Below are 115,343 nucleotides of genomic sequence, written 5' to 3' on the forward strand. Positions count from 1 at the left end.
CAATCAGCCGCGAATACACGAGGGTGGTATCCGCCCAGAGCTGGCCGAGCCAGGCGGACGCGTCGAGGTTGACGTCGGACACGGCGATCAGGAGCGTGGGCATTTTCTCGCTACAGCGTTGGACGTTTGCCAGGGCCAGGATCAAATCGACATCATTCGCGGTCAAGCCCCTATGCTCGGGTCTGACCGGGTCGGCCGCCTGGAGCAGGAGCGGATGTGATTCGTCGCCGCGGGCGCGCAGGAGGAAAATCGCCATTTTCCGCTCGCTGGTGCCCAGGATCGCCTCCAGGTTCATGTGCGAATCACGCGGCAGGCCGAGATAACGGGACATGGTGATGTCGTTGCCGTCCCGGTTCACGCCCTCGTTCCAGAACTGACAGAACTCATCGCCGGAGAAGCGTAACCGCGCGTCGTTCGTTCCCAGGTAGATGTGGTTCACGCCGCGGCGAAGCTGCTGAAGGCGAAGATACTGCGCGAGTATGACCGGCGGCGACGCGCGGTCGGATAACGGCATTCCGTCGCACGCGGCCTGGATCGTCGCCCAATAGGAGCGTACGTCCAATCCCGCCACGTACATCGGCGCCAGGAGGATCGGGGTCTTGTTGCGGCCGTAACGCCCCGAGACTTCGCTGGGCAATTCCAGGACGAGATTCCCGTCGCGCTCGCCGAGTTCCTTGAGGGGCCCGGCATTGGCAAAGACGACCCTTCGCGCCGATCGCGGCGTCAGCTCGTGCAGTTTGACGGTTTCTTCTGTGATGCCGCTTCGGGAGAACTCCATGAAGAGCGTGTTTTCGATCGTGGCATCCGCCAGCAGCGTGGCCACTTCCTTGGGCGAATTGGCGAGCAGCCACGTCGTGTGGCGATTCGGTCGCTGATTCGCCAGCGCCGCGACAAAGTAGTTGAACTGCTCGTTCGCCCCGATGCCGCTGTTGACCAGGTATTTCGGCGGCGTTTTTCCGAAATGCTTCCGCACATATTCGTCGATCTTTGGTGCGTCCGTGGTGAGAAATCGATCTGCATAGGCCGCGGGTCTTTCGCGATACAGGACGCCGAGCACATCCTTCTGGGCAGTGGGCAAAAAGGCCTCGAGAATCGTCTTGACGGAGTCTTGTAGTTCGCCAGAGGCCGTGACGGGGTCGTTAAACATGGGATTCCAGGCGCGAATCGAAATGGCGTCCCTTGCCAATCGGAGAATCGGCGTCATACACAGCGGCGGGCCCTGCACCTCCTCTCGACGTGCGGCGCTTTCCCCGCTTTGCAGGCGGGCCAGGAGGGACCCGAAGCCATGCTGTTCCAAGACAGACCGGGCCTCTTCCGGCGAGGTTCGCCATACTTCGGCGAGGTTGTCGACAAGCTTTTGTGGTGAAATCGCCCCACCCAGGGCATCGTCTATCCGCGCCGGATTGGCAGGCTCGACGCCGAACTTTCGAGCGGCGGCTTCGGACGCCCGGGCCAGGCGATCGGCGATTGAATCACTCTCCGGAGTTGCCATCGATCACACCCCAATCGTTCGAAGTACATCTATCTACGACGCCGCAACAGCGAATCGAGTTCGAGAAAACGAAAGTTAATGAGCTGCACGATCACGCCGATGCTCGCCGCCACAAGGCTCATGGCCATGAAGGTCGTCGCCAGCACAATCAGCGACATTCGCAGGGTGGAATCCTGCGGAAGCGTCCCCCAGAAGACGCCCGCAGCACAGCCGCACGCCGCCAGGAAAAACAGGATGGCCAGCAGCCCAAAAAACGTCAACGGTTTGTAGGAGCGGAACAGGCTGAGAATCTTGAAGATAACTCGAAGACCGTCGTGAAACGTATTGAGCTTCGACGCGCTTCCCTCCGGTCGTCCGCGATAATCGACGGGTACTTCACGGATGACCCATTTCCGATAGAGGCACTGGATCGTCATTTCCGTCTCGATGTCGAATCCGTAGGCGATAACCGGGAGATTGAGTGCCGTGGCGCGCGTAAAGGCGCGATAACCGCTCATGATATCCTGGAGCCGGGAGCCGAAGATACGATTGATCATGGTGCGGACGAGCCAGTTTCCCAGGACGTGAAACCGGCGATAGGCGTCGGCCTGATCGACGGCCTCGCGCCGGCCGACGGCCATGTCGGCCTCCCCATTCATGACCGGGCGGAGCAATTCGCGGACGCGCTCCGGCGGGTAGGTATCATCGCCATCCACCATGACGTAGTAGTCCGCCTCGACCTGGTCGAACATGGCCGCGACGACATGGCCCTTGCCTTGCTTCTTTTCATGAAGCACCGTCGCGCCGGCGCTGCGGGCGATCTCCCCCGTTCCATCCGTGCTGTTGTTGTCAAAGACATGGATGGCGGCCTCGGGGATCTCGCGCCGAAAATCGGCCACGACCTTGGCAATAGTCCTTGATTCGTTGTAGCACGGGATCAAGACGGCGATCCGCGCGGCAGTGTGTGGAGGGTCCGGCATCCTTCAGTCCTTACCCGCGGCGTTATACCAGAAACACGCGTTTCGACTACCGGTCGGCGACGGGTGGAGTTTGCCTGGACCGATGAGCGGAGTTATGGTCTCATGTTCCCGCGGGGTACGCCGCGCTGGATGTTCAGACCATGCCGCACGATTGCGTAGATATCGGCCCGTTCACCATCGGACAAGACCGGCCCCTCGCGCTCATCGCGGGCCCGTGCATCATCGAGTCCACCGAACACTGCCTCAGGATGGCAGACGCCGTCGCCGGGATTTGCCGCTCGCTCAAGATGCCCTATGTGTTTAAGTGCAGCTTTGACAAGGCCAATCGCACGAGTGTCAAGGGTTTTCGCGGCCCGGGGATGCAGGCGGGGCTCAAGACGCTGGCGGAGGTGCGCACGAAGGTCGGCGTGCCGATTGTCACGGATATCCACATCGAATCGCAGGCCGCGCCGGCGGCAGAGGTCTGCGACATCCTCCAAATCCCGGCCTTCCTGTGTCGGCAGACGGATCTCATCGCCGCGGCAGGACGGACGGGAAAGCCGGTAAACCTCAAGAAGGGGCAATTCATGGCCCCGGAGCAGATGGCCCAGGCCGTCGAAAAAGTCCGCGAAACCGGTAACCGCCGGGTCCTGTTAACGGAGCGCGGCACGTTTTTCGGTTACGGTCACCTGGTTAACGACTTCACCGCGATTCCCACGATGCGCGAGATCGCCCCCGTTGTCTTCGACGCGACGCATAGCTGCCAGATCCCCGGCGGACTCGGCGATCAATCCGGGGGCCTGAGGCACTTTGTCCCGTTGCTGGCGCGATGCGGCGTCGCGGCCGGCGCCGACGCACTGTTTCTTGAGGTTCACGATCAGCCGGATCGGGCTAAATCGGATGCCGCCACCGTGTATCCGCTCAATCAACTGGAATCACTGCTCACGACATGTTTGCGGATACGCGAGTCGCTGAGTCGTTGACGCTGGCGGGCCGGCCGCTTAGAGTTGTTCACGTCGAACGTGAGAGGACCACGGATTTCTTGGCCAGACGGGGCTTTTTGTAACACTATGATTAGCAATGATTTACTTGAGATATTGGTATGCGCGGCTTGCAAAAAGCCCCTTCAGCCCCAGGACGCGCAACCCGGCGAAAAAGTGGACGGATGGTTGCTTTGTACGGGCTGCGGGCTGAAATACCCGATCCGCGACAATATTCCCATCATGTTGATCGAAGAAGCCGTCGCCACGCGTCCGCAATAAATTTCCCTGTCAGGGCAATACCTTACACCGCCTACACACCATGTTTGCCATCATCTCCGATATTCATTCCAACCTCGAAGCCCTGAAGACGGTCCTGGCGGATATTGATCAGCGCGAGATCAAGACCATTTATTGCCTCGGCGACATCATCGGCTACGGCCCCGATCCGGGGGAGTGCCTGGATCTCGTCGCGAAGCGGGCCACGTGGAGCCTGTGCGGCAACCACGATCACGCTGTCTTTTACGAGCCGGCGAATTTTAATCACGCCGCCGAGAAGGCGGCTTTCTGGACACGCACGAACCTGGAGGAAGAGTCCGATGTCCAGAAGCGCAACGGCCGATGGCGTTTCCTGGGTTCGCTCTCCCCGCGAAACGTGATGGACGGGCTGCTCTTCGTACACGGGTCGCCGCGCAAGCCGATCAACGAGTATCTTTTCCCGGACGACGTCTTCAGCTCGCCGCAGAAGCTCATGGCAAATTTTGAGCGGATGGAGCAGATGACCTGCTTTTGCGGGCATACGCACGTCCCCGGCGTGTTTGTCGATGATCCCTACTTCGAGCCGCCGGACGAACTCGGCGACGATCACACGTTCACCATCGGCGACGAAAAAGTAATTATCAACGTCGGCTCCGTCGGTCAGCCGCGCGACCGGGATCCCCGCGCGGCGTATGTGATCGTCGACGACGATCAGGTACAGTTCATCCGCGTCGAGTACAACATTGATGTGACCGCACGAAAGATCAAGGCCAATCCCAATCTGGATGATTTCCTCGGCGCCCGACTGTACGAGGGCAAATGAGGAGACCTCCGCCCTGTTCAGAGCGGTGATCCACGGCGACGATCAGAGGCCCGAGCCAATTCATGGAACCACAGACCAAACGAACCCTCATCGCCACGCTCGTCTGCCTGCTGATTCTCGTCGGCTGGTTCCAGTTGCAGACGATTCTCTACCCGCCCCCTCAACCGGCTCCTGCGTCGTCCGCGCCGGCGATCGCAGCCGGGCCGGCAAGCCCGACAACGATGACCGCCGATGTTTCCGTCCCGACCGAACCGGCGACAAAGACCTCATCGGGCACGGCCGGTTTCACCACGGATAGCAAAGGCCCGGTCGAAACAGTGACACTGGGCGACGACCGGGAGGACAAAAAATCCACCGGATTTGTCAATCCCTATGAGATGGCGGTCGTCGTGACCACCCGGGGCGCGGGCGTGGAATCCGTTCGGTTGTCGCGCCATCGCAATCATGTTCCCAAAGACAAGAAAAATCCGGATCACGATCCGTACGATCTGCTCCGCGCTGTGGAGGACAACGGTAGAGGGATGCCGCTGGCCTCCTTTGTGACGGAACGGGCGCTTCTGGTCGAAGACAAACAGACCGTGGAGCTGTCCGACGTGAACTGGTCGCTCCAGCGGCGCGACGACGAGACCGGCCAGGCGGTCGAGTTAAGCACCGTCATAAAAAGCGGAGGCGAACCCGTGCTCCGGCTGACGCGCACCTATCGCCTGGCCAAAGGTGCGTATCACCTTGACCTGGGTCTGACGATCGACAACCTCTCCCGCGAACCGCGCAGCGTGATCATCACGCAACGAGGTCCGATCGGCTTGAAGAACGACGACCCGCAGCGCGAGTTTCGTCGAATCGTCAGCGCCGTCATCGAGGAAGGCGGCCGAATCGTCGACGGCGAAACCGCGATGCGCAAAGACGTCCTCAAGGCGGAGAATGCCTCCAAAGAGTTGAAGTTGATTGAAGGCCAGCACACGGCGTGGTCCGCGCTGGGCAGCAAGTATTTTGTGTGCATCGTCGCGCCCTTACCGGCGGCTTCCGCTCAAGCGCCTTATCCAGAGTACCTCGTCAAGACGCAGGGGCGCACGTATTTGGACCTTCCCGACCCCGCCGATGATTTGAGCTTCGAACAGGTCCTCGCCCCGCCAAGGATCGCCCCGAAACAAACGATCACCCTTCCGATGCAGGCGTTTTGCGGCCCGAAGAGCGACAGTCTTTTTGAGCGACTGCCCGAGGCCCGCGAGCGGGCCTACGGCATCGTGCGGCATGCCGACCAATCCGGCTGCACCTTTCACGTGATCCAGGTGGCGATGCTCTGGTTGCTCACCGCGGCCCACAAGGTCGTCGGCAATTACGGTGTGGCCATTATTATTCTTGTCCTCATCGTCCGGCTGATTCTGCACCCGGTCACCAAGCGCGGGCAGATCAACATGATGAAGATGCAGAAGGGCATGGCCCAGCTCAAGCCGAAGATGGAGGCTCTGCAGGAACAATACAAAAACGACAAGCAGAAGCTCAACGAAGAGGTGATGAAACTGTATCGCGAGGAAGGCATCAACCCGGCCAGCCAGATGCTGGGGTGCCTGCCCATGTTTCTCCAGATGCCCATCTGGGTCGCGCTGTGGACGACACTCAATACCAACGTGGAACTGCGCCATCGGCCCTTCTTCTGGTGGATTAATGATCTTTCCTCGCCTGATGCGCTGTATCAGCCGTCGCCGCCGTGGGACATTCACATCCCGCTGATTGGGGCCATGACGGGCACGATTCACGCGTTCAACCTGCTGCCCATCATCATGACCATCACCATGTATGCGCAGCAGAAGTTCATGCAGAAGCTCACCAAGCCGGACAAGCCGCCGCCTCCCAAGCTCGACGCAGAGGGCCGACCGCTGCCCGACCCCATGGTTCAACAGCAGAAGATGATGTCGTTCATGATGTTGTTCTTCGGGCTTCTTTTCTATAACTTCCCCAGCGGCCTGAATCTCTACATCCTTTCCAGCAACCTGCTGGGTATGTTGGAGCAGTATCGAATCAAGAAGCACATCCGCGAGCGGGATGCGCGTGGGGAATTTGAAATTAAGAAAAAGGAGACGGCCGCCCTGGGTGACGGCAAGCCCTCGTTTCTGGAACGGCTAGCCAAGAAGGCCGAAGATGCCCGTCTGGCGCAGTCCGGTCGCAAGCCGGAGAAACCGAAGAAACAGCGGAAGCAGCCGCGGTTCTAAGCGATGCGAATCGAACCTCAGGCCCCCGCCGACCCCCCATCGCCCCCCTCTCCTCCGCCGCGGGCGTTCTGCCACGCGACCGGATTCATCTATCAGTCCGTCGGTTTCTTGATGGCCCTGTCCACGTGTTGCTGGTGGTCGTTCACGGGGCTGACCCAGGACGAGTTGCGGCCCACGGAAGCGGGCCGCCAGGTCGTGGAGGTCGCGAAAGACTCGGCACCCGCTCAGCGTTGGGCCTTGGCGGCCGTGTGCGTCAACTTTATTGGCGGCCTGTGGCTCGTGGCCCTGGGAATGGGCCTGCAGAATGATCGATTCCGAAGCGGCCGACCGGCCAAATGGACAACGGGATTCGCGACGCTGTTCTTCGTGGCCTATCTGGGAATGTCGCTCTTTGCCTGGCAAGCGTCGGTCGCGCGGAGTGTCACCACCGGCGTGCTGGCCGCGATCTGGGGCATTCTTTTCGTCTTGGGTGGAGTGAGCGCGGAGGAATTGCGCCGAAATCCGCCTACACCGCGCCCGAGCAAGTGGACTCCACGCGATGAGGATGATCTGCGAAAAGCGCTTTCGCCTCGCTCACCAGATAAAACGAACCCGTAATGCAGATCAGATCGTCGCGGGTGATCGCCTTTTGCGCGGTTTCCAGGGCCTGCGAAAGGCTGCTCGACACCTGGGCCATGCGGCTGTTCCCGCTGATTTCCGCGAAGCGCATCGCCAGTTCGCGCGCCTCCGCCCCGCGGGAATTCTCCAGATTCGTAAAGATGACCTTGTCGGCGCCCAGCTGAATTTGCCGCAACATGCCGTCGATGTCCTTGTCGGTGCAGCACCCGAAAATGACCACCGTGGTCTCGCAGGGCACGTTCTGGCCGATCGCCCGCATCAACGCTTCGATGCTCGCGGCATTGTGCGCGGCGTCCACAAGGACCCGCGGCTCGTCGCAGATCATCTCCATGCGGCCTTGCAGCTTGACCTTCGAAAGGCCCGCGATCGCCGCCTCGTCGTCGATCGCGAATCCGCGGCTCTTGAGCTGGTCCAGGATACCGATGGCGACGCCGCAATTCATGGCTTGATGTTCGCCGACCAACGGCACCGCCAGGTGGTCGAAATGGCTCGTGGGAGTCGTGACGCAAATGCGCGCCTGCGGGCCGGCCGAACGCGACGATTCGAACCGGTAACTTAATTCAATCTGATCGCCCGACTCTGTGCCGGCGAAGAACACCGGCGACTTGGTCTTCTCCGCCGCCTTGCGCAGGACATTCTTCACATTCTTCGGCTGCGGGGCACAGACGACCGGAACATGGTCTTTGAAGATCCCGGCCTTTTCCTCGGCGATCTCCTCCAATGTCCCGCCCAGTTGGGCCATGTGGTCATAACTGATATTCGTTATGCCGCAAACTTCCGGTCGCAGGACGTTGGTGGCGTCCAACCGGCCGCCCAGCCCCACTTCCACGATGGCGACGTCGATCTTCTTTTCTCGAAAGTACCAAAAGGCGGCGGCCGTTAGTATCTCAAAATAGGTCGGAGCGTCGGTCTTATAGCGCCGGGAGACGTCCGCAACCGCTCCGATGGCGCGCGCAAATCCCGCTTCAGAAATGGATTCGCCGTTGATGACGATCCGCTCGCGGACATCCACAACGTGCGGCGATGTATATAAGCCGATGCGGAGGCCGTTGTTTTGAAGCATGTGGGCCAGCATGGTGGCCGTCGAGCCCTTTCCCTTGGTGCCACCGATGTGCACGCTGCGAAAGGCGCGGTGCGGGTTACCCAAATCGGCGAGCAGCCTCCGAATCCGCGTCAGGGAGTATGCCCCCCGGGCCTTCGCGCGATTCGTCGGGGGCCGGCGCTCGTAATTGACGTGCGAGTCAAGGAATTCGATCGCCGCCCGCATCGTGCGGATCGGCTTTTTTCCAGGGGAGGCCGGCTTCGTTCGTTGCTCGGCTCGGGCCTTTGTGCCTTTCTTCACGAGCTTTCGACTTTGAGCGCGGACCGTGGCAGGCCGGACCTTTGGGTCGGCCGACTTAATGGACCGCTGGCGGGTGGAACGGACAATAGTGGCGGTGTGTCCCATAGGGGGTGCATTCTAACGGCAGAAAGCCCGAATATCAAGGAAGAACGGCCGAAAAGCTGCCTCTATCGCCGCCTCCGCAAAATGTAAACATTGTCCTTGAAATAACTTACGGCCGATTGCGGGCAAATGGAGAAAATATAACATTTACCTAACAAATTTTCGTGCCAAGTATCAAGAACTGCCACCTCTCTCCAACTCGCAGCCCCCTTTCATACGCACCTAAATATCCGCGGGTTCGGAGGTTGCCCGCAAATAAATCCGGCCTGACGACTTGACGGGCCTTCTACCCTTGCGGGATAGTCTAAACAACGGGCCTGGAAGGGAATCCTGTCGTGACCCCCGCTGCAAAGACCAAGATTGTTCGGTGTGTCAATTGCCGGGGGATGATGCGGGTCCCTGGCCGCGCCCTCTCAATTTTTTGTCCCCATTGCCAGACTCGCGTCGAGCTGGAAAGCCTCCGGATTACGGGGTCACACCCGGGTCGGCGGCTGGCGACGTGCGGCGATATCGTCGTCGAAAGGACAGGGTGGCTCAACGCCGAGGTCGTGGCGACCCATGTCACGGTTCTGGGGCGCGTTCGTGGGCCGGTCGTCGCGTCCAAATGCGTGGAGGTCGGACCCCTGGCCCAGGTGATCGGAGACATATCCGCCCCCAAGATCGTTGTGCATGAGGGAGCCGTGATCCAAGGCAATTGTCGGATCACCCGGCCGGTGGAGGGGCAGGCCGACGAGAATACGGATCCGTGCCAAGACGAGCCGTCCCACGAAGAGGACGTCGTTGCTGAACTCGCCGTCGATTTGCGCATTCGCCCACAGCCCCTGCGCCCGCTCGCCCCGTCTGATCCCGCGGCGCCGGCGGAAGAGTGACGCGGATGTAATCAGGAACCCGCGGCCGGCTCTTCTGTTGTCGGGAGGGGGTTTTCAAATCCTTTGCGGGCGCAGATCTCGTCAATCACTTCGTCGAACTTTTCCAGGTGGTACTCGTCGAGGCGCAGCCTTCGTGGCGATCCGTTGTCGTCATACACCAGGTCAACATGCCCCTTCCGTGAGAACTTGGAGATGTCCAGCTCGCGCATGGCCTCCCATGAAATCGGCCCCCTGCCGCAATATTGCAAGCCGGCCTCATTCAAAACCAGTCGAGTACCGCGGACACGGAGAACAAAGACCAGGAGATACGCGGCGAAGATCAACAGCCCGATGCCCAGGCCCTTCTGAAAAAGAATATCCGTCGCGGATTTCTCCGTCGCCCGGCCCACGACTTTTTGATCGTCCGAGCGCGTAGCATCGAGCGGGATGGTGACGCGATAGGCCGGACCGAAGTAGTACATCGTGTCCTTGGTTTCGAAGGATGGAGGGCCGCCAAAAAGCGATTCCAGTTTGGAGCGAATCGTTTCGGGTCTGCCGCGGTATTTCTTGGTGAGCTGATTGGCGGCCAAGGAGGACTCCTCGTTGACCGTCTTATAGACGCGGATGTCCTTGTTCGCTTCACCCCGGTCGGCCGGCAGTTGTTCGAGGTTTTCCCTGTAGTTTTCGCCGGGATAGCCGATCCATCCGTCGTAGGCGAACCAAAAGCCAAAGACCAATACCATCAAGAACAGAAGCGAAGAGCGGACTTTTCGTTCGCCGGTCGGACCGCTTTCGATGGGCATAATGACCTCATGGTCCGCGCAGGGAAAACTCGCCGCGAGGGCGGCCCCGAGGAGAGGGGCCGCAGGCATCCTAGCCGGGTTTTCGGAAGTCAGATAGTTGTTTGGTGAACTTGGGAAGATCTTCCGCCTTGAGAACGAAGACCCGGCCGGGCACGGAAGCCACCGCGGCATACCGGTCGCCCGCCCCCTTGCCCTTCGCGGAGATCAGCAGTGTGACCGGCTCGGCCCCTTCGGTCTCCGCGATAATCGTCGTCTCCGGTTTGTCCAGGCCATATTCGACGAGATTGGCGCCGGCGTACCGAACGTATTGGCCCGCCCGGAGATCGCGCAGCGCATTAAACAGCTCCGTAATTTTGGCGGCGTCCGCGGCAAACGTCGGTTCGCCGACGAGCCGCCAGTCGTCGCCCTCTTTGCGGAACGCGAAACTCGAGGGCCCCTTGATATCAATCTTGCGGGCCTGGGACGGTTCGAGAGTCGCCACGCGCGTGTCAAACAGTTCCGTCACCAGATCGTCGAAGACCTTCGGATCGACTTCGCAGATCGTCTCTCCGCCGGGAACCATCGCATAGACCGCGCCGTTATGCGGGGTCACTTTGACAGTATGGACGACGGGTGGAGGCAACGATTCGTCCGGCGTCGGCTGGCTTGACGGCTGAGTGGTGGCGAGAGGTTTCGGTTCGGCGGGCGGCTGCACGGTTACGGCGGCCTGTACCACCGGTTTATCCAAGCCAAACTTCGCGGCTTCGTCGGCGCGACCCACCACGCGGCGACCCCGCAGATTACTCAGGTTGTTGAGGACGTTATTGACCGCGGTCTCCTCGGTCGACCCCTCCACCGGCCGTTTGAACTTCCAAACCTCGCCCTCCTTGACAAGCAGGCAGTTCCATTCTGCGAAGGTCAACTCCAACTGTTTCGCCTGCATCTTGTCGAAGCGGACCAGGTCGCGATTCATGTATGACGACGGCCGTGCGGTCAGCGATTCGATCGCGTCCGCATTCACGACGGCCACGAATCCCTCGCGTTCGTTGCGAACGTACAGGCCCGTGCCGCTCGTGGTCTTCTCGCCAAAGACCAGGCGAAGCGGTTCCAGACGCCCTTCAAAAGTAATCTCTACGGTCATCCGTGGCTTCGCGAATCCCTGCGTCGGCACTTCGCCGGATTCAAACCCCACGGCCTTCAGTTCGCGCACGACTTTTAAGAGGTCGTCGACCGCAGTGAACTCCGCCGCGTGACCCTGGCCGGGAAGGCCGCCCGTGATCTGCCATTGGCCGCCGCTGTTCGTGAGTTCCACCGTATCGCCGCCAGACTGCACGGAGATTTTCTGGGCCCGCCCCGTTCCCATGTCCGCGACATTGCGGTCGCGCAGATCGTCCAGCGACTGCGCGATCTGCTTGAACGTGGCCTCGGGGATCTGAAAGACCGACGGATTGGCCGGCTCTTCCAGCTTGGCGAAGACCTTGTCGTCCGCCGCGCCGCCGAACGCCACCTTGACCGTCTGCTGCTGGACGTCAAATTCCGGCTCAGCGGGCGCGCTGGTCGGCGGCTCCGGCGGTGGCTTGGGCGTCTTCTTCTCGGTTTGTACGGAAACGACGAGTCGCGGCTTTTCAAGACCGTAAGGCCGCAGGCTTTTGGGGGCGTCGTCCACGTATTTCTGGGCGTTCAGATTGGAGAGTGACGAAAGCAGCGTGCTGATCTTTGACTTGTCCACCCGCCCCTTAATGGGCGACTCGATCGTCCAGTTCCCCGCGGCATTCGAGAGCGAATAGGAATGTTCGCCGCTGACGTCCACGCGAATCGCCTCATTCTGTGCAAACTGCGCCACCTGCTTGCCGCGATAGTCCGACGGGTCCTTTTTCAGCTCGGCGTTCAGGTCAGCGCTGACCAGATAGATCGTCTCGTCACCTTCTTTTTGTACGTAGGTGCTCGATGAAAGGGCCTGCCGCGCGCCGATCTTCAGGACGTACGATCCGGACTTGTCCGTCAACTTGACGATCTTCGGCGGCGTCTTCAGCAGCGTCATCTCGTCCGTCGGCCGATCGGGATCATTCGCCGCGTATGTCTTGACGACGGTCAGGTTCTTAAGCTTGTTGACGTCGGCGGTCACGACATGCTGTTCACCGGGGCCGGCCGTTGGCTCGGCCATCCGCCATTTGTCATTTTCCATCACGAGCTTGACGGGGCGTCCCGACGATGTCTGCACGACCTCGAAGCCCACGACGTCGCCGATCGCCGGGTCGAAAAGCGACTTTTCGGCGACGACGCGTTCGGCGGCTTTTTCGCGGGTGGACGATTGCGCCCACCAGACGCCCACGACGGCCACGACCAGAGCGACGACCAGACCGACTGTTGTTCTAGGATTCATGTCGTTGTCTTATCGAATGCAATTCCAAATCTACCGCCGGCGAACGTACCATTGCAGCAATCCAAAGGCGAAAATCAGCGCCGGCCAGATGCCCCACACGGCGACCCGAATCCACTGCTGTTCAGCCCCCCCGATCTGCCGAACGCGTGGCACCCGCACCGGGCCCCGCGAGATCAACTTCTCCTCCCCGCCCAGCCAATACAGCGCATTGACCACCAGATCCTCGTTCTCCGTCGGTGGCGGATCAAATTTCAGCGTCTCGCCCCCCGACCAGACCGGCTGCTGGAGATAATCGTCGCGGACACTGGATCCGAAGGCCGATACGACGATCTTTCCTTTCGGCTTGTCGTTCTCCTTCCGTTCGGCGGCGACGGCGATCTCAAACGGACCGCGCGGAGGGGGAATCTCCAACGTGATCAAGCCCTCCGACTCAATGTTCTGTAATTTGTTGATGATCTGGATCAAATCGCCGATCTGCGCAGCCCGGTAGTTTTCCCTGTTGGGAATGCGCAGCACCGTTTGGGTCGTTACCCCGGCTTTGTCGGATTTAATGGTCATCGGGCAGGCGTCATTAATCAGGAATCTCGTTCCCTGGAGCGGCGCACCGATTGGATGATCCGTGAAGCCCCCCGCCGGCATGTGCGCGAAGTAGCGCGGGACCACGCCAAACGTATCATCCCGCCGGCGATCGGGTTCCAGCCAGACCAGGCGACGGGAATTGTCCACGTCAATGCCCCAGTCGCTGTCCAACAGCGCGCGATAGCCGTACGGCGGCGATGTGGGTGGACCGCCGAACATCCCACCGGGACTGAATTCCCAGGTGGCCAGGAACAGCGCACGGCCGTCCTCATCCAGAATCTTGCGAATGATCTCCCGCTGCGCGTCGCCGAACATCTGGTCCGGAGGCGTCTGTTGGCCGAACGGATTCGGAGGCTGCGGCGGAGGCGGCGGGAGCAAGACGTAGATGGCCTTCGTGCCCTCCTCTGGTTGGGGCTGCTCTTTGGTCGTGGCCAGGTTCCAATCGACGACCTTGAAATTCGCGCCCTCCAGGCGCTTGCGCAATTCGGTCAACCGCGCTGAGGGCACCCAGCTTTGAGGCGGTTGCGGCATGAACTGGTTGCGCTGCTGAGGCGCCGGCGGCTCGAAAGACGTAATGATGACCGTCGCAAAGGGATGTTCGCGTGTCAGCGCGAGGATCGCGGAGGAAATCGCGCTGTCTCCGTTAAAGGTGCGGCCGAGTTCCTCACCCTTGGCCGACGGACCGCCGACCCCCTCGCGCGGCGGCCAGACCTCGGAGAACCCGACGACGCGGATTTTCTTATTGGCCTCCACCACAACGGTGTTCTCCTGTTTAAGCTGATCCGCGACCGAGCCGAGTTTCAACTCGGGAAGGCCTTCAATCTCCTTGGTCAGGTCGGCGACCGCCGTGATCCGCTCTGCGAAAAGCCTTCCGCCGCGCGCTGCATCTAAAACGGCCTTTGAGCCCGCGTCCATTCGCGCCAGCCCATCGGCCAGTTCGGTTAATAGTTTTTGGCAGGCCTCGGCATTCTGCTCAATCACGCCGCAATTCCGTCGGGCGTCCGTGACCGCACGAGCGAGTTGCTCTTTGTCGCCGCTGTCGATCAGGCCCAGGATCACGAGGCGTGTCTTGGAAAGCGATTGGCCGGCTTGCTGCAAGACGTCGGCGACCGACATTCGCGCGACGAGCGGCCCCATCTGCACGGAGGTAGCCCAACTGGGATGGTCCCTCACCATGGGGAACTTTCGCTCGAATGCATCCACGCGGCGGACGAGGTCCTCGAGGGCCGCCCCGACACTAACACCCTGATCCGCGAACGCCTTGAGTGCCGATGCCGGGTTGCCCGGAGGAGGCGAGCCTTCGTTTCCGACGGTGCTTCGCAAGGAAGTCGCCAGCTTCCGAACCTCCGCCGCGACCTCCCGCAACATCACGGGATATTTGGAATCCGCCTTGACCGTCTCGTCAGCCAGGTCTGAGAGCTGCCTCATGCCTTTGGCGATCGCCGTCAAATGTCCCTTAACCTCATCGAGCGTGGACTTGGCCTTGGTCGTCGCCTCGGCGTACTTGGGGATGCCGCCCGCGGGCGTCAGTTCCTTGATCGCCTCACCCGCCTTCTGCAGGTTCTCCAGATCGGCCCGCATCGTCGCGACAATGCTGGCGAAAATCGGGAAAACGCCGATCCACGTCTCCCCTTCCATCAGCGCCTGCGCCTCCTGCAAGCGCGAGGTGAGGTCCGCCGTGAGTTCGCTGCTCAAGGTTTCGAAATGGGCCAGCGTCGTCTTGTGCTTGTCGGCCTCCGAGCCAAAGGTCGTACTGATTCGCGAGACGAGCTTCTCCCTCTGGCTGTCCGTGTTGACGTAGGTGACCTTGATGTTGGGCGCGTACCGCACCAGCTCGTCGCAATAATCCTGCAAACGGGAGATGTATTGCCGCTGTTTGTCGTCGTCCTCTTTCGGAACATAAAGCACCGATAGCTCGATATCGTCTTTGTAGGATTTGACGACGCTCTTGGTTCGTTCGCTCAGCCCGTACATGCCAAAGCTGGCGACGTCTTCGCGGTAGTGCTTCAGCGACGCGATGTAATTCACCGCGACCGTCAGCGCCGCCGCCGCCGCAATCGCCACGGCCACGTTGGCGCCGATCGTAAATTTCCGGTGCGACGAAGTCATTTCCCCGGCCGTGCCGGCTGCTTCTACCGCCATCGCTTGGACTCCATCACCTTGACCGTCAGGAACAGGAAGAACGCGGTGCCGCTCAGGAAGAAGACGATCGCCTTCGTGTCGAGGATGCCCTTGGTGAAGTCCTCGAACTGGTAAAAGATGTTGATGTAACCGAGCACGGATCGCCACGCCCCGCCGTACCACGTCGCGAAGCTGTCCACCAGCATCGTCAGGAGCGCCAAGATGCCGGCCCCGATCAGGGCCGCCACCAGTTGGTAGCGAGTCAACGCGCTGGCGAAGACGCCGATGGCCACGTACAGCCCGCCCAGTAGGAGCATTCCGAAATAGCCATAGGCCAGCGCTCCCACGTCCGTTCCGCCATAGCGGTACAGGAGCACGACATGCAGAATCGTCGTCGCCAGGAGCGCGAGATAGAAGAGCAGGACGCCGAAGAACTTCCCGAGCACAACCTCCACATCCGAGATCGGCGCGGTCATCAGCGTTTCGATCGTGCCCGAGGCATACTCATCCGCGATAACCCGCATGGTCAACAGCGGAATCGCGAACACGAGGACCCAGGCCATGCTCTGCAGCATCTCGCGGAAGGTCGCTTCCTTGCCCTCGACGAGGGTGAAGGTCATGAAGAGGTATCCCGACGCGATCAGGAAGATGGCGGCGACCACGTACGCGACGGGGGAATAAAACGTCGCCATCAGCTCGCGTTGCGTCAGTGCCTTGATATTACTCATCATGAACGCACCTCGCGCCGCTCCGCGCGGCTCTCCGCCATTTGCTGCGCCACGATCTGCACGAAGAACTCCTCGAGGCTGCCGACTTCCAGCCGCAACTCGCGAAGCGACCAGCCCTTCTGCTTGACGACCTTGAAGATCTCCTCACGCGGATCGTCGCCGCGCTTCGCTTCGATGGTCAGCCGCTGCCAGCCATTGTCTGAGGCGCACGCGACGGTGGACACGCCCGCGACGGCCTCAACGGCCTTCGTTACTTCGCCGTTGGGACCGTGAACCTCGGCAATGAGCCGCGACCCGCCGCGAATCCGCTCCTTCAATTCCGACGGCGAGCCCGAGGCGACGATCTTGCCGCCGGCGATGATGATCGTCCGCTGACAAGTTGCTTCGACTTCCGGCAGGATGTGACTGGACAGCAGGACCGTATGGCGGCGGGCCAGTTCGCGGATCAGATTCCGCGTTTCGCGAATCTGGGTCGGGTCCAGGCCGATCGTCGGCTCGTCGAGGATCAAGACCTTGGGATCGTGCAGCAGCGCATCGGCCAGGCCCACGCGCTGCTTCATGCCCTTGCTGAGTTGATGGATCGGCCGATCGATGAAGTCGCCGAGCCAGCATTGCTCGCCCACCCGCTTGATCGCGGCGGCCCGCGCGTTGCGATCCAGGCCGCGGATCTTCCCGCGAAACTCGAGGTATTCGCGGCAGCGCATGTTCATGTCGAGCGGCGTGCTCTCGGGCAGGTAACCGACAATCCGCCGCACCTGCATCGAATCGCTGAAGACATCGTGCCCCCCTACCGACGCCGCGCCCGACGTCGCCGGCATGTAACAGGTCAGGATGCGCAGCGTCGTCGTCTTTCCGGCCCCGTTCGGCCCCAGGAAGCCGACGATCTCGCCTTCTTCAATGGAAAATGAAATCCCGTCGACCGCCCGCCGATCGCCGTACATCTTGGTCAGGTTCTGAACACGGATCATGAGCGTTCTACGCCTCGTTCGAGCCGTTCATTGAGACTGGTTAGGCCTTGGCGCTGAGCCACGCCTTTTATTGGATCGCCCACTGCCCGTCAATCCCAAGTGATATTCGAATGCAGCGATTTCCCGAACGCCGCATGCGCCGTTTGGGCCGCTATAGCTTGATATTCAAAGACGCGAGGCTCAAGAACGCCCCGTCACTCCAATGGTAACAATTGAGTAACGCCGTTTTTGCCAGCACGGGGCCATGACAAGAGTGGCAGCTCTCGACAGTGACAATTTGGCGGTTTCGGCCAGGGGATCCCGGCGCCGCAAAATCCGTAACTTGCTAACAGGCATATATTTACGGCGACACATCTCCGGATCGATCCCTACTTCGGCACGCATATTGCTTACCCGTTTTCGCGAACCGCCACGGTCGGCGTGGCTATTGTCTCATTGAGATTTCTTTTGAGAGGAGGTCAGCGATCATGATGCCAACACGACACTCGATTCCAGGAATGGACCGCTTCAGCCGGGAGATGAACCACCTGCTGAACAACGTCTTCGACTATGCACCGTTCGCTTCCGTTCGGGCGTTTCCCGCGATCAACGTGTGGGAAGACGGCGACCGCCTGTACGCCGAGGCGGAAGTGCCCGGCCTCTCCATGGAGGACATGGAGATCTACGTCGTCGGCAACGAGCTGACGATCAAGGGCCATCGAAGGGTCCCGGAAGACGGTCGCCGCGCCTTCCACCGACGCGAGCGCGGAACGGGCGAGTTTTCGCGCGTCATCACGCTCCCCGTCGAAGTGAACGCGGACAAGGTCGAGGCGACGCTGAAAGAGGGCGTGCTCACGGTCACAATGCCGAAGGCCGAGACGGCGCGACCGCGCAAGATTTCGATCAAGGCAAGCTGATGAATGACGACATCATGGCTGGGTGGCGCGTTCTGGCAGCAGCCAGGCCGTGCAGGCGCCATTAAACGAGGAGAAAAATATCATGGCTGAAACGGCAACAATGGAAAAACGAGAAAACACCGTAACCCGCGCCGAGCGAACCCGCGACGTTCGCACGTACCTTCCGAATTGCGATATCGTCGAGCACGACGACGAGCTTCTGCTCGTGGCGGATGTACCGGGTGCCCGGCCGCAGGACATCGACGTCAATTACGAACGAGGCTTGCTGACCATCCAGGCCCGCATCGAATCGGATCCGGATCAAGAGCAGCGGAACTATTTACTTCGCGAATACGGCGTCGGCGACTTCTACCGCACCTTCCAGGTCGGCGAAGGCATCGACGCCTCGAAGATCGCGGCCGAGGTCAAGGGCGGCGTCCTGACCCTGCACCTGCCCAAGGCCGAGTCGGTCAAGCCCAAGCGAATTGTCGTCAAGGGAAGTTAATGAACCTGGTCAGTGACGATGGAGGTCAAACCATGAACATCACACCCTGGAGAAATAAACGCGATCAGCGGATCGATTCCGAGGGCGGCACGACCGCCCTCACGCGATTCCGCGACGAAATGGACCATTTGTTCGAGCGGTTCTTCGGCGATACCTGGCCGTTGGGGGCGATGGAAGGCCTGACCGGTCGCTCCGGGATGGGCCCGCGCATCGACCTCGCCGAGACGGAGAATGACATCACGCTGAAGGCCGACCTGCCGGGCGTCGACCCGAAGGAAGTGGACGTCCAGGTCGTCGGCAACATGCTGACCATCCGCGGCGAGAAAAAACTCGAGAAGGAAGACAAAAAGCGCGACTACCACTTCGTCGAGCGCCAGTACGGCAGCTTCCAGCGAAGCCTGCAACTGCCCACGACCGTTGACCCCAACAAGGTCGACGCGTTGTTCAAGGATGGTGTGTTGACTGTAACGATCGCCAAACGGCCCGAGGCCCGGCCCAAACGCATCGCGGTCAAGAACACGCCGTGACGATCCGGGCCTGAAGTGCCAGCGATCGGTCCGTGTGCGGGAGGGCGAGGCTCCCGCCGAGCCCCCGTAGCGTCCGGCCCCCGTGCCGGACGTGCGAGGCTCCTGTTTGGGAGTGCGAGGCTACTGCCGAGCCGCATAAACAAGGGGACCACCATGAAAGCACAAATCGCAGGTTTGTGGACGTCGGGCATTCTGTTCGGCTTGATGGCCCTGGCGCAATTGGCGCGGCTCGTAATCCGCCCGGACGTCGTTGTTTCCGGTCACGCTATGCCGTTGTGGCCCAGCGCCCTGGCCTTCGTCTTCCTGGGCGGTATGTGTATCTGGATGCTGGGTCTGGCCCGCCGGTCGAAGACGCCCGAGACATCCGTGTAGCTGTATAGGGCAGGTCGAGTCTTAGAAGCCTGCCGGAACCCTCTTTGACCGGTCGCATGCGGACCGTGCTCGGTGAGCGTCAGTCGTCTCCGTCCGCTGGAATCGTCAGCCGGAACGACACCGGATGATGATCCGAAAAGTAAGCCCGGAAACGATCGTGGTCATAGGTGGGTTTGCCGGGGAACGCCCCGTCGTTGTCGTTCCACCGATTCATCACGGGAATCACGTCGATGAGGTTAATCACCTTGAGGTCGAAACCCGCGTCGATCTCGCTCGTGTGTGCGGGTCGAAACATGACATGGTCGTAGGGCTTATCCTGGTTCGTGCTCGTCGCGGTATCCCGGCATTCGTCATTAAGCGAGGTAAACTCGTCGGGAATGATCTCTTCAAGCTCAGCCTGGGATTGGATATTCATATCGCCCAGAATGATGAAGTCCTTTTCCGCACCGTCATCGTGCTCATCAATCCAGGTCGCGATGGCCGATAGCTCGTGTTTTCTTCGATTCTCGTTCGCCGTGCCCGCATCAGGCTTCAGATGGACGCTGATGAGAACAAAGTCGAGATTGCCGTTTTGGGAACGAAATGAAAAAGCATAGGGAACGCGTTCGAAATCGGGGTGATTGGTGCGATCGTCCGCCAGAAAGCCGTGGGGCAGGTCCGTCGCCCTGTTGACCACTTCTTTCTTGTAGAACGCGGCCCACCATTCCGTGGCCGGACCGTTGTCATGATTATCATCGCCGGTACCGGTGTCTTCTTCGCTCAGCCAATAGTCAAAGCCGAGCGACGTCATCGCGCCAAAGAACGCCCCGGTTTGGGGATCGGGCTCGAAGGCGGTGCCGTCCGGAAACTTGCCGGGGAACGGGGGCGCGATGATCTCCTGAACCACAACGATATCGTGATCCCTCACGACTTCGGCCAGGGTCGAGTCGCGCCGGCGGTAGGATTGTCCGACAAACTGTATATTGAAGCTGCAAACGCTGATGGAGTCGGCGCGGGCCAGTCGCTCAGCACCAAAGTGCGCTGCCGGAAAGCCGGCCAACAGGGCGAGGATCAACCCCGGCGATACAGACGCTCTGTCAGTTTGAGCCATTGGAATCTCCTTCCTGGCCGAAAAAATATCGGCTGTTCCGGCTACGCCGCGAAAAAGGGCCGTGGGGCAAGTCCAGGCCCTGGTAGCGGTCCAGCGTAGGCCCCACGAATCCTAACGGAACCGCCACGAATCGGACGGTTCTACTGACTATTCGTCGTGGCAAGCCTCGATCTGTCACGAGACGGCCCCCGGATGCACGCAGGAATGGGGCGGAGAATGGCGAGGACTCAAAGGGAGGCCGGATATCCTTGCGTCACCCCGAAAAAAAACTCCGCGGCTTGACTTGCCTTTTCGTATTCCTGTAATATATTCTGTATTAGTTAGGGTACGAGGGACCGCGCCGACGCCGCGGCATTCTGCTGTGAACGGTCGAATGTTTGGAGATTCTGGCCTGGCGCCTCCGGAGTCATTGCGCTCATGCCCCCATCAATCGCCAACCCGATCTTCAGACCTCTGGCTCCGAAGTGTTCCGTTAAATTCCGCTTAATTCCGCCCCCCTCCCCATCGGGGGGCTTGAGGGGGCGGAATCCGGAGCAAGGGCGCGACCGTATTCGTCCCAGGACCGCCACTCCCCCACTTTCACACCGTCCTCGTACATCCCTTCGGACGCCTTTTGCCCGTTCGCATGATACGTCACCCAATGACCATGGCGGCGATAGTCGCCCCACCCGACGCGCTTCACGTACCCTTCCGCCGTGACCCGCCCGGTCTTTGGGTCCTTCTCGACGGAGGGCAGGACGCCGCTGACGAACCAGACATAGGAAAACCAGGCGGTCAGCACCAGGAAGGGAATCGCGATCGCCCATTTGGGGAGGCGGCGCGGGGCACGCGGAGTCGACAGAGCAGTTTTCGGCGAGGTCATAGACGTGCGACCGAAGGGAGCCGTATGTGGCACCGGCTAATAGCCGGTGGAAGTTCCGGGTTGTTCTTAACGGTGCAGCCACCGCTTGATCGCGTAGATCGACGTGTCGCGGCCCGCCTTGGCGATCGAGCGCGTCAGTGGGATGTCTTTGGGGCAAACCTTCACGCAGTTTTGCGCGTTGCCGCAATCCGTGATCCCGCCGGGGCCCATCAACCCTTCCAGCCGCTCGGACTGCGTCAGCTTGCCGGTCGGATGGCTGTTGAACAGGACCGCCTGCGAGATGACCGCAGGGCCGATGAAGGCCTTGTCGTACGCCGCATCCTGTCGGGCGGTCAGCTCCGCATCGCTCTCGCCGGGGAGTCGCTCCAGTTCGATCTTGGTGTATTGCGGACACGCTTCCATGCAGCATCCGCAGGTCATGCACTGAGACAGCGGGTACGACTCTTCCTGATCCTGCGGTCCCTGAACCGGACCCGGCCCCGCGTCGTGATAGCCGTCCACGGGGATCCACGCTTTCACCCGCTTGAGTTCGCGGAACATCCGCCGACGGTCCACGAAGAGATCGCGGATCACGGGGAATTTGTTCATCGGCTCCAGTTCGATCTCGCCCGCGCCGGTTCGGCCGATGTCATCGACCAGAGCCGTGCAGGATTGGCGCACGCGGCCGTTGATGACCATCGTGCAGGCCCCGCACACTTCCTCCAGGCAGTTGCAATCCCACACGACCGGCGGCACGCTCTCGTGTTCGCCGATCGGCACGGGATGGGCTGCGATGGACTGCAGGGCCGAGATGACGTTCATCCCCGGAATGTGCGGCACGGCGAAGCTCTGCCAATAGCGCGCCCCTCCGGGCCGGTCTTGCCGGGCGATGCGAAAAACAACGTGGTCGTCACTTGTTCCGTGAGAATGTTCTGTTGGTGCAGCGTGTTCCATGCGCATGGGATTATATCGGCGGCCCGGCCTTGTCCAATCCGGCTTTTGGGGCCCTCCAACAAGGAGTGGCGCAACCTCGCTTGAAATCGCTCGGCGCCCGCTTATGATCCGTGGTTCGCTACGGGGCGTAGCTCAGCCTGGTTTAGAGCGCTGCGTTCGGGACGCAGAGGCCGGAAGTTCAAATCTTCTCGCCCCGATTTCCGTTTTCGGTCCGCGAGCAATCGGCCGCGGTCGTCGGGTCAACGTACGGGCCGACGGGCCGTCCATTTTGACCTCGTCCGATTGTTTTTCCCGGGAGCCGTGCCAGTGGCAGAGTCCGGTTCGCCTCGCCCCTTTCCCACCTGGCTCAAGGTCGCCGCCACAGTGTTCGTGGCCGTTCTCGTGCCGGTCTATGGGAAACGCTACGGGCCGGCCAATTTCCTGTGGTTCTCCGATATCGCGTTGTTCCTGACTGTGGCGGCGCTCTGGCTGGAGAGCAAGCTGCTGGTAAGCATCGCGGCAGTGGGGACGATGCTGCTGGAGATTGGATGGAACATCGATTTTGTGCTCCAGTTGACGGGGAAGATCCACTACTTTGGCCTGAGCGACTACATGCTCGATCCCGGTATCCCGGTGTTTGTCCGCGCCCTCTCCCTCTTTCACGTGCCGCTGCCATTCCTATGGCTTTGGATGCTCCATCGGCTCCGGTACGACCGGCGGGCTGTCGTCATTCAAACAATATTCGCGTGGATCGTGCTGCCGGCAACTTTTGCACTTGGTCCGCGAGAGAACGTGAACTGGGTATATGGATTTGGACCTGAGCCCCAGCGCTACATGCCGCCGTGGTCTCACCTCCTGCTGCTCATGGTTCTTTTTCCAACGTTGGTCTACATGCCGTCGCATCTGTTGCTGACAAAGCTGTTCCCACCACGGCCGCCCACGGCACGAAATAAGGCCGCGAAATCGTCCAAAGCGTGAAAGCCCTTCATGTTGATCCGCCTGAAAAAAAACGAGAATGCGCCGGTCCTTACCTGCATCCGCGACGACGGCAGTACGACATGGTCGAAGATGCCCTACCGCGAGTTTTTCCCGCGGCACGATCTCATGCACTATGCCGTCGAAACGACGCTCGGTTTCCGGGAGGCATTTTTCGGGCTCATCGCTTCCGGCTGGTCGGTCGAGTCGTTTAGCGAACCGGGTGCGGCAAAGCGGCTTCCGCTGGAAGCCAGGTATGCCGAGTTCCTCGTCGACCAACTGGAGCGCGAGCACCGCTTCGGTGAAAGCTCAATCGCGGATACGTTCAATGAAACGCTCGCCGGTTCGGTTCGGCAGGCAGGCCTGTCGCCTTATCGTCCACTGGTGCAGAAAGAACTCGACGCGATTCGCGCGCGCTTTGAAGCACTCCTGGCCCGTTATGCAGCGCTCCCAGATGGCAAGAAGCTGGAACTAAAATGGAAACCCCGATCGGCCGTGGGCGAAACGGGAAACCCGCCGCCCGGTCCAGGAGTCAGTTGACGATGGACGGTTTTCACTTGTCGCGTTCGTGGTCGATATAATCATCGACGTGTCCACCCTCAATGACCCAGGAACCCGGGCCGGCGGGACAGAGCCGCGATGGATGCTCTTTGCCTGTTTCGCGTTACTCTTGGTCGGCCTTCATTTGACCGTCGCTCCCAAGGTCCGTCTTTCACAATGGCAAGTCCATGCCGAAAGCAACGCGGCCCTGGAAGAAGCACTGCGCTGGAGGGAGGGTTCGCTCGGGCTGAGGCTCAACGATTACGAAGTCGCGCGGGTCGGGGAAGTTCGCTATAACGTCTTCGGCCTCGCGTTCGTCCTGATCAGCCTCGTCGGCACGACCTTGACCACGCTCACGGGAGGACCGCCGGGCACGTTTTATCCGCCGTACTACGTCGCCATGGTCGCCCTGCCTCTGGTCCTGGCTGCGTATGGCGCATTTCGCGTGCAGACACGATCGAGCGCCTGGGGCGCCGTGCTGGCAGGTTCTTTGATCGTCGGAACCAGTTTGCTCCATGTCTTGCAGCGCTGTGGCGGCGCGCAGGGCGGGAGCGTGAATTTCATCAACCAGGTCCTGGCGGTCACCGGATTGCTCATCTTCGCGGCGGACTTTCTCGGCCCGCGACGCATGTGGCCAGCGCTCCTCGGATTGGCGTTGGCCGCGTGGTCGCGTCAGATGACCGCCTTCTATGCGCTTCCCCTGCTGGGCATGACGTTCATGGGTATACCGGCGGGGCCCAATCCCAAGGGACGGCGAGGGATCGTTCTCGTCGGCCTGGGTGTGCTTGCCGCTGTTCCTCTGACGCTCAACACGCTCAAGTTCGGCAACCCCTTCGAAACCGGATATGGCCGAATCTACGAAGGGCGGACCGATTCCATTGGGCGCAGCGGTCAGGAGAAGCTGTTCGGCCTGCGCTACGTGCCTGTACATCTGCGGGCCATGAATACCGCTTTTCCGTCGTGGGATATTCGCGCGGGGACGCTCTACCCCGACGTCGCGGATGTGAACGGCGGGAGCATCTGGCTGACCACTCCGCTTCTTTTCGCCGTCTTACTGACGTTGCCCCGATGGTGGAAAGACCGACCGCGCCGATGGCTCATGCTGGCGACTTTGCCGGTGATCGCCGGTCTGGCGTGCTACCACACGACCGGCGCGATGGGGGCGGGATGCTATCGATATTCGCTGGACTTCATTCCCATCTGGCTTGTGGTGATTGCGCCGTACGTCACGACGGGTCGCGCGGCCGCATGGACCCTGGGCTGCCTGGCTTATAGCGCCCTCTATTTCAACTTGCTGCCCTGAACCCCTCCGAGCGGGTGGGCTTGCCTTTCTTTTGATGCGAGGGACAATGCGCTATTCGGAATTGGTCAAATAAATCTACTCTCCTGGAGACATCCTCGTGAAACGCCGCGTTCCGACTCTCGTACTTACCGTCGCCGTCTTGGCTTGTACTGTGGTCTTCGCTCAACCGGGCTCTCAACCCCCCGCGGCCAAGTCGCCGTCCGCCGACTGCTGCCACAATGTGGCGGTGTTGGACCTGGTGCGCATCTTCAACGAATGTGCCCAGATTACGGACCTCAACCAACTAATCCGCGAAAAGAGCGAAGCGTTCGCCAAGGAGGCGGCGCAGCGAAAAAAGGTCATCGAAGATAAGCAGATGGAGCTGCAGGCCTTCAAGACGGGGTCGCCCGATTGGGAGGCCCGCCGCAAAGACCTCGTGCGCTTGAATATCGACGCCAACGTCTGGCTCAAAGTGACCGAGCAGCAGGTGGATCAGGAGAAGTTTGACTGGACCCGGATTATCTACGAGCAGGCGGTGAAAGTCGCCTCCGACCACGCGAAGGAACGAGGCTACGACGCGGTCCTGCAGAAGACTGAGTTCAAGCCATTGGAGATCGAACCCACGGTTCAAAACCTGAGGCGTGTCATTCAGGAACGGGCCGTAGTTTATAACGCCTCTGATATCGACATCACTGAGTTGGTGATCCGCAAGATGGATGCAGAGTACAAGGCGGCGGGCGGGAAGAAAGTGCTGGGCTCGCCCCCCGTACCCTGAGAGGTCAAACGTCCCATGCACGAACCGCGCGCCCTAACTGGCCGAGAGCTGGCGGACCTCTGTAAGGGTCGCCTCCTGTCTCCCCAGTTGACATCCAGCCAGGTGATCCGCACCGTGTCAACCCTCATTGACGCCGGGGATGACGCCGTTTCCTGGATCGCGGGGAACCGGCATACCCAATCTCTTGCCGCCAGCAAAGCGGCAATCATTGTAGGTTCGGAGAAGCTGCTCTGTGAGCACCCGCGCGGCCTTGTGGTAACCGACCCCGAACTGGCCATCGCCGAGATTCTGGATTTCTTTTTTATCCCCCTCGCTGCGCCCGCGCCCGGCGTCCACCCCTCAGCAGTGGTGCACCCGACAGTCAAACTCGAGGCCAACGCGGCAGTCGGCGCCCATGCCGCGCTTCTGGAGGGAGTTCACATCGGGGCCAATAGTGTCATTCACGAAGGAGTTAGTCTCGGCCGCAACGTGCGGGTCGGCCGTGACACGGTTATCTACGATCGGGTCGTCGTATATGATCGATGTGAGCTGGGTGATCGGGTGATCATTCACTCCGGGGCGATCATTGGAGCGGACGGCTTCGGCTATATCTTCCGGAATGGCCAACACCGCAAAACGGCCCATATCGGCACGGTGATCATCGAGGACGATGTGGAGATTGGGGCCAATTCCTGCGTTGATAGGGCCAAGATCGGCGCCACCCGGATCGGCCGGGGGACCAAGATTGATAACCTCGTCCAGGTCGCCCATAATGTTCAAATGGGACCGCTGTGTCTGTTGGCGGGACAGACAGGGATATCCGGCAGCGTTCGGATCGGTTCCGGCGTGGCGATGGGCGGCCAGACAGGCATTACGGACGGACTTAACATCGGCGACGGTGCACAGATCGCGGCTACGAGCGGTGTTTTCGCCGATGTGGAGGCGGACGAGGTTGTTTTTGGCACGCCGGCGCAGAACAAGACGGCGGCGATGCGGGACCAGGCGCGGGTCCGAAGGTTGGCCCGGCTTTTTGAGCAAGTGACCGAACTCTCTCGGCGGGTGGCAGAGCTTGAAGCAGCAGCAGACCATCCAAAACACGACTGAGCTGTCCGGTCGAGGTTTGTTCACCGGCGAAGACGTCACTGTGCGCTTCAAGCCGGCGGCCCCGGACAGCGGTATCGTCTTCGTTCGGACGGATGCCGCGATCCCCGCGCGGATCAAGGCCCACGTGTCCAACGTCACCAAGAGGGCCCGCCGGACCTCCCTTCGAAACGGCACGCTTTCGATTGAAACCGTGGAGCATTGTCTCGCGGCCCTGCACGGCCTCGGGGTGGATAACGCCGAGATCGAGATCTCCGGCGGCGAATTGCCCGGCGGCGACGGCAGCAGCAGTTTCTTTGTTGAAGCCCTCCAACATGCCGGCCTCCAGGAACAACCCAGCCCGAAGAGGCCGCTGGTCATTACGGATACGGTGCGGGTGACCGAAGGAGATGCCGAACTGATCGCCGTTCCGACGGACTCCGACGACCTGAATATACTTTACGATCTGGATTACGGGTCGGAGGCTCGCCTTCCGCGGCAGATCTACGCCCTTCGATTGTCGGAGGAGACTTTCTGCCGGGATATCGCCCTTGCACGGACGTTTCTTTTTGAAGAGGAAGCCCGGCAATTCCAGGCGGCCGGCCTGGGCCAGCACCTGACCTATGCCGATGTCGTCGTGATCGGACCGGACGGAATTGTCGGCAACGAATTCCGTTATCCTGACGAATGCGTCCGCCACAAGATCCTCGACCTGATCGGCGACCTGTACCTGGCCGGTCGCCCCCTACGCGGAAAGATCATTGCCCGAAAGAGCGGTCATGCCCTTAACCACGAACTGGTTCGCAAGTTGCTCGAAGCAATTGAGCGCCGCGATCGGCAAAACCGGCTCGGCAGCGCTGCGGCGTTTGATGCGATCCACATTCGCCGGATCCTCCCCCACCGCTACCCCTTCCTCCTAATCGACCGGGTGGTGGAAATCGACGGTGATCGCCGGGCAGTTGGGATCAAGAACGTCTCGCTCAACGAGCCCTTTTTTCAGGGCCATTACCCTGCCCAACCCATTATGCCCGGGGTCCTGATCCTGGAGGCGATGGCCCAGCTTTCGGGCATCCTTTTGGCCCAAAAACTGGAGCATACCGGCAAAGTTGCCGTTCTCTTGTCCATGGACGAGGTCAAATTCCGTCACCCGGTGGTTCCCGGGGACCAGTTGGTTCTGGAAGCCGAAACGATTAGAGTAAAGGCCCGGACCGGCCATGTTCGGTGCCGGGCCCTGGTGAGCGACCAAGTCGTGACCCAGGCGGAGATTAAGTTCATGATGGTGGATGCTGAGCCCGCATAGGGCGATTCACCGCCCGAATTCTTGGGCCCCTGTGTTTGGCGCCAGGGGCGGCGGCAAACTATCTTTTTGGGCCGTCGCCGGTCAGGAACAGTAGATGGTTAACATCGCACCGAGTGCGACCGTCGATCCCAAAGCGGAGCTTGCCGACGACGTCTTCGTCGGGCCGGGGTGCTATATTGGCCCGGAGGTTCGAATCGGCTCCGGCACCCGGCTGATCGCCAACGTCACGATCATGGGCAATAGCCAGATCGGGCGCGACAACATCTTCTATCCCTCGGCGATCATCGGAGCCCCACCCCAGGACTTGAAATACCGCGGAGGCGACACGCTGCTGATCATCGGCGACGGCAACGTCTTCCGCGAGGGCGTTACGGCTCATACCGGCACCGAAGTCGCCGGCGGCGTCACGAAGGTCGGCAATCACAACCAGTTCCAGGTGGGCACGCATCTGGCGCACGACGTCGTCGTCGGCGATCATTGCATCCTCTCCAACCAGGTACAGATCGCCGGGCACGTTCGCATTGAGAGCCATGTGACGGTCAGCGGATTGGTGGGCGTCCAGCAGTTCGTCACCCTCGGACAGTATTGCTTCGTGACCGGCATGGCGCGGTGCAGCATGGACGCCCCGCCGTACATGATCTACGGCTACGAGGGCACCATTCAGGGCGTGAACGTGAAGGGGCTCGGGCGATGGGGCTTCAATGAGCCGTCGATCCAGCAACTTCGCGATTTGTACAAGAAACTGTTTCCCCGGAAGAGCCAGGTCGCCGGGAACTACAGCCTTCGCGCCCTGTACCGCCTGTTGCCGTCCCGGCGGGATGACCGAAATGGCAATGTGTCGTTTGCCAAGCGGATCACCGAGGTGGAATCGCAGATTTCCCTGGACGAACACGGCCGCTATCTGATCGACTTCCTCAAGCGATCGGTCCATAACGGGGTCTATGGCCGATTCCTGGAGTCGCAGCGCCGGGATGCGGCCATCGAACGGCCCCAATTCTACGGTGGGGGCAACGGGCGGTGATTCCAGAACCGATCCCGGTAGCGGTGATCGGCGTCGGTCACATGGGCCGGCACCACGCCCGCCTGTATAACGAACTTCCGCAATCCCGACTGGTCGCCGTCGTCGATTCAAATCCTGAACGCGCCAAGGAATGCGCCGCTCAACACAAATGCGCCGGCCTGACTTCGATTCAGGAGTTGCCTGAGGATGTACGGGCTGTCACGATCGCCGTGCCGACCATTCATCACGTCGCCGTCGCCGAGCCGCTTCTGTCCCGCGGGATTGCGGTGTTGGTGGAGAAGCCGCTGGCCGACTCGGTTGAAGCGGCGGAGCGGCTGCTCGCCTGCGGCCGAAAGACGGGCTCGCTGATCTCCGTCGGCCACACCGAGCGATTCAATCCCGTCATTCGCGCGATCCAGCGGCTGAACATCCGCCCCAAATATATCGAGACTCAGCGGATCAGCCCGTTTCGCTTCCGCTCGGCGGACATCGGCGTCGTCGCCGACATGATGATCCACGACATCGATATCGTGCTGCACCTCGTCGGTTCGCCGGTCGCCCGCGTGGATGCGGTCGGTGTCAATGTGCTCGCCAAACATGAAGACGTGGCCAACGCCCGCGTGGTTTTTCAGAATGGGGCCGTGGCGAGCCTCGTGGCGTCGCGGCTTGCCATGAAGACCGATCGGCGACTTCGCGTCTTCAGCGAAACGGCCTATCTCTCGCTCGATTACCAGCGCAAGAGCGGCGTCGCCATTACGCGCGACGCCAACCTTGACGTGCTGGCCCTGGCCAAGGACAAAAAGCTGGACGACCTGGCGGATATGGCCAACGTTGATTTCGGACAACTGGTCAAGGTCGAGCCGTTGGTGATGGATGACGTCGAGCCACTCCGCGCCGAGTTGGAGTCGTTTCTGGAGAGCGTCCGGAGCGGCAAGCCGCCAGCCGTCAGCGCTGAAGACGGCGTTGAAGCGGTACGGCTGGCGTCACATATCGTCGAGGCGATTCAAGCCCATCGCTGGGACACCTAACTGGCATCTCCGCATACAAATCGGTACAGTTTGATCCTGATGCGCCGCCTATTGACGATCTTTGGGGCTTCCTTCGTTGTTTTTCTCGGTTGCATGAATGACTCGGGCAGCCGGCAAGACCCTACGGGAGGCGATTCCACAGCAGTTCCCATGGATTCGGTCGAGGAGGGTTCTCGTCACGGGCACGAGGCCGACACGTCGTCGGCAATCGCCGAAAACACGAGGAGTTCCCGAGCAGCGGCTAACACGGTGATCACGACGAGTGAACCCGCCGGCGGACCCGCCATCCATGCGGACGCATTAATCGTCAACGACGAGACGATCCGCGTGGGCGACATCCTCGAACCGATTACGCCGAAACTCGAGGAGCTGGCTCGGGAACTCCCTGACGATTCGTACTATCAAAAAGCCACGCAGATTGTTCGCCTCCAGATTATCGAAGCCGTCGCGCAACACCTCATTTGGCGCCGAGCCCAGCGCCACTTGACGGACGAGATAAAGCCGCAGCTCGAAAAAGCCGTGGACAAGATGGAGAAAGACCGCATCAACCGCGAGTTCGGCGGGCGCGAGACGGTCTATGAGAAATATCTCGCCCGCCACGGCAAGACGCGGGACGATGTGCGGGAGCGTTTGAAGCGCACGGTCGTTATCGACAGCTATCTTCGCGACCGGCTGTTGCAATTGATCCCGGCGCCACGGAAGGCTGAATTGGAAGACTACTACCGCAGGCACCTGACCGACTATTCCCAACCGGAGCGTCGCGAAATGTTTCTGATCGACATCCCTATCCGGGCATTCCTGGACCCGGCTCGCGCCGTCACGCCGGAGGCCGAGGCCGTGGCGGAACCGGCCGCCCGTCGCGCCGCTGAGCAGGCTGTTGAGGCCCTCAAGGGAGGTGAAGATTTTCAGGCGGTGGCCAAAAGATATTCGCAAGGGCTGCACACGGATGAGGGCGGCGCGTGGGGGTTCATCACCGCGCCGGCGGATCGACTGTCCGCCCCTCTGGAAGGCCGCTGGGCGGCGCCCTCGAAACGGCTTTTTGAACTCCAAGCCGGCGAAACCAGCGAGATCATCGCGGCGGCCCGCAGCTTTTTCATCGTCAAGTGCGGGCGCGTGGAGGGCGGAACGCGGGAGAGCTTTCAAGAAGCCCAACCCAAGATCGTCGGCGAGATTCGCCAGCAAAAGTTTCTGGAGCGCCGCGCGGCGTTTCTCCAGGAGGAACTCGATCGCTCGACGATCGGCTCGCTCGACACCTTCGTCGCACAGGTGCTCCGCGCCGCGCCGTCGCCGGACGCGCAGCAATCCCGATTTGAAACACCTCAAGCACTAGGGGGCCCGTAGAATCGCCCGAACCGGGCTGCCATCGAAGCCCACTAACCGCAGGGGTAAGGCGATCAATTCGTAGGGCCCCTCGGGCACATCCTTTAGAACCAGCCCTTCGAGAATTGCCATGTCGTGGCGAAGAAATGCCTGGTGCGCGGGTAGGTCCTTTGAAGAAAAAAGATCGACGCTCGGCGTGTCGATCCCCACCGTCATAACGCCGCGATCATGCAGCCACTCGACCAATTCAGGCGACAACGCCGCAAAATCCTCTTTGAACCGCGTCGAATCGGGATAGGTGCCCGTCGCGATAAGTACGCGCGGGGCCGTAATCGACGCCATTATCATGCCCGGCGCGATTCGCTCGCTCCGCTCGGCGGATACTCGGATGACCTGGCAAGGACCGAGATAGTAGTCTAATTGCCGCTCATGAATTGCCGGCGCGCCGGCCCCGTAATGGTTCGGACCGTCGGCATGGGCCCCGAGGTGGACCGTCGCGCGGAGGGTCGAGAGGGTGATGTTGTCTCCCCTGTTGATGTCGCAGAGCACCTCGCGCGTCGGCGGCGTATCTCCCGGCCAGACGGCCGTCGCCTCACTGATTGGCGGTGTGATGTCGTAGATCATCTCGATCCCACTGCGGCGACACGTTGGCCGCTCCTCAACCGCCGACTATACTCGATCCGATCATTGGGTATCGTCAAGACTGTCATGAAACGAAACGTAGCCATTCTGGGAGCAACTGGGGCCGTGGGGCGAGAGTTCGTCTCCATCCTTCAGGAGCGGAACTGGGACATCGGCGAACTCCGCCTGTTGGCCTCGTCGCGCTCGGCTGGGGTGGATGCTTCGTTTAACAGCCAAACGATTCGCGTGCAGGAAGTCGGCCCCGAAAGCTTCAAAGGGATCGACATCGCCCTCTTCAGCGCCGGAGCGGGACCGAGCCGGACGTGGGCTCCGATCGCCGTCAAGAGCGGCGCCCGCGTCGTCGACAACAGCTCGGCCTTTCGCATGGACGCCGATGTGCCCTTAGTGGTCCCCGAAATCAACGCGGACGCCATCGGCGAGGCGAGAATCATCGCCAACCCGAATTGTTCCACCATTATCATGAACATGGCGGTCTGGCCGCTCCATCAGCGCCGCAGCGTCAAGCGGATTGTCGTGAGCACCTATCAAGCGGCCAGCGGCGCAGGCTGGCAGGCCATGCAGGAGTTGGAAGATCAATCCCGCGACATCCTCGCGGGGAAGCCGGCGGCTCCCAAGGTCTTCCCCCACGCCATTGCGTTCAACCTGTTTTCGCACAACACGACGATCGGAGCCGACGGCTACAACGTCGAGGAGTCGAAGATGATTCTCGAGACGCGCAAGATCTTTCGCGCGCCGGAGCTGGCCATTACCGCAACGTGCATCCGCGTCCCGGTATTACGGGCGCATAGTGAATCCATAAACCTCACCTTCGCCGAGACCATGAGCGAGCAGGAGGCCCGTGAAGTCCTTTCCGCCGCCCCCGGCGTCACGGTCGTGGATGATCGCGCGAACAATCGCTTCCCCATGCCGATCGAGGCCTCCGGCAAGGACGACGTGCTCGTCGGGCGCATTCGCCAGGATGCCAGCCAGCCCGACGGCCGCGGTATCGATCTTTTCGTCAGCGGCGATCAGCTTCGCAAGGGCGCGGCGCTCAATGCCGTTCAGATTGCGGAAGCACTTACGGATATTCACCTGCGGATTCGACCATGACCCGCGACGAAGCCTGGAACCTGCTTTGCGAGTACGTCCAGTCCGACTCGCTCCGCAAGCACATGCTCGCGGTCGAAGCGGCGATGCGGCATTACGCGGGATTGCTTGGCGGCGACGCCGAGCAGTGGGCGATCGCCGGTCTGCTCCATGACTTCGATTACGAGCGCTGGCCAAATCCGCCGGACCATACACACGAAGGGGCAAGAATCCTCCGCGAGCGCGGCGTCGATGAGGAAATCATCGGGGCGATTATGGCCCATGCCGATTGGAACCTCGACGAATACCCCCGCGATCGGCCGATCCGCAAGGCCCTTTTTGCGGTGGATGAACTGTGCGGGTTTCTGACCGCCTCGGCCCTTGTGCGACCCACGCGCCTCGAAGGTTTGACGCCCTCCTCCGTGAAAAAGAAGATGAAATCGGCAGCGTTCGCCGCCAACGTCAAGCGCGAGGATATTACCGGCGGTGCGGAATTGCTCGGAATACCGCTGGATGACCACATCAGCCATTGCATCACGGCGATGCAAAGTGTGGCTCCGGCGCTGGGACTAACACCACCCGCCTGATACACTAATATTCAAAGTCCTGCCTTCAGGAGAGAAGCATGCCCCAGCCATCGGCTCGTTTCCGTTTTGTCATAGTCGCGTTCGCCCTTGCGTTTCCCCGCCTCGCCGTCGCCGAGCCCGTTCGGCACTTTCCCACCGACCGGCCGGTGGACATGCTGCATATTCGCCTCGACTCGCGCGTCGATCTCAAGGCGAAGACGTTCAAGGCCCGCGCGACGCTGGATGTCGCCGCCCTCCGCGACGTGGAGAGCATCCAATTGAACGCGGTCGGGTTCGAACTTCATGACCTCTCCATTGAGAGGTTCGACGGCCAGCCGACACCGTGTGATTTTGACAACGATGGCGAGCACATCACGCTGTCCCTTCCCGAGCCGCTCGCCGCCGGCCAAAAAATGACGATTCAGATGGACTACAGCGTTAAGGACCCGCCGTCCGGTCTCTCGTTTTTCGCGCCGTCGGAAGATGATCCCGAGGCCCCTTATCTCGTCTGGTCGCAGGGCGAGTCCATTACCAACCGCTACTGGGTGCCCTGCTTCGATCATCCCGACGAGATGCAGACGACCGAGATCGTCTGTACGGTCGATGAGCCCAATACCGTTCTCAGTAATGGCCGACTGGTCGAAGAAAAGAAGAATTCGGATGGGACCAGAACTTTCCATTGGCTCCAGGACAAGCCGCACGTCGTCTATCTGATGACGCTCGTGGTCGGAGAGTTCTTCGTGAAGGCGGAGGAATGGCGCGGCAAGCCCGTCACGTACTATGTTCGACACAAGTTCAAGGATCAGATCGACAACTCATTCCGCAACACTCGGCCGATGCTCGACTACTTCAGCGAAAAGATCGGCGTCGAATATCCGTGGGACAAATACGCCCAGGTATGCTGCTACAACTTTGGCGGCGGCATGGAAAACACCAGCGCGACGACGCTGACCGAGAGCACCCTGCACGACGACCGCGCCCATCTCGACGACGATAGCGACGGTCTCGTGGCCCACGAACTGGCCCATCAATGGTGGGGCGACCTGCTGACCTGTCGCGACTGGGCGCATATCTGGCTCAACGAGGGGTTTGCCAGTTATTTTGAGGCCCTCTGGGACGAGAAGAATCTGGGGCCCGACGATTTTGCCTACAACATGGACCGCAAGGCTGAAGCCGCCAGGAACGGCGGCAAGGAAAAGCCGATCGTCTGTTACGAATACGGCGATCCCGATGAGCAATTCGACAGTCGGGCCTATCCCAAGGGCGCGTGGGTCCTGCACATGCTTCGCCGCCGACTGGGCGACGAGGATTTCTGGAAGTCGATCAACGCCTATTGCAAGCGCTTCAGCCACAAGACGGTCGAGACCGACGATCTGCGGCGGACGATTGAAGACGTGACCGGCCGGTCGCTGGGGCGGTTCTTTCATGACTGGACCGAGCGCCCCGGTCACCCAGAAGTGAAGGTGCGCTACAAATGGATTGCCGAAGACCGCATGGCGTCGGTCGATGTGGAGCAACAGCAAAAGGCGGAGGCCTTCCACTTCCCGTTGACGATCGCGTTTTCGTTCGGCAAGTCCGATCCGCCCTTCCGCGTAACCCACGAGATGACAGGAAAGAAGGACCGGTTCTTCATTCCCCTCTCCAAGCGGCCCACGATGGTCCGTATCGACCCTGATCAGGCCGTTTTGATGGAGCTGGACGAGGATAAGCCGCGAGATCTTTGGGCGGCGCAGCTCACGGACGATCCCAACCCCGTCGGTCGCATTCGTGCCGCCGAGCATTTCGGTGAGGCCGGTCGGCCGGAAGACGTCAAGATTTTGTCTGACCGGCTGGGTAAGGAAAAGTTCTGGGCTGTCCAGGCGGCGATTGCCAAGGCGCTGGGAGAATCCGATGAAGATGCCGCTCGTGATGCGCTGCTGAGCGCGCTCGCGACGAAGCACGCCAAGGCGCGGGCGGCCATCGTCGAGGCCCTGGGAGAATTCCCCGGCGATGAGGCCGTGGCGAAGGCACTAAAAGAGATCGTCGCCAAGGGCGATCCCAGCTATCGCGTAGAGGCCAATGCGATTCGGGGGTATGCCGATGTCGCCGAGGAGGGTGTGCAGGAGTTTCTGGAGCCGCTGATGTCGCGCGAGTCCGACAACGAGGTCATTCGCGGGGCGGTTCTTGAAGCGATGGGCGAACATTGTGGTACCGAGTCGCTGGATCTCCTGATTGAATGGACGGCGTCACCGAAGCCGCATCCATGCCGCCGCGCGGCCGTTCAAGCGCTCTCCGAAGTGCTCAAGAAGGAAGATGTCAGCGAGGATGACAAGACCCGCGTCGTAGAGGCCATGACCGGCTGTCTGAAGAAGGGCTCGCGGCGGCTGCAATCGGCCGCGTTGGACGCCCTCGGCGAACTCGGCCGACCGGCCCGCAGCGCCCTGCCGGAGGTCGATCGCCTGGTGAAGTTCGGCGGCCCGCGGGTCCGCGCGAAGGCCAAGGAGATCGCCCAGAAGATTCGCACCGCCGGCCCGGCGCCCGCTGCGGTTGGCGACTTGTCCGAAGAGCTTTCCGAGCTTCAAAAGGAGTGCAAGGAGCTGCGCGATCGACTGAAAAAGATCGAGGCGAGGCAGAGGGAAACTGTCTCAACCGAAAAGAGTTGAAGGCCACGACGATGTTCACGTCGGGATTTTCACGCCGCGCTCGCGGCCGACTTCTTCGGCTCGTTCATATCCCGCATCGACATGCCGGAAGATCCCCGTCGCCGGGTCGCAGGTCAGGACCCGCTCCAGCCGTTCGTCGGCCTGCTTCGTCCCATCCGCGACGCAGACCATGCCGGCGTGGATCGAGTAGCCGATGCCGACGCCGCCTCCGTGATGCACGCTGACCCAGCTTGCGCCGCAGGCCGTGTTGGCCAGGGCGTTCAGGATCGGCCAGTCTGCGATCGCGTCCGAGCCGTCTTTCATCCCCTCGGTCTCGCGGTTGGGTGACGCCACGCTGCCGCAGTCGAGATGGTCGCGACCGATGACGATCGGGGCCTTCACTTTGCCGCTGCGCACGAGTTCGTTGAAGGCCAAGCCCGCCTTGGCCCGTTCGCCATATCCCAGCCAGCAAATCCGCGCCGGAAGGCCCTGAAACGCCACGCGCTCAGCGGCCAGGCGAATCCATCGCGCGAGGTGCTCGTTCTTGGGGAACAGCTTGAGCACCGTCTCGTCCGTCGCCGCGATATCGGCCGGGTCGCCGGAGAGCGCCGCCCAGCGGAACGGCCCCGCACCTTCGCAAAACAGGGGCCGGATGAACTCGGGTACGAATCCCGGAATCCGCAGCGCATCGACCGGCTGCACCCCGAACGGTCGCTCGGCCTGGTAGCGCTCATGCGCCTCCATCGCCTGGCTGCGAAGGTTGTTGCCGTAGTCAAAGGTGATCGCGCCGCGGTTCTGCAGCTCGACCATGTGCCGGACGTGTTCGTTCATGGTGCGATAGGATTCCCGCAAGTACGCCGCCGAGTCTTCCTGTCGCAGTCGCAACATTGCCTGGTAACGGGCGTCGCTCCACGGCTCGCCGCCGTGGCTGTGCGGCTTGGTCGGCCCCTGACCGCTGCGGACGGGCTTGCCGACGCTTCCGAGGACACCGTTGGGGACATAACCACTGAGCGGATCGTGGGCGGAGGTCTGGTCGGTCAGCATGTCCGGGGTGACGTTGCGGCGGATGAGTTCCGCCAAAAGGTCGGCGGCGTTGGCGACGACGGCGATCGACACCGCCTGTTGCTTCCGTTTCGCGTCCAGCGCCCATTCAATGGACTGGTCAAGCCGATCCGTCATCTTGTCGAGGTAGCGCGTCTTCAAACGCCGTTCGATTCGCTGCGGATCGACCTCAGCGACGAGGCAGGTTGCCCCGTGCATCGTGGCGGCGAGGGGCTGCGCGCCGCCCATGCCGCCCAGCCCGGCGGTCACGATCAGGCGTCCCGCCAGTTCGCCGCCAAAATGGCGCCGGGCCGCCGCGCCGAAAGTCTCATATGTCCCCTGCAAGATGCCCTGCGAACCGATGTAAATCCAGCTCCCCGCCGTCATCTGGCCGTACATGGTGAGGCCCATGGCCTCCAACCGCCGAAACTCCTCCCAAGTCCCCCACTTCGGCACCAGCATGGCATTGGAAATCAGCACGCGCGGGGCCATCTCATGGGTCCGCACCACGCCGACCGCGCGGCCGCTTTGGATCAGCAGAGTTTCGTCGTTCGCGAGCGCCCGCAAAGCGCGCACGATCCGATCAAAATCCTCCCAACTCCGCGCCGCCTTGCCTGTGCCCCCGTACACGATCAGGTGTTCCGGGTCTTCCGCCACGTTCGGATCGAGGTTGTTGTGCAGCATCCGCAGCGCGGCTTCCTGATGCCAGCCTTTGCAGGAGATCTTCGGCCCCACCGGCGAGTGCAGGACGCGGGGCTGCGAGGTCTGTGGTTTTGAGCCGGGGGCTTGAGTCGTGCTCATTAGTGAACTCCGCGCGAAAAAAAGGCCATTTCGTCCGATAGGCCCCGTTAGGTCCGCCTCGCCGGGATTGATCCGCAACCGTCTTAGGGGTACGATTATAACAAGGCGTGAGATCGGGAGGGGCTTCGCAACTCGCAAAGGGGCTTCATCCCTCGGGACATCACCGCCGACGCAGTCAAACGGCAGGCTTGCCGGGGGTTGGAATGCGCGCGGTCAATTCAGCACTCATAACGATCACCATCGTCGTCTTGTCCGCGCGCCCCGCGCACGGATGGCCCACCCCGCTGCCCAGCAACATCAACAACTTCTTCCTCCGCGGCACGCAGCCGAACTCGCTGACGGACAATATCCTCCTGGCCAGCAACTGTGTTAGTTGCCACGGAAGTACTGCCATCATCCACCCGCAGTGGACCGGCAGTCTCATGGCCCAGGCCGCGCGCGACCCGCTCTTCTACGCCTGCCTCGACATCGCCGAGGCCGACTCGCCCGGCTCCGGCGACATGTGCATCCGTTGCCATGTCCCCAAGGCCTGGCTGGAAGGTCGATCGATGCCGACCAATGGGATCAATATCACCGCCCAGGACCGCGATGGAATCACCTGCAACTTCTGCCATCGCATGGTGGATCCGTTCAATTTGGATGGACAGGCTCCTGCCGAAGATGCTGACATCCTCTACGCACTCGGGGCCAACGCCCCCATCCAATCCGCCGATCTGGGCATGCCGTCCAATCCGGGCAACGGAGGAAACGGCAGCTACGTCATCGACCCACTCGATCGCCGCCGCGGGCCGTTTCCACTTCCTCCCATTTTCGGCGACCCTCCCGTGCCTCCCGAAGCTGACTGCGAGATCTACCACGAGTCCTTTGAGTCACCGTTGCATCGCCGTTCGGACATGTGCGCGACGTGCCACGATGTCAGCAACCCCCACTTTCACTTTGATACCGGCAGTGACGCCTTCGTGTTCAACGGGACGGGCGCGCCGCATCCCAACGGCAACAAGTACGACATGGCCCCCGTCGAGCGAACCTACAGCGAGTGGCTCAAGAGCAGCTTCGCCCAAGGCATGGGCGTGGATATGGGCGGTCGTTTCGGGGGGCCCGGCCAGTCGTTTGTCTCCGATTGTCAGAATTGCCATATGCCCGTCACCGACGATTACGGCTGCCGATTTGTGGACGGCCCTCGCGACGACTTGCCCACGCATCGATTCGCCGGGGCCAGTACCTGGCAGCTCGACGCCATCGCCCAGCAATACGGCCCCGCGGGAACGAATGAGATCAATGCCAGTGTCGTAAGTGCCCTCGCGACGGCGAAGGCCAACAACATCAGCTTTCTTCAACTCGCCGCGGACCTGGAGGCCGTCCTGACTGACGTGAATACCCCCGGCATCGAGCAACTCCGCGTCCGGGTGGTCAACCAGACCGGTCACAAGCTGCCCAGCGGCTATCCCGAAGGCCGGCGGATGTGGATCAATGTGCAGTTTTTTAACTGCCTCGACGATGTGACGCCCTTCGACGAGCGAGGGGAATATGACTCGCTGACCGCCGTGTTGAATCCGATTGACACCAAGGTCTATGAGATGGAGGGAGGGATCGACACCGCTCTGGCCGCGATGCTGGGTCGAACCGCCGGCCCGGCGATGCACTTCGTCCTCACCAACAAGGTATTCAAAGACAACCGCATCCCGCCGCGAGGCTTCACTAACGCTGCTTTCGCGGCGGTTCAAGCCTCTCCCGTCGCCTATGCCTACGCGGACGGCCAGTATTGGGACGACACCTATTTTGATATCCCCGCCTACGCTACGGGGGCCAAGATCGTGCTCTATTACCAGGCAACTTCAAAGGAGTACATTGAGTTCCTCCGCGACAACAACCCCTTCCCCGGAAACCCCAATAATCGCGGCCAGGTCGCCTACAACCTCTGGGCCGCCAATGGAAAAAGCGCCCCCGTGGCGATGGCAACCCTCGGCGATCCGGTGCGGCTGGATGTCGAGTTAAAGGGAGACGTGACCGGGGACCGCCAGGTTACCGTCGCCGATATCCCTGACTTTGTGGCGGTCCTCCTCGGTCTCGACACGGATCCCTATCACATCTGCGCGGCGGACATGGACGAAACCGGCATTCCCGACGGTCTCGACGTGCAACCATTCGTACAGGCCCTCGTTCCGTAGCGGTAAAAGGTCCAAATGGTAAAAGTCGTGTTATTTTTTCGCGTCTCGACTTGGCGCGGGAAACGTCCGCGACTAATGTTTGGCAATCGAGGACGAAGTATCAACCGCTGACCACTAGCCACTGACCACTCGCACGAATGAAGCTTACCGAATACCTGCCCCCGACGCTCGTGAAAGTCCCGCTCGATTCGGCGGACAAAACAGGCGCGATCACCGAACTCGTCGACCTTGTTGCCTCGCAAAACCTGACAACATCCCGCGATGCCCTCTTGAAGTCGGTACTGGAACGGGAAGCCCAGCGATCCACGGGCGTAGGAAAAGGGTTTGCCATTCCCCATGCCAAGACCGACGCGGTCAGCCGTCTCGTGGTGGCCATGGGGCGCACCAAACTCCCGATTCCGTTCGGCGCGATCGACGGTCAGCCTGTGGAATTGATCGCGCTGCTGGCCAGCCCGACGACCGCAACCAGCCTCCATATCCAGACGCTGGCCCGGCTCAGCAAACTGGTCACGAACAGCGCCGCACTCGCGCGTATCCTGTCAGCGAAGACTCCGGAGGAGATCTACGCCCAGATTGTCGCGACTGAGGCGGAATCGTAACGAGCGCCCGGGCTGATTTGAAATTCGGAATACTGAATTTGGACGCGCCGACTTACCAACCCACCATGTTGTACCCGGCATCCACATAGTGGATTTCGCCGGTCACGCCGCTGGACAGGTCGCTGCAAAGATAAAGCCCGGCCTTGCCGACTTCATCCGATTCGATGTTTCGTCGCAACGGAGTCTTGGTCGGATAGTGCTCCAGGATCTTCTCGAACCCGCCGATACCGGCTGAACTCAGGGTCCGACAAGGCCCGGCGCTGAGGGCATTCACGCGGACGCGGCGCAGGTCGCCCAAATCCGCCGCGAGATACCGAACCGAACTCTCCAACGCGGCCTTGCAAACCCCCATGACGTTATAACCCGGAACAAACCGAACGGAGCCCAGGTACGAAAGCGTAAGCACGGATGCCCCTTCGCGAAACATGTGAAACGCCTTCTGGCATGCGGAAATGAGCGAATAGACGCTGATGTCCATCGCCTGCTTGAAATCTTCGCGGCGGGTCTCCCAAAACCGGTTGGTCAGGCAGTCGCGATTGGCATAGGCGATGGCGTGGACGAAGAAATCGATCTGGTCGTAAGTTTCTTTGACCTTCCCGAAGAACTGCTCGACGTCCTCGTCGCGGCTGACATCGCAGGGGAGGATCAGCTTCGCCCCGATCGGCTCGGCCAGCTTGCGCACGCGCCGCTCCATCTTCTCGCCGGGCAGATGGTTAAAGGCGATCTCCGCCCCTTCCTTGTGCAAGCGCTCGGCGATGTACCAGGCCAGACTGTGGTCGTTGGCCACTCCAAGAACGACGCCCTTCTTACCCGACATCAAGCCCATAAGTCGCTACTCCTGGAACCTTGCTCCAAATCACCCACGCCATTAATCGAAACTGCGAACTGGAGGCCCGTAATCTAGGGTCTGCGATGCACAAAGTCTAGACTAGCCTTGCGCGTTCGTCATTGACGCGGCGATCCTTGCCCGGCTGCAACATCCGCCTTAGACTACACTTGTGCGCGATTCGTCCCTGCTGCCAATCGATATCGGAAGTCCAGGTCGAATCCTCATCTCCGTACCCAACTGGGTCGGCGACGTGGTCATGGCGACGGCCGCGCTCTCTTCCATTCGCCGCCGGTACCCGTCAGCTTGGATCACCCATCTTCAGCGCCGCTATGTCGCTCCCGTGCTCGCTGACCTCGATTTGGCCAATGAGACCCTTTACTGGCCCGAGGCCGATCCCGCACCGGGGATGCCTAGGACGCTCATGGGATTGGTTCGTCGCCTCCGCCGCGAGCGATATGACCTGGCCCTGCTCCTGACCAATTCCTTCCGTAGCGCAATTTGCTTGTATCTGGCGGGAGCGCGAAGACGCGTCGGCTACGCCCGCGATGGCCGCTCGGTATTCTTGACTCATAGATTAAGCGCGCGAAAGGTCGATGGGCGATTCGTGCCGGTCCCGGCGCTGGACTATTACAACGACTTGGCGCGATTCGTGGGCTGCCAAAGTGTTACTGATCAGCTCGTCCTGGCCACCTCTCCGGCCGACGAGGCGGCCATTGATGAACGGTTGGGCACGACACCCGCCGACCGTCCGCTGGTTGTCCTCAATCCCGGCGCGAATTACGGCTTTGCCAAATGCTGGCCCGCCGAAAAGTATGCCGCCCTCGCCGACCAGTTGATCGATCGATACAACGCCCGCGTGGTCGCCTCTCTTTCACCGACGGAGCGCGACATCGCCGACCGGCTCGCTGAGACCGTTCGACGACGAATCGAGATCTTCGTGAGCCCGCCGCTCGGCCTGGGACCGCTCAAGGCCCTGATTCGCCGCTGCCAGCTTCTCATCACGAACGACACCGGCCCGCGCCACTTCGCCGCCGCCTTCGGAGTCCCGGTCATCACCATCTTCGGCTCCAGCGATCCGGCATGGACGGAAACGCGCTTCGCCAAGGAGCGAATCGTCAAACTCCACCTCGACTGTCAACCCTGCATGGAGCGGGTTTGCCCGTTGAAACATCACCATTGCATGAAACTATTGGAGCCAGAGCTGGTTCTCGAGAAGGCGGCGGAGTTTCTCTCTCGGCCGCTCAAATCCGTTGCGCTGCATGTCAATGCGGGGACCATCTAATCCATGATCTCAACGGACTACATGGTCATCGACCCGCCGTTTCGCGACCCATTGGCGAGGGCCACGCTGGACAACGTTGGCGCGGTCCTGCGTTGCGAAGGGGATCGGCTGGCCGCATGGAGCCGGACAACTGACACGATTTTTTACCGCCTGCCCGGCAGCGAGACCGGCGTCTTTATCAAGCGTTACCATTATCCGCGTTGGAAGCAGCGCATCGAAGGGATGATGCGGGGCACTTTTTTCAAGAACACGCGGGCGCGCAACGAATACCGCGTGCTCTCCCTGATGCGCCGCCTGGGCATTCAGGCCGTGCGGCCGATTGCGTTTGGCGAACGGCGGGTGCTTCATTTTTGCCGGAGTTGTTTCCTGATCACCGAGGCGGTCCCCGGGGCGATGTCGCTGGTGGCGTTCATCCGCACCTTCAGCCGGCATCCCCGCTCGGCCCGGGCCCGCCATGTGAAACTGGAAATCCTGACGTCTCTCGCCCAGCAAGTTCGCCACATGCACGAGGCCGGCTTTGTTCACCGCGATCTCTTCTGGCGAAACGTGCTCATCCGCCCGATGCCGGACGAGCGATTCGAGTTCTACTTCCTGGACGCCTCGGTCGGCCGGCGAATTCGCATTCCCCAGCGCCGGCAGGACAGCATTGTCCACGATATCGCCGCGATGGGCGTCCTGGGTCCGGAATTCTGCTCGAAGGCCGACCAGTTGCGCTTCCTCCTGGTCTATCTCGATACGCCCCGGCTCAGTCCCGACGATCGTCTCTGGCTCCGCCGCGTCCAGGCCCGCAGCGACCGGTTCCGAAAAACCGAACTGCTGCGCCTTGAGCGGGGCGGCGTCTTCGATCCGCCGATTCGGGACTTCGATCTTCCCGGTGACGCTTCGATCCGCCATGGTCGTTCTTCGACCAGCATCGCCAAGTCGTGACGATTCCACGAGGCACGACTCCTGCATGTCCACGTTGCTTACCATCGCCGACGACGCCCTGCGAGATCCTCTGCGAACGGCCGGTCTCGACACTTATGTCGATTTCCTGCACTGCTCGCTCGGGGAAATCGTCCATCAATCCAGTACGGCATTGACAAGGCGGATCGTGCTCCCCCATGCGGGCGTCGCGGTAACGCTCTACTTGAAGTCCTATCGACCTGGACGACTCCACGGATGGACGCCGAGCAGGCCGCTTCGTGAGCGCTTCAACTACCTCCTACTTCGCGACCGGTGCGCCGTCAGCGTCCCCGAGACAATCGCCTTCGGCAGCCGTCGGACTATTGGGCGTTGGAGGGACGGTTTCATTCTTACGCGCGCCGTTCCCCGCGCCGTTTCGCTGGATCGGCTGGTCCCGGCGCGCCGGGATGCAGGACCGCTTCGGCGATATCTGCTCGACCACACTGCCGGTCTGGTCTCCCGAATGCACGCTGCCGGGTTCTACCACTTCGACCTGCAATGGCGCAATCTACTCGTCTCCGACGACGGTGCCGACGCGCCCGAAGTCTATGTCATCGACTCGGCACGCGGGGGACTGCGCCACTGGCGCATTCTTCGCGAACACGGCCGTCTTCGCGATCTGTCCAGTCTCTTCAAGGAAGCGCGAAATCGCTTGACGCCGCGCGAGCAACTCCGCTGGCTGAAGTCTTACCTCGGCGTTCGCCAGTTTACCCCCTCGCACCGGGCACTCATCCGCACCATCCAGTATGATCGGGCCATCAAGGACCACGAGGCGTAGGAATGAAGACGCTCTTCCACTGCGAGCCCGAATATGTGGCCCCCCTTCGCGCCGCCGGGTTGCTCGATTTCGACTTCCTGATGAACGTCAGGGGTGGTCCCCCCTCGAGCGTTCACGCCTATCGCGAGACGGTGCCTCTGGAAATCCTTGTTGATGATCGCCCACGCAAGTTTTACCTCAAGCGCGTTTTCAAAATCCCTGGAAAACACTCGGTCGCGCCTCTTTTTCGACGCCGGCCCAATTGGTCACAGCCGCGGCGGGAGTGGGAAATACTCGCCATACTCGCCGAGGCCGGAATTCCAGCGATGAAGCGCGTGGCCTATGGCGAACGTCGCCGTATGGGCCTGCCCGTGCAGGCCCTGCTGCTCGTGGAGGCCGTGCCGATGCCGTTTACGCTCGAAAACTGGCTGGTTCCGGGCTTCCCGCGCCCTATTGAACTCCCCGTCGCTCTGCGGCATCGCCTCACGAATGACCTCGGACGCCTGGTGGGTTTACTGCACACTTCGGGTTTCAGCTGGCCGGACATACACCCTAAGCATATTTTTGCCCGGCCTCCTGATGAAAATAAATCTTCGCGGCATTGGGAATTCTGTCTGATTGATGTGGAGCGGATGGAAGGCGGGGGCGGACTCGAGGGTCCGTTATTCGAATTCACGGCATCCTATGTGCCGAACGATAAACGCGCCTTTGATGATTGCAGGACTTTTTTCAACGCCCTCCGTCCGCTTCAAGTGACATCCGCCGACATTAGGCGCTTCTGGGCCGGCTATTGCTATTTACTCCGCCACATGTATCGGAAGGAAGTGCGCTCGCGTCCATATGCGAGCCAGCCGATGCCGAACTTAATTGAATTGGAGTCCCTCCCAAGACTTCCTGACGATTACGAACATCCCCACGCCGCCCCGCTTGAGCGGCGCGATCAAATCCAAATCGACCCGCAGGCCGCGTCCAGTCTTGGACGGCTCGGCCTGCGCGCGATCGACGATGTATTCGCGTACCGCGGCGGACAGGATCTAGGCAAACCGGGCCTCGCAGCCTTCCGTGAACGATCTCGCATCGAGCTGTCCGAAGGAAATGGCTGCGCCAAGGCGTATTACCTGAAGCGCTACGACTCACCTCCTCTTGCGGACCAACTGCGACGCATCCAGGAGTTCCGCCCATCGCGAAGCACAGCCGCGCGGGAAGTTCACTTCATCAAGCGGCTCGCCCAGATCGGCATCCCCACCCTCCGAACCATCGCGTACGGCCAGGAAATGGCCGGCATTTGGGAACGGCGCAGCTTCGTCGTGACGGCCGAACTTGCCGGCCAATCGCTGGAAAAACTCGTGGCGCAGGGGACCGCGGACCCCGCGCTACTCCCTGCGCCGGCTGAGCGCCGCGAGATCATTCGCCAATTGGGCTTGATCGTCCGATTGATGCACGCCGAAGGTTTGTATCATCGTGACCTTTACCTCGCGCACGTCTTCCTGTCCCGTAATGCGGACGGTCAGATCGTCCTCCGCCTGATCGACCTCGCGCGGATGATTGAGAACCCCTGGAACCCCCATCGCTGGGCCGTCAAGGACCTCGCAGCCCTCGCCTACAGTTCTCCCTCGCCGCTTGTCACGCGCGCAGATCGGCTCCGATTCCTCTACCATTACCTCGGCGATCGTGGCAAGGAAGAGAAGAAGAACGAAGCGCGGCATTACGTGATCGCCGTTGACGCGAAAGTGCGACGAATCGCCCGCCATGATCGAAAACGAAGGCGCCAACTCATGGGAACCACCGCGTGAAGATCGCCATCGTCATCGAGCGCTTCGAGGCTTGGCGCGGCGGCGCGGAGACGTCCACGCTGGAGTTGGCCCGCCTCCTTAAGAACCGGGGACATTCCATTCACATCGTTACCACGACGACCGCGCCGTCGTCCCCCGATTTCACGCTCCATCGAATTCCCGCGCAGTCGCTGCTTCGGCCGCTGCGCACGACGGCCTTCATTCGGCGCGCGACGGCATTCCTTCAGAAAAGCCAATTCGACCTTGTCCATGCCATCTCCCCGTTGCCGTCGGCGGATGTGTATCAACCGCGCGGCGGCCTGCTCGGCGAGACCATGGAGCGCAACGTCGCCACACGCGGCTCGGCCCCTCGCCGGATGCTCAAACAAGCGATGATGGCCATGAATGTGAAGCAGCGCACCCTGGCCGAGCTCGAACGGGCCGTCTTTCGCGAAGACGGGCCGCTGATCCTTGCCGTCTCCCAGTACGTCGCCCGTCAATGCGAGCGGCTCTACGGCGTCACGTCGCCGCGCGTGCGCGTCGTCTTCAACGGCGTCAATCCTCCCAATGTCGCCGCGGATGAGCGTTTCGCACAGCGTTCCGCCGTCCGCCGACAATACCATGTCGCCGATTCCACGCTGCTTTTGCTCTTCATCGCCCACAATTTCCGGCTCAAAGGCCTCAGCCCGCTGATCGACACGGCGGCGAAACTGGTCCGTGACGGATTCGCGGATTTTCGCATTCTTATCGTCGGCCGGGACAATCCTGTCGGCTATCAGCGCCGCATCGACGAACTCAAACTCGGACGCCAAATGACCTTCACCGGCCCGACGCAGCGCGTCTCCTCCTTTTACTTTGCCGCCGATGCCCTCGTTCATCCGACGTATTACGACCCGTGCAGCCGCGTCGTCCTCGAAGGGCTCTACTACGGACTTCCCTGCCTGACCACCGCTTTCAATGGCGCGGCGGAGGCGATCACCAATGGCGAAGAGGGCTTTGTCATCGACCGCCCCGACGATATCGACCAATGGGCCGCCCGTATTCAAGGATTGACCGACCCGGACGTTCGCCGGCAAATGTCGGAGCGGGCCGTTGCGCTTCGACCCCGCATCAGCATGGCTCGACATGCCGAGCAACTCGACGCGATTTTCCAGGAGCTCACCGCCGCGAAGGCGATTCAGTCCCGATCGGCATAACGGGTGCGCGAAAAACGATCCGGTGAACAACGGTGATGAACCCCAGCCTGCAACTTCTCACGCTCGTCGTCGCTGCTTACCTTCTCGGCAGCGTTCCGTTTGGGCTGCTGATTGCGAAAATGAAGGGCGTCGATATCCGCCGGCAGGGCAGCGGAAATGTCGGGGCCACCAATGTCGGCCGGGTCTGTGGTCGAGGATGGGGAATTCTCGTCTTTCTACTGGATACCGCAAAAGGGATGGTATCGACGATCGCCGCGGCTGATCTGATTCGTCGTCATCCGCAAGTTCACTGGACCGCTACGCCGGCCTATCGCGACCTGGTCTGGCTCGGTATCGGCACGGCGTGCATCGTGGGGAGCATTTTTCCAGTCTATCTTCGCTTCCGCGGTGGCAAGGGCGTGGCCGCATCTTTGGGAGTCATACTCGGCGTTTACCCCTACCTTACATGGCCCGGCCTAACCGCTCTCCTGCTCTGGGCGATCGTCGTCAAGGCGAGCGGATTTGTTTCCCTGGGGTCCATCGTCGCCGTGGGGACTCTGCCTGTCGGGTTCGTCCTTTATAGTTGGATGCTTGGCTGGACGCTGTCAGACCACTACCCGTTATTGGTCTTATGCGTATTTCTGGCCGCCCTCGTACTCTTCCGTCATCGTGACAATATGAGTCGTCTACTCGCCGGTACCGAGAACAGGATCGGTCATTAGCCCAATGAATGGGCTTTCTTGGGACCCTCGTTCCCGCAGTTTTCGGATCGCCCCAACTTTGATTCACAGGGCTCTCGGGCCTTGATTGCCTCGTTTGATGGACGTAGACTATCTTGCTTTGAGTTCCGCGCAGGTTTAGCGCCAACCTTGGGTTAGGGGCAGACCGATGCGGCGGGACCGGGTTGTGGATTTCCGCAATCCGAGACGTACGGGGGGATTGGGTTCCTCGCCATCCATTGCGCCGCCTCGGCCGGGTCGCTGCGACAGGCATTCCTGAATGTCCGCCTAAGTCGGCAGCGAGCCACACACGGGGCCGTCGGGCAATCGTTTGAATGAGGGGGGCGACCGTTGCTCGGTCGCATTGAGGGCGAAAAGATGCTTAGCATAATGACGACTAAACGTGCGGTTCGATGCCTCGTCGGCATGGCTATCCTCGGCGCCGCTCTCTCGGGCTGCGACGGCATTCCGGGCGGGTTCTTTCCCAGCATCACCAGTGTGCAGTTGTTTGACGAGCCGGATTTCACCGTCGCCTTCGAGGTCGAAAACGCCTCCGCCGATGTCTCCAAGGTCAATTGGGTCTTCGGCGACGGCAGCGGATTCGTCGAAGGGCAGCCCGGCCGAACGACAATTTCTTACCAGTACCTCTCCACTGGCACGTTTCAAGTAACGGCGTATGTTTTTGACTCTGCGGGAAACGTGACGCAGGTCTTTGGCACGGCGGAGGTCGAAGAGACTGGCAATGGCCCGGACGCCCCGACGCCAACCGATCTCCCCGGCCAGATTGCCAATGCCAATCCCGTCAACGGCGCGCAAAACATCACGATCGCCGTCAAGTTGACGTGGACCGCCGGCGCCCGCGCCGAGAGTCACGACGTTTATCTGGGCCTCGTCGAGGCTGATGTCAGCAGCGCCAGCAGTTCGACCGTGGGCATCTTCCGCGGCAATCAGACGTCCACGCTGTTTGATCCGGGCGGTCTCACTCCCAACACCACATTCTACTGGCGAATCGACGAAGTGAACTCGCTCGGGACGACCAAAGGCACGGTGCGCAGTTTTAAGACGGCGGAGGCCCCCGAGAAATCCAAGACGCCCGTCCCTGGCAACGGATCCGCGAACGCCCGTGTCGACCAGGTTCTGAGTTGGACGGCCGGCGATCGGTCGACGAGCCACGACGTCTATTTCGGAACCACGTTTGCGGACGTGGACAATGCTACCACCACGACAGCCGACGTCTTCCAGAGAAACCAGACCGGCACCAGCTTCGACCCTGAAGATGAAAACGCCGCGATCGAGGGGGAATTACTGGGATCAACCCCGTACTTCTGGCGCGTCGACGAAGTCGGCGCCGGCGGCACCACCAAGGGCGACGTGTGGTCCTTTACGACCCGCCCGCCGCCTCCGCCGATCGACACACCGGATCCGCCGGACCTGGCGACGGATGTCCGCTTGGACAAGATCCTCAGTTGGAATGCGCCCTCGTCGGTCGAAAGCTATGATGTGTACCTGGGGCTCGACGTGGCGGACGTGACCAACGCCGACCGCAACAGCCCCGAATTCCAGGGCAATCAAACCGGCAAGATCTTCGATCCTCCTTCACTGTTGGCCGACGTCGACTACTTCTGGCGCGTCGACACGCGCGGCCCCGGCGGCACAACGATCGGAATCGTCCTGACCTTCCACACCGCGGCTCCGCCCCCTCCGGTGGTTGGGCCGTTTGACCCCGTGAACGACGCGCTGGATGTCAATGTCCGGCCGACCTTAAGTTGGAACAGCGGCGGCGGCCTGACCGAGAGCTTCGACATTTATGTCAGTAGCAATCAGAGTGCCGTCGCGACCAGCGCCGGTTCGGCCTTGCAAGGCAATCAAGCCGTGGGCATGACAACTTTTGCGGTCCAAAGCGACCTCGCGGCGAATACCGACATCTACTGGAAGATCGATGCAGTCGGCCCGGGAGGCAAGACGTCCGGCCCGATCCTGCGGTTCCACACGGCAACGTTGCCGGGCAAGGCGACGATGCCCATGCCCGCTACCGGCGCGACGGGAGTGGACCCGGGCCAGGACCTTTCCTGGATGGCCGGCGCGAACGCGACCAGTCACGACGTTTACTTCGGCACGAACCAAACCGCCGTCCAAAACGCCACACATGACTCATTTGAATTCAAGGGCAACCAGGCGGGAACGAACTTCATGCCCGTCGGCGGACTTAGCGCAAATACACAGTATTTCTGGCGCATTGATGAAGTGGGCGCCGGCGGCACGCGGACCGGTGACTTATGGAATTTCCGCACCGGTCCTGGCAAGGCCCTTAACCCGCAGCCGATCAACAATGCCTCCGACGTCACCACACTCATCAATCTGACATGGACGGCCGGCGTCGGCGCCAGCTCGCATGACGTGTACCTTGGATTTGACGCCGTGGATGTGGGGAACGCGACCCCGGCGACGGCCAGCATCTTCAAGGGCAACCAGGCGGGAACCACGTTCAACCCTACTCCCGACCCCAGCCCCAATACGCAGGTGTTCTGGCGAATCGACGAGGTCGCTGCGGATGGCACCACTCGCACGAAGGGCGACGTCTGGAATTTCACGACGACTCAGGGGACTAAGGCCTCCAATCCGATTCCGGCCCATCTTGCGACGGAGGTCGCGCTGAATACGCTTCTGGAGTGGACCGCCGGCAATAACGTTGATATGCACCGCGTCTTCTTCGGAATCGATCTCGTCGCGGTCACGAACGCCGTCGATGGGAGCCCGGAAGATCAGGGCGATTTCGCCGTGACCTTCTTTGATCCGGTCCTGGCCCCCAACACAACCTATTTCTGGCGAATTGACGAAGTGGCCCTCGGCGGGATGCCGGTCATCAAAGGAGACGTGTGGCGCTTTACGACGGTCACGCCGCCCGCGCAGGTCAGCGGCCAGAACCCGACGACCGGCCAAACCGGAGTCTTGACCAGCCCGACGTTAATGTGGAGCGCCGCAGCGCGAGCAACCTCGTACGATGTATATTTCATCTCGCAGGCCGACAATGCACTGCTGCTACCGGCCGAGCAGATCGACGTCGCCACGACCGCGAATTCCCCGCCGTTCGTAGGGAATCAGGCGGGCACCAGTCGAGGCTTTGCAGGCTTAACGGCGAACACCGTTTATCTATGGCGTGTGGATTCCAAGAACGACGCCGGAACGACACCCGGGCTGGTGTTCTCGTTCACGACTGCGCCATGACGAGGATACAGCGCCGATTCTACGATGGGTCGGATAAGTCCACAGATTCAGGCGCGATGGCCAAGCGCGGTGAAGTGTCACTTGGTTCCGCGGGCGGTTCCACGTCTTGCACCGCCTCAGCCACGGCTGCTTGACGCTGCGAGGTGTGTGAGGCCGCGGCCTTCACGCCGCCGCCCAGCGCTTCCACCTGCGGCAGTTCCTCGAGCGACGGCAGGCCGAAGACCTCCAGGAACTTCTTCGTCGTCCCATAAAGCATCGGCCGGCCCAGGTCCTCCGCCCGGCCCACGATCTTCACGAGGTTCATCTCGCGCAGCCGATTGAGCATGTCCCCGACCGCGACGCCGCGAACCGCCTCAACATCCGCCCGCGTGCAGGGCTGCTTGTAGGCCACGATGGCCAGCGTCTCCAATGCTGCCGAGGAAAGCTTGCTCTCCTGCCGGCTGCGAAGCAGCTTCGCCAACCAGTGGTTGTACGCCGGCAGCGTCAACATCTGGTATCCCCCGGCGATCTCCTCGATTCGGAACGACAGCGACAGGGACGCGTATTGCTCGTTCAACTCCTCGATATGCCGTCGGACGTCCTTGGCGTCGCCCACGCCCAGGATCGACGCGAGCTTCGCCCCGGCCAAAGGGCTGTCCGCTGAAAACAGAATCGCTTCGAGCACTCGCTCCGGTCGAATCTCCACCGCGGGAGATGAGTCAGCGCCGTCGCCGACCTCGGTCTCCGCGTCGACGCTACGACCGCCTTCTGTCGAGGTATCGATACGCTCGTCCATTTCGCTCATTGTTACGGAACCACCATCCATGGCGCGTGTCTCCTGTGAACTGTGCGCGGAGCAGGATAACAGGAGTAAGTGACCAACGCCAGTGTGCGTGGGGAGGGCCGGATAGAGCGCTGGGGCCGCATTTCGCCCGTCAAATAAGCGAGCCTATCCAGGTTTTCCTCTTCCGTTCCGGTGTTCACCAGATCGGGCAGTGGATCGGATAGGCTCTACCTTACTATAGCTCGGCGAAGGCACAAAGAGGCCGTTAAATCCGGCTGAATTCCCTGTCATCGGGCACGGCGTTATCACGGACTTTTCATATACGATTCACCGGCGATTCAGTCTGTCGCGATATTATCGATCGGAGCGGACGACGATCGCGAGGATTGCCATGCGTATTGGATTTGCCGCCGACCATGCCGGGTTTGAGTTGAAACGGGACCTTTCCCAGGCCGCCAGGGCGGACGGACATGATATCGTCGATTTCGGCGCCTTTCGGTACGACGCCAACGATGAATACCCGGATTACGTGTTTCCACTTGCCGAGGCGATCCGGCTAGAGGAGGTGGAACGAGGAATCGCCTTATGCGGTTCCGGAATCGGCGTGTGCATTGCGGCGAACAAGGTGGCGGGGGTCCGCGCCGCCGTTGCTCATGAGGCCTTGTCCGTCCGCCAGGGGGTCGAGGACGATGACTTGAATGTCCTGTGCCTGGGGTCCTATGTCATCGACCCGCAACAGGCGATCAACCTTGTTTCCGTATTTCTTAATTCACGGTTCTCGGGGGAGGCCCGATACCGCCGCCGAATACGGAAGATCGGCGAGTTGGAATCGCGTGATCGACTCGCCCTGACCGGCCCCGGTGACGCATGAGCCTGAAAGATATCGGCTTGGGACGAACGGATTTGAGCCCGAGGTGAATTCATGGCGAAGCAACGGAAGAAAGTAAAAAACTCCAAACCTGAATCGCGACAAAAAGGCCGGCAACAAGGCAGCCAAACCGGTCGGGAAGCCTTTAAAAGCAACAGTCGCCAGGATTTTCGTCACCCTGGACAGGGCATGCGCGGCAAAGACGGCGGACGGGAAGCCGCGCGCCAACCCGGCCAGGAATCATCCGGCAGCGATACGCGCAAACACACGCGGCCCAAGAGCGAACGCTAGCGTCGGCCCCTGGGCATGGATACCATCGTCTGACCGGGATGAGTTGGGATAATCCATCCGCCCGACAGCCGGTGAATGAGAACAGTGCAAATTTCATGGATAAGCCGGTAGAAAGGCCAACTTCTTGTGACGAGGACCTGAAAAAGGCCGTTCTCGGCCGCTTCTCGTCCGGCCTGGTCCACGACTTGCGCTCGCCTCTGATGGTCATTCGGCTGTCCCTGGAGGTCATACGGAGTTCAGCCCCGCCCACCCCCCAGGCGACGGAAGCGTTGAACATGATCGATGAAGCCGTCAACGAAGCGAATCAGTTTCTCACCGATCTCGTGGAGATCACCCATGATTGGGAACCGGAATCTGCCGAGACAGATCTGACAGCGCTTCTCTCCGATGTCTGCGCCGAGGTCGATCTCAACCGCAAGATTGTCTGGCAATTTGATCTAGGGGCCAAACCGCTCACGATCTGGTGCGACCCAACGCGGTTCCGACGTGTGCTGCACAAGCTCTTCCAAAACTCCATCACGGCTATGCGGGGCCAGGGCAATGTGTACGTTCGGGCGCGTCAACTTCCTGATACGGACGTGATCGAAGTCCAGGATAGCGGACCGGGGCCCGATATGGCCCTGCGCGACACGCTCTTCGAACCCTTCGTCACCACCAAACGCGCCGGAATGGGATTGGGATTGACCTATTGCCAGGAAGTCGTGCGGCGCCATGGCGGATCGATCCAACTGATGGAGCCGTGCGCGCCGGGGGCAACTTTTCGAATCATATTGCCGCAAAAAACCGATCAGAAGAAATAGTTCGACGTCGCCCCCCGGCAATAGGTAACAACTTTATACCCGCGGATCTCCGCCACTCACCTCGCGTTCAAACTTTGCGCCCGAGCTTACAATGCATTTATCTCCAGCGCCGTATCATCAGATGATATGGTCGCCGTGAAAACCGAACATCTTGTGCGCTACCGGGACATCGCGTGGCTCCTCTGGAAGCATGGCCGCGCCGATTGGGTGAAGGCGAGCGGCCTGGACAAGACCGTCAAGGAAAAATTCCAGGATAATGGCGGCGGCCCGGACACCCTCGCGGCGGATCTCGAATCCCTGGGGCCCACCTTTGTAAAGATCGGCCAGCTTTTGTCGAGTCGCGCGGATCTCCTTCCGCCCGCGTATCTGGAGGCCCTCAGCCGACTGCAGGACGACGTCGAGCCGGTAGACTTTGAACAGATTGAGGAGATTCTCTACACCGAACTGGCCGCGCGGCCATCGCGGATCTTCGCCGAAATCAATCCGATTCCGCTCGCCGCCGCCTCACTGGCTCAGGTCCATGCGGCAACGCTGCGCGACGGTCGCGATGTCGTGGTCAAGGTTCAGCGACCCGGCATTGTCGATGAAATTCAGCGCGACATCGAGATCTTCTTCACGATTGCGCGTTTGGGAACCTACACGGCATATGGGCGCAAGTATCACGTCGAAGATGTCGTCAAGGAATTTAAACAGACGATCGAAGCTGAACTGGACTACCGACTGGAGGTCGACAACCTCCTGACCCTTCGTAAGAACTTGGCCGAATTCAAACTGCTGCAAATTCCGGTCCCGATCGCTGATTTCTCGACACAGCGCGTTCTAACGATGGAACGCCTGTCGGGCGCGAGTATCTCCAGTATCTCGCCGGTCGTCTTTACCGAAGTGAATGGGACGGCGCTCGCCGAAGAACTGCTCTCCGCCTACCTCAAGCAAATCCTCGACGACGGCTTTTTCCATGCCGATCCGCACCCGGGAAATATTTTTCTGACCCAGGATCATCGTCTCGGCTTGATCGACCTCGGCATGGTCGGCCGCATCGATAGCGAGCTGCAACAGAACTTCATTTACCTTCTGATCGCCATCAGCGAGGGCCGGGGACGCGAGGCCGCCGAAATCGCCCTGCGTATCGGCGAGGTTGGACGAGATTTTCGGCGACAGGATTTCATCGAGCGCGTCGCCTTTCTCGTCCAGAAAAACGAACACGCCACGATGCGCAACATCGAAGCCGGCCGCATGATGCTGGAAATCCAGGAAATCGCCGGCGATTCCCAAATCCGTCTGCCTCGAGCTACAGCGCTAGTGGGCAAGACGCTCTTGAATCTCGACGCCGTGGCCCGCTGCCTCGCTCCGGACTTCAATCCCAATGCGTCCATACGACGCCACAATTTCGAGCTGGTGAATCGCCGCCTGCGCCAGCGCCTCACTCCGAGTAACCTGCTTCAATCTGTCATGGAAACGACGGAAATCGCCTCGCAATTGCCGCGCCGCGTCAATGAGCTGCTGACTCAGATGGGCAAAACCGGTATTCGCCTCGATGTCGATGCCTTCGATGAACATACCTTTGTCACGGGTTTTCAAAAGGTGGCCAACCGAATTTCCGCCGGGCTGATCCTCGCCGCGCTGATCGTCGGTGCGGCCCTGCTGATGCGGATTGACACCGCTGCCACCCTCTTTGGTTACCCCGCCTTTGCCATCGTTCTCTTCCTGGCGGCCGCAGTTGGGGGAATCGTCCTGCTCATCCAAATCTGGGTATCCGACCATCGAAATCGCTGATTTTCGCCGAATTTCCGCCGGGTCGTGTGGCTTTTCACACAGGTATGCTTCCCATGCGGCCCTACCTAGTTCCGCATAGACACGGACAGCCCCGAACTTAAAAAATAGTAAGGTAAGTAAACATTGGTTACTAACACGGAGGACCTTGTCATGCGATTCCTGGTAATTGAGGACAACGTCAAGCTGAGTTCCCGGATCGCCCAGGCCCTGAACGAGCAAGGGTACATTACGGACGTCAGTAATCTCGGCCAGGAAGGCGAGGAGAAGGCGATCTCCAACACCCATGACGGCATCATTCTGGACATCATGCTGCCCGACCATGATGGCGTGCAGATCTGCCGAAATCTCCGTCGACAGAAAATATCCGCGCCCATCCTGCTGCTGACCGCGTTGTCCGATACCAAGGAAAAAGTCGCCGGACTGGAGGCCGGCGCCGACGACTACCTCACCAAGCCATTTGAGCTGGAAGAGCTTATCGCCCGGGTCCGCGCGCTGCTCCGCCGGGCCAAGCCGGAGGATGGAACCCACCTTCACTTCGAAGACCTCGAGATGGACCTGGTCAAGCGCACCGTCTCGCGCAGCGGAACCGCAGTCAGCCTGACGGCCAAGGAATTCGCCCTCCTTGAATATTTCATGCGCAATCCCAACCGGGTCCTGACGCGCTCCCTAATTGGCGAGCGAGTCTGGGACATCGCGTTTGAGGAAGAGAGCAATGTCATCGAGGTTTATGTCTCGCGCTTGCGCAGCAAGATCGACAAGGGATTTCAGCAGCCGCTTCTTCAGACGGTCATCGGTACGGGATATTCCCTCAGCGTTCCGGAGCCGGCGGCGTAAGCGCCTGCACCTGAAAGCTTGAGTCGGAAGCGTTTCGCGGTTGTAAGACGCTTTTCACCCGCGTTTTACTTCAGCCCTCCATACTATCAGCAGAGTTAAAAGACGCGATGGCGCGGGAGGCGTTCTCTCCAAACCATCGCTCATCGCATTTCGCGCTCGGCGCGCAAGGAGTCAAATCATGCGGGTGGTCCATCTGAGCCTGGCACTGGCAGCATCACTAGTTCTGATCGATACCCTACAAGCGGATGATAAGCCGTGGACCGAGCCGGCCCGGCGTACGCAAAAGCTCAACGATCTGATCGGCAAGGAGATCAACGCGGAAACAAACAATGAAAAACTCGGGGATGTGGACGACGCGATCATCGACATGGATTCGGGACGGGTTATTTACTACATCGTCGAAGTCGATGGCCGGCAGGCTGCGGTTCCCGCAGCCGCCCTTAAACTGCCCGACGACGCCGCGCGTTTTCAGTTGGCCAGCACCAAAGACAAACTCAAGATGCACGCGTTCGATAAGGACAAATTCCCCAACTTCGCTGACGAGCCGTGGGCACAGCGCGTTCACACGGAATTCGCCGTCCGACCGTACTGGGAAGACCCCGCAAAGCCCGGCGCCACCCGAACGGTCCGCTACACCGAGACGACGGTGAAGGGCGGTCGCCTCACTCGAATGACGGCCGAGACATGGTACGCCCCGGTCCGCCGCTGGCTGAAGGCCACGGACGTGATCGGTAAGAATGTGGAGAACTCCCAAAACGAAAACCTCGGCAAGATCGAGGACGTCGTGGTAGACCCGGATACGGGACGCATCATCTACAGCGTCCTGTCGTTCGGCGGCTTCCTGGGAATGGGCGACAAACTGTTCGCCGTCCCGTTTCACGCCCTGACATTGAACGCCGGCAACGACAAGTTCATTCTTGACATGGACAAGGAACGGCTCAAGAACGCGCAGGGATTCGACAAGAACAACTGGCCGAACATGGCCGATTCGCGATGGGCCCGCGAAACGCATGAGTTTTATCGTGTGCGGCCCTACTGGGAATCGGACGATTCCGAGCCCCGCCGCGAACAACGTTAGAGCTTGTGGGTTGGGGACCCGGATGACTCGGCAACCCTCCGGGTCCCCCTTTTTCCTTCCAGCGGCAAGAACGCATCAATAGAACCGGCCACTGACCCATTGGGTTTTTATGCGACCTCGCGTGCAATCGACAACGAGCCCATGGCTCAACGTGTCCGGACTGGTGCGAGCACCTCTCGAACGGGACGAGAAATGCGATGTCTGCGTGGTCGGAGCGGGAATCGTCGGTCTGTCCGTCGCCTATCGGCTGGCACGCGAGCGCCGGCGAGTCGTCGTCATCGACAAGGGACCCTTGGGGTGCGGCCAGACGGCTTGTACGACCGCTCACCTCAGCAACGCTATCGATGATCGTTACTACGTCATTCAACACCTCCACGGCAAAGAAGCGGCCCGCCTCTGTGCCGAGAGCCACACGGCGGCGATCCTTGAGATCGAGTCGATTATCCAAAACGAAGGCATCGACTGCGACTTTGAGCGGCTGGATGGATACCTCTTCGTTCCGCCCGGCGAGTCGCGCGACCTTCTTGATCGAGAATTTCACGCTGCCCGCGACGCAGGTGTCCCGCACCTCGAACTGGTGTCGCGGTCTCCCTGGCATGGTTATGACACGGGTCCGTGTCTCAAGTTCGGAAACCAGGCGCAGTTTCATCCCTTGAAGTACATGGCGGGCCTGGCGGCCGCGATTGAGAAGCTCGGCGGTCGAGTGTACTGCGAAACGGAATTGCACGATCTGCGCGAAGAAGATCCCATCCGCCTCATCATGACCGATGACCTGGAGATTCGCGCGTGGGCTGTCGTCATTGCGACCAATACGCCGATCAACAACCGCGTCGCCATCCACACCAAGCAGGCCGGCTATCGAACGTACGCGATCGCCATCCGAACCCCCGCGGGCGCCGTCCCCCGGGCCCTCTACTGGGATACGACCCAGGAGGCAGGACAACCCGCCAACGCACCGTATCACTATGTTCGAACCGCCCAATGGCATCCACCCGAATCAGGCAACGGTCGCGCGGCACTTGCTACCGACGAACTGCTCATCGTTGGCGGCGAAGACCACAAGACCGGACAGGCCCACGACAGCGACGAGCGCTGGTCCCGTCTGGAATCCTGGATTCGCGACCGTATCCCTCACCTCGGCGAAGTCGTCTATCGATGGTCCGGTCAGGTCTGGGAGCCCGTTGACGGTATCGCGTTCATCGGCCGTAACCCCGGCGGCCCGGAAAATGTCTACATCGCCACCGGCGATTCCGGGATGGGGATGACGCATGGCGCCATCGCCGGCATTCTCCTCGCCGATCTCATCGCCGAGCGCCCCAACGCCTGGGCCAAACTCTATGATCCTTCGCGTATCACGCTCCGCAGCGCCCTCGAGTTCACCCGCGAGAACCTGAACACCGCAGCTCAATACTTCGATTGGTTGACCGTGGGCGCCGCCGACAAGGTCGAAGACATCCAGCGCGGCACTGGCGCCATCATCCGCCGAGGCCTGAGCCCCGTGGCGGTCTATCGTGACGAGTCCGGGACGCTTCACGAATGCTCCGCGGTCTGTCCTCATTTGGGTGGCATTGTCTCCTGGAACGCCGCCGAACGTACCTGGGACTGCCCGTGTCACGGCTCACGATTCGCCCCCGACGGCTCGGTCCTCAACGGCCCCGCCAACAGTCCCTTACCAAGCCCTCGCGCAAGCGTACATTCCCCTCGAACATGAAAGTGTGGACCCATGCGGCATAAATCGGCCGAGTCTAAATCGAACGTCAACCGACGCTCTCGCGGGCCGGTTCGGTACGCCGTCGTCGGTCTGGGATACATTTCGCAGGCCGCCGTGCTCCCGGCCTTCGCCCATGCCTCCTCGAATTCCGTACTGACCGCCCTGGTGTCGGGCGACGCCACGAAGCTGAAACGGCTCGGTCGCAAATACAAGGTGTCCAACCTTTATCGCTACGAAGACTTCGATGAATGCCTGGAGAGTGGCGAAGTGGATGCCGTGTACATCGCCCTGCCCAACAACCTGCATCGCGAATATTCCGTGCGGGCGGCCCAGGCCGGGATTCACGTGCTCTGCGAAAAGCCGATGGCGGTCACCAGCGCGGAATGCCAGCAGATGATCGACGCAGCGCGATCCAATGGCGTTCGCCTCATGATCGCGTACCGGCTTCATTTTGAGGCGGCGAATCTGCGGGCCGTTGAAATCGCGCGATCGGGAAAACTCGGGCGCCTTCGGGTGTTCAACTCTTTGTTCACGATGTCCGTGAAACCGGGCGACATTCGCCTCAAGGCCGAACTCGGCGGTGGCACCCTCTACGACATCGGGATTTACTGCATCAACGCGGCCCGCTACCTCTTTCGGGATGAACCCCACGAGGTCTTCGCGGCCTCCGCCCAGAACGGCGACCGGCGCTTCCGCGAGGTCGATGAAATGTCGGCGGCGATCCTCCGCTTCCCCGACGACCGACTGGCCATGTTCACCTCGAGCTTCGGGGCCACCGATACGGCGGTTTACCAGATCGTCGGGACCAACGGCCACCTTCGGCTCGAACAGGCCTACGAGTACGCCGAAGCCCTCGATTTGGAAACCACGATCCGCGATAAGACCACGCGTCGCACCTTCCCCAAGCGCGATCAATTCGCCCCCGAACTCGTCTATTTCTCCGACTGCGTCCTCAAACGCAAACCTCCGGAGCCGTCCGGGGAGGAAGGACTCGCGGATGTCCGCATCATCGAAGCGCTCTATGAATCCGCCGCGACCGGTCGGACTGTTGCGTTACCACCCTATCGGCGCGGGAAGCGCCCGAGCAAGAATCTGGAAATGAAGCGGCCGCCGGTACGTATGCCGGAATTGGTCCATGCCCGGCCGCCCTCGATAACCAAGTAATTGGAGGAATTGCCATGCCAAAAAGCTGGAGTGACAAGGACGAAAGGCAGTATGAGCACATCAAGTCCGGCGAGCAGCACCGCGGCCGCTCAACCAAGGTCGCCAAGCGGATCGCCGCCGCCACGGTGAACAAGACGCGAAGCAACGAGGGACGCACCAAAAAGTCCCGTTCGCGCTCAAAGAGTCGCTCGTCGTAGCGGGGTGATGCGACTCCACAGAGGGTGTGCGACAAGCTGGGAGAAGTCTTCAATGGCTCTTTGCGCGACCTGCCACAACGACTACGACAAGGCATTCGAGGTGATCCACGGGGGACAGCACTTCACCTTTGATTGCTTTGAATGCGCGATCCACAAATTGGCCCCCGTTTGCCTTCATTGTGGATGCCGGATCATCGGCCATGGAATCGAGGCCATTGATGGGTGTTACTGTTGCGCAAACTGTGCCCAGACGGCGGGCCACGCCGCCGCGCAGGATCGAGTCGCTTGAAGGCGAAGTCGTCCACTGCCGATGGCGAGTTTCAGATTCATGAAGATATTGCCCTTCAGCGCAAGGTCTGGCTGGCTGAGCGTATCGCCTGGAGTCTCCTCGCCTTACTGATGATTCTCGCGCTGACCGGCCTGCTCGGCGGGCGAGGGATTCTCTCCGCTTCGCGCGTCGGCGAGCCCAACTCCGCGTTGTGGGTTGATTACGAGCGGTGTGCAAGAGTTGGCGCCGTGACAGAGCTGCGGATCCATGCGCGGCCGACCGGCGAGCGATGGACCCTGAGTATCGGCGGAAATCTCCTGGACCATGCGATCTGGTCGTCGTCGCCCCTACCGCAATCGACGGAGACGCGCAGCAATCTCCACCGCTTGTTTTTCTTGCCGGCCCCCGGAACCGATCCGATCCAAGTCGTCCTGCGAATCGAACATCGGCGGGCCGGCCGCAAGCGCGCGGAGTTTCGCTCGGAGGGCGCGAGCGTCCTCGTCTCACAGTTCGTCTATCCCTGACACTCGGAGTTTCCCATGGACAGCGTTCTGAATGCTTTGGCAATGTACCTGTTTCTGGTTGTCCTGATGCGCCTGAGCGGGCGCCGTACGCTGGGTGAGATGACCACCTTTGATTTTGTCCTGATGCTCGTCGTCGGAGAAGCGACCCAGCAGGCGCTCCTGAATGACGATCGATCCATGACGAACTCCTGGATCGTCATCGCCACGTTGATCGGGCTGGATGTGGCTATGTCGCTGCTCAAGTCGCGATACACACGCGCCGCCGCCATCCTGGAAGGGCTGCCCACCGTCCTGATTCGCGACGGCCGTATCCTCCGTGACCGAATGAAACGCTGCCGCGTTGATGAGGCGGAAATTCTCCAGGCCGCCCGGGCGTTTCGCGGCCTGGAGCGGCTGGATCAGATCAAGCACGCGGTCCTGGAGCCCGACGGCGGCGTCTCGATTATCGCCAAGTCGTCCGCGCCAGGTGATTCTTAACGACGTCGTGTCGACGATGGCCCCGCGAGTTTCTTGAGAAACGCCGGCGAGAGGGACTGCTTCGACTTCCAGAATCCGGGCCATGGATCACTGCGCCGCGCGAGCCTCGAGGGAACAGTCTTGACATTGAACTCCGCGGGATCATCGACATTCTTGAGTTCGCGCCAACTCAGGGGGAATGACACACCCGCACCCTCTCGCGCCCGCGAGGAGAACGCGGCCACGCATGTGCTGCCACGCCCATTCCGCAAGTAGTCGATGTAGATCTTGCCGGCGCGAAGGGATCGCGTCATCTTTCCCACAAAACGATCGGGCGCAAGAGCGACCAGAGACTGCGACACCGCCTGGGCGAAGCTCTTGGCGGCTTCCCACTCCGCGGCCGGGCGCAGCGGCACGAGGACGTGCAGGCCTTTGCCTCCGGTCGTCTTCACGAAACTGGTTAGACCGATCTCCGCGAGCTGGTCGCGCACCAGGAGTGCGGCCTCTACAATGGAGGCCCATTTGACGCCGGGGCCCGGATCCAAATCGAAAATCAGTCGGTCGGGTTTCTCCAACTGCTTCGTTGTGCTGCCCCAGGTATGAACCTCCAGCGCGCCCATTTGCACCAATGTCACCAGTCCACGGACGTCGTCCACAACCATGTAGGTTTCCGTCTTGCCTTTCTCGCGAATGGGCACTCCGCGCAATCCGGAAAGCGGCCCGGCGGACGGGTGCTTTTGATGAAAACACGGCCCCCCGGCCCCTTCCGGGCAGCGGACCAGCATCAGCGGCCGATCGCTTACGTGCGGCAACATCTGATCCGCGACCTTTTCGTAATAGGCGCCGAGATCCGCCTTGGTGAAACTCAGTTTCGAATACAGCACACGGTCGGGATGAGAAATTCCCACACCTGCAACGACGAGGCGATCCATGTTCTTTCCTTCGGAAACCTTCCGGCGATCCGGGGCCTTATCGGATACATCGGTTCGGTTCATATTTCGCATCAAACGCGACCGTCTTGATTTCTTCGCCGGCGCACGCTGCGCGATTACGCCATCTTCCCGGACGCGAAGCAAGGGAACCTCGCGAACGACTTCCTGCGCTTTTTTGTCCATCCGCAATCCGGAAAAGGACGGATGCCGCAGGATTCCATCGCTGGTTATCTCGGTGTATCTGACTTCCCCGACCAGTTGCGGTTTGACCCAATGTACGCCCCGCGCGTCCATCCCCGTCGGAGGATTGACAAAGGCCGGCTCGCGCTGTTCCAGCTTCTTAAGCTGCGCCAAAATGCTGTGGAGTGTCTTGCCGCTGAAACCGGTGCCGACCCGCCCGCAGTAGCGGAGCGAATCCTTGGCCGTGTAGTACCCCAGCAACAATGCGCCGAAGCCGACGCGCGCGCCGGCGGGGTCCGTGAAGCCGCCAATGACAAACTCCTGGCCCTTGACGCATTTGACCTTGAGCCAAGAACGACTTCGCCGCGACTCATATACGCTTCCGGCACGCTTGCTGATGATTCCTTCTAGGCCCCCTTTGCATGCCTGTTCGAAGACCTCCGATCCGTTGCCGCGAACATGCTCACTCAACCGGATTATCGAGCTGGAGCGTTTGGGAATGAGCGCCGCCAACAGGACTTTTCGATCGATCAGCGGAACGGCCGTCAGATCAAATCCGTCGAGGTGCAGGAGATCAAACGCAAAATAATAGAGCTTGGCCTTGCCTCCCGCCTGCATGGCGTTCTGCAGGGCCTGGAAATCCGACAAGCCCTTGGAATTCAACACCACGACTTCGCCATCGAAGACAGCCTGCGCGACCGGCAGCGCCTCGACCGCCGCGGCCACGCTGGCAAATCGGTCCGTCCAATCCTTTTCATTTCGGGAGATCAGCCGCGCATGGCCTTTTTGAAGCAGGGCAAGAAGTCGATAGCCGTCATATTTCGCCTCGTGAATCCAGTCATCGCCCTCCGGCGCCGCCTCGACCAACGTGGCCAACTGCGGAGGTCTCCAGCGGACTTTCGACTCACGCTTGGCGCCCGGTAACTCGGACGGTTTGGGCGTTGTACCTCCGCGCTTGGCGCGCTTAACAGCGGCCGGACGCACTCGCCCGGCCTTCTTGCTCTTGCGACCCTTTACCGGCTTGGCTTTCGCGGCGATTTGATCGAGGTCCCGCCCGCTCGTGACGCTCAACGGCTCCTCGGACAATACGTCGTATTCCGATCGCGGCTGCGCATGTTCGTCCGTCGATTTCATCAGCAGCCAATGAACCCGCCCACCATTCTCGGGCCGCATCCTCACGAGCTTCCAGCGGCCATGGAGCTTCTCGCCGCGCAATTCGAATTCCAGTTTCCCTCGCTGGAAACCATCCTTCGGATCATTAGCTGGTATCCACTCGCCGCGATCCCACAGCAAAACCGTTCCCCCGCCGTATTCACCCTTCGGAATGGTCCCCTCAAAGCCGCCGTATTCCAGCGGATGGTCCTCCACCTCAATGGCCAGCGCTCTCACGCTCGGATCCAGACTCGGCCCTTTGGGCACGGCCCAGCTCTTGAGCACACCTCCCCATTCCAGGCGAAAGTCATAATGCAAATGGCTGGCGGCGTGTTTTTGGATCACAAAGCTGAGTGACCGATGCGCGGCTTTCGACGCGTGCCCGCGCGGTTCGGAAGTCCGTCGAAAGTTCCGCTTGTGACGGTACTCTGTGAGTGCCACGTGAGGAATCCGTATGGATTATCCGGCCCGCCTTCGTTTCGGCGCCGACCGCTGCATTCGTGTCCGCCCTGTTTCGGACTTGCCCTTTCGGCGCAAGCTTTGTTGAAGCAGATCCGTGATGTTGATAATACGGCCCGGCTCCGCCTCCTCCTCTTCGGGCTCCGGCGTGGGCATTGTCCCACCGCTGCGGGCCTTTTTCTCAATCCACTTCATCAGCTTCTCACGGTACTCGTCCCGATACTTGGCCGGCGTCCACTCCCCGCTCATGGACTCAATGAGCTGGACCGCCATGTCCCGCTCCTTCGGCGCCAGGCCGGTCTTTTTGACATCAACCTCAGGCAATCCCAGTTCCGCGGGATCGCGAAGTTCCTGTGCGAAGCGCAGGAGGATGAGCACCAGGGCCGAACCCTGCACCATCAGCGCGGAAAGATGCTCACGCGTGCGGATGACGACGCGCGCCACGCCGGTCTTGCCCGTTCGAGCCAGTCCGTCGCGCAGCAGCGCGTAGCCTTTCTCGCCTTTTTTTCCCGGCATGAGGAAATAGGGCCGGTCGAAGTACATCGGGCTGATCTCGCTCACGTCCACGAATTCTTCGATCTCGATCGACTGCGTGGCCTCCGCGGCCGCCCTCTTGAAATCTTCATCGCCGAGCACGACGTAGTTGTTCTCATCGTATTCGAATGCCTTGACGATCTCGTTCCAAGGAACTTCCTCGCCCGTCGCTTCATTAATGCGCTCGTATCGAATTCTCGCGTGGTCGCGGCTGTCGACAAGATGAAAGTGCAGGTCATACCGGCTTTCGGCGGAGTGCAGTACGACCGGAATCTGGACGAGTCCGAACGTGACGTGGCCCTTCCAAATGGGGCGCGAAATGCGTGAAGTTGCGGCCTTTTTGCGTGCCATAGGGCGCCTTGTCTGAACGCAGGATTTTAGTATCTGCCGCTTTCCTAAAACCGCCGTAAATTGAATCTAAACATTTGATCAGACGGATTTAACGACCCCGTTAGCGGCCAATGCTAAGGTTTAATAACGCGCAGGACGCGAGACGAAAGTGGAGGATCAGTTCGATGAATCAGGACACCGTCAAAGGCGATTGGATGCAGCTCAAGGGCAAAATTAAGCAACGGTGGGCAAAGCTCACCGATGACGACCTGCAGCTCTTGGAAGGGAGATTGGAGGAATTGACGGGCGTTTTGCAGAAACGATACGGCCTCGCCCGAGATGCCGCGGATCGGCAGGCGAGGGAATTTTGCGACGAGTGTAGTTGTCTCTAGGGCGCCGCCAGCCGACCGGCCCGGGGCGCGAGGAACAGGTGAATTATGTTATCGTGGGCTATTACATTCCTGGTCATCGCCTTAATCGCGGCGCTCCTGGGCTTCGGTGGAATTGCGGCGGGGGCCGCGTCCATCGCCAAAGTTCTTTTCCTCATCTTCATTGTGCTGTTCCTGATCTCAATCATTGCCTACGGCACGCGGCGAGGGCCACCCGTAGTCTAAGGATGGCGCCAGAGGTCCATGGCCATGAGCCCATTCAGATTCACTGATGGGAATATGCTGCTCGGACGACCCGCCAGTTCGTTCATGAATCTGTTCGCGCTCACGGTGGATGGTCCGGACCTGCCGCCGCGCGAACCGATCTCGCCCGTGCCGCAGGATCCGCCCGCCCGACCCCAGGAACCGCCAAATCCACCGCGGCACGAACCGCCACCCCGGAACCCGGTGTCCCCGTCCGATCCGCCGGTTCCAGCGTCGCCGCCGGATGTTCCACAGCCAATCGGTCAGTGGTTGATGGCGAACAGCAAAAAGGGATTGGCGAAATCGATCCGCCGAGGAATTCTCATTCACGCCGGGCAAGGGACTGAATGCGTTGCTGATAGTCCCTGGCACGCGTGAGGTCATCCCGCGAGGTGAAGTGCGCTTCCAAACGGCCGCAGGCGTCCAAATAAAGACGACGTGACTCGTCGCCGACGCCAGCCTGCACGTGAGGCTCGAGCAAGGCGATCGTGCGCTCCAAGGACGCCGCCGCCTCAATGGGGCGGCCGAGCTGAATCAAAACGGTTCCCAGTGCGTAATGCGTCGTGGCCTCGTTGGGCTCGATCGTAAGGGCCCGGCGATAGAGATCGACGGCATCCACATGGTCGGACATGCTTGCGCGGATCCGCGCCGCGGACAGCAGAGTGCGAACACTGCGTGGGTCCTTTTCGAGCGCCTGTCGCAGGAGTTGTCGCGATTCGTTGGACTGGCCTACCTGCGCGCACGCGTATGCCAGGTTTAGCATGCCAATGGAGTCGGGCTGCTTTGCCAGGCCGACCCGGAAGCACTCGATGGCTTCGGCAAACCGCCCGGCCTTGACGAACTGCGCGCCCATATTGCTGTTGGCCGTCGGAGAACGGGGATCGATCTCCAATGCGCGAGCCCACAGTGCCGTGGACGACCTCCAGATTTGAGTCTGCGTCCACGTTGACGTGGCAAGCACTATGACCACCGCGACGGTCGCCATCGCTGCCGCGCTGCGCGAATAACGGCCGCGGCGAGCGGCCATCAGCAGCGCACCGCCCGCCAGCAGTGCGAATGGAATGCAGGAGATATAGCTATAGCGATCCGCCACAAGCTGGGGGCCGGTCTGCGCCAGACCGAGCGCCGGGGAGACGAGAATTCCAAACGCCAGCATCGCGACAAAAAGTCCCGGAACACGCCGTCGTACTGCCGCCAGCGTCAAGGCCGCAAGCGCTACGACGACGCCGCTGAAGATGAACTGTCGCGCGGACGCTTCGAAGGGGATCGGCAGTTCATAGATCGGACTGAGACCGGCGGGCCATAACGTCTTGAATGGATAGAAACATAGGCCGAAGGCCGCCTGGGCGAAGCGCTCGGGCCAGCCGTGGTGATGCAGCGACACCATGCCCGCCCGCGACTTGGCGTAATAGGCGAGGCCGGCGGTCACGATCGCGATGAGAACGAACGGCAGTTTTTCCAGCAGCAGACGCGACACACGATTGATGGCCGGCCAGTCGCGCGTCGGCCATCGACGGAGCGGATAAACGTCGATCAGGAGCAGGACAAAGGGCAACGTGATTGCCCACGCCTTGGAGAGCAGCGAGAGGAAGAAAAGGGCCAACGAGAGAAGATACCAGCGCCGCCGATGCTTCAGGTGCTCGGTGTACCGAACATAATAAAGGACGCATGCCAGAAGAAAGAACGTCGAGACGAGGCTGCCGCGCTCGGTGATCCAGGCGACGGACTCGGCGCGGAGCGGATGGACCGCGAAGAGCGCTGCGCACGCCGCAGCGGCCCAGCTCAAGGCAGCCGAACGGGGCGCCGGCCCCCGTGCCGTCCGGCGCAGCATTACAAGAGCCAGTGCATAAACGAGTGCCGTATTCGCGAGATGGAAGAGCAGGCTGGTGACGTGATAGCCGACGGGGTTCATGCCCCAGACGCAATAGTCCGCGCCGAGCGTCAGCCAGGCGATCGGTTGATAATGACCGAGCGTTGCATGGGTGAACATCCAGCGGATGTTGGCCAGGCCCAGACCGCGGTAGTTTCCGTTTTCCAGAAAGAGCGTGTTGTCGTCCCAGTCGACGAACTCGCCGCGGAGAGATGGCAGGAACGCGACGACAGTGAGAAGCAAGACCGGCAGGAACGGCAAGAGCCGGCCCCTGGCCCCCACGGTGGCGGTCGCGCCCAGGTTCATGGGACGCGATTATATGGCGAACGAGATGGAGCGAGCAGGAGCGACGGGTGGCACGGTCTGACAGCAGTCAGGCCGTGCTCAATGGGGGTTGGGGAATAATGCGTCGTTACCCCGGGTCCGCATGAGGATCGTCTTCGTTCCTGGATTTGTAGAGTTCGACGCCCTTTTCCTCGTCGCTGATGGTCTCTTTCAGCTTGACGGAGTGCTCCGTGGACGTGCGACCGCCGGGCTCGTCGCTGACGGTCTTGGTGTGCTCGATCTTGCAGGCCCCGAGCAGCAGGCCAGCGAAAAGGACCAGGAGCAGTCGAATTCCGGCGGACTTCATGTACGATGCTAGGCGCGCAACGCCGAAAAGTCGAAACGCCCGCTGGTACAAGAGTCCCTTCTTGCACCCACCTCGGAGTGACGAACAATGAGCGATTCCGCGAACATTCTGGAAGCGATCGGGAATACGTCGCTGGTGCGGCTTCGGCGGGTGGTGCCTCCGGATTGCGCGAAGATCTTTGTGAAGCTCGAGTGGGAGAACCCGACGGGGAGCATGAAGGATCGCGTGGCGCTGGCGATGATCGCGCGGGCGGAGGAGGATGGTCGGCTCAAGCCGGGGGATACGGTCGTCGAGTACACCGGCGGGAGCACGGGGACGTCGCTGGCGCTGATCTGCGCGGCCAAGGGGTATCGACTCAAGGTCGTCACGTCCAACGCATTCAGCCAGGAGAAGCGGGATCACATGGCGGCGCTGGGGGCGGAACTGACGCTCGTGGAGAGCCCCGGCGGCCTGACGACCAAGCAGCTCTTCCTCGACATGATCGAGACGGCCCGAGGACTCGCCCGCGAGCCGCACACGTACTGGACGAACCAGCTTGAAAACAAGGATAGCATCACGGGCTACTACCCGATGGGCGAGGAAATTTGGTCGCAGACCGAGGGCAAGGTCGGTGCCTTTGTCCAAAGCGTCGGTACGTCGGCGTCGACACAAGGCGTTGCCCGAGTGCTCAAGCGGCACAAGCCGCAAGTCAGAATCGCCGTCGTCGAGCCGGCCGAATCGCCGGTCCTGTCGGGCGGCAAGCCAGGGCCGCACACGATCGAGGGCATCGGCATCGGTTACACGCCGCCGATCTGGGACGCCAACGTCGTGGACGAGGTCATCCCCATCGCAACGGCGGATGCGAAGGAGATGGCCCGGCGACTTGCGCGGGAGGAGGCCCTGTTCGCGGGAACCTCGTCCGGGGCCAATGTCCTTGCAGCCATTCAACTCGGCAAGCGACTCGGCCCGGAGGCGACCGTCGTGACGCTGATGATCGATTCGGGGTTGAAGTATTTGAGCACGGATGTGTACCGAAAGGCTTGAGGCTTGAGACCTGAGGCTTGAGGGAAGGCAGATCCACAGATGACGCAGATGGGCGCAGGTTTTTCTTTTTTTGAGGCGCCACTGGCTGGGATTTGGTGCGACGAGGCGAATGCGGAATGCGGATTGCGGAATTCGGAATGGGAAGTTCACGGCCGCGACGGCGGGTAAATTGCGGTGCAGAGGCGCAGAAATTTTTTTTGGCCGAAAGAAGGGAGAACGGCGGCGCTGCGCGGGCAAACGATTATTCAGGGTGGTCCCCCCTCCCCCTGAATGGACCTGAACGAGGCTGAATGAGCCGGAACCGCAGATGGCGCAGGGGTGCACAGATGGGGCCGAACGGGGGCGGAAACGCTGAAAAAAGCTAAACAAGCCGGAACAGCGGGCGGAGATGGCAGCGCGGCAAACGGCGCGGGGTTGAAAACGGTTGAAGCTCTTGAAATTCATCATCATGGCGCGGACCGTCCCTCCTACGGCGGGTCTTCGACCGGGGCCGCGTTCGTCGGCGTTCCGACGAGATACACGGCCTTTCCTCTTTTTCTGTCCTTGCGACTATCCTTGCTCAATGCTCCCTCTAGGACGAGGGATTCAGGGAGCAGGGATTAAGGGATTGAGGGCAGGCGTGAGACTTGGGGCTTAAGGTCAGCGACTTCATCCCTGCCGGTCGCGCCGATGACACGCCCGCACAGGAGCAAGCGAATGGGCCGCCTGACAAAACGCCACACGTGACCGCGGCGGCGGATGGCTGCCGTCGTGTTGGTGCAGCAGGCGGAAACAAGTAGAATATCCCCTTTTCTGGCCTTGCGGTGTTAGAGGAAACACCGACTCGGAGAGTCTTAGTCTTCGAATTCTTCGTGACGTTAAGAACTATTGGGAGCCCGACAATGGCAGAATCCAAAGCTGAGGAAATCAAGAAGCTCTTGGACGAGATTGACAAATGGAATCCCGAAGAGATTTGCTCTCGCAAGGCGCTGGGCACCTTTAATTTCGCAACCCATCTCGACACCGTGAAATCAATCCAAAAACTCGCGAATTATTACTTGGCACTGGGGTCGCTCGAGTCTATACCGGAAGTCGTTCTCCAGAAAACGCTCGTCTACCTACAAACCGCCAAGGGTAACGTCGGTCAATTACAGGAATTCGATCTTGCAAACAATCCTACCGAGGCTCCCAATCGGCACGCGAATATCAATAACAAGGTCGGGCAGCGGTTACGGGACGACGAACAACAACTTCTGAATCACTGGCCTGTCCTGTTCGCCTTCAGCGCAGAAGCAGCAGCACGCACCAAGACCAGCAGCGCCCTTGCGAACGAGCTTGAAGGCGCAACGCGAGCGCGTTTAGAAGTCGAGAACATTCTGAAAGAATCAAGGACCTTATCCAGTGAACGCGGCGCAGAACGGCACGCTATTGTATTTGATAGCGAAGCAAATAAACACTCGTGGATCGCGATTGCCTGGATGTCAAGCGGTGTTATAGCCGGGGGAATCGCGGTTTATGCTTCGCTGATGCTTGCCAATCCGGACAGCTTGCTCATCAGGCACCTTTGGCCGATCTCGAAGTTGCGAGATAGCACCGCCACGACTTCTGCGCCGACGGGAGAGCCGCAGGCGATAGGCGCGTCGCGCGTCGCACACATGCTTGTATCGAAAATAGTGATTCTTTCGGTGCTTTATCTGAGCGTTTTTTGGGCGCTGCGTAATCACAGGGCGCATCGGCACCTCGCGGTGGTTAACCGCCACCGTGCTAATGCGCTATCAACATTCAAGACCTTTGTTGAAGGCAGCGATAAACAGGAGATTCGTGACGCCGTTCTATTGGAAGCGACTCGCTGCGTCTTTGGGCAGGCAGTCAGCGGTTACCTGGGACCAGAAGAAAATACCCCAAGTCCGCCGCTTATCGACTCGATGAGGAGTGTGATTCAGAAATGAGCATGGTCGTCAGTGCTGACTCGGCGATGCTCACCGGGGTCAGGTCTCCGGCAACGAGCCCGAGTGGATGCGCTGCCTTTGGAAAACTACCGAGACTTCCTCGAAGGATTTAGCCCGCCGCAGACAATGCTTTTGTCTGGATTCTCCTGCATTGGGCATGTCTCTCATTAGATTCTTGGCTCAACATGAATATCAAACAACAGATTTGGCATAAATCGATTGAGGATGGTATCGCGGTAAAATGCTTTGAAGGGATTATCCCAATCACGGATATCATCTTCGATCATAGGTGCGTCGCCTTCGCCGCATCGGTATTGAAAGGTTAGGTCAACGTCTTGCTGCGTGACGTTGTACGGACCCTCGTAGGCGATCCACACGCCTCTTGGTCTCCCGGCAATTTGCTTTGTAAAAGATAGCGTAACATCGCCCCGCTTGAAATCTTCTGGTTGAATAGAAGCGATCGGCGCCTCGCGATCCGCGTGGTTTGTCGCATGGGGCAATTCTGCCTTGATGAGCTTGCCAAGGAGTTCAGTGTTGCGAGCGTCGCGCTGTTCGGTGATGTGGGTACCTAGGCGTAATCTCTGCTCGAACCTGAAGATCACGCGGTGTACCAACCCCAATCCGGCCATCCCTAAGCAATCGAGCAGCGAAAGAGGCCGGTCTTTCTTGTTATCCGCTGCCGGTGTCCGCACAGGGAACAGTCGCTGGCAAATGTCCTCAAAAATGGGGACCGTCAGAATCAAGTCTTGGAGGCTTGATCGATTCTTGACTATATGGAGGCCTGTCTGAGTTAGAAGGAGGCCAAAGTCGTACACCGGTGTTCCGAGCGCTACAGCGAAGAGTACAGCGCCTTCATCGCCGTCTTCGGTCTTGCCGGATGACGCCGGTATAGCCTGATGTTGCAGCGTGTAAAGCGGACAGTCCTCCCGGTCGCGAATAGAACCTACAACGCACTGAATGAGGAAGTTTCTCAATTGGAGGAGCTGCCCGGGGTCTGGTTCAATCCGAACGAACTCAACTTTATAACGGAAGCTAACGGGCAGAAGAAACCTCTTCTCCAACAAACCCGATCGGAAATCAATCCAATTGAAGGCCATGATTGCTCTCCCTCAAACCGCGAGCCAGAATTGCCCCAGTGGTACGTGGACTACGCTCCCGGCGTCGCACTCGCCGTCTCGCTCTATGGGTCGGGCTCGCCCCGGCGGTTGAGCCATCTGGGCATATAGTGCCCGTGTGGCCCGCCTGATCGCCAGTGTAATCCACCTTAGCCGGGCTGCAGGTGAACAGCAACAGAAAAATCAACCGGCTCCGTCGGTGGGAATTAGGCGGGCCGGAACAGGGACCGCTTTCTGACGGGCGCGGTTCGGATCGGCGGACGGGGCCGCAATGAGGGGAATTGAAGCGGGATCGGATTCCCGCACGCGTGGGTGCGAGACCCTTGACATTGCGGAACAACGTCAGGGGCAAGCGTGATTCTTGCACAGGCGATCCTTCGCCCGCTTCGGGGTAGGGAAAGGGATGGGGGCGCGTTCTTTTTCCATGGGCTCGCGGCCGCGGCTACGACCCTGTGCCTCAATTAGGGGCGGGGAGGCGAGTGGTGAATTCGATCCCTTTAGGATCGAGGGGATGTTGGCGGCGGTCGCGATCCGTTCCGGTGGCGGCGCTTCGCTTGCCACCGGCTACTATCGGTCAGCCCTTCAGGCTGAAGATCGGGTCGGCCGTCTACACCGTTCGCTAAAATGGGTGTTCACTATCGGCGGGGTTTCCGTTCTTCAGGGATGTGGTCGCGGCCGATCATTGCGAAATGACCGTCGATCGGGAAAGGAGCCCATCATGCAAATCCGGCGCCTAGCAAGCCGTCGAACGGTCTTGGCCCTTATCGGGGCCTGTTTGATCTCCGCTCCCGTGTCGGCGCATCCCGGATCGGGCATCGCCGTTGACCGGCAGGGGCAAGTCTATTTCCTCGACACGGGGTCGGGGTTGTGGAAGATCGACACGCAGGGCAAGTTGTCGAAGCTTTCGGGCACGAGATTTCATTGGCTGTCCCTCGACGCAAACAATCGGTTCGCCGATACGCCGCTGCCTTCGGGTTCACGCGGCGACATTGAGAAGGCCGGCACGAGCCCGACGGCGCTTCTCTCGAGCGACTATCCCATCGCGACCGGTCAGGATGGCAATCTGTATTACCCATCCGGTTCGCCCGATGGTCTGCAGATCATGCGGATGTTGCCTTCTGAGCAGCGATTTGGCCACCACAAAGGACGGTCGCTACGGACGTCGGTTCTGGCCAGCCTCACCGCGACGGCACGGGGGCCGCTCATGCACATCAACGGCATCGCCGCCGGCCCCGACAATTCCCTCTACTACACTGAGGACGACGCCATTCGGCGGATCAGCGCGATGGGTCAAGTCACGACCGTGGCGACGGTTTCCGCTCTGGTCGGTCCCGGCGCGCCGGGATCGATTCCGGGCGTCGAGCAGCGGCCTTATCTCCGCGGGCTAGCCGTCGATGCGCGCGGCGTGATGTACGTGGCGGACAGCGGGGACGCGCGGGTGCTGAAGATCACACCCGACGGGAAGTTCACCACGCTGCTCCAACTCCAAAGCCCGTGGTCGCCGACGGCGGTGGCGCTTTTCGGCGGCGACGTGTACGTGCTCGAGTACCTGCATGTCGCAGGAGACGACCGGCTGGCCTGGTTGCCGCGGGTCAGGAAGATTTCGGCGGATGGGAAGTCGACGATTATCGCGACGGTTGAACAGATGCCGGGTGCGCGGTAGGGCCCTTCGGGCTCGAGAAAAATTGGGGGATCGTCAACCGATGGCGGGGCTGTGCTTGCCACCGGCTACTATTGGTCAGCCCTTCGGGTTGATCCACGCTCTTCAGCCCGAAGGGCTGGTCTAAAGTAGGCAGGGGCAGTCGCCCCTGTCTTGGGAAGCGACCCCCATTGATTTCGATCCTGAAGGGATCGTCTTGACGCTCTGCCGGACGCGAGGCACGATTCTCGCGCGATGGCTCAGACGCTCACGCGACTCCTCGTCCATTCGATCTTCTCCACGAAGAACCGCGCGAATTTGATCCAACCGGAAATAGAGCCGGAGCTTTATGCCTACATCGGCGGCATTTGTCGCAACGCGCAGTCGCCGCTTCTGAGCGTCGGCGGTACGGCCAACCATTTGCATCTGCTTTTCAGCCTGTCCAAAACGGGGTCGCTGGCCGATTTGATGCTGGACGTGAAGAAAGACTCATCGAAATGGATCAAAACCAAGGCCGCGTATTTCGCCGATTTCCAGTGGCAGGAAGGCTACGGCGGGTTTTCGATTGGCGAGTCGCAGGTGGATGATCTCAAAGGATACATCGCTCGCCAGAAAGAACATCATCGCACCGTTACGTTTGAAGAGGAATACCTCGCGTTCGTTAAAAAATACAATGCGCCGTACGACGAGCGATATATGTGGGGGTGAGCGATTATCCGACCCTTTCAGGGTCGAGGACATTGGGGCGGCTCGTCGTCCAGTGGCGGCGCTGCGCTTGCCACTGGCTACTATCGGTCAGCCCTTCGGGCTGAAGCTTGGATCGGAGGGCGGGGCCCGCCCTACGAAACGAAATACCAAGTACCAAGGGCGATGTTGAGCGCCATGAGCATGGGGATGAGCGTCGCCGTCAGGGCCTTGGCGCGGGTGGTGGCGTGGAGGGTTTCGATGCCGCTGCAAACGACGCAGAGGTACCAGAAGAGACCGACAGGGGGCAGGAGCAGGATCGCGGGGAGGACGGCGCTGCCGAGGGCGACGGCGCGGACGGAGGATTCATACTGACCGCGATGGTGGCCGAGGCCGAGGAGGACGGCTTGGATGAGCAGGCCGTAGAGATAGTTCCAGGCGATCTGGGCGAAGGGGACCGCGATGAGGAGGATGACAAGGGCCGGGGATTTCATCAACTTGAGCGGATCGGGCAGCCAGGCGGCCAGACCGCTGCCGTGGAAGAGGAGCAGGAGACCGGCAAAGACGGCGAGGGCGACGTAGGCGCAGAGTATGCTGAAGCCGGCGGAGCCGTCGCGGCTGTTGGCGGCGGCGAGGCGGAAGTATTCGCCGGGGGAGATGGAGATGCGGGCGACGGCGTCGACGAAGCCGCGCAGAAAGCCGACGCGGCGGCGGTGCTGCCAGGGCGTGCCGAAGTGAAGCGCTTCGCCGACGACGTTGTCAGCGACGGGCCGCACCGTCATTTCGGCGGCGTCGAGCGGGTGGCAACAACCGACACAGGTGAACTTGCGCGGATAGGGAAGGCCGCGATCGTCCGTGCCGACGTAGCCCTGATGACAATGGCGGCAGAGAAATTCGACCTTGTCCGGCGGAAAGGCGAAATCGGTGACCTCGAAAGCATTGCCGCACTCCGGGCAGCGGTTCTCGGGGAGGTTCCAGAGGAGATAGTCGCAGTGGACGCAGTTCATGAAACAAATCTCACGCAGGGGCGCGGAGGCGCAGAGGAGGAAAAGACAGTATTTACAGAATCAACATGATTTGAATCTTGGTTGAGCATCCGTGCTCCTTCTATCCGTGGGCGGCAGGTCTCGAAGACTTGACCCTGCCCTACATCTCTTCGGCCGGCAGGGGCGCCGGCCGCTACTACTCCGGCTGGCGTTGGATATCGGCGCCGAGGGCGATGAGGCGCTGCTCGATGTGCTCGTAGCCGCGATCGATGTGGTAGACGCGGGCGAGCTTGGTCTTTCCCTTGGCGACGAGACCGGCGAGGACGAGGGCGGCCGAGGCGCGGAGGTCGCTGGCCATGACCGGGGCGCCGATGAGTTGTTTGACGCCTTCGACGATGACCGTGGGGCCCTCTTTGCGGAGCCTGGCGCCCATGCGGCCGAGTTCGGCGACGTGGGTGAATCGGTCGGGGAAGATTTTCTCGGTGATGATGCTGTTGCCGTCGGCAAGGCAAAGGAGCGTCAATACCTGGGCCTGCAAGTCCGTCGGGAAGCCGGGGTACGGCTGCGTCGTGACCGTAATCGGCTCGAGCCGGCGCGACGAAGAGACGGTAACCGTGCCGTTCGCCCGTTCGACATTGACGCCGACGGCCTTGAGGCGGTCGACAAGGGCGAGCAGGTGGTCGAGGCGGCAGTTGGTCAGCTTCACATCGCCGTTGGTGATGGCGGCGGCGATCATGAAGGTGCCGGCCTCGATGCGGTCGGGAATAATCGTGTGCTCACAGCCGCGGAGGCTCTTGACGCCTTCGATGGTGATGCGCGAGGTGCCGTGACCGGTGATGTGCGCGCCACAGGTGATCAGATAGTCGGCGAGGTTGGTGATTTCGGGTTCGCAGGCGGCGGACTCGATAACGGTCGTGCCCTCGGCAAGTACGGCGGCCATCATGACGTTGGCCGTGCCGAGGACGGTCGAGCCGAAGGGACCACCGAGGAAGATTTCGCCGCCTTTGAGGCGCTTGCTCTTCAGATGGATGTCGCCGCTGACGAGTTCGATTTCAGCGCCAAGGGCCTCCATGCCCTGGAGGTGGAGACCGACGGGGCGGTCGCCGATGTTGCAGCCGCCGGGTAGGCTGACTTGGGCCTGGCGGCGCTTGGCGAGGAGCGGGCCCATGACGCAGACGCTGGCACGCATCTTGCGGACGAGTTCGTACTCGGCGTGACAGTTCATCTCGTCTTCGACTTTGAGATGAAGGCCGCCCTTTTCATCGCGCCAGACGTTGACGCCGAGCTTTTCGAGGAGGAAGGTCAGGTGTTTGATGTCCTCGAGCTGCGGGACGCCGCGCAGAACGGTCTCGCCCTCCGTGAGGATCGCCGCGGCCATGATCGGCAGGGCCGCGTTTTTGGAGCCGTTGACGGCGACAGTGCCGCGAAGTCGATTGCCACCGGTGATCTGGAAACAGTCCACGTGCATACCTCCGTGTATGATCTGGTTGCGGCGGCTTCGCCGGATAGGGGTCGGCGCCGCCCCGCAACCGTCCTGATGCGAGGGATTATACTGAGGCGGTCGGGCTGCGCGAACCAGGGGTTTTGACACTACTTGTGCATCGGCAGAATGCTCCCCCGCACCGTCCCGGGGCGCCCGTTGGCTTTATAGCTCTTGGAGGAACTCGGCGATTGGCACAATCTTGGTATTCCCGTGCTGCCGGAGGACCAACAGGTCTTCATCCCTTGAGACCAGCCGATCCGCAGTGGCGGTCGCCGCCAGGGCAAGTAGGTAATCATCGTTGGGATCACGACAGATCGTGGGAATCTGAGCGGGCCTAAACAACTCGGCGCGACGAAGCAAGTTGGCCACTTCTTCAGCATCCTCCGGATCAATCAACTTGGCGATGTGGGGACGGCGGGAGACATCTACAAACTCATCAATCGCCGCCGGGGAGGTGATCAAAGTGAGGCGGCCGACTTCAACCGCGTCGGCGATTTGCCGCCACCAGCCCTTGATGAGGGAGCTGATCAAGACTGAGGTGTCGAGGATCGATCGGATAGGGACTTCTCCTTACGAACCTCTCGAACGGCTTCGTCGACCTGATCGTCGCTCATTGGATTGGTAGACCGGACCCGGGCCTCGATCCGTTCGCAGACGCGGCGCCAACGCTGGGCCCAGGTGAATTTGTCGATGGCTTCGGCGACGCGGAGTTGCTCGTCCGGCGGCAGGGCCTTTACCTGATCGACGATCGATTGTGAGGGTGAAATCGCCATACGCTTGTATTATATCGCGTTTTTGATCGAAGGGGCGAGGCCACGTCCTCCCTTATCGGAGCAATTGCAAACGCCGGCGACTTACCCGAAACTACCGGTTTTTGACCGCGATTCTCATGGAGGGACTATGAAATCATCGGACGCGATTCACGCCAAGGCGATTGAACTGGGGAAGCAGGTCGTGCGAATGACGACCGCGGCGGGGTCAGGGCACCCCTCCAGTGGCCTTTCGATCATGCATATCGTCGTAACGCTGATGCACGAAGTCATGCGCTGGGACCCGGCGGATCCGTGGGACTTGGGGAATGACCGGCTGGTGTTGTCCGAGGGGCATGCGGTGCCAGCGGTTTATGCGGCGTATGCGGATTTGGGCGGGGTGGTGGGGAAGGACCGGCGATCGGCGCGGAAACTGATGCCGGGTGATTTGAATACACTGCGGGAGACGGAGAGCCCGCTGGACGGCCACCCGAACCCTGCCGAGGGGTTTCCGTTTTTCGATGCGGCGACGGGATCACTCGGTCAAGGGTTGAGCGTCGCGGCGGGGCTGGGGATCGCCGCGCGGCTGGCGAAGAGCGATCGGCGAATCTACACGATCATCGGCGACGGGGAGTCTCGCGAGGGGCAGATCTGGGAGGCGATGGACCTGATCGCCGAGCGGGAGCTGACCAACGTCGTCGCTATTTTCAATTGCAACGGACAAGGCCAGGCGGACTACGTGTCCCGGCAGCAATCACCGGAATCGCTCGCCGCGAAGGCGGAGGCGTTTGGGTGGCGGGCCGTAACGATTGATGGCCATGATCCCGCGGCGATCAAGGGGGCGATTGCCGATGCCGCGTCGGGTGAACGGCCGTTGGCGGTCATCGCGCGTACGCAAAAGGGATGGGGGTGCGAATCGCTCAAGGATCGGTCGAATCATGGCAAGCCGGTGGCCACGGCAAAAGTCGAAGAGGCGATCGCCGAGTTGGACGGGATGTATGAGGCGCTGGGGGTGGCGCGCGGAGGGGTATCGAAGCCACCGCCGATGTCGGCGCACACGGGAGGCCCGTCGCCCACGGCCAAGGACCTCGTTCCGGTGACGTTCGCGACCGCGATGCAACGGGCGGGTTTGGAAGGGGCCCTGGCGAAGGGTCAGCTTGCGACGCGGCGGGCGTATGGGGCGGCGCTAATGGCGCTGGGGGCGGCCGACCCCCGCGTGGTGGCGCTGGACGGCGACGTACGAAATTCGACGTTCTCGGAGATGTTCATGGAGAAATTCCCCGAGCGGTTCATCGAGTGCAAGATCGCCGAGCAGAATATGATCTCGACGGCGGCGGGGATGGCGGCCGCCGGCTTTGTCCCGTTCGTCAGCACGTTCGCGAAATTCGTCGCGCGGGCGTACGACCAGATCGAGATGGCGCAGATCACGCGGGCAAATATCAAGATCGTCGGCTCGCACGCGGGGATTTCACTGGCGGCGGATGGTCCGAGCCAGATGAGTTTGCAGGACGTCGCCTATTTTCGCAGCGCCAGCGAGGCCGATGACGGGGCCGGGCGACCGGCGTGCGTGTCGTTTCAGCCGGCGGACGCGGTGGCGGCCTATCACTGCACGTGGTTGATGGCGCAGCATGTCGGCATGTGTTACATGCGGACACATCGGCCGGATGTCGAGTTGCTGTATAAGCCGGACACGCGGTTTGAGGTCGGCGGCAGTCACGTGCTGGCGGAAGGTGACGCGATCACGCTCGTATCCGCCGGGTACATGGTGCATGTCTGCAAGAAAGCGATGGCGGAGTTGGCGGCGGCGGGGATTCGCTGCACGCTGATCGACGCGTATTCATTCCCATTGCGGGCCGAGCCGATCCTGGCGGCGGCAAAGAAGACGGGGGGACGCATGTTGAGCGTCGAGGACAACTATGTTGGGGGGCTGGGCGGAGCTCTGGCGGAGGCGGCCGCCGCACACGGGGGAATTCGCGTATGGTCGATGACCTGCCGGAAAATCCCCAAGAGCGCAAAGACGACGGATCAGATCATGGCCTATGCGGGCCTCTCTGAAAGCGATATCACGCGGCGGGCGCGCGAAATTCTTCAGTAAGACTGTCCCTTGACTACGAGGGCATGTCCTGGATCGTGACACCTTCGGGGGCTTTGAACTTGAATCGGTCGGGGGGGATGGCGGCATCGACCTTCACGTCGGTGGTCGTGGACGTGGTCGTGGCTTTGCCGTCCTGATCATAGGTGTCGGATTTTCGGATGATGCCGTCGCCCTTATCGAAATACGAGACGGTCTTCGAGATACCCGATATCGCGGCCGGGTCCTTGGGAGTCATTTCCAGAACGAAGCAGGATCTGCCATCCACCGTGGCATCGGGCAGCACCTTGATCGCGAAGGTCTTCTCCAGGTCGGCGAACATCTTATGCGTATCGAAAACATTGACCTGCTTGGCCGGATCGAGCTTCTGTCGAAATGCGGATTTTTGTCCCGCGGACTCTGAGTAAGTGTATTGGTATTGCCCATCAGAGACAGACAGCATGGTCGAAGGGATCTTCTGTTCCTGACCGCCGAATCTCTGAGTTGTGTTCGACGTCACTTCGATTCGTGCAAACATCTGGTCACCCTGTCTCACGAACTGTGCGACCTGGTCGTTCTCGCTTTTGATGGTCATCTCGGGCGTCTGCATCACGGACACAAAATGCGACTTGTAGCTTAGCGTCTTCAAACGCGACGTCCGCTCGTGGATTTGCTTCTTGACCGATTCCAGTGTCTCTCCGTAGGCGGGCGAAAAAGTCAAAAAGACCGCCGCCCCAAAGACGATTACGCGATTACTCAGTGCCGTCATTTTTTGTTCCTTCATCTCGCCGCCCATAACGGGCGGCAGCCACAAACTTACTTGATATCCCGTTGTGCATCCTACCCGAGAACGATGGCTTCCGAGGACTCGGACTATAAGTTATTATTTTATAGGTAGTTGCAAATCGAAGGCGTTGCGCGATTACCGGTTCACCCCCTGCACGAGATTGAACCCCCTCGTGGCAACTTTATGGCGCATTCGTGCTTTCGATGAAGCGACGGCAGCGTTATATTCCCCGTTGACCGTGGCCCAGAGACTTGCGCGCACCCTCCGCTGACAAAGGGTCAGGATGGCGGTTGAAACAGGGACGTTTCGTCCGTTTGATTACAGACGGACCTTGGCGGTCGCGGTTTGTACCGTGCTGGCACTCACGTCGACGATGGGGCTTTTTCAGCTCCAGCCCGGCGGCGCGCAGGCCGTTCCCGTTCAAACTGAGGGGCGCGTGATCGATCGCGTCGAATTCCGGGGGCTCTCCAGCGTCGACGCCACCTATCTTCAGGGCATCGTTCGCATTGCGCCGGGAGCCGTCTGGAACCGCGAGGAAATCGCGGCGGCCTGCGCGCGTCTGGCGGGAACGGGGAAATTTGAAGGCAGCCCGTTCGCCGAGGCCCATGAGGACGATGGCAAGCTGGTGCTCGTCTTCGTCGTGCAGGAGCGGCCGTTCGTCACGGGTGTCGATTTTGTCGGGAACGAAAAGTATAAGACCTCGGAGCTGCTGAAAGAAATCGAAATCTCGACCGGCTCGCCGATCAGCGAATACCTCGTCAACCAGGCGAAGCAGCAGATCGAACGCAAGTACAAGGAGGGCGGCTATTACCATGTGACGGTTGAAGCCGATGAGGAAGTCCTGAAAAATGAGCAGCGCGTCTTGTTTTATATTTCCGAGGGACCGCGGGTCAAAGTCCGCAAGATCCTCTTCGAGGGAAATACGGCCTACACGGATATCACGCTCCGCTCGAAGATCGAGACGGCCACCTACCTGTGGCTGTTCCGCACCGGGGCGTTTGATGATGAAACCGCCGAGCGCGACGCGGCGACGATCAAGAAATGGTATGTCGATCGCGGCTATCTCAACGCGCAGGTCGGCTATCGAATCGACCTGGCGGAGAATCAGTCCGATCTGACGCTGATCTTTCAGATCGACGAAGGGCTCCTGCACATCATCAAGGACATCAAATTCGTCGGCAACCATATCTATGACAACGACCGTATCGCCTCGGTTATGCAGTCGGCCGTGGGCAAGCCGATCGACGCGGATATCTTGAAGGCCGACCGCGAGAAGGTCCTCGCCGAGTATGGTCGGGAGGGTTACATCTACGCCGAGGTGACGACGACGCACGTCTTCGACGAGGAAGACGGTTACGTCAACCTGACGGTGCAGGTGAACGAACGCGAACAATATCGCTTCGGGCGGATCGTCGTTCGCGGCAATACGCGGACGAAGGACAAGGTCATCCGCCGCGAGCTGCGTTTCTATCCCGAGCAGCTCTTCAACACCGTCGAGACGAAGGCCGCCGAGCAGCGGCTGGTGGAGACGCGGTTATTTTCAGAGGCAACCATCACGCCCCAGGGCGAGACGCCGGCGGTCCGCGACGCACTGGTCGATGTGACCGAGGCGGAAACGGCGACGATCCTCTTCGGCGTGGGCGTCACGTCGAACAGCGGCCTGGTCGGCTCGATTTCGATTGAGCAACGGAACTTTGACATCTTTGATTGGCCGCGAACCGGCACCGAACTCTTCAAGGGCAAGGCCTTTCGCGGTGCCGGCCAGACGCTCCGGACGCAATTCGAACCCGGTACGGAACTGACGCGCGGGCGGATTGATTTCCGCGAACCGTATTTGCTCGATCAGGACCTGGGATTGGGCCTGGGCGTCTACATCTTTGAGCGCGGGCGCGACGAATACGACGAACAACGGATCGGGTTTTACAGCAGCATCGACAAGCGTTTCCGCGAAGGCCTGCTGAAAGGATGGGCCGCGGAAATCGCCTCGCGGTTTGAATCAGTCAAAATCAGCGACGTGGAATGGCTGTCGGCAAGGGATATTGAGGACGCCAAGGGCACGAGCTTCTTGACGTCGCTCAAGGGCACATTGGTCCGCGACCGGACGGACAGCGCGTGGCTGCCAAGCAAGGGCACCAAGCTCAAGGGCTCGTGGGAGCAGGTCGGGGCGCTCGGCGGGGACTGGTCGTTTAGCAAGGTCATCGGCGAATACGAACACTACTTCACGCTGCACAAAGATACGTTCGACCGCAAGCACATCCTGCAGCTCGGGGCGACGATAGGCCAGATCTTCAGTGACGCGCCGGTCTTCGAGCGGTTCTACGCGGGCGGCATCGGCTCAATCCGCGGCTTCGAGTTTCGCGGGATCAGCCCGCGCGAAGGGATTCGCGACGACGCGGTCGGCGGAGACTTCATGCTGCTCACCAACGCGGAGTATTCCTTCCCCGTGGTGGGCCAGACGGTCCGCGGCGTGACGTTTCTGGACATGGGGACGGTCGAGGAAGATTTCGGCATCCACCAGTGGCGGGCAAGCGTGGGCGTAGGCGCACGAATCTATATCAAATACTTCGGGCCCATTCCGCTGTCTTTTGATCTGGCCTTCCCCATCGCCAAGGACGACGACGACGATACGCAGGTCTTCAATTTCTCGTTTGGCACGACGTTCTAACGACGCTGCAATTGTTCAATGCATTTGTGCGGCCGCCGTTGGCTCAAGCTTTCCTCGCTCCCGATGAAGCGGAAACCGTAGACGGACCTGGGTCCCCTGACCCACCTTGGAGGTAATCGAGATCGTGCCGCCCATTTCAGTCACCAAGCCGTGGACGGCGGCGAGGCCCAGGCCGATGTTGACGCCCTCGGCGCCGAGTTCGCCTTTGGTCGTGTAGAACGGCTCGAAAAGGTGGTCGAGCGATTCCTCGGGGATGCCGCAGCCGCTGTCCGAGACGACAATGACGGCGCTTTCCTCCTGATGCGTCATTTCGATGGTGAGCGTGCCACCCTCGGGCATCGCGTCAATCGCGTTCTGCGCGAGGCTCTCCAGGATCGAGGTCAGCCGGTTGGATTCGAATGGGCCGGAGGGGATCGCGTCGATCCGCGCGACGAGGTGGATGCCAGCCGCCTCGGCCTGCCGGCGGAGCCGTTCGATGAACCGGTCCATGACCGGTCCGAGGTCACTCCACTCGTCCTGCTGGTTCTCGGAAGCGGCGAAGGCGGAGAGCTGCTTGGTGATGCGCGTCGCCCGGCCGATGGACTGGGCGAGGAGGCGCAGCGTTCGGCGGAGCTCGCGGGCGCTGTCGCTGGGGAGGGCGTAGTCGATGCTGGTCATCATCCCGCCGAGGATATTGTTGAAGTGATGGGTGATGGCGGCGGCCATTTTTCCGAGCGACGCCATGCGCCGCGTTTTGCCGAGTTCCCTGGACAGCCGGCGGCGTTCGGTGATGTCGCGGATGCTGGCGGAGGCCCCGATGCAGGCGCCGGTGCCGTCGATGATCGGCGAGGTGATGAGCACCAGCGTCTTCCGCGGCTCGTCGCCGCTTTGGTAGTGAATTTCCATCTCGCCCGAAGTGCTGGTGGAGAGCGTCGAGTCGAAAAGACGCTGCGCCGCGTCGCGCTCGGCTTCCTGGAGGACCTCCAGAAAATCCCGGCCGATCATCTGTTCGGCGGATTGGCCGAAGTATTCGGCGGCCTTCTGGTTCCAGAAGACGATCTTCAGCTCGCGATCCACCGCGACGAAAATGAAGCCCAGGCTTTGGGCAAGATGTTTGAAGAACTGGTCGTCCAGCGTCATCGTTTCAGTGCCTGCCGGCCATCGGCTTCCAAGTCCGCGCCGCGCGTCTCAACCCGATCCGTCTGCGAGCGGATGATCGGGCTGATGATATAGATGCTCTCCCGCCAATGCGTCTCGCCGGCGGCTTCCGCCGGTCGGACCTCCTGTTGCAAGAAGAACGGCCGTCCCAGATACGGTAGATCGTACACGATGTCGCCCGCGCCGAGAAGCAGGAACCCGCCTTCCGGGATCTGCGCCGTCAGGACGACGTCATCAAACACGTGCCGCCGCTGTTCCGGAACTTGCTCGGCGGTCCCATCCGCGTTGATCACCCAGCGCGGCGGGCCGGGCGGCTCCTCAAGAGCGGGCACCACCTTGAGCGTCACCTCGTGCAGATTGGCGGAACGCATCTCGAAGGCCAGGAGCAGTTTGGCCGTCGCGCCGACAAAATCCATCCCACGGAGGCCGCCATGCGGCGGGTGATAAAAAAGCGTGAGCCGCGGCTCGCAGGGCCCGAGTTCCAACTCGACCAGCTTGCTGGCGTCCGGCACGGTCTGGTCCGGGACGGCGCGGAGGTCAACTTTTTCGCGGAGGAGGTCGAGCGTGTCCAAGAGGGGCTTGCGATCCGATTCCCGCCCCACCGCAGCGCGGAATCCATTGTCGGTTAACTGCTGCGTAATGGCCGCGGCCGGGACCGGCCCATTGACCTTTTTCCAGATTTCCGCGTCACCGGTGAACACGCCGCGCGGCGCGGAGATGCGATGCACTTTTATCTCGACCGCCAGCCGCGTCATCGGGCGATCGAAGATTGAGTTGCCCGCCGACGAGGGCTGGCGCTGGATGAGCGGATTATCGTTCAGGTCCGCCGGGGGCGTAGGAATGGGGTCGGGATTGGGCGGAGGCGGACAACCCCCCGCGAGGACGAGCATGGCGATCGCCGCCGTCGCGCGCGGGCAAAACCTCGTGCCCATCAGCGAGGTTCGGTGAGTAAAAGCGTGATTGAAGAGCATCCGGTTCCCTAGACTGTAGAAACCGGACGAGTGAAGGTCAATTCGCCTTGGTTGGCCCGCTTCGCGCGAGCTGGCAAAGACCGTCGCACCCCTTGCGAAGCGTGTCGTCCGGAGCGGCGTAACTGATTCGGAAATGGGTGTCCACGCCCGAAAATACGTTGCCGGGGATGACGATGACGCCTTGGGAGAGCGCCGCCTCACAGAATTGCGTGGAGTTGGAGAAACTCGGGGGGACCTTGGGAAAGACATAAAACCCACCCGAAGGTCGTACAAATTCGAAGCACGGCTTGAGCAATTCGCAGACGAGATCGCGCTTCTTCGCATAGTCGCGGGCATGTGCGGAGACGTCCGTATCCAGCGCCGTGAGCGTGGCGGCCTGCGCCATCGACGGCGCGCACACGTACGTATACTGATGAAGCTTGGTCATCTCGCCGATCAGCCAAGCCGGGCCGGCGGCGTAACCCATCCGCCAGCCGGTCATGCCGTAGGTCTTGCCAAATCCGCGGAGGATAAGCGTGTTTTGCGGGGCCAGGGGAAGCGGGCACGGGGACGGACCGTCATAACAGAGCTTGTCGTAAATCTCGTCGGAGATGAGGAGGATGTCCCTTTCGCGGGCGATGCGCGCGGCGGCCTCCATCTCGGCGCTGGTCATGACTCGGCCGGTCGGATTGCCGGGCGAATTAATCATCAGCACCTTGGTGCGCGGCGAGATCGCCGCTTCGATGTCTTTGGGACGAAACGCAAAATCCGGGTACGACGGCACGGGAACGGGCCGGCCGCCGACAAGATGGACGAGATGCAGGTAGGAGACAAAGTACGGATCGCAGAACACGACCTCGTCGCCGGAGTTCACGACGGATAGCAGCGCGAGCGTCAGGCCGCCGGAGACGCCGGATGTAATAAGGACGGCGTGATCGCCCCCGTGGGTCGCGCGGACCTCGGCGGTCACTCGTTCCCGAAGCTCCGGCAGACCGGCGCTGGGGGTGTAGCGGTTTTTTCCGGCGCGAATGGAAGCAATGGCCGCGTCCTTGACGGCGTCCGGGGCGTCATAGTCGGGCATTCCAATGGAAAGATCGCAGGGGTTCTTGATCCGGCCGGCGAGCTCGAAAAACTTGCGGATGCCGGAATACTCGACTTTTTTGGTGCGATCGGAGAGGAGCTTTTCTGGATCCATCGAAGAATAAATGGACAGGACTTACAGGATTATCCCGATCAGGTGAAATCCCCAATCACGTGAATCGTGAAAATCCTGTCCATTCCATTTCATGCTATTTCTTGGCGGGCTTTTTTGCAGCCGTCTTCGCCGGTGCAGCCGCGGGTGCTGCCGCCGGAGCCGCGCCGGCCGCCGGCGCCCCTTCCGCTGCCGCGCCCTCTTTGGCGACCTTCTTCGTCTTGCCGCCAACCGCGACCTTGCGGTGGGCCACTTTGGGCAGACCGATCGGCCGGTTGTCCGGCTTGAATTTCTCCTGTTCGGTCAGGAGCTTGATCCGCTCGGCGCGGGACAGGACATTGCGATGTCGCGAAAGCGACGCTTTGCTCTTTAGTGAACGATCCATGGACATCGTAGTAATACCTCGTTGCGTGTTTAGACCGGATCGCCGGCCTTGGTTGACGAAAAACTCACGAAAAGACACCCTTTGAACTGATACCGGCCACCGGCGGTGCGATACTCCTGGCCGAGTTGTTCGATTTTTCTTTGGAACGCGGCCCGCTCCTGGGCCGTGGTCTTGCCCGGCGCGAACCCCTGTTCGGCAAAGAGGACAAAGCCGTTGCTTCGCTTGCGGGCAAAGGTCCGCACGCCGCGCTCGAGGAGAAACTGGCGGACATGCGCCACATCATGGGCCAGCACATCTCCGCTTCGCTCCCGTGTGACGAGGAAAGACTCGATCTGAAGATAGTTAAGGCTCTCCGGAGTTCCCGGCGAGGGTCGCGCTTCGACTTCTTCCGCGACATGTGCGGGCTTGTTGGCGTTGACGGCCGAGGCGGGACGCTGGAGAAGGTGCGACAAATCGGGATTGCGGAGCGCTGCGTCGGCAGCACTTGGCTTTTTCTGGGGCGATGTCGGCGCCGGCAAGAGCGGCGATGCCGACGGATCGCCATTATTCGCACGAGCGGCGACCGGCGGAAGGCGGGAAGTGGACGATCGCTGACCGACGACATAGGCCGCCAGGGCAATCGTGGCGACGACACCGACGACCGCCACGCAGGCGGGGGTGCTGAGTTGGAGCGACAGGCGACCGTTTGCAAATCTGAAGATAGGGGGCGATTCGACGGCCTCGTCGGAATCTATCGGATCGGTCGAAAGCTTCAGCGGCTCGGCCTCGATGGGCTTGGGCAGGCGCGGTTCGGGCACTCCAGGTTCCGGCAACTCGACCGGATGCTGCGCCGCCAGTTCCGCCGCCGCCTCCTCTTCCGATAGCGCTTCGGCGACGGAAAGGACCGGCGCGGCCACCTTCCGTTTAAGCCACGAGAGCCGCGGCCGCTCGCGGGGCGTCGCGGCGATGGGCGCCTTGCTCATCACATCAAAAAGGCTGGGTCCGCGTCGGGGTTTCATGGCCGCTCTTCCAATCGCCGGGTAGTCGGTTCGGGCTTGCATAAAGCCGGTACGAACGGGCTGCCCTGCCGGTTTGGTAGGATAACGCGGAAAGGACAAAACGGCAAAACCCTTGTCATGCCCTACAGATAACGTCAGCGTCTGATTTTGGACCCACTTTGCCGACTCGGACGGCAGGCCATAGATGATTACTCGAAAAAACTGATATCGCCTCGTCGGCGCGGTCGGGGGCGACGGAAATGAGCAGACCGCCGGAGGTCTGGGCGTCGGAGAGCACGCCCACGAGCGCGTCGGCGACGCCGTTGTTCTGGAATCGCGAGCCGAGGGATTCGAGTGTACTTTTCCAGGCGCGCGTCAATACGCCACTCTCGGCCAGTCGCAGCGTTGGCCCGATCAGCGGGACGGCAGACGCGTTCAATTCGATCGTGACGCCCGACGCCTCGGCCATGCCCGCCGCGTGACCGACGAGGCCGAAGCCGGTGATGTCGGTACAGGCGTGGGCTCCGACAGCAAGCGCGACTTCGGCGGCGGCGGCGTTCAGCGTGGTCATGACGGCGATCGTTTCCGCCAGATCATCCTGCGAAATCTTGCCGCTCTTGGCCGCGCTGGTCATCACGCCCGAGCCGATCGGCTTGGTCAGGATCAGCACATCGCCCGGCCGGGCGCCGCGATTCGACAGGAACCGATCCGGATGCACCGTGCCCGTGACGGCCAGGCCGTATTTGATCTCGCTGTCGCGAACGGAGTGACCGCCGACGATGACCGCGCCGGATTCGGCGACCTTGCTCGCCCCGCCGGCGAGGATCTCGCTCAGAATCTCGACGGGCAGGTCCTTGTCCGGGAAGCCGACGATGTTGAGGCAGGTGATCGGCGTCGCCCCCATCGCGTAGCAATCCGACAGGCTGTTGGCCGCGGCGATCTGGCCGAAGGTGAAGGGATCATCGACGAGCGGCGGGAAGAAGTCGGCCGTCTGCACGATGGCAAGGTCGTCGCGCAGCTTGTACACGCCCGCGTCGGAGTAATGTTCCGGTCCGATGAGCAGGTTGGGGTGCGTCGTGGCGGGTAGGCGGCGCAGGACCTGCGCCAGGGCCTCGAAGGGCAGCTTGCCCGCTCAGCCGGCGCACGAGGCGTAGTTGGTCAGCTTGATCTGGCGACCGGGTGCCACGGGAACTCCTGAAGAAAGGGACTGAGGGAACAGGGATTGAGGGAATAAGGGAAGAAGTAGTACGCGAGGCTCCGACCGCCCCCTCAATCCCTTAATCTCTCATTCCCTTAGTCCTTGGTCTCACGACGCCATCGACTGCGCCAGGCGCGTCTCCAGCGGGATCAGGTTGTCACCCGCCAGCGTCACCCATTGCAGCAGTTCCGTCATCGAGGAGACTTCCTCCACCTGTTCCGTCACGAACCATTGCATGAAACTTCGCGTGGCGTAGTCCGTCTCCTTCTCCGTCAGGGCGACGATCTCGTTGATCTGGGCCGTCACGGTCAGCTCGCTGTCCACGGCGGCCTTGACGATCGCCTTGGCGTTGGAATAGTCCCCCTTGGGCTTGTCGATCGCGTCGAAGACGACTTTGCCGCCGACATCCTTGATAAAGTCGGCGATCTTGAGGGCGTGGCCCTGCTCTTCGACGGCCTGTTGCTTGAACCGCTGGGCAAAGACCTTCAGCCCCATCGCGTCGAAACAGTAGGACATGGCCAGGTACTTGTGCGCGGCGTTGAGTTCGTTGGCGACCTGTTGGTTGAGCCGGTCGTTCATCTTGGCGGAAATCATCATGGCGTAAGTCTCCTGAAAAGCCGTAGTCGGACAGTCTGTTTGGATGATACGGCTCGTCGCGCGGCCGATCAATAACGATCCATCCTATCGCTAACAGGGAGTTTATTTGTGTTTGCGACGGAATGGCAGCCGAGGGCGGCCGCTCTCCATCAATCGGACCGTCTAAATGCGGCCAATAGATAGTACCTGCCGGGATGGGCGTGCTCGAAGACGCGCTCGGCGCCAAGCTGGGCCGCTACGTTGTCGGTCCAATACGCGGCGCGGGGCGAGACCGGTCGCGGTCGGACGTACCGGGCCCTGAAATCCGGGTCGTTCCAAATGCGCGTGTCGTTTGTGGACCAGGGCTTCAAGCGCGTGCCCAGGGGCGCGGGAACATCGGGATTCCCGGGGGCGCCAAAGACCAGCACGATGAACTCCGGCTTGCGCCCCAGGACGTAACGCGTGTCGTATTCCTTGCGCATGAACTCTCCCGTGCTCTTGGCGATGGTTCGATCCGTCAGCCCCGTGATGTCAAGGATCGTCTGGTCCACGCAGAGGTAGCCAACGATGCCGATGTCCATGAGCGCCACGGTATCGCCCTTCTTCGCCGCGCCGGAGCGAAGCCACTGGGCGAGCGCCGTGTGGCCGGTCTTGTAACCGCGGGCGCGCATGGCGATGTGGTCGTGGAAAAAGGCGCGATCGTCGCTGCGCAGATACCAGAGCAAGGGGACGGCCAGCAGCACCAGAGGCGGACCGAGCCAGCGCGGATGGCGGACGAGGAGCGTGGCGATCCGACACCAGCCGATTGCGACGACGCCGGCAATGACCGGAAGGAATGGCATAAGCAGACGCCAGCCCAGCATCCAATCCGTCCCGGTCACAAATGGTAGAAGCGCCCCCGCTGCCGCAATGCAGAAGAGCGGGAGGCTCGCGCGGCGCGTCGCGCCCGAGAGGATCCAGCCGACGACGCCGATTCCGGCGCCGATGCCGTAGATATCAAAAAACGGGCGCAACGCGCCGTGACCAATGTAGGAGGCAGCGGCGACTTTCCAAAAGCCGCCGGCCTTGGCGTAGTAAGTGTTCGGAAGCCATTCGCCGTCGTAAGCGATCAGGCGAAAGACGAGGTGCGCGGCGAAGACGACGGTGACGATGAGAGCGTCAAAAAGGTGAATTCGGAATGGGGAATTCGGAATGCGGAATGACCGAAGGGCAGGCCGCTGGGCCACGAGCTGAGCAAGCCAGTAGATGGCAAAAAAAAGGATGCCCTCGGGGCGCGTGAGGGCGGCGCAGGCGAAGGCGATTCCCGCCCCCCGCCAACGACCGCTCTCCATGAATAAATGGCCGAGCAGCAGACCGAGAGAAATCTCCCCGGCGAGCAGCATCGTCTCCAATCCGCTGGTGCTGTTGAGGGCGTAGGCCGGAAAGACGGCAACCAGCGCGGCGGCGAGGATGGCGGCGACACCGCTCCGTAGCGGCGAATCGGCGGTGGCGCGCCCGATCCGCCAGACCAATGCCCCGATGGCGCCGATGGCGAGCGCGCCGCCCGCGATGCCGAGCCCCTTGGCGAACGGGGCGGCGTTGGACTCTCCGAAGAGGGCGATGATTGGAGTGACCAGCAGCATCAAGAGAAAGTTCGTGTAGCCCTCAACCTGTTCTCCGATGTTGAAGTACGGTCCGCGGCCCATGGCGAGGAAGCGGCTGTAACGGAAAGTGATGTACGCGTCGTCGTTGACATAGGCCCAGAAGTAGATGCAGTGGGCGATGTAAACCGCGACGGTAACGAGGAGACCGGCAACGACGAGACCAATTGCGGATTGCGGATTGGCGATTGCGGATTGAGACTTGCCGCCGTTCCTAGGGGCCGATCGGATTCGTGTCTTCGCACTGCTCATTGCAGGAGTCAATTCTACAGGACGCGAAGCCAGATCGCCTTGAGATAGGCCGATTCGGGACAGTCGAGCAGGACCGGATGATCCGGGGCCGCGGCCGTCTCCTCGAACTGTTGCAGTGTCCGCCGGGCATAGCGTGAGGCACGGTGCACGGTCTGAGTAAACATCTGCGGCGAGACAAGACCGCTGCAACTGCACGTCAGGAGGATGCCCCCGGGTCGGACGACCTGCATGGCGAGACTATTGAGGTCGTAGTATTTTCGCATTGCATCGTCGACATCTTCGCGGGAAATCGCGAGCTTGGGCGGGTCGAGCACGACGGCGTCGAACATGCGGCCGTTGGCGATCATCTGTCGCAGATAGATGAAGGCATCGCTGTGAATGAGGGCCAAGCGGGCATTGTTGAGATTGACGTTTTCCCTGGCAATGGCCAGCGCCGCCTCGTCGAGGTCGACCGAAATGACCTCCTTCGCCTGGCCGAGAATCTTGGCGGACAGCCCGAACCCCCCGGTGTAGCAACAGAGATCGAGGACGTTTGCCTCGCGGCAGAGGTTTGCGAAGCGGCGGCGGTTGTCCCGCTGATCGCAGAAGAAGCCGGTCTTGTGCCCCCCTGTCATGTCGACGCGATAACGAACACCGTGCTCCTGAATAAGGGCGCGAGTGCTGGCACCTTTCGAAACGTCCGGCACATGGAAGCCTTCCATCTTTTCCACGCGCTCGTCCGCCCTGTGAACGATCCGCCACTTGTCGCCGGCGCCTGCGGGCCGGTCCAGGCGCGTCGGCGGGCCGAGGGCGCCGGTAATGATCTCCGCGAGTTGATCGCGTCGTTGGAACATGCCGAGCGAGAAGAACTCGAAGACGAGATGGTCCGCGTACCGCTCGACGATCAATCCGCTGAGACCGTCGCCTTCGGCGTGGATGAGCCGGTACGCGTCGGTCACGGCGTCCAGGTTGAGTTGGCGGCGGAGGGTAATCGCGCGCTCGATCACCGTTCGCCAGAACGCGTCGTCGACGGGCGCATCGCCATACGTAAGGACGCGGAGCGCGATCTGCGAACCGGGATTGAAAAACCCCCTGCCGAACAGAAGCCCGCTCTTTTCGTAGATTTGGACGACATCGCCCGGTCTTGCGGCGGCATCCGCGCCATCGATCATCCGCTGGTAAATAAACGGATGTCGCGACGCCGACCGAAGCAGCACCCACGGCGATTGGGCGTTTGGCGGGGCCTGCGCGGATGTCGCGATGGAGCGAGTCGGACGGCGCGGCGCGAACTTTCGCGGCGGGGGCATTGGCCCATCGTCCGGGCGCGACCCGAGCGATGCAAGTATGCGGCGGACCGAGCCCGCCCCCTACCCCGTCGCCTCTTCCTGCATGAGCAGCGGCGGTCGGCGGCGGGGCCGAGCGGGCGCTTCGTTCCGTGGCGGATGGTGGACGGACTCTTGGGGAGGGGGTATACTGTTAGCGGACTTGGTCGGCTATGAGTGATGGATCGCGAGGCACGATATTATTTTTTTTTGACCGTATAACAGCATTCATCATCCTTCCCAAGCGATTCTCATGACCGGCTTCCGAGTCCTTCGTTGACGGGGAGATTCCCCGTCGGTTCGAAGTGATGCTCACTGGGGGAGCCGGAGTTTCATCATGTCACAATCTGTTGGAACGGTCTCCTTTGGTGGGGCCAGTGCGCCGTCTCGGTCGATTTTTCGGGATCATCAGCCCACTGCGGCTTGGTCTTGGTTGGTTTGCCGCTCCCTGGCAACCCGACGTTTCAACCGACGCGGACCACTAGTAGGGTTGGTTGTACTTCTCGGTGCAAGTAGTGCAGCCGCTCAATCGCTCGAATGGAAGCCTATTACATCTCTCGCCGGCGGGCGCTACGGAGTGGCCATGGCCTACGACAGCGCGCGCGCAATGACCGTGGTATTCGGTGGGCGGGGTAGCGGCTTCCTGGGAGAGACTTGGGAATGGGATGGGACCGGCTGGCACCAACGCCTGCCGGCAACACGACCACCGTCTCGCTACCGACACGCCTTGGCGTACGACAGCGGACGCGGCGTTACGGTCTTGTTTGGAGGCACTGACAGCTACGACCATGTCAGTTCTCTGGGTGACACATGGGAGTGGGACGGCACGAATTGGCAGCAGCGTCATTCTGCCTTCAGTCCGCCGACGCGATACGGACACGCCATGACTTATGACAGTGCTCGCGGTGCCATTGTCCTCTTCGGAGGCTCGCCGGAAATCGGCGCTTTCTTCGACGACACGTGGGAGTGGGATGGCTCCACTTGGCAGCAGCGCACGGTCGTGACAAGCCCATCGGCCCGGAGGGGTCATGGACTCGCCTACGATTCGGCCCGCGGGCTTAGCGTTCTCTTCGGCGGATACGATTCAGCTTCCCTTAGCGATACCTGGGAGTGGGACGGTCGCAACTGGGAGCAACGCAGTCCGGCTACCAGGCCTTCCGAGCGAAACGGTCATGCCATGGCCTACGACGCCCTTCATGGTAGAACGGTCTTGTTCGCAGGGGGGCCCGGCTTTGTGGGAGATAACGAGACGTGGCTATGGGATGGAACGAACTGGCAACGGCGCAACCCACCGAGCCAACCGCCAAGGCGAAAATACCATGGTTTGGTATATGACTCCATTCGTGGCCTTGTTGTCACTTATGGAGGTTTCGACACCGTGGGTACAATTTTTGGACTTGGCGACACGTGGGAATGGGATGGCGAGAATTGGACTGAGCGACCCCACCCACCCGCGCGCGCCAATCATTCTCTTGTTCACGACAAGGCCCGCCAAGTGAGCGTCATGTTCGGAGGCTGGAATCCCACAAATCACAACCTCGGCGATACCTGGGAGTGGGATGGAACGAATTGGTTCAAGCGAAACTCAGACGTCAGTCCGTCTCCACGATACGATCATGCGACGGCCTACGACAGCGGGCGCGGCGTCGTCGTTCTCTTTGGAGGATATGATGGGAGCCATCTCGACGACACGTGGGAGTGGGATGGAAGCTCCTGGCGCCAGCGCACCTCGCCAAACCGTCCGCCCGCGCGAAGCGCTTTCGCAATGGCCTATGACTCCGCACGCGGCGTGACCGTTCTGTTTGGAGGGAGTAGCGAGGGAGGCACGACGTTCGGCGACACGTGGGAGTGGGACGGGATGAACTGGCAACAGCGCCTCTCGATCAACAGCCCGTCGGCTCGATATGCACATGCCATGGCCTACGACAGTGCGCGGGGCGTAAGCGTGCTTTTCGGAGGAACCGGCAACGATCGCCTCGGGGAAGTATGGGAGTGGAATGGCCAGAACTGGTCGCGGCGTTTCAAAATCGTGGAGCCTGTGTCAACGACTACTCCTTTTGAGGGCGACGCCCCCTTCTCTCCGCAAACCGCGTCGATCCGTCCCGCGGCCAGGGTCTGGCACGCGCTCGCCTACGATAGCACCCGTCGCGTGACTTTGCTGTTCGGAGGTTACTTTCCGGGCAGTGAATACCTTAACGAAATCTGGGAGTGGGATGGCCACCAGTGGCAACAGCGAATCCCGGCGATGAACCCTCAGTCTCGGTATAGTCACGCAATGGCCTTTGACGACTCACGTGGCGTAACCGTGCTCTTTGGGGGGATCCGTGATGAATGGCTGGGAGATACGTGGGAGTACGGCCCACCGTGACCTGACTCACGAATACCGCGGTGCCTTAAACACGCGTAGCGTTCGAATAGCTACAAGAAGTAGCTCGCCGCAACACAGTTCAGTCGTGATGACCTCATTTGACCGAACTCGATGGCAGGCGATTATCGTCTCGGCGCAAATCCGGTACTGCAAATATGAGAAGGCTATTCGGTGGATTACCAGATTACACCGTCGCCTCTTCCTGCATGAGCAGCGGCGGTCGGCGGCGGCGACGGCGCTTCTTGGGCGCGCCGGCAATCCGCATTTCAGCTTCCCTGGGCTCCGCCGTGCCGGCTAATTCGAGGGCTTCCAACGCCGTCTCCGCGAAGAGATCGGCCTTCACTTCCTTCCACAGCTCCGCCGCGCGGTTGAAGACGCCACCGGAGACCATGATGTTCATCGTCGGGCAGGCGTTGATCTCGCGAACCTGGTCGATCAGCTCGCGGACCGCCGGGGCGTCGATCGGCCGGCTGCCGAAGATGAGCAACAGGTGCGGCTGGAGTTGACCCACGAGGGAGATCGTCTCATCGTGCGGGACCCCCCCACCGAGGAAGAATACTTCCCAGCCGTCGGCCTCGAAGAGATCGGCGCACATCTGGGCGCTGAACTCCTCCGGCTCGCCGGCGGCACAGGTGATGAGGATCCGCCGGTCGATCGGGCTCTTGCGATCGAGCCGCGTCTGCAGGTGATCGGCGACCGTGCGATTGATCCGCGTGGCCATGTGCTCGGAGGCAAGGTTGATGCGGTCTTCGCGGTAAAGCTGATCGACGCGGGCCATCGCCGGCCAAAGCAGATCCTGGTAGAGGTTTCGCGGGTGAATGCCCTGATCGAGGGCGCTCTTCACCATCTCGCGGCAGGCGTGGCGCTGGCCCTGAAGGAGCGGATCGAGATAACGATTGAGGAGTTCGTGCGTGGACAAGGGAGTCTCCGTGGGGATCAGAGCCGTTGCGTCGTATTCGACGAGCCGGTGCAATCGCCTCCCGCGTTACACCGGTCGCTCTGATCCGACTGATTCGTAGTGAAGCCCGACATCCCGAAGGGCGACGAGGCGCAGAAATTGCCGAAGGACAAAGCAGCGAAGCCGCAGAGCTTGGGCATCTTGTTGATGGTGAGTATTCTGGAAAGTTTGGGTAACTTAGATAACATGGGCAATATGTAAGTCGGCGCGGGACCGTTTTTTTCTTGAGTGCCCATCCGCATTTGTGCGGTCACCAAATTAGCAAGGCCCGAGAATCCCGCTGAGTGCGTGCCCCATGCACGGCCCGTCCGAAAAAAGCACTCCGAATTAGAGGGCGATCCAGTATGAAAAAACCGCCTCCGAGGTCGAAAAAACTGCAGCCGCTATGGCGGTGCCCGAAGTGCGGACATGAATTCGTTACCCGGAATTTGTCACATTCGTGCACCAACTACACTCTGGACCATCATTTCAGAGGGAAGGACCCCATCTTTCACAAGACGTTCGACAAATGGCTGGCGGCGGCGCGCAAGTGCGGACCCATCACGGTCATCTCCCAAAAGACGCGGATCGTCTTCTCCGTGCGGGTTCGCTTCGCCAGCGTGATCGTCCGTAAGAACTGGCTGGAAGCGGGCTTGTGGCTATCCCGCGAAGTCCCCCATCCCCGCCTGAATCGCGTGGCGAACTACATGCCCGGTTGTTATTACCACTACTTCCGATTCACGAGACCGGCGGACATCGACCGTGACCTCGGCCCACTGCTCCGTGAGGCGTATGCGATTGGGTGCCAAAGGCCATTGGCCAAAAAATAATAAAAACGGGCGTTGCGCGAGTCCCCCGGGCCCGACTAGGCTTTCCGGGGATTGAGAAGTACGGCCCGACGAAGGTTTTTCCATGCGCCTTTACGTTCCAACAGCCTGCGTACTCTGTTTATTACCTTCCTTCGCATTTTCAGAGGAACCGGAGAGGGTCGAGGTCTCAGTTGAGGTGAAACATGCGGACGGAACAGATGCGCACGCCGCGATGGCAGGGCACATGTGGAGTTTCATGGAGTGTGGACCAGACCACCCATTCTCGAAGATCTCGAAAGATATGAGAAGCAAACTTGACGGCCCAATGGCCCACATTAACGAGCTTTACGCTCGAAACGGAGTTACAGCAGACCAGGAGGGACTTCTGAATTTCGTGATTGCGACATCCGAGCTTCCCGAAACCTACTTTCTGATGAGTCGCGACCATCGCGAAGGGGCGATTCTCCGCTTCGTCGATCTTCTCGACATTCTTACGCGGCAGGGAACGGAGGTGCGACTGGAAAAAATGACTACGGTCAAGCTGGATATGGTGCGTCCGCTACCGGAAGACCCAGTCCAGTCGTTCGTTAGCGTTGGCGTCATCCACGCTGCCAGCAAGAGTAATATCTACAACTCCCATCTCGACCGATCGCCAAAGGAAGACCGTATAACCACGGAATTCCGGTTACCGCCAGGACAGTACAAGTATTACGTTCAAAGCGATGGATGCGCGATGCGGCTGCGGGATCTTGTAATTGACGAGAATCAGGCGGGTCAGGAAATGCGCATAGAAGCGAAGCTGAAACCCAAGTTCATTCTCGCTTATGCCGGAAAGGTCCCTCCGCCGCTCTGCACGACGGGAAGCGTCGGCGCCATATCGCCCGATGTGGTTACTACCCACAAGGGCCGACCTCTTTTGATTGTCTTTTTTCAAGCCATTGGGTGCGGGTCACAGGAGGACATCAAGAAACTCTTCGAACTCTATCGCCAGTTAGATCAGGCGCAAAAGCGCGACCGTATTCTGATTCATTGCCTGCCTGATGTTCGCGACGCAAAGGACTATCAGGCGAAGGTCGTCGATCCAATTCAACGAGAGCACAAGGACATTGATTTTTCGGCCCCCGTCCTCCTCGACGGCGATCTTTGCACAATCAGGAGATGGGGAATCGATCAGTTTCCCACTGCCGTTTTGCTCGACAAAGATGGCCGCGTGGTGGAACAAGCCTCCCCGTGGCATTTGTGGTCGCGTGTCGATTCTCTTGCTGACGAGGCCTCGAAATCCCACCCATAGCTTCGATTGTCATGAAATAGCGATCAGGACGCGCGTGGATCCGGATTCGCCAGAATCTGCTTCGCCTGCTCCTCGCGATGGCGCCGCACGGCCTCGCGGATTTCAGGACGCTTGTTGCCCACGATCATCGCGGCCAGGATCGCCGCGTTGATCGCGCCGGGCTTACCGATGGCCAGCGTCCCGACCGGCACGCCGCCGGGCATCTGCACCGTCGAGAGGAGCGAGTCGAGACCGCCGAGCGACGCCGACTCCATCGGCACGCCGAGGACGGGCAGGATCGTCTTGGCCGCCGTCACGCCCGCAAGGTGGGCCGCGCCGCCCGCCGCCGCGATGATCACCTCCAGCCCGCGCTTCTCCGCCGATCCCGCGTATTCCAACAGTGCATCCGGCGTACGATGGGCCGACAAGACCCGGACCTCATGCGGCACGCCCAGCTTCTCCAGCGTCTGCGCGGCGTGCGCCATGGTCTCCCAGTCCGATTTGGAGCCCATAATGATCCCGACCAGCGGTGTTGCGGCGGCGGCCATGCCCCGAATCATCGCAAACGGGTCGTCGGAATGCAAACGAATCAAGAGAGGATTAACCACAGAGGCTCAGAGACTCAGAGACGACGAATTTGTAGGGAAAAAGCCTGAACCCGACCTTCCTAATACCGTCGTTCCTCTGCGTCTCTGTGGCTCTGTGGTAAACCTGCTGTTTCCCGCGCAAGAATTGCAGGTAAACCGCCCGTCAACGACTTTAGTTTAACCCCACATCCCCCCGGTTCGATAAGCACCTCGATTCGAGGGGTTCGCGGGGACGGTCGCGGTAGTCGGTACGGATACCGGCCCAAAAGCAACTCGCCAGAGCGGGGCACGGCCATGGAATTCGCGGCATTGGAACGCAGACGAGACCCTCGAACACCGACCTTCGTACCGATCACCCTGCACTACGACGGGGCCGACGACACGACGCCCGCCCACCTGGTTGACCTGTCCTGCGGCGGCGCGGCCTGCCTGATGACGGCGCAGAACGCCCCGCTCCTCGGGCAGTATGTCGATCTGCAATTTGACCGGTTGAGCACCGACGAGGGGATCGAGACGAAACTGCATCGCGAGAGCGGCGTCGTCGTCAACATGGGCCGACCGGAACGCGGCATCGTCCGCATCGGCATCCGCTTCATCCACCGGCCGGTGAGCGACCGCGGCCTCTTCGACCCGATTGACGCCCTCACCTCCCATCGCAAGAGCTGGGATACCAAGGGCTACGGCTCGCGCTGGACGACGGCGCGGAATTTCGACAAGTCCGGCGCAACAAACACGGCCGTGCTCACGAACTAGAACTTCAACACAGAGCCACAGAGTCTCAAAGGAACGGACGAGTTTTTCAGGATTCTTTTTTGCAATCCTGTTAATCTTGTAAATCCTGTCTAGTTTCCGTCGTCTCTGTGCCTCTGTGGTGATGGGTTTTTTGCTTCCCCCCGACATCTCACAGCTTCTATTCGCTCCGCTTTCGCGGCCGTATAATCGCCGCTATGACCACTACAACCTCACCCGCTCCCCCCGTCGCGCGGCGTTTCATCGCCGAACTCAAGGCCGGAGAACTCATCCAGGACCAGGTCTTTCTCATCTCCAAGAAAGACCTCCGCACCACTACCAACGGCTCGCTCTACATCCACCTCGTCCTCGCCGACCGCACCGGTCAGCTCCTTGGCCGCATCTGGAGCGCGACGCAGCAGCAATATGACATGATCCCCGACGGCGGGTTCCTTCGTGTCCGCGGCCGCACCGAGAGCTACAAGGGCGCCCTGCAATTCATCGTCGACGGGATGCGCCCCGCCGAAAAGGGCGCGTTCGACGTCGCCGATTTCATCCCCAGCACCGAAAAAGACGTCGGCGAGATGTGGGAGAAGGTGCTGGCGATCCTGCGAACCGTCAAACACCCCATGCTCCTCGCCCTGATTAAGGAGTTCGTAACGGACGCCGCGATCGTAGCGGGTTACAAGAAGGCCCCGGCGGCGATCGCGAACCATCACGCCTTCGTCGGCGGTCTCCTGGAGCACACGCTCAGTGTGCTGGAACTGGCGACGCGCGTCCTCGGGAGGACCGACGACTCCGATAGCCACTACCCCGAGGTCAGCCGCGATCTCGTCCTGACGGGCATCTTCCTCCACGACATCGGCAAGACCGCCGAACTGACCTACGACACGAACTTCACCTACACCACGTCGGGCCAACTCCTCGGTCACATCACGCAGGCGGCCCTCTGGATCGACCGCAAGGCCGCCGAGGTCGAGGCGAAGACGAGCCAGCCGTTCCCCGAAGATATTCAAAACGTCCTCACGCACATCGTCCTCTCGCACCACGGTCAGTACGAATTCGGCAGCCCGAAACTCCCTTCGTGCCTGGAGGCGATCCTCGTCCACTACCTGGACAACATCGACGCGCGCTTGAACATGGCGCTGACGGCGATCAAAGACCCCAAGTCCGCCGGCGAGGATTGGACGGAATACGTCCGGGCGCTGGAGACGCGGGTGTATAAGAAGGATGTGATGGGGAATCGGGCAAAGGGACAATGACTGCGCACCTTTCCCCGCGGCAAAGCCGATTTTCGTTTGTGAGATTTCAACGCCAAAGGCGTTTCGTCCATAGCCCAGGGTTGTCGCGAAGCGGCTACCCTGGGATGATGTTGCGCCTGACCCACCCTACCCCAACGGGGTAGTGTTCCTGAGCGCAAACGATGCCCCAATCCCTCGCCGCCGTCCATGTTCATCTAATCTTCTCGACGAAGGAGCGGCATCCGTTTCTGCACAACAAGATTCTGCGCGAAGAATTGCACGCCTACCTCGGCGGCATCTCCAAACAACTTGATTGCCCTCCGGTCCGCGTCGGCGGTGTCGAGGACCACGTGCACATCCTCGCACACCTCGGCCGCACGATTGCGCTCGCCGATTGGGTCAAGGAACTCAAGCGGGTCTCAAGCATTTGGCTCAAGGAGAAAAATCCGGACTTGGGAAAATTTCAATGGCAGGCGGGCTACGCCGCCTTCTCGGTGAGCCAGTCCAATCTCGAACAGGTCGAGAACTACGTCGCCGAGCAAGATGAACATCATCGCAAGATGTCCTACCAGGACGAGCTTCGCGCCTTCTTCCACAAACATGAACAGGATTACGACGAGCGCTTCGTCTGGGATTAGGACACAACCCTTTCAGGGTTGGGGGGGTGATCTCGCTTTTGAAACCCAGGGTAGCCGCTGCGCGACAACCCTGGGCTAGTGTCATTTCCCCGTTGGGGAAAGGGCCGCCAATTGTTCCAGCTGCTTGCCCCAATACGCCTTCATCTTCGCCGCGGTCTTCGCATCGGCGAGCTTGTTGTGCTGCACCGTCACCTGAGTCTTGCCGCTCGGCGTCTTGTAGAAGTTGACTTCGATATTGGTCTCGTCGGGCCAGGTGATGCGGAGGGATTTGTTGGCCGTCGCCCTGCGGATGACGAGGTCGCTGTCGGATTTCTGGCGGGCAGGGACGCCCGCCCCACCCAAACTAAGCCATCGCCCGCGCGCTTTGGGGTCTTTCCACGCCTTGAACAGGGCGGGGAGCGGCGCATCGACCGTCTTGCTCCGGCTGATCTGGTAGCCCTTCGCCGTCTCCCCCACCTTGCGCAGGCCGCGGGCCTGTTCGTAGCCGACGGTGATCATCTGTTGCCACCACGGCCGTGCGCCCTTCTGCTTGCTGACGACGGCGACGATCTGCTTGTGGTCCATCTTGCGACCACCCGCCCGGTCGATGATGCGGAACCACTCGTCCCATCCCTTGCCCGTCGCCGCCTTGACAGCGTCGCTGCCGATGCCGCCCGCCTTGATTGCCTTCGCCATTTGGACCTCCTTTGGTCAAGAGAATATTTTACCGCAGAGGCACAGAGTACACAGAGACGCTGTACAGGATTTCAAAAAGAACTCGTCGTTCGAATCTCTGTGTCTCTGTGCCTCTGTGGTGAATCTGCGCATTTACTTATCGAGGTCGTAGGCGATCTTAAGCCACTTCTTGACTTCGGGGTCGATATCGCCGGGCGCGGCGATCTCGAACCGGTGCGTGATGCGGTCCTTCTTGGCCAGGCCGCCCGTGTCGATCAGCCGCTTGGGCAGCTTGCCCTTGTACTTCGTCAGGCACAAACCGAAGTCGATCCGCGTCCGCGTGCTCGGTTTGATCTGCGCAAAGACATGATTGCGATAGAACGGCACGATCGTCTGGCAAGGGCAGATCTTCACGTCCTTGCCCAGACTCCTGCCAAGCTTGATAAGCGCGTCATGCAAAGGCCGCAAGTTCGCTTTGCCGCCCGCGTACATCGCCTCGACCCACTTGGTGGCCGCCTTCAAGTATCCCTCTGGCGTGTCATCGTCGCCGCCCTTGCCTTCAGCCCGCTCGGCGATCCACCAGGCGGAGTTCGTGCCCAGACCGTGCTTGGCCTTGAGCCAGTCGCGCCGCTCGGCCTCCGTCTTCGGGCCGGATTTCTTGACGAAGCCGACCCATTCGTCGAGCGAGCGGCCGGTCTTGGGTTTGAGCGTGGCGACCCAGTCCACCATCATCACGACGCCGGGGTGGACGCTGTAGATCGACGACTTCGCGGATTTTGCGGGCATGGAAGTTCCTCAGATTTTATTGCTTCGCCTCGGTTTTCTGGTAGGCCATGCGCTGGCTGCTAACGACAGCTAATCGGCCGTCGTCGCCCGGATGCAGGACCCAGCGCACACGCACCATCAGGTAACCCGTGGGGTGCTTATTCTCGTCGAGATAGACGATATTCCCAAACGACTCCACCTCCAAGTCTCCATTCTCCAGCCACTTCTCCCCGCGGACGTCGTTCGACGACCAGCGCAGTGGGGTTTTTCGATCCGCCTCCTCCAAACACTGCCACGGATCAAGCTGGTCCGGACGCCCAAAGGGCGTTACGGGATCGGACGCGCGCAGCACGAGAACCCGCTTTTGGTCGATCGGCCCGGTGTTGTTGACGGCGACCATGCGGCCGTCTTTCCGCCACATCGCCGACATCGCATAGCCCTGGAGTTTGGTGGTCCAGAGGGGCGAGCCGCGCGAAGCATCGACTATACTCAGAATGCGGGTTTTCGAACCCGGCGTCTGCGGCTCGTTGACCAGGACGCGCGATCCCTGCGGGGCTTTCCAGCGGATCGAGTAGTCCTCGTCCCCGCCCTTGAGGTAGTACCGGGTGGTATCCGTCTTGGGCCATACGAGGACGACCGCATCACGCGGCGACGAGGCATTGATCGGGCGAAGCTCAATGTTATTCGACTGGAGCAGCTTAACGTCATCGTCAATAATCGCCCCGGCGCGGCGCAGGTCGTCGGCGCTACTCGACGTCGTGCCAGGATGACCATCGACATACCGCGCGATCTTCGCGGCAAGGTCGCGGACGTTTTTCTGCTGCTCGATGGAGCGGTTCCAATCGACCATGGCAAACACGTAGAAGCCCAGGATGAGCAGCCCCATGAGACCGCCGCCCCCCAGCCACGCGATAGGGCCGCGCCAACTAAAGAGATCAGATAAGTCAGGCAAGTATGGGGATTCGCGACTGTCAAAATTAATGACCTTTTCCGCGGCCTTAAGCTGGGAATACGGTACCCACTCGTCGGTCCCCTCGGGGCGAACACGGTCGCCATCCTTGAGTTCGCCTCGGGACATCATTTCGGCAAGCTGAGGCGGGGTGAACGAGCCGACGAACCGACCCTGCTGTTCGAGTTCGATTTTCTTGGCACCGAAGCCAAAGTTGAACTTGAAAACCGCCATGGAGCGCCCATCATAACTCCCTGGCGAATCTTGACGAACACCCTCGGGGGCTCTGCCGCCGAGGCGTCGAATCGAGGTGGCTGGCCCGGCGTGTGATCCCCCTTGTTTACTCCTATGAACAACGCAGTCGCGGGATAGAATACCCTGCCCCGCCGATAAACTTCCGTTGGGCGACCGGCGGCGTGGAGAGGTGGCCGAGTGGCTGAAGGCGACGGTTTTGAAAACCGTTGACGTCGCAAGGCGTCCGGGGGTTCGAATCCCTCCCTCTCCGTTTCCTTTTGAGGGCATTCCATAAGCGTTTGAAACGCTTGCGGGGATGGAAGCATTATGCTGAGTTTTATTCAAACGGTTTTTTCACGCCGAAGGAATTTCTGGAGCGTGCTGTTTGCCGGCTTGATGCTGACTGTCGGTTGCAGCCGTAAATCAGCCGAGCGGTGGAACACGGGGTCACCGGAGCCGGGGCAGACATGCGTCTTTCTGTTGCTCGGGTTTGGGGATCTGGATGGGTCGGTAGGGATGGACAAGCTTGCGGCGACGCTGGAGCGCAAGGGATGCTTCGCGGACCTGGAACCCTACCGGAAATGGAAAGCCATCGCGCAGGCCATTCTGCGGGATCGACCCGACAAGCTGGTGCTCATCGGGCATTCGCACGGGGGAGTGGTCGCGATCAAGATGGCCCACCTCCTGGAGGAGCAAGGCGTGAAGGTGCGACTTCTGGTGCTGCTGGACGTGGGAAGACCGGACCCGATTCCGGCAAACGTCGATGAGGCAGTGCACTATTATGTGGTCCCCGAAACCCTGTCGTTCCGAAGCGGGCCGCGGAGCCAGTTGGAGCCGGGGAACACGCATACGCGATTGACCAATGTTGCCGTGGGGCCGGAGGGCGAACTTCCGGGGGCACGGGATGTCGATCATATGAATATTTCGGATTGTGCCGCAATTCAGAGCTTGATTGCGAAAAAGTTGTGAGAAGGCGTGCCGGCCCGCACTTAGGCTTGGCGGGAAACTCCGGACGCGGGCGGCTCCCCTTCTCCGAATGATGAAAGCAGGCGCAGCGCGTTCCATGGCCAGCCGGTTTCGTATCGACCCTGATTCACAGCCGCGGCCGACAAGGCTGAACGCGGTGTTTTGCGCGAACTTCCGGGGAGTCTGTGCGGAATGTCCAAACCGGCTCGGCGTCGGTGTTGGAGAAATCGGCCCGACGAGAAACCAATGTCGACTCCCTCCATTGGCCGCCGAAACGATTGCCGCGCTGAGCCGGTGTCGCCGATTGACCCGACGGGAGCGTGACGTCCTCACGCTTTGCTGCGGCGGGGCAAAAAACGCGGTGATCGCCCGAACGCTGGGCATCTCGAACTCCGCCGTGCGCCGGCATCTTCGCAACCTGCACAAGAAAACGAACACGTCGGACAAGGCGGAATTGATTCTCAATCTCTGGTACTCCAGCACTTCCTGCCCCGAACCCGTCGCTTCCCCCGTACGCAGGTCCAGATCGCGTTCGCGGCGCCGCATCGCGTCTCCGCGCCGGCCATCCGTGTCCTAGAACACGGTATCCAAAGAGATACCTCTGCAGCAATCAACAAGGAGATTAGCGTTGTGGGACATTCCGCGCGTTGTCCACTCGGGGGTTTCGCGCACATCGCAGGATGAACACGCCGACGCATCCTTTTCCTTCGATGTTTCAACTCTTGTCGGTGGACCGGAGGCAATTATGACAACTTGGAAGTCAACAAGCCGTGCCTGCATCTGCGAGTCCAGAGTTTGGGCCACCCGGCTTTGGAAACCCGTGGCGATGATCCTCCTGTCCAGTCTGGTTCTCGCGCCAGCGTCTGCACCGCCTCAGCGCCCCCGCATCGAGCCCGGCGGAAACAACCGGATAGCGCCGGCCGTCCGTGCGCCTCAGGCGCTAACGACGCAAAACCTCAATTTCGGACTGACGCCGTCGGATCTCGTCACGACCTTGCTGGGTACCGGCGTGACGGTGTCCAACGTGACATTCACCGGCGCCAATATTGCGGCCGGCACGTTCGCCGGCGGAACGGGCATTGTCGGCTTCGAAAGCGGCATCATCCTGAGCAGCGGGGACATCTCTTTCGTGCCCGGCCCGAACACGCAGGACGACGTCTCTGGCGTTAACGCCGGAATCGGCGATGTTGATCTGAACGGGCTGATCCCGGGTTACACAACGTTCGACGCGTGCATCCTGGAATTTGACTTTGAATGCACCGGTACCCAGGTCATCCAGTTTCAGTATGTGTTCACGTCGGAGGAATACAACGAGTGGGTGAATTCGCCGTTCAACGACGTGTTCGGCTTTTTTCTGAACGGCGTCAACATTGCCCTGGTTCCCGGCAGCGCGGGCACGCCGGTCAGCATCAACAACGTGAACTGCAACAACCCCTTCAACCCGCCTACCGGAAGCTTCTGCAATCTCTTTATTAACAATGACTGCAGCGACATTCCACCGGGAACTTTCCCGTGTGCCGGAGTCCGCGACATCCAGATGGACGGGCTGATCGTAATCCTGACGGCGACCGGCACGCTTATCCCCGGCGTGAACCATATCAAGCTGGCCATTGCCGATGCGGGCGACCAGGTCCTCGACTCGAATGTATTCATCCAGGGGCAGAGTTTCACCTGCGGAGAGCCGACCGGAGCGTGCTGCGATACCAGCACGCAAACTTGCGTCGGCGGCGTCCCGCAAGCCAATTGCCAGGGGCCCAACATGATGTGGACCGTCGGGCTGGCCTGCAATCAACTGGACCCCCCCTGCACGGCCACACATCCCGCTGGGACGGACTGCGCGAATCCGATTCCCATTACGGCGCTGCCCTTTGTTGATACCAATACGACGACCGACAAAGGCAACGACTACACCAGTACGTGTCTTGGCGACTACGACAACGGTCTCGACATCCTCTATGAACTCACGATCGCGGCTACGCAGTGCGTGGACATCACCGTGACGGGCGCCACGCCGAACGACAACTGGATCGGCGTGGCATTGGACAGCGCATGCCCGCCGGGCGCCGTGTGCATGGCGCAGGGAACCAGCCAGGGAAACGTGGCGACCATCACCAATCTGACGCTGGGGCCGGGCACCTATTACCTGATGATCGACCGGTGGCCCCTGGCGAGTGACGGACTGAATTTCACGCTCAGCGTCGCGGATTGCGGTGGGGCTCCGACCGGGGCGTGCTGCAATACCGCCACTCAAATCTGCAACGACAATGTCCTGGCGGCCAACTGCCAGGGACTGGATGACGTTTGGAGCGCCGGTATTGCGTGTGGTGATCTAAATCCGCCCTGCGCTCCGGAGGTTGACCCGGTGGGACAGGATTGTGAATTCCCGATCTACGTTACGTCCATACCGTTCGAAGATGTCAATACAACGGCCGACAAGAAGGAAGACTACGCCATCACCTGCCTCGGCGTCTACGACGACGGCAATGACATCGTCTACCAGATCACGTTGACAGGTGCCCATTGTGTCGACATCACGGTGGCGGGGGCGACAGCGATCGATCACTCCATTGGGGTGGTGCTGGACGACGTTTGCCCACCGGGTTCTACAGGGTGCATTGCACAGGCTACGACGACGGGCACCGTGGCCACGATCACTAATCTTCTGTTGGACCCCGGCACGTACTACCTCATGATCGACCGGCAGCCCGACAAAGACGGACTCGCCATCCTGGACTTCCGGCTAAGCATCGCCGACTGCCCACCGCCGTCGGGTGCGTGTTGCCTGCAGGATGGCCAGTGCGCGCAGCTGAGCGAAGCGGACTGCATGAGCGCCAACGGCCTGAGCTGGACGATTGACGTGCCGTGTTCGCCCAATCCATGCCCGTACATCAAGGGCGACACGAATTGCAGCCACGCTGTGACCACGGATGATATTCCGGACTTCGTCGACGCGCTGATCGGCACATACACCGGCTGTGACATCACCTTGGCGGATATGAACAACGATGGCAACGCAGATGGACTTGACATTCAGGATTTCATATACGTCTTGTTGCCTCTTTAGAGCGACTCAGCCCGATTTCGCAGAAATCGGTACCCTTTGGCAACGGGGCGGCAATTGCTTTTGGCGGGGATGGCAGCGCGGCAATACGCGCCTGCGATTGGCGATCGTGATACTTGACCTGTCTTACGTCCTGCGTGGAGGAAACTTCCATGATTCACTACATCCCATTATCAGTTCCGGTCTTTGCTCTCGTTGCCATGCTCGGCGGCCAGGCACCATCTGGGGAGCCCGTAACCGCGCTCCCGATGGATGTCGGACGGACGGCGCCACGGGACGTGTGGACGCCCTATGTTGTCCTTGCGTTCAATGACTTGGGCATGCACTGCATGAACCTTGACTGTTCGGAATTGCTAGTCCTGCCGCCATTCAATACTCTGCACGCCCAAGTTATCGACCGAACGCACGGCTCACCCGAAATCGTGACCAGCGGCATTACCGTGCAATACACGATTCCGGGGAACACCCGAACCGCCGACAAGACCAATTTCTGGTCGTACGCCAATGCCATTTTCGGCGCCAACCTACCGCCCGGGATCGGCCTCACCGGGCATGGCATGTCCGGAACGATGTCGCCTACGCCGGGAAGCAATGACTGGTCCGTCACCGGGATTCCGATCACGCAGATGGATGACAGCGGTCGCGAAAATCCGTATTGCCTGGCCACCATCACCGTCAAACAAGGAGCGACCCTAATGGGGACAACGCAGGCAGTGGTACCGGTTTCCTGGGAGATGAGCTGCAACCTCTGTCACGCCACGCCCGGCATCTCCACCGCGACAGACATTCTTCGGGCACACGACCGATTGCACCAGACGCAGCTCGAGTTTCAAAAGCCGGTCCTCTGTGCCGCCTGCCATGCCGATGCCGCGCTGGGGGCCCCGGGCCAGCCGGGCGTTTCTAGTCTTTCTTCGGCAATGCACACCGCCCATGCACCGCGCATGTCCGGCATTTCTCTCGAATCGGAATGCTATGCCTGCCATCCCGGCGTTCGCACCCAGTGCTTCCGCGACATTCACTTTAGCGCCGGACTGACCTGCAACAGTTGTCACGTCTCGATGGCTGCTATCGGCAATCCGGCCCGACATCCGTGGGTGGACGAACCGAGTTGCGGATCCTGCCATCAGGCACAACACCCTACCTGGGAGTTTGAAGAACCCGGAAAACTGTACCGCCAATCGCGCGGACACCGAGGCATCCAGTGTGCTGCGTGCCACGGAAGTCCTCACGCGATCACGGCCACCATTATGGCCGTTGACAACGTTCAGGCGATCACCATTCAGGGCCATGCCGGCCGAATCGATACCTGTACGGTCTGCCACCAGGAAGTCCCAGGCGATCCATTCCCCCACCGGCTGACGGACGACTAGGTTTGATCAGAGTATGAACACGCTGATATTGACTCTGTTCGGAGACTACCCATGTACCAGAAGAACCTTATTTACATAACGGCAATCGCAGCTATCGTCTCCGCCCCATTCGATGCGCGCGTCGGCGCCGCCGCATACGAATACCTCGTGACCGATCTTGGCGTGACCGGCGGTCCACAAGGGGCCGCCTACGCGATTAACAGTACCGGGGCTGTCGTCGGCTTTACGACGACCGCATCCGCCGATTGTCACGCCGTGTATTTCGACGGCGCGCTCATCGATCTGGGCACGCTTGGAATCGACGATCAAAGCATGGCGTTTTCGATCAATGATGCGGAACAGGTCGCGGCCCAGTCCTACAGACTCGGCGAATTGCAGAGCCACGCGATGCTCTGGCAAGGTGGAACAGCGACTAATCTGGGCCACTTCGCTCCGCGTGACATCAATGGCGCGGGCCTCATCGTCGGGCATCTGACGACATTTCTCAACGACCTGTGGGTCGATCACGCGTGCAAGTGGCAGGCGGGAATTCTGACCGATCTCGGTACGCTTGGCGGACGTAATAGCCGAGCATTCGCAGTTGACACGTCCGGCCGGGCCGTCGGCCAGTCGTATCTGATGGATGATCAAACCGTACGAGCCTGCCTGTGGCTGAATGGAATTCCGCACGATCTTGGGGCTCTCGACGGGGCAGCCAATAGTTCGGCGACAGACATCAACGACAGCGGACGAATTGTGGGTTGGTCGGACACGGCGTCCGGCGCACCGCATGCGTTCAGCGTACAGGTCGACTCCACTGGGATCGTGATTACACGCACCGACTTGGGTACGCTGGAGAATACCTTTAGTGTCGCATACGGGCTCAACAGCGCGGGTGATGTCGTGGGCACGTCCAATTCTCGGGCTGTCCTATGGCGCGGGAACCAGGTCATCGATTTGAATACCCGCATTCCCTCCGGCGCGGGCTGGGTGCTTGGCCGCGCGCACGCCATCAACACGGCCGGTCAGATCGTGGGCGAAGGTGCACATGTTGGTTTTCCGCACGGCTACCTGTTAACACCGGTCACGTGCACTAAGGGGGACGTGAACGACGATGGCGCGCGAAACGGGTTGGACATTCAGGCGTTCGTACAGGTTCTTTTGGTCGGTGGTACTCCGCGCCAAGTGTGCGCCGGCGACGTTGGCGCAAACCCGGACGGAGAGTTAACTACCGATGACGTGGAAGCGTTTGCGCAATGCCTATTGGAAACCGGCGGCTGCCAGTGAGTCTATGTCTGGAGACCCCCTCGGGATTTCCATTGTCACTCTAAAGGCCGGGTGATAGACTATTGAATGGGCACTCTCCATTGGCCCACAAGCGGCCGTAAAAGCGGACCCATGATGGGCCTTCGATGCATCGGGACGATTTCTTATCCAAACTGGCACGCTATTCTCCGCTTGATGCGCGCGATGAGGCGCAGCGGGGGCGAATTGAGGCGTTTGTCCGCGAGCACCCCGGCTGCTTTGACAGCACCTTCGAGCCCGGCCATCTGACCGGCTCGGCGTGGCTGCTGGATTCAGCGGGCCAGCGCGTCCTGCTCACGCATCATCGCAAGCTGGACAAGTGGATTCAACTCGGAGGCCATGCTGACGGCGATCCCGATCTGCTCGCCGTCGCGCTCCGCGAAGCGCAGGAAGAGTCCGGCATCACCGACATTCGGCCGGTCTCCGAAGAGATTTTCGACCTGGACGTCCACGATTACCCGGCCACAGCGACCGAAGGCGAACACGAGCACTTCGACATCCGCTTTCTGCTCAAGGTCCACGGGAAGGATGAATACGCCGTGAGCGATGAATCGCACGACCTCGCCTGGTTCACCTATGAAGCATTGGCACCGATGGATCTCGACGAAGCGGTGCGGCGGATGGCGGAGAAGTGGCGACGGTTGCGTATCCCCACGTCAGGTTGAGCGAGCCGATTCGGTGGTGGGACGGTTCGCCTCGTGTAGTTCTTCCAGTTGATCAAGGCACATCCGCGACCAGGATTCCAGCGAATCCCGAACGTCGTGCAGCTCGGCGGGCGTCAGGAAGGCGAGTTGCGTGATCATCTGTTCGCGCTTGCGGACGTCGGGGGCATCCAATTCCCACAAATGGACAACGCCCAGATGCACGCGGCCGACCTCAGTGGAGTCATCGTTGAGCAGGGCCACAATTCGGTCGGTGTGGCCCGCGCCCACGACAACTTCCTCGGCCACTTCGCGTTCCACCGCCGCGCGGTAAGTTTGGCGCAGGTCGGAGCTGAACAACGGCAGGTCGTCGGCGGGGTTGATGTGGCCGCCGATGCCGATCGAGCGATGGCCGACCAGGCGCTTCTCCCCGCCCCGCGCACCGCGGACGTAGCTGAGGTAGCGGCCGGTGTGGGTCATCACCACGTAGGGGATGATCTGCTTGAAGTTGGGGTCAACCTCCGCCTCGGGCCGCGGAATGAATCGGAGCGTGCCGGGCGAAAAGAACCGTTCGAGGTACGGCGCCGCTTGCCGGCACAGCCCCTGGAAACTGCCCGCGTCGTCGAAGACGGACCGTTCGACAACCAGGACTTGCTCGATATCGCCCAATGGCTCCCTCCCGATTGCGGTCTCGGTTACCGCAGTCCAGCGGGAGGGTAACGACGCAAGATAAGGCCGTCAACGTTCGGCACGGACTACGCCGTCGCCTTTTCTGTTTCCGCCTCCTGCGCCGTTCGATCGATCCGGTCTTGGTTTACTCCGCCGGCGTTTGATTCTGCCTCGCGGAGCGTTTCGCGAAGCCATTCGTGGAGTTTCCGATTTCGCGAGACGATGTCACCCAACATGGCCGGAGCCGGACGATCCGGCAACGCACCCGGGGCCGGCTTCAGTATATTGGCCTTGCTCCTGGTTGATGGCGGCGCATCCTTGAAACGGGCGGAATTGGTTCGCATCCGTTCCACCGCGTGTTCGCCATTGCGTCCGCTCCCCAGTGCCGAACGAAGTCCATCGATTTCCTGAGGCACCGTCCGACACAGATTCTCCGCCTGATCCAGCCGGCCGCGCAAACCTTCTATCCGCGCGTCCATGACGCCGTAAAGCTGTCGGATGATGCCCACAAGCTGGCCCACGCGGGTTGTGTGGCTGCGGAGTCCTTCGAGTCGTTCCTGTGCCAGCTCGCTGGCCTCGGCGATTTCTTGATTCTGCGCACGGGCGGCCGCTCCGGCGGCGCTGAGCTGCGTGATGACCGATGAGAGCGACTTGGACAACTCGGCGAGCGCGGCCGTCTTCGCATTGGCCTCGTCAATGATCTCTTTGGGAAGGCGCAGCAGCGAATCCACTCGGCCCTCCGTCTCGCGGGCGTGTTGGATGATCCGCTCGGCGCGGGCCTGCGACTCGCGTTCAAACCGACCGGCTTCCTCGTAGAGCCGCGACGTCGTGGCATTGGCCATCTCAATGAGCCGGGACGACTCGCTCCGGGCCTGATCGATGAGTCTCGCTGCTTCCTGGCGCGCCTCGCTCAACAGCGCCTTGGACTCCACGATCTGCTCACGGACCTGTTCCCGGTCTTTACGCAGATCCGTTCGCAATTCCTGCAATTCACGCCGGGAATTCTCCGCCGCCGCATCCGCACGCCGGGCATCCTGTTCCATTTGCTCGCGAAGGCGCTGGGCCGCTCCGCGGGCCTCGGCAAGGGCGATCGCCGCCTGTTCATTGGTGACGGCCGCCGCGGTTTGAGCCTGCGTCAGGATATCGGCGACCTGCAATTGCGCGGCATCAAATCGCGCCCGTGCGTCGTCGATGATCTGCTGCACGGCCGCCTTCGCGGAAACGACCCCCTCGCCAAAGCGATGCTCCAGGCGTCCCATTCGATCGCACGACTGTTCCGTCTCCCCGCGAATCTGCGCCGCTTTTTCGTCAATCTGTTGCAGCAGTTCGGCAACGATGCCTTTCAGGCCCTCGACGCTTCGCGCAGCGCCGTTCCTCGCCTGATCGGCCAGTTCCTGGACGGCCTTCTCCGCCGCTGCGCCCCGGTCGTCGATCTGTCGTAACAGCTCCCCGGTTGTTTCGTGGAGGCGACCGACACACTGTTTGGAGTCGGAGCGGACTTGATCAGCAAGTTCCCCGAGTTCGTTACAGGCCGCGGCGCCGCGCGCGTCGATCTGGTGCAGCAGCCCCGCGGCGGTCTCCTGGAAGCCCTCGACGCACCTTAGCGAGCCGGATTTCATTTGCTCGGCGAGTTCCACAAGGTCTCGCCGGGCTGTATCAGCCCGCTCGATCATCTGTTCCATGGCCACGCGGACCTGAGCAATTGAAGATTCGGATTGCTCGCGCAACAGGTCGCCGGCTTTCTTCGATTCTTTCAACGAATCCTGCAAGACCCGTTGCATCTCATGCAGGGCGGCCGTCACTTGCGCGGACAAGCCCTCAGATCGGCTCTCGATGTCCAGCCCCAACCGCGTGGCGGCCGCGATTCGGCGATCCAGCTCCGCTCGCGCCGCCTGGAGATCGGCGACCGCCTCGACACCGGCCTGATCAGCGACAGCCTTAAGGACTTCCGTCTTTTGGGCCACCGCTTCAGCCGCCGTCTCTATCTCCGTTCGCACGGTCTCAATTCTGGTTCGCTGCTCCTCAATGTGAGACGCCAGGTCGCGCTTGGCCGTTTCGACGCGCTTTTCCATCTCCTCGGCAAGTGAGCGCCTCGTTTGCCCATTGGCAACCATTTCATCCAAGAGCCTCCGCAATTCCGCATGGGCGGCGGTCGTCTGCGCGGACAGGCCCTCGGATCGCCTTT

Annotated in this window: 103 protein-coding genes, 2 tRNA genes and 1 pseudogene (1 of these 106 running past the window's edge); 65 read left to right on the forward strand and 41 right to left on the reverse strand. The window is 60.9% G+C overall.

The genetic code is table 11. The annotated features are described in order from the left end of the window. Together VJZ71_11165 and VJZ71_11170 are read right to left on the reverse strand one after the other, a co-directional pair. Positions 1-1,492, reverse strand: a 1,492-nt coding sequence (locus VJZ71_11165; GenBank protein HKQ48620.1) for a hypothetical protein, incomplete at its 3' end; no start/stop codon positions are given. Between the two features lie 29 nt (positions 1,493-1,521). Beyond that, entirely contained in the window at positions 1,522-2,451 is a 930-nt protein-coding gene (locus tag VJZ71_11170) for a glycosyltransferase (GenBank protein HKQ48621.1), read from the reverse strand. Positions 2,452-2,591: 140 nt separating this feature from the next. Here VJZ71_11170 and kdsA point away from each other — a divergent pair, with 140 nt between their 5' ends. The 5 genes from kdsA (at position 2,592) to VJZ71_11195 (ending at position 7,298) form a co-directional block, all read left to right on the forward strand. After that, positions 2,592-3,413: a 3-deoxy-8-phosphooctulonate synthase gene (kdsA, locus tag VJZ71_11175; protein ID HKQ48622.1), complete on the forward strand. Its 822-nt coding sequence runs from the start codon at positions 2,592-2,594 to the stop codon at positions 3,411-3,413. An 87-nt stretch (positions 3,414-3,500) separates the two neighbouring features. Continuing rightward, positions 3,501-3,692 (forward strand): Trm112 family protein, encoded by a 192-nt coding sequence (locus tag VJZ71_11180; GenBank protein ID HKQ48623.1) that lies wholly within the window; start codon positions 3,501-3,503, stop codon positions 3,690-3,692. Positions 3,693-3,732: 40 nt separating this feature from the next. Beyond that, positions 3,733-4,491 (forward strand): metallophosphoesterase family protein, encoded by a 759-nt coding sequence (locus tag VJZ71_11185; protein ID HKQ48624.1) that lies wholly within the window; start codon positions 3,733-3,735, stop codon positions 4,489-4,491. Between the two features lie 62 nt (positions 4,492-4,553). Continuing rightward, positions 4,554-6,701 carry a membrane protein insertase YidC gene (yidC, locus tag VJZ71_11190; protein HKQ48625.1) on the forward strand — a complete coding sequence of 716 codons (2,148 nt, stop codon included), beginning with the start codon at positions 4,554-4,556 and terminating at the stop codon, positions 6,699-6,701. Between the two features lie 3 nt (positions 6,702-6,704). Beyond that, positions 6,705-7,298 (forward strand): hypothetical protein, encoded by a 594-nt coding sequence (locus VJZ71_11195; GenBank protein HKQ48626.1) that lies wholly within the window; start codon positions 6,705-6,707, stop codon positions 7,296-7,298. On the opposite strand, the gene VJZ71_11200 is transcribed toward VJZ71_11195, so the two are convergent. Then, on the reverse strand, positions 7,207-8,766 hold the full coding sequence (locus VJZ71_11200; GenBank protein HKQ48627.1) for a folylpolyglutamate synthase/dihydrofolate synthase family protein: 1,560 nt from the start codon (positions 8,764-8,766) through the stop codon (positions 7,207-7,209). The genes VJZ71_11195 and VJZ71_11200 overlap by 92 nt on opposite strands. Before the next feature lie 332 nt (positions 8,767-9,098). Between VJZ71_11200 and VJZ71_11205 the strand changes: the two genes are divergently transcribed. Then, the gene (locus VJZ71_11205) at positions 9,099-9,632 is read left to right on the forward strand and encodes a polymer-forming cytoskeletal protein (GenBank protein HKQ48628.1); all 534 of its coding nucleotides are present in this window, start codon (positions 9,099-9,101) and stop codon (positions 9,630-9,632) included. A gap of 11 nt (positions 9,633-9,643) precedes the next feature. Here the strand turns inward: VJZ71_11205 and VJZ71_11210 are convergent, their stop codons facing one another. The 5 genes from VJZ71_11210 to VJZ71_11230 form a co-directional block, all read right to left on the reverse strand. Beyond that, positions 9,644-10,414, reverse strand: coding sequence for a hypothetical protein (locus VJZ71_11210; protein HKQ48629.1), 771 nt, complete (start codon positions 10,412-10,414; stop codon positions 9,644-9,646). 70 nt (positions 10,415-10,484) lie between these two features. Further along, complete coding sequence (locus VJZ71_11215; GenBank protein HKQ48630.1) at positions 10,485-12,776, reverse strand: DUF4340 domain-containing protein; 2,292 nt, start codon at positions 12,774-12,776, stop codon at positions 10,485-10,487. A 30-nt stretch (positions 12,777-12,806) separates the two neighbouring features. After that, a complete protein-coding gene (locus VJZ71_11220; protein ID HKQ48631.1) occupies positions 12,807-15,497 on the reverse strand; it encodes a hypothetical protein in 2,691 nt (896 codons plus the stop codon). Further along, complete coding sequence (locus VJZ71_11225) at positions 15,488-16,207, reverse strand: ABC transporter permease (GenBank protein ID HKQ48632.1); 720 nt, start codon at positions 16,205-16,207, stop codon at positions 15,488-15,490. Before VJZ71_11225 ends, VJZ71_11220 begins: the two co-directional genes overlap by 10 nt. Beyond that, positions 16,204-17,172 (reverse strand): ATP-binding cassette domain-containing protein, encoded by a 969-nt coding sequence (locus VJZ71_11230; protein ID HKQ48633.1) that lies wholly within the window; start codon positions 17,170-17,172, stop codon positions 16,204-16,206. The genes VJZ71_11225 and VJZ71_11230 overlap by 4 nt, the downstream gene beginning before the upstream one ends. A gap of 467 nt (positions 17,173-17,639) precedes the next feature. Here VJZ71_11230 and VJZ71_11235 point away from each other — a divergent pair, with 467 nt between their 5' ends. The 4 genes from VJZ71_11235 (at position 17,640) to VJZ71_11250 (ending at position 19,451) form a co-directional block, all read left to right on the forward strand. Continuing rightward, positions 17,640-18,068: an Hsp20/alpha crystallin family protein gene (locus VJZ71_11235; GenBank protein ID HKQ48634.1), complete on the forward strand. Its 429-nt coding sequence runs from the start codon at positions 17,640-17,642 to the stop codon at positions 18,066-18,068. Between the two features lie 82 nt (positions 18,069-18,150). After that, complete coding sequence (locus VJZ71_11240; protein HKQ48635.1) at positions 18,151-18,552, forward strand: Hsp20/alpha crystallin family protein; 402 nt, start codon at positions 18,151-18,153, stop codon at positions 18,550-18,552. Positions 18,553-18,584: 32 nt separating this feature from the next. Continuing rightward, on the forward strand, positions 18,585-19,079 hold the full coding sequence (locus tag VJZ71_11245; protein ID HKQ48636.1) for an Hsp20/alpha crystallin family protein: 495 nt from the start codon (positions 18,585-18,587) through the stop codon (positions 19,077-19,079). A 153-nt stretch (positions 19,080-19,232) separates the two neighbouring features. Continuing rightward, complete coding sequence (locus VJZ71_11250) at positions 19,233-19,451, forward strand: hypothetical protein (GenBank protein HKQ48637.1); 219 nt, start codon at positions 19,233-19,235, stop codon at positions 19,449-19,451. A 79-nt stretch (positions 19,452-19,530) separates the two neighbouring features. On the opposite strand, the gene VJZ71_11255 is transcribed toward VJZ71_11250, so the two are convergent. From VJZ71_11255 to sdhB, 3 genes are all read right to left on the reverse strand, one after another. After that, on the reverse strand, positions 19,531-20,541 hold the full coding sequence (locus VJZ71_11255) for an endonuclease/exonuclease/phosphatase family protein (GenBank protein ID HKQ48638.1): 1,011 nt from the start codon (positions 20,539-20,541) through the stop codon (positions 19,531-19,533). A 472-nt stretch (positions 20,542-21,013) separates the two neighbouring features. Next, positions 21,014-21,403: a hypothetical protein gene (locus VJZ71_11260; GenBank protein ID HKQ48639.1), complete on the reverse strand. Its 390-nt coding sequence runs from the start codon at positions 21,401-21,403 to the stop codon at positions 21,014-21,016. A gap of 66 nt (positions 21,404-21,469) precedes the next feature. Further along, positions 21,470-22,336, reverse strand: coding sequence for a succinate dehydrogenase iron-sulfur subunit (sdhB, locus tag VJZ71_11265; protein HKQ48640.1), 867 nt, complete (start codon positions 22,334-22,336; stop codon positions 21,470-21,472). A gap of 121 nt (positions 22,337-22,457) precedes the next feature. On the opposite strand from sdhB, the gene VJZ71_11270 reads away from it, so the two are divergent. The 10 genes from VJZ71_11270 to VJZ71_11315 all read left to right on the forward strand — a co-directional run bounded on the left by VJZ71_11270 (position 22,458) and on the right by VJZ71_11315 (position 31,615). After that, positions 22,458-22,533 (forward strand) — tRNA-Pro (locus VJZ71_11270). A gap of 109 nt (positions 22,534-22,642) precedes the next feature. After that, the gene (locus VJZ71_11275; protein HKQ48641.1) at positions 22,643-23,293 is read left to right on the forward strand and encodes a membrane-associated protein; all 651 of its coding nucleotides are present in this window, start codon (positions 22,643-22,645) and stop codon (positions 23,291-23,293) included. 9 nt (positions 23,294-23,302) lie between these two features. After that, positions 23,303-23,830 (forward strand): hypothetical protein, encoded by a 528-nt coding sequence (locus VJZ71_11280; protein ID HKQ48642.1) that lies wholly within the window; start codon positions 23,303-23,305, stop codon positions 23,828-23,830. A gap of 49 nt (positions 23,831-23,879) precedes the next feature. Beyond that, a complete protein-coding gene (locus VJZ71_11285; GenBank protein ID HKQ48643.1) occupies positions 23,880-25,133 on the forward strand; it encodes a hypothetical protein in 1,254 nt (417 codons plus the stop codon). Positions 25,134-25,230: 97 nt separating this feature from the next. After that, positions 25,231-25,887, forward strand: a complete 657-nt coding sequence (locus VJZ71_11290) for an OmpH family outer membrane protein (GenBank protein ID HKQ48644.1) — start codon at positions 25,231-25,233, stop codon at positions 25,885-25,887. A 15-nt stretch (positions 25,888-25,902) separates the two neighbouring features. Continuing rightward, on the forward strand, positions 25,903-26,970 hold the full coding sequence (lpxD, locus tag VJZ71_11295; protein HKQ48645.1) for a UDP-3-O-(3-hydroxymyristoyl)glucosamine N-acyltransferase: 1,068 nt from the start codon (positions 25,903-25,905) through the stop codon (positions 26,968-26,970). Continuing rightward, positions 26,936-28,246: a UDP-3-O-acyl-N-acetylglucosamine deacetylase gene (lpxC, locus tag VJZ71_11300; GenBank protein HKQ48646.1), complete on the forward strand. Its 1,311-nt coding sequence runs from the start codon at positions 26,936-26,938 to the stop codon at positions 28,244-28,246. Before lpxD ends, lpxC begins: the two co-directional genes overlap by 35 nt. A 94-nt stretch (positions 28,247-28,340) precedes the next feature. Next, positions 28,341-29,267 (forward strand): acyl-ACP--UDP-N-acetylglucosamine O-acyltransferase, encoded by a 927-nt coding sequence (gene lpxA / locus VJZ71_11305; GenBank protein ID HKQ48647.1) that lies wholly within the window; start codon positions 28,341-28,343, stop codon positions 29,265-29,267. After that, positions 29,264-30,274 (forward strand): Gfo/Idh/MocA family oxidoreductase, encoded by a 1,011-nt coding sequence (locus VJZ71_11310; protein ID HKQ48648.1) that lies wholly within the window; start codon positions 29,264-29,266, stop codon positions 30,272-30,274. The genes lpxA and VJZ71_11310 overlap by 4 nt, the downstream gene beginning before the upstream one ends. 249 nt (positions 30,275-30,523) lie before the next feature. After that, a complete protein-coding gene (locus tag VJZ71_11315; protein HKQ48649.1) occupies positions 30,524-31,615 on the forward strand; it encodes a peptidyl-prolyl cis-trans isomerase in 1,092 nt (363 codons plus the stop codon). Here VJZ71_11315 and VJZ71_11320 read toward each other — a convergent pair. Next, entirely contained in the window at positions 31,601-32,218 is a 618-nt protein-coding gene (locus VJZ71_11320) for a cyclase family protein (GenBank protein ID HKQ48650.1), read from the reverse strand. The genes VJZ71_11315 and VJZ71_11320 overlap by 15 nt on opposite strands. An 84-nt stretch (positions 32,219-32,302) precedes the next feature. On the opposite strand from VJZ71_11320, the gene VJZ71_11325 reads away from it, so the two are divergent. Genes VJZ71_11325 through VJZ71_11335 form a run of 3 tightly spaced genes read left to right on the forward strand, consistent with a single transcriptional unit; the run spans position 32,303 to position 36,509 of the window. Beyond that, on the forward strand, positions 32,303-33,325 hold the full coding sequence (locus VJZ71_11325; GenBank protein ID HKQ48651.1) for an aspartate-semialdehyde dehydrogenase: 1,023 nt from the start codon (positions 32,303-32,305) through the stop codon (positions 33,323-33,325). Next, entirely contained in the window at positions 33,322-33,888 is a 567-nt protein-coding gene (locus VJZ71_11330) for an HDIG domain-containing protein (protein ID HKQ48652.1), read from the forward strand. The genes VJZ71_11325 and VJZ71_11330 overlap by 4 nt, the downstream gene beginning before the upstream one ends. Positions 33,889-33,926: 38 nt before the next feature. Beyond that, a complete protein-coding gene (locus VJZ71_11335) occupies positions 33,927-36,509 on the forward strand; it encodes a M1 family metallopeptidase (GenBank protein HKQ48653.1) in 2,583 nt (860 codons plus the stop codon). 15 nt (positions 36,510-36,524) lie between these two features. Here VJZ71_11335 and hutU read toward each other — a convergent pair whose 3' ends face one another. Beyond that, positions 36,525-38,330, reverse strand: coding sequence for a urocanate hydratase (gene hutU, locus VJZ71_11340; GenBank protein ID HKQ48654.1), 1,806 nt, complete (start codon positions 38,328-38,330; stop codon positions 36,525-36,527). A 203-nt stretch (positions 38,331-38,533) separates the two neighbouring features. On the opposite strand from hutU, the gene VJZ71_11345 reads away from it, so the two are divergent. Continuing rightward, on the forward strand, positions 38,534-40,498 hold the full coding sequence (locus VJZ71_11345; protein ID HKQ48655.1) for a hypothetical protein: 1,965 nt from the start codon (positions 38,534-38,536) through the stop codon (positions 40,496-40,498). A 137-nt stretch (positions 40,499-40,635) separates the two neighbouring features. After that, positions 40,636-41,097 (forward strand): PTS sugar transporter subunit IIA, encoded by a 462-nt coding sequence (locus VJZ71_11350; protein ID HKQ48656.1) that lies wholly within the window; start codon positions 40,636-40,638, stop codon positions 41,095-41,097. 52 nt (positions 41,098-41,149) lie between these two features. Here the strand turns inward: VJZ71_11350 and VJZ71_11355 are convergent, their stop codons facing one another. Beyond that, complete coding sequence (locus tag VJZ71_11355; GenBank protein ID HKQ48657.1) at positions 41,150-41,923, reverse strand: enoyl-ACP reductase; 774 nt, start codon at positions 41,921-41,923, stop codon at positions 41,150-41,152. A gap of 172 nt (positions 41,924-42,095) precedes the next feature. Here VJZ71_11355 and waaF point away from each other — a divergent pair, with 172 nt between their 5' ends. From waaF to VJZ71_11390, 7 genes are all read left to right on the forward strand, one after another. Continuing rightward, positions 42,096-43,208: a lipopolysaccharide heptosyltransferase II gene (gene waaF, locus VJZ71_11360; protein HKQ48658.1), complete on the forward strand. Its 1,113-nt coding sequence runs from the start codon at positions 42,096-42,098 to the stop codon at positions 43,206-43,208. A 3-nt stretch (positions 43,209-43,211) separates the two neighbouring features. Next, entirely contained in the window at positions 43,212-44,135 is a 924-nt protein-coding gene (locus VJZ71_11365) for a lipopolysaccharide kinase InaA family protein (GenBank protein ID HKQ48659.1), read from the forward strand. Positions 44,136-44,160: 25 nt separating this feature from the next. Then, positions 44,161-44,931: a lipopolysaccharide kinase InaA family protein gene (locus VJZ71_11370; protein HKQ48660.1), complete on the forward strand. Its 771-nt coding sequence runs from the start codon at positions 44,161-44,163 to the stop codon at positions 44,929-44,931. A gap of 2 nt (positions 44,932-44,933) precedes the next feature. Continuing rightward, positions 44,934-46,703 carry a lipopolysaccharide kinase InaA family protein gene (locus tag VJZ71_11375; protein HKQ48661.1) on the forward strand — a complete coding sequence of 590 codons (1,770 nt, stop codon included), beginning with the start codon at positions 44,934-44,936 and terminating at the stop codon, positions 46,701-46,703. After that, positions 46,700-47,878 (forward strand): glycosyltransferase family 4 protein, encoded by a 1,179-nt coding sequence (locus VJZ71_11380; GenBank protein HKQ48662.1) that lies wholly within the window; start codon positions 46,700-46,702, stop codon positions 47,876-47,878. The genes VJZ71_11375 and VJZ71_11380 overlap by 4 nt, the downstream gene beginning before the upstream one ends. Positions 47,879-47,913: 35 nt before the next feature. Further along, positions 47,914-48,579 carry a glycerol-3-phosphate 1-O-acyltransferase PlsY gene (plsY, locus tag VJZ71_11385; GenBank protein HKQ48663.1) on the forward strand — a complete coding sequence of 222 codons (666 nt, stop codon included), beginning with the start codon at positions 47,914-47,916 and terminating at the stop codon, positions 48,577-48,579. 387 nt (positions 48,580-48,966) lie between these two features. Next, positions 48,967-51,801 carry a PKD domain-containing protein gene (locus VJZ71_11390; protein HKQ48664.1) on the forward strand — a complete coding sequence of 945 codons (2,835 nt, stop codon included), beginning with the start codon at positions 48,967-48,969 and terminating at the stop codon, positions 51,799-51,801. A gap of 19 nt (positions 51,802-51,820) precedes the next feature. On the opposite strand, the gene scpB is transcribed toward VJZ71_11390, so the two are convergent. Continuing rightward, entirely contained in the window at positions 51,821-52,606 is a 786-nt protein-coding gene (gene scpB / locus VJZ71_11395; protein HKQ48665.1) for an SMC-Scp complex subunit ScpB, read from the reverse strand. 349 nt (positions 52,607-52,955) lie between these two features. Between scpB and VJZ71_11400 the strand changes: the two genes are divergently transcribed. The 12 genes and pseudogenes from VJZ71_11400 to VJZ71_11455 all read left to right on the forward strand — a co-directional run bounded on the left by VJZ71_11400 (position 52,956) and on the right by VJZ71_11455 (position 62,549). Continuing rightward, positions 52,956-53,435, forward strand: coding sequence for an RpiB/LacA/LacB family sugar-phosphate isomerase (locus VJZ71_11400; GenBank protein HKQ48666.1), 480 nt, complete (start codon positions 52,956-52,958; stop codon positions 53,433-53,435). 51 nt (positions 53,436-53,486) lie between these two features. After that, positions 53,487-53,723 carry a hypothetical protein gene (locus VJZ71_11405; protein ID HKQ48667.1) on the forward strand — a complete coding sequence of 79 codons (237 nt, stop codon included), beginning with the start codon at positions 53,487-53,489 and terminating at the stop codon, positions 53,721-53,723. A gap of 95 nt (positions 53,724-53,818) precedes the next feature. Beyond that, positions 53,819-54,523: a HAMP domain-containing sensor histidine kinase gene (locus VJZ71_11410; protein HKQ48668.1), complete on the forward strand. Its 705-nt coding sequence runs from the start codon at positions 53,819-53,821 to the stop codon at positions 54,521-54,523. 135 nt (positions 54,524-54,658) lie between these two features. After that, complete coding sequence (locus VJZ71_11415) at positions 54,659-56,296, forward strand: AarF/UbiB family protein (GenBank protein HKQ48669.1); 1,638 nt, start codon at positions 54,659-54,661, stop codon at positions 56,294-56,296. A gap of 150 nt (positions 56,297-56,446) precedes the next feature. Beyond that, positions 56,447-57,130: a response regulator transcription factor gene (locus VJZ71_11420; protein ID HKQ48670.1), complete on the forward strand. Its 684-nt coding sequence runs from the start codon at positions 56,447-56,449 to the stop codon at positions 57,128-57,130. 178 nt (positions 57,131-57,308) lie between these two features. Continuing rightward, positions 57,309-58,208 (forward strand): PRC-barrel domain-containing protein, encoded by a 900-nt coding sequence (locus VJZ71_11425; GenBank protein HKQ48671.1) that lies wholly within the window; start codon positions 57,309-57,311, stop codon positions 58,206-58,208. A 121-nt stretch (positions 58,209-58,329) separates the two neighbouring features. Further along, positions 58,330-59,919 carry an FAD-dependent oxidoreductase gene (locus VJZ71_11430; protein HKQ48672.1) on the forward strand — a complete coding sequence of 530 codons (1,590 nt, stop codon included), beginning with the start codon at positions 58,330-58,332 and terminating at the stop codon, positions 59,917-59,919. A gap of 12 nt (positions 59,920-59,931) precedes the next feature. Beyond that, complete coding sequence (locus tag VJZ71_11435) at positions 59,932-61,083, forward strand: Gfo/Idh/MocA family oxidoreductase (protein HKQ48673.1); 1,152 nt, start codon at positions 59,932-59,934, stop codon at positions 61,081-61,083. A 14-nt stretch (positions 61,084-61,097) separates the two neighbouring features. Continuing rightward, positions 61,098-61,226 (forward strand): annotated as a pseudogene (locus VJZ71_11440) (plasmid stabilization protein). A gap of 106 nt (positions 61,227-61,332) precedes the next feature. Continuing rightward, positions 61,333-61,569: a hypothetical protein gene (locus tag VJZ71_11445; protein HKQ48674.1), complete on the forward strand. Its 237-nt coding sequence runs from the start codon at positions 61,333-61,335 to the stop codon at positions 61,567-61,569. Continuing rightward, positions 61,566-62,072, forward strand: a complete 507-nt coding sequence (locus tag VJZ71_11450; GenBank protein HKQ48675.1) for a hypothetical protein — start codon at positions 61,566-61,568, stop codon at positions 62,070-62,072. The genes VJZ71_11445 and VJZ71_11450 overlap by 4 nt, the downstream gene beginning before the upstream one ends. Before the next feature lie 15 nt (positions 62,073-62,087). After that, on the forward strand, positions 62,088-62,549 hold the full coding sequence (locus VJZ71_11455; protein ID HKQ48676.1) for a YetF domain-containing protein: 462 nt from the start codon (positions 62,088-62,090) through the stop codon (positions 62,547-62,549). Here VJZ71_11455 and ligD read toward each other — a convergent pair. Together ligD and VJZ71_11465 are read right to left on the reverse strand one after the other, a co-directional pair. Next, complete coding sequence (ligD, locus tag VJZ71_11460; GenBank protein HKQ48677.1) at positions 62,546-65,233, reverse strand: DNA ligase D; 2,688 nt, start codon at positions 65,231-65,233, stop codon at positions 62,546-62,548. The genes VJZ71_11455 and ligD overlap by 4 nt on opposite strands. A gap of 18 nt (positions 65,234-65,251) precedes the next feature. After that, positions 65,252-66,136: a Ku protein gene (locus VJZ71_11465; GenBank protein ID HKQ48678.1), complete on the reverse strand. Its 885-nt coding sequence runs from the start codon at positions 66,134-66,136 to the stop codon at positions 65,252-65,254. Positions 66,137-66,300: 164 nt separating this feature from the next. On the opposite strand from VJZ71_11465, the gene VJZ71_11470 reads away from it, so the two are divergent. After that, positions 66,301-66,507, forward strand: a complete 207-nt coding sequence (locus VJZ71_11470) for a CsbD family protein (protein ID HKQ48679.1) — start codon at positions 66,301-66,303, stop codon at positions 66,505-66,507. 45 nt (positions 66,508-66,552) lie between these two features. After that, the gene (locus VJZ71_11475) at positions 66,553-66,729 is read left to right on the forward strand and encodes a DUF1328 family protein (protein ID HKQ48680.1); all 177 of its coding nucleotides are present in this window, start codon (positions 66,553-66,555) and stop codon (positions 66,727-66,729) included. Between the two features lie 340 nt (positions 66,730-67,069). On the opposite strand, the gene VJZ71_11480 is transcribed toward VJZ71_11475, so the two are convergent. Then, positions 67,070-68,923: a tetratricopeptide repeat protein gene (locus VJZ71_11480; GenBank protein HKQ48681.1), complete on the reverse strand. Its 1,854-nt coding sequence runs from the start codon at positions 68,921-68,923 to the stop codon at positions 67,070-67,072. A gap of 106 nt (positions 68,924-69,029) precedes the next feature. Further along, positions 69,030-69,248 carry a hypothetical protein gene (locus tag VJZ71_11485; protein HKQ48682.1) on the reverse strand — a complete coding sequence of 73 codons (219 nt, stop codon included), beginning with the start codon at positions 69,246-69,248 and terminating at the stop codon, positions 69,030-69,032. 87 nt (positions 69,249-69,335) lie between these two features. Between VJZ71_11485 and VJZ71_11490 the strand changes: the two genes are divergently transcribed. Next, complete coding sequence (locus VJZ71_11490; protein HKQ48683.1) at positions 69,336-70,271, forward strand: cysteine synthase family protein; 936 nt, start codon at positions 69,336-69,338, stop codon at positions 70,269-70,271. Between the two features lie 881 nt (positions 70,272-71,152). Beyond that, positions 71,153-72,199, forward strand: a complete 1,047-nt coding sequence (locus VJZ71_11495; protein HKQ48684.1) for a hypothetical protein — start codon at positions 71,153-71,155, stop codon at positions 72,197-72,199. 167 nt (positions 72,200-72,366) lie between these two features. On the opposite strand, the gene VJZ71_11500 is transcribed toward VJZ71_11495, so the two are convergent. Next, positions 72,367-73,296, reverse strand: coding sequence for a hypothetical protein (locus VJZ71_11500; protein HKQ48685.1), 930 nt, complete (start codon positions 73,294-73,296; stop codon positions 72,367-72,369). Between the two features lie 736 nt (positions 73,297-74,032). Here VJZ71_11500 and VJZ71_11505 point away from each other — a divergent pair. Together VJZ71_11505 and VJZ71_11510 are read left to right on the forward strand one after the other, a co-directional pair. Next, positions 74,033-74,977 (forward strand): SMP-30/gluconolactonase/LRE family protein, encoded by a 945-nt coding sequence (locus tag VJZ71_11505; protein HKQ48686.1) that lies wholly within the window; start codon positions 74,033-74,035, stop codon positions 74,975-74,977. A gap of 231 nt (positions 74,978-75,208) precedes the next feature. Then, the gene (locus VJZ71_11510; GenBank protein ID HKQ48687.1) at positions 75,209-75,661 is read left to right on the forward strand and encodes a transposase; all 453 of its coding nucleotides are present in this window, start codon (positions 75,209-75,211) and stop codon (positions 75,659-75,661) included. A gap of 131 nt (positions 75,662-75,792) precedes the next feature. Here the strand turns inward: VJZ71_11510 and VJZ71_11515 are convergent, their stop codons facing one another. From VJZ71_11515 to VJZ71_11530, 4 genes are all read right to left on the reverse strand, one after another. Continuing rightward, positions 75,793-76,644 carry a hypothetical protein gene (locus tag VJZ71_11515; GenBank protein ID HKQ48688.1) on the reverse strand — a complete coding sequence of 284 codons (852 nt, stop codon included), beginning with the start codon at positions 76,642-76,644 and terminating at the stop codon, positions 75,793-75,795. Positions 76,645-76,819: 175 nt separating this feature from the next. Next, a complete protein-coding gene (gene murA, locus VJZ71_11520) occupies positions 76,820-78,085 on the reverse strand; it encodes a UDP-N-acetylglucosamine 1-carboxyvinyltransferase (protein ID HKQ48689.1) in 1,266 nt (421 codons plus the stop codon). A 183-nt stretch (positions 78,086-78,268) separates the two neighbouring features. Beyond that, complete coding sequence (locus VJZ71_11525) at positions 78,269-78,637, reverse strand: putative toxin-antitoxin system toxin component, PIN family (protein ID HKQ48690.1); 369 nt, start codon at positions 78,635-78,637, stop codon at positions 78,269-78,271. Further along, on the reverse strand, positions 78,634-78,879 hold the full coding sequence (locus VJZ71_11530) for a hypothetical protein (GenBank protein ID HKQ48691.1): 246 nt from the start codon (positions 78,877-78,879) through the stop codon (positions 78,634-78,636). Before VJZ71_11530 ends, VJZ71_11525 begins: the two co-directional genes overlap by 4 nt. A 127-nt stretch (positions 78,880-79,006) precedes the next feature. Here VJZ71_11530 and VJZ71_11535 point away from each other — a divergent pair, with 127 nt between their 5' ends. Next, on the forward strand, positions 79,007-80,950 hold the full coding sequence (locus tag VJZ71_11535; GenBank protein HKQ48692.1) for a transketolase: 1,944 nt from the start codon (positions 79,007-79,009) through the stop codon (positions 80,948-80,950). Positions 80,951-80,963: 13 nt separating this feature from the next. Here VJZ71_11535 and VJZ71_11540 read toward each other — a convergent pair whose 3' ends face one another. Continuing rightward, positions 80,964-81,695 (reverse strand): outer membrane lipoprotein-sorting protein, encoded by a 732-nt coding sequence (locus VJZ71_11540; GenBank protein ID HKQ48693.1) that lies wholly within the window; start codon positions 81,693-81,695, stop codon positions 80,964-80,966. Positions 81,696-81,996: 301 nt separating this feature from the next. Here VJZ71_11540 and bamA point away from each other — a divergent pair, with 301 nt between their 5' ends. Then, a complete protein-coding gene (gene bamA, locus VJZ71_11545) occupies positions 81,997-84,378 on the forward strand; it encodes an outer membrane protein assembly factor BamA (GenBank protein HKQ48694.1) in 2,382 nt (793 codons plus the stop codon). 15 nt (positions 84,379-84,393) lie between these two features. Here the strand turns inward: bamA and VJZ71_11550 are convergent, their stop codons facing one another. From VJZ71_11550 to VJZ71_11590, 9 genes are all read right to left on the reverse strand, one after another. Beyond that, positions 84,394-85,497, reverse strand: coding sequence for an ATP-binding protein (locus VJZ71_11550; protein HKQ48695.1), 1,104 nt, complete (start codon positions 85,495-85,497; stop codon positions 84,394-84,396). Beyond that, on the reverse strand, positions 85,494-86,447 hold the full coding sequence (locus VJZ71_11555) for a hypothetical protein (GenBank protein HKQ48696.1): 954 nt from the start codon (positions 86,445-86,447) through the stop codon (positions 85,494-85,496). Before VJZ71_11555 ends, VJZ71_11550 begins: the two co-directional genes overlap by 4 nt. Positions 86,448-86,523: 76 nt before the next feature. Next, positions 86,524-87,660 carry an aminotransferase class I/II-fold pyridoxal phosphate-dependent enzyme gene (locus VJZ71_11560; protein ID HKQ48697.1) on the reverse strand — a complete coding sequence of 379 codons (1,137 nt, stop codon included), beginning with the start codon at positions 87,658-87,660 and terminating at the stop codon, positions 86,524-86,526. Positions 87,661-87,754: 94 nt separating this feature from the next. Further along, positions 87,755-88,042: a small basic protein gene (locus VJZ71_11565; protein HKQ48698.1), complete on the reverse strand. Its 288-nt coding sequence runs from the start codon at positions 88,040-88,042 to the stop codon at positions 87,755-87,757. 29 nt (positions 88,043-88,071) lie between these two features. Further along, the gene (locus VJZ71_11570) at positions 88,072-89,040 is read right to left on the reverse strand and encodes a hypothetical protein (GenBank protein ID HKQ48699.1); all 969 of its coding nucleotides are present in this window, start codon (positions 89,038-89,040) and stop codon (positions 88,072-88,074) included. A 115-nt stretch (positions 89,041-89,155) separates the two neighbouring features. Then, positions 89,156-90,142 (reverse strand): selenide, water dikinase SelD, encoded by a 987-nt coding sequence (selD, locus tag VJZ71_11575; protein ID HKQ48700.1) that lies wholly within the window; start codon positions 90,140-90,142, stop codon positions 89,156-89,158. 183 nt (positions 90,143-90,325) lie between these two features. Continuing rightward, positions 90,326-90,814, reverse strand: coding sequence for a ferritin (locus VJZ71_11580; protein ID HKQ48701.1), 489 nt, complete (start codon positions 90,812-90,814; stop codon positions 90,326-90,328). A gap of 149 nt (positions 90,815-90,963) precedes the next feature. Further along, positions 90,964-92,685, reverse strand: coding sequence for a hypothetical protein (locus VJZ71_11585; protein ID HKQ48702.1), 1,722 nt, complete (start codon positions 92,683-92,685; stop codon positions 90,964-90,966). Between the two features lie 14 nt (positions 92,686-92,699). Next, complete coding sequence (locus tag VJZ71_11590) at positions 92,700-93,971, reverse strand: class I SAM-dependent rRNA methyltransferase (GenBank protein ID HKQ48703.1); 1,272 nt, start codon at positions 93,969-93,971, stop codon at positions 92,700-92,702. A 598-nt stretch (positions 93,972-94,569) separates the two neighbouring features. On the opposite strand from VJZ71_11590, the gene VJZ71_11595 reads away from it, so the two are divergent. Next, entirely contained in the window at positions 94,570-96,354 is a 1,785-nt protein-coding gene (locus tag VJZ71_11595; protein HKQ48704.1) for a kelch repeat-containing protein, read from the forward strand. Between the two features lie 184 nt (positions 96,355-96,538). Here VJZ71_11595 and VJZ71_11600 read toward each other — a convergent pair whose 3' ends face one another. Continuing rightward, positions 96,539-97,273, reverse strand: a complete 735-nt coding sequence (locus tag VJZ71_11600; protein ID HKQ48705.1) for a B12-binding domain-containing protein — start codon at positions 97,271-97,273, stop codon at positions 96,539-96,541. A 99-nt stretch (positions 97,274-97,372) separates the two neighbouring features. Here VJZ71_11600 and VJZ71_11605 point away from each other — a divergent pair, with 99 nt between their 5' ends. The 3 genes from VJZ71_11605 (at position 97,373) to VJZ71_11615 (ending at position 99,391) form a co-directional block, all read left to right on the forward strand. Then, positions 97,373-97,513, forward strand: coding sequence for a hypothetical protein (locus VJZ71_11605; GenBank protein HKQ48706.1), 141 nt, complete (start codon positions 97,373-97,375; stop codon positions 97,511-97,513). A 227-nt stretch (positions 97,514-97,740) separates the two neighbouring features. After that, the gene (locus tag VJZ71_11610) at positions 97,741-98,121 is read left to right on the forward strand and encodes a DUF5655 domain-containing protein (GenBank protein HKQ48707.1); all 381 of its coding nucleotides are present in this window, start codon (positions 97,741-97,743) and stop codon (positions 98,119-98,121) included. Between the two features lie 82 nt (positions 98,122-98,203). Beyond that, positions 98,204-99,391, forward strand: coding sequence for a hypothetical protein (locus tag VJZ71_11615; GenBank protein ID HKQ48708.1), 1,188 nt, complete (start codon positions 98,204-98,206; stop codon positions 99,389-99,391). Between the two features lie 23 nt (positions 99,392-99,414). On the opposite strand, the gene purE is transcribed toward VJZ71_11615, so the two are convergent. Next, positions 99,415-99,918 carry a 5-(carboxyamino)imidazole ribonucleotide mutase gene (gene purE / locus VJZ71_11620; GenBank protein ID HKQ48709.1) on the reverse strand — a complete coding sequence of 168 codons (504 nt, stop codon included), beginning with the start codon at positions 99,916-99,918 and terminating at the stop codon, positions 99,415-99,417. 348 nt (positions 99,919-100,266) lie between these two features. Between purE and VJZ71_11625 the strand changes: the two genes are divergently transcribed. The 3 genes from VJZ71_11625 to tnpA all read left to right on the forward strand — a co-directional run bounded on the left by VJZ71_11625 (position 100,267) and on the right by tnpA (position 102,565). Next, the gene (locus tag VJZ71_11625) at positions 100,267-100,710 is read left to right on the forward strand and encodes a PilZ domain-containing protein (GenBank protein ID HKQ48710.1); all 444 of its coding nucleotides are present in this window, start codon (positions 100,267-100,269) and stop codon (positions 100,708-100,710) included. A 194-nt stretch (positions 100,711-100,904) separates the two neighbouring features. Further along, positions 100,905-101,948, forward strand: coding sequence for an HD domain-containing protein (locus VJZ71_11630; GenBank protein ID HKQ48711.1), 1,044 nt, complete (start codon positions 100,905-100,907; stop codon positions 101,946-101,948). Between the two features lie 161 nt (positions 101,949-102,109). Beyond that, on the forward strand, positions 102,110-102,565 hold the full coding sequence (gene tnpA / locus VJZ71_11635; GenBank protein HKQ48712.1) for an IS200/IS605 family transposase: 456 nt from the start codon (positions 102,110-102,112) through the stop codon (positions 102,563-102,565). An 81-nt stretch (positions 102,566-102,646) separates the two neighbouring features. Here tnpA and VJZ71_11640 read toward each other — a convergent pair whose 3' ends face one another. The 3 genes from VJZ71_11640 to VJZ71_11650 all read right to left on the reverse strand — a co-directional run bounded on the left by VJZ71_11640 (position 102,647) and on the right by VJZ71_11650 (position 105,167). Further along, entirely contained in the window at positions 102,647-103,240 is a 594-nt protein-coding gene (locus VJZ71_11640) for an SRPBCC domain-containing protein (GenBank protein HKQ48713.1), read from the reverse strand. A gap of 132 nt (positions 103,241-103,372) precedes the next feature. Further along, positions 103,373-104,005 carry a DUF5655 domain-containing protein gene (locus VJZ71_11645; protein ID HKQ48714.1) on the reverse strand — a complete coding sequence of 211 codons (633 nt, stop codon included), beginning with the start codon at positions 104,003-104,005 and terminating at the stop codon, positions 103,373-103,375. Between the two features lie 16 nt (positions 104,006-104,021). After that, positions 104,022-105,167, reverse strand: a complete 1,146-nt coding sequence (locus VJZ71_11650; protein HKQ48715.1) for a hypothetical protein — start codon at positions 105,165-105,167, stop codon at positions 104,022-104,024. Positions 105,168-105,351: 184 nt separating this feature from the next. Here VJZ71_11650 and VJZ71_11655 point away from each other — a divergent pair. From VJZ71_11655 to VJZ71_11680, 6 genes are all read left to right on the forward strand, one after another. Next, a tRNA-Ser gene (locus tag VJZ71_11655) sits at positions 105,352-105,438 on the forward strand. Between the two features lie 56 nt (positions 105,439-105,494). Beyond that, on the forward strand, positions 105,495-106,136 hold the full coding sequence (locus VJZ71_11660; protein HKQ48716.1) for an alpha/beta fold hydrolase: 642 nt from the start codon (positions 105,495-105,497) through the stop codon (positions 106,134-106,136). Between the two features lie 742 nt (positions 106,137-106,878). Beyond that, positions 106,879-109,197 carry a choice-of-anchor L domain-containing protein gene (locus VJZ71_11665; protein ID HKQ48717.1) on the forward strand — a complete coding sequence of 773 codons (2,319 nt, stop codon included), beginning with the start codon at positions 106,879-106,881 and terminating at the stop codon, positions 109,195-109,197. A 149-nt stretch (positions 109,198-109,346) separates the two neighbouring features. Further along, positions 109,347-110,564: a hypothetical protein gene (locus VJZ71_11670; GenBank protein HKQ48718.1), complete on the forward strand. Its 1,218-nt coding sequence runs from the start codon at positions 109,347-109,349 to the stop codon at positions 110,562-110,564. A gap of 51 nt (positions 110,565-110,615) precedes the next feature. Further along, positions 110,616-111,830 carry a hypothetical protein gene (locus VJZ71_11675; protein ID HKQ48719.1) on the forward strand — a complete coding sequence of 405 codons (1,215 nt, stop codon included), beginning with the start codon at positions 110,616-110,618 and terminating at the stop codon, positions 111,828-111,830. A 125-nt stretch (positions 111,831-111,955) separates the two neighbouring features. Beyond that, a complete protein-coding gene (locus VJZ71_11680) occupies positions 111,956-112,513 on the forward strand; it encodes an NUDIX hydrolase (GenBank protein ID HKQ48720.1) in 558 nt (185 codons plus the stop codon). Here VJZ71_11680 and VJZ71_11685 read toward each other — a convergent pair. Both VJZ71_11685 and VJZ71_11690 read right to left on the reverse strand, forming a co-directional pair. After that, positions 112,505-113,158 (reverse strand): hypothetical protein, encoded by a 654-nt coding sequence (locus VJZ71_11685; protein ID HKQ48721.1) that lies wholly within the window; start codon positions 113,156-113,158, stop codon positions 112,505-112,507. The two genes, VJZ71_11680 and VJZ71_11685, sit on opposite strands and share 9 nt — an antisense overlap. Before the next feature lie 86 nt (positions 113,159-113,244). Beyond that, on the reverse strand, positions 113,245-115,343 hold the 3' portion of the coding sequence (locus VJZ71_11690) for an AAA family ATPase (GenBank protein HKQ48722.1). The gene runs 1,330 nt beyond the window's last position; the window shows 2,099 of its 3,429 coding nt (coding positions 1,331-3,429); the start codon falls outside the window, past its right edge — the gene reads right to left on this strand; it ends in the stop codon at positions 113,245-113,247.

The sequence above is a fragment of the Phycisphaerae bacterium genome, assembly GCA_035275405.1.
GTDB lineage: Bacteria > Planctomycetota > Phycisphaerae > UBA1845 > UTPLA1 > DATEMU01.

What these genes read in the sequence shown, in the direction of transcription:
- yidC (HKQ48625.1), top strand. Translation starts at nt 4,554, where the DNA reads ATGGAACCACAGACCAAACGAACCCTCATCGCCACGCTCGTCTGCCTG.
- VJZ71_11470 (HKQ48679.1), top strand. Translation starts at nt 66,301, where the DNA reads ATGAATCAGGACACCGTCAAAGGCGATTGGATGCAGCTCAAGGGCAAA.
- VJZ71_11425 (HKQ48671.1), top strand. Translation starts at nt 57,309, where the DNA reads ATGCGGGTGGTCCATCTGAGCCTGGCACTGGCAGCATCACTAGTTCTG.
- tnpA (HKQ48712.1), top strand. Translation starts at nt 102,110, where the DNA reads ATGCCCCAATCCCTCGCCGCCGTCCATGTTCATCTAATCTTCTCGACG.
- VJZ71_11445 (HKQ48674.1), top strand. Translation starts at nt 61,333, where the DNA reads ATGGCTCTTTGCGCGACCTGCCACAACGACTACGACAAGGCATTCGAG.
- VJZ71_11420 (HKQ48670.1), top strand. Translation starts at nt 56,447, where the DNA reads ATGCGATTCCTGGTAATTGAGGACAACGTCAAGCTGAGTTCCCGGATC.
- VJZ71_11185 (HKQ48624.1), top strand. Translation starts at nt 3,733, where the DNA reads ATGTTTGCCATCATCTCCGATATTCATTCCAACCTCGAAGCCCTGAAG.
- VJZ71_11465 (HKQ48678.1), bottom strand. Translation starts at nt 66,136, where the DNA reads ATGGCACGCAAAAAGGCCGCAACTTCACGCATTTCGCGCCCCATTTGG.
- VJZ71_11535 (HKQ48692.1), top strand. Translation starts at nt 79,007, where the DNA reads ATGAAATCATCGGACGCGATTCACGCCAAGGCGATTGAACTGGGGAAG.
- VJZ71_11660 (HKQ48716.1), top strand. Translation starts at nt 105,495, where the DNA reads ATGCTGAGTTTTATTCAAACGGTTTTTTCACGCCGAAGGAATTTCTGG.
- VJZ71_11630 (HKQ48711.1), top strand. Translation starts at nt 100,905, where the DNA reads ATGACCACTACAACCTCACCCGCTCCCCCCGTCGCGCGGCGTTTCATC.
- VJZ71_11375 (HKQ48661.1), top strand. Translation starts at nt 44,934, where the DNA reads ATGAAGACGCTCTTCCACTGCGAGCCCGAATATGTGGCCCCCCTTCGC.
- VJZ71_11455 (HKQ48676.1), top strand. Translation starts at nt 62,088, where the DNA reads ATGGACAGCGTTCTGAATGCTTTGGCAATGTACCTGTTTCTGGTTGTC.
- VJZ71_11250 (HKQ48637.1), top strand. Translation starts at nt 19,233, where the DNA reads ATGAAAGCACAAATCGCAGGTTTGTGGACGTCGGGCATTCTGTTCGGC.
- VJZ71_11615 (HKQ48708.1), top strand. Translation starts at nt 98,204, where the DNA reads ATGCGCCTTTACGTTCCAACAGCCTGCGTACTCTGTTTATTACCTTCC.
- VJZ71_11365 (HKQ48659.1), top strand. Translation starts at nt 43,212, where the DNA reads ATGATCTCAACGGACTACATGGTCATCGACCCGCCGTTTCGCGACCCA.
- VJZ71_11555 (HKQ48696.1), bottom strand. Translation starts at nt 86,447, where the DNA reads ATGGGCACGAGGTTTTGCCCGCGCGCGACGGCGGCGATCGCCATGCTC.
- VJZ71_11280 (HKQ48642.1), top strand. Translation starts at nt 23,303, where the DNA reads ATGTTGATCCGCCTGAAAAAAAACGAGAATGCGCCGGTCCTTACCTGC.
- VJZ71_11485 (HKQ48682.1), bottom strand. Translation starts at nt 69,248, where the DNA reads ATGAAGTCCGCCGGAATTCGACTGCTCCTGGTCCTTTTCGCTGGCCTG.
- VJZ71_11580 (HKQ48701.1), bottom strand. Translation starts at nt 90,814, where the DNA reads ATGATGATTTCCGCCAAGATGAACGACCGGCTCAACCAACAGGTCGCC.
- sdhB (HKQ48640.1), bottom strand. Translation starts at nt 22,336, where the DNA reads ATGGAACACGCTGCACCAACAGAACATTCTCACGGAACAAGTGACGAC.
- VJZ71_11335 (HKQ48653.1), top strand. Translation starts at nt 33,927, where the DNA reads ATGCCCCAGCCATCGGCTCGTTTCCGTTTTGTCATAGTCGCGTTCGCC.
- VJZ71_11595 (HKQ48704.1), top strand. Translation starts at nt 94,570, where the DNA reads ATGGCCTACGACAGCGCGCGCGCAATGACCGTGGTATTCGGTGGGCGG.
- VJZ71_11435 (HKQ48673.1), top strand. Translation starts at nt 59,932, where the DNA reads ATGCGGCATAAATCGGCCGAGTCTAAATCGAACGTCAACCGACGCTCT.
- VJZ71_11490 (HKQ48683.1), top strand. Translation starts at nt 69,336, where the DNA reads ATGAGCGATTCCGCGAACATTCTGGAAGCGATCGGGAATACGTCGCTG.
- VJZ71_11565 (HKQ48698.1), bottom strand. Translation starts at nt 88,042, where the DNA reads ATGGATCGTTCACTAAAGAGCAAAGCGTCGCTTTCGCGACATCGCAAT.
- kdsA (HKQ48622.1), top strand. Translation starts at nt 2,592, where the DNA reads ATGCCGCACGATTGCGTAGATATCGGCCCGTTCACCATCGGACAAGAC.
- VJZ71_11255 (HKQ48638.1), bottom strand. Translation starts at nt 20,541, where the DNA reads ATGGCTCAAACTGACAGAGCGTCTGTATCGCCGGGGTTGATCCTCGCC.
- VJZ71_11245 (HKQ48636.1), top strand. Translation starts at nt 18,585, where the DNA reads ATGAACATCACACCCTGGAGAAATAAACGCGATCAGCGGATCGATTCC.
- VJZ71_11515 (HKQ48688.1), bottom strand. Translation starts at nt 76,644, where the DNA reads ATGAACTGCGTCCACTGCGACTATCTCCTCTGGAACCTCCCCGAGAAC.
- VJZ71_11495 (HKQ48684.1), top strand. Translation starts at nt 71,153, where the DNA reads ATGGCAGAATCCAAAGCTGAGGAAATCAAGAAGCTCTTGGACGAGATT.
- VJZ71_11585 (HKQ48702.1), bottom strand. Translation starts at nt 92,685, where the DNA reads ATGAGCAGTGCGAAGACACGAATCCGATCGGCCCCTAGGAACGGCGGC.
- scpB (HKQ48665.1), bottom strand. Translation starts at nt 52,606, where the DNA reads ATGGATGGTGGTTCCGTAACAATGAGCGAAATGGACGAGCGTATCGAT.
- VJZ71_11680 (HKQ48720.1), top strand. Translation starts at nt 111,956, where the DNA reads ATGCATCGGGACGATTTCTTATCCAAACTGGCACGCTATTCTCCGCTT.
- VJZ71_11540 (HKQ48693.1), bottom strand. Translation starts at nt 81,695, where the DNA reads ATGACGGCACTGAGTAATCGCGTAATCGTCTTTGGGGCGGCGGTCTTT.
- VJZ71_11400 (HKQ48666.1), top strand. Translation starts at nt 52,956, where the DNA reads ATGCGTATTGGATTTGCCGCCGACCATGCCGGGTTTGAGTTGAAACGG.
- VJZ71_11325 (HKQ48651.1), top strand. Translation starts at nt 32,303, where the DNA reads ATGAAACGAAACGTAGCCATTCTGGGAGCAACTGGGGCCGTGGGGCGA.
- VJZ71_11180 (HKQ48623.1), top strand. Translation starts at nt 3,501, where the DNA reads ATGATTAGCAATGATTTACTTGAGATATTGGTATGCGCGGCTTGCAAA.
- VJZ71_11410 (HKQ48668.1), top strand. Translation starts at nt 53,819, where the DNA reads ATGGATAAGCCGGTAGAAAGGCCAACTTCTTGTGACGAGGACCTGAAA.
- VJZ71_11230 (HKQ48633.1), bottom strand. Translation starts at nt 17,172, where the DNA reads ATGATCCGTGTTCAGAACCTGACCAAGATGTACGGCGATCGGCGGGCG.
- VJZ71_11670 (HKQ48718.1), top strand. Translation starts at nt 109,347, where the DNA reads ATGATTCACTACATCCCATTATCAGTTCCGGTCTTTGCTCTCGTTGCC.
- VJZ71_11355 (HKQ48657.1), bottom strand. Translation starts at nt 41,923, where the DNA reads ATGGGCTTGATGTCGGGTAAGAAGGGCGTCGTTCTTGGAGTGGCCAAC.
- VJZ71_11170 (HKQ48621.1), bottom strand. Translation starts at nt 2,451, where the DNA reads ATGCCGGACCCTCCACACACTGCCGCGCGGATCGCCGTCTTGATCCCG.
- VJZ71_11475 (HKQ48680.1), top strand. Translation starts at nt 66,553, where the DNA reads ATGTTATCGTGGGCTATTACATTCCTGGTCATCGCCTTAATCGCGGCG.
- VJZ71_11390 (HKQ48664.1), top strand. Translation starts at nt 48,967, where the DNA reads ATGACGACTAAACGTGCGGTTCGATGCCTCGTCGGCATGGCTATCCTC.
- VJZ71_11405 (HKQ48667.1), top strand. Translation starts at nt 53,487, where the DNA reads ATGGCGAAGCAACGGAAGAAAGTAAAAAACTCCAAACCTGAATCGCGA.
- VJZ71_11320 (HKQ48650.1), bottom strand. Translation starts at nt 32,218, where the DNA reads ATGATCTACGACATCACACCGCCAATCAGTGAGGCGACGGCCGTCTGG.
- VJZ71_11345 (HKQ48655.1), top strand. Translation starts at nt 38,534, where the DNA reads ATGCGCGCGGTCAATTCAGCACTCATAACGATCACCATCGTCGTCTTG.
- VJZ71_11215 (HKQ48630.1), bottom strand. Translation starts at nt 12,776, where the DNA reads ATGAATCCTAGAACAACAGTCGGTCTGGTCGTCGCTCTGGTCGTGGCC.
- VJZ71_11505 (HKQ48686.1), top strand. Translation starts at nt 74,033, where the DNA reads ATGCAAATCCGGCGCCTAGCAAGCCGTCGAACGGTCTTGGCCCTTATC.
- VJZ71_11480 (HKQ48681.1), bottom strand. Translation starts at nt 68,923, where the DNA reads ATGAACCTGGGCGCGACCGCCACCGTGGGGGCCAGGGGCCGGCTCTTG.
- bamA (HKQ48694.1), top strand. Translation starts at nt 81,997, where the DNA reads ATGGCGGTTGAAACAGGGACGTTTCGTCCGTTTGATTACAGACGGACC.
- VJZ71_11210 (HKQ48629.1), bottom strand. Translation starts at nt 10,414, where the DNA reads ATGCCCATCGAAAGCGGTCCGACCGGCGAACGAAAAGTCCGCTCTTCG.
- VJZ71_11640 (HKQ48713.1), bottom strand. Translation starts at nt 103,240, where the DNA reads ATGGCGAAGGCAATCAAGGCGGGCGGCATCGGCAGCGACGCTGTCAAG.
- VJZ71_11500 (HKQ48685.1), bottom strand. Translation starts at nt 73,296, where the DNA reads ATGGCCTTCAATTGGATTGATTTCCGATCGGGTTTGTTGGAGAAGAGG.
- VJZ71_11570 (HKQ48699.1), bottom strand. Translation starts at nt 89,040, where the DNA reads ATGAAACCCCGACGCGGACCCAGCCTTTTTGATGTGATGAGCAAGGCG.
- VJZ71_11370 (HKQ48660.1), top strand. Translation starts at nt 44,161, where the DNA reads ATGTCCACGTTGCTTACCATCGCCGACGACGCCCTGCGAGATCCTCTG.
- VJZ71_11350 (HKQ48656.1), top strand. Translation starts at nt 40,636, where the DNA reads ATGAAGCTTACCGAATACCTGCCCCCGACGCTCGTGAAAGTCCCGCTC.
- VJZ71_11200 (HKQ48627.1), bottom strand. Translation starts at nt 8,766, where the DNA reads ATGGGACACACCGCCACTATTGTCCGTTCCACCCGCCAGCGGTCCATT.
- VJZ71_11650 (HKQ48715.1), bottom strand. Translation starts at nt 105,167, where the DNA reads ATGGCGGTTTTCAAGTTCAACTTTGGCTTCGGTGCCAAGAAAATCGAA.
- VJZ71_11590 (HKQ48703.1), bottom strand. Translation starts at nt 93,971, where the DNA reads ATGCCCCCGCCGCGAAAGTTCGCGCCGCGCCGTCCGACTCGCTCCATC.
- VJZ71_11560 (HKQ48697.1), bottom strand. Translation starts at nt 87,660, where the DNA reads ATGGATCCAGAAAAGCTCCTCTCCGATCGCACCAAAAAAGTCGAGTAT.
- VJZ71_11235 (HKQ48634.1), top strand. Translation starts at nt 17,640, where the DNA reads ATGATGCCAACACGACACTCGATTCCAGGAATGGACCGCTTCAGCCGG.
- VJZ71_11260 (HKQ48639.1), bottom strand. Translation starts at nt 21,403, where the DNA reads ATGACCTCGCCGAAAACTGCTCTGTCGACTCCGCGTGCCCCGCGCCGC.
- VJZ71_11240 (HKQ48635.1), top strand. Translation starts at nt 18,151, where the DNA reads ATGGCTGAAACGGCAACAATGGAAAAACGAGAAAACACCGTAACCCGC.
- VJZ71_11675 (HKQ48719.1), top strand. Translation starts at nt 110,616, where the DNA reads ATGTACCAGAAGAACCTTATTTACATAACGGCAATCGCAGCTATCGTC.
- VJZ71_11645 (HKQ48714.1), bottom strand. Translation starts at nt 104,005, where the DNA reads ATGCCCGCAAAATCCGCGAAGTCGTCGATCTACAGCGTCCACCCCGGC.
- purE (HKQ48709.1), bottom strand. Translation starts at nt 99,918, where the DNA reads ATGGCCGCCGCCGCAACACCGCTGGTCGGGATCATTATGGGCTCCAAA.
- VJZ71_11225 (HKQ48632.1), bottom strand. Translation starts at nt 16,207, where the DNA reads ATGATGAGTAATATCAAGGCACTGACGCAACGCGAGCTGATGGCGACG.
- lpxA (HKQ48647.1), top strand. Translation starts at nt 28,341, where the DNA reads ATGGTTAACATCGCACCGAGTGCGACCGTCGATCCCAAAGCGGAGCTT.
- VJZ71_11665 (HKQ48717.1), top strand. Translation starts at nt 106,879, where the DNA reads ATGACAACTTGGAAGTCAACAAGCCGTGCCTGCATCTGCGAGTCCAGA.
- VJZ71_11530 (HKQ48691.1), bottom strand. Translation starts at nt 78,879, where the DNA reads ATGGCGATTTCACCCTCACAATCGATCGTCGATCAGGTAAAGGCCCTG.
- VJZ71_11220 (HKQ48631.1), bottom strand. Translation starts at nt 15,497, where the DNA reads ATGGCGGTAGAAGCAGCCGGCACGGCCGGGGAAATGACTTCGTCGCAC.
- VJZ71_11510 (HKQ48687.1), top strand. Translation starts at nt 75,209, where the DNA reads ATGGCTCAGACGCTCACGCGACTCCTCGTCCATTCGATCTTCTCCACG.
- plsY (HKQ48663.1), top strand. Translation starts at nt 47,914, where the DNA reads ATGAACCCCAGCCTGCAACTTCTCACGCTCGTCGTCGCTGCTTACCTT.
- VJZ71_11195 (HKQ48626.1), top strand. Translation starts at nt 6,705, where the DNA reads ATGCGAATCGAACCTCAGGCCCCCGCCGACCCCCCATCGCCCCCCTCT.
- VJZ71_11330 (HKQ48652.1), top strand. Translation starts at nt 33,322, where the DNA reads ATGACCCGCGACGAAGCCTGGAACCTGCTTTGCGAGTACGTCCAGTCC.
- VJZ71_11550 (HKQ48695.1), bottom strand. Translation starts at nt 85,497, where the DNA reads ATGACGCTGGACGACCAGTTCTTCAAACATCTTGCCCAAAGCCTGGGC.
- lpxD (HKQ48645.1), top strand. Translation starts at nt 25,903, where the DNA reads ATGCACGAACCGCGCGCCCTAACTGGCCGAGAGCTGGCGGACCTCTGT.
- hutU (HKQ48654.1), bottom strand. Translation starts at nt 38,330, where the DNA reads ATGAGCACGACTCAAGCCCCCGGCTCAAAACCACAGACCTCGCAGCCC.